Here is a 114,329-nt window from a genome sequence, read left to right on the forward strand (position 1 = left end):
GATCAGCTGAATATCCAGCCGCCAAAAGCGGTTAACGGCCTGACCAAAGATGACAGCCTGAGTCTCTACGCCATCCCGGATGGCGAGATCAAGGGCCGTCAGGTAGCGTTACTGGTCAGCGATGGCGTGAAGGCGGCAGATGTGCTGTCAATTCTGCAGGAACTGAAAGCGGTCGGTGTTCACACCAAACTGCTGGCCGCACACATGGGCCAGGTACGCGCCGATGATGGTTCGGTGCTGCCGATTGATGCCACCTTCGCCGGTCTGCCGTCACTGACCTTTGACGCCGTTATCGTGCCGGATGGCAACATCGACGCCCTGCTGCTGAGCGGTGATGCGCGTTACTTCCTGCTGGAAGCCTACAAGCATCTGAAAGTTATTGGTCTGTCAGGCGATGCACGTCGCTTCAAGGCGCAGTTCAGTCTGGGCGAAACCGAACAGGAAGAAGGCATTGTTGAGGGTGACAAAGCAGAAAACGCCCTGATGGCGGACTTCATCCAGGCGATGAAAGCACACCGCGTCTGGTCACGCAGCCAGAAAGCGCTGTCAGTACCGGCCTGACGATCGCGACGTGCTATTGCGCGTCAGATCTGCAATAAAAAACCGCCTCCCGGGGCGGTTTTTTACTGCTCGATCCGGTCGGCAAGCGGCGCTGCTGCCAGATATGCGCCGATCATTTTGTCTTTTTGACCCGGTTTTCACGGAACAGTAAGGTGACGACACCGAATATCCCGCCGGTCAGAAAACCGTATTCGAGATCGGCGGCATCCTTACGGATATCCTGCAGCCTGATCAGCGCCCTTTCCGCATCTGGCGCAATAATTTCCTCAAACTGTTTCTGATAGCCGTCAGCCTTAAGCCGTTCGACTGCCGCGCTGTCCTTCCGGTCGGCAGCCACCAGCTGACGGCCTTTCCTGAAAAAGAAAAATTCGGGCATGCTGAGTTCCTTTGCAGTCACGATTTGAAGCTTCAACATAACCGCAATCGGACGCTGCGCCCAGCGGAAACTCAGGCCAGGGCAGCCAGGCAAAGCGACATTGATCAGACGCCGGCTTATCCGCGCTGGCCGTCGCCTGCTTGTATTCTGTTATCGGTGGCAACGGGTCGTCCTGGTAAATGCACTAAAGCGCAATAGCGAGAAAAACAGGCGGTTGCGCCAGCGAGATGGATTCAGGCTCACGGACAACGAATGTGCCTCGCGGACGGCTGCCTCGCACGGGAGCCGGGTCGAATGCGGGTCGGGTTTGTGGAGTGGCTCTTTACCTCTTCCGTGTCATGAGTCAGCAACGGCAGATGAGGCTGGATGACAAACGTTAAAGGATGGACCAACCGTACCGATACTGTTTCAATAACTGATTAGAACGCGTGAAAACAGCCAGGAAGGGTCGATGGCACGAAGAAGAGAGCTCAAAGGAATTAGCCATTCTCTGAATAGTAGTTTTGTCAGTCGAAACAACGATTACAATGGTTTCTGGGCTATAGGCCGGTTAAAACGCTTTGCTATTAACCAGGGACTTAAATCCGTGACGTTTACCTTTCCCATGCCTGCAAGCGGTGCAAATTTTGATCTGATAAATGATATCGGGCAGCGTTATACGGTAATGCTGGCAGATCTTATACTGAAACAGCAACTGCCTGACTCATGGGTTAAAAATGCCGCTATTGTCATCGATTTTTATACAAATGATAACGCTGCTCAGTCAGCTGAGTGTCATACATCAGGTGATCCTTTTAAGTGCGTTTGTCAGATAACTGATGATAGGGGGGGTGATTATTCTTCCATCATTTATGGCCGGTGTCTGCCTCACTCCCCGGCGCGAGAATTACGATCAAGCCGTTATCTCGGCTGATAATTTCTAAAAAGCTTAAACTACAATCTGAGCTGGCCCCCAAAGTGAAAATCCAGCCGAAACAGGAAGCTGCGTCAGACGCTAAAGTTGAGCGAGAATGTCAGAAAAGCGGCAGCATTACTCACTGATAAATAAGGGAATATAAGTGTGAGCAACAGTACTTATTTCAAAGATAATTTCAGGAAATGGTTTACTGCCGCAGTGGTATACATTCTGTTAGGTGGTTGGTGCTGGTATATGTTGTGGGCATCAAGCATTTCCCACAATACAGTGTTAAAAAAATCGGTTCCTGAATGGAAAACCTATATTTTATCTGGCCTGTTTATGGGCGTCATTATTCTGGCGCTGGCTTGCTGCCGGGGCACTTTTAATAAAAACGTAAAATCTCTGTTTAATGCATTCAGTGGCGGTTTTATTCTGGGCTTTGTGTTGTCCTTAAATTGTTATGATGTCTATGTTTATCTCTTCCCGGACAAAGTTATTGGCTATGAATCGGAATATGAAGTTGTCTTTCCAGGCCCGTCAAGAGGCAAGCACGGGCATTGTGAAGCGGGTATCTGGCTAAAGGACCCGAACACCAGCAGATGGAAGCAGCTTTGTATCAATAAAGAGTATCTGCACAGCCACCGTAAGCAAGGAATGACAGGCGTATGGGTAACCGCTCGTGTGAATAATATTGGCTCTTACATCGTGAAATATGAATTTATCTACCGGTAAATTAAGCTGGCTGTAGTGATTCGCTGTAGTGATTCACCAATGTTATTCGCCAACGTATCGGCCGCTATCTTCTGTTCTGCCGACTGTAAAAATGAGTGATAGTCATTAACGTCCGCCCTTCACTGTTAGAAACATTCACCACCGCTGCACCGCAATCAAACACCTTCCCGGTTGAGCTCAAATGCAGCGAGCTCAACCGGGTTATCACGCGATGGCGGTCAGCTTTTGCCTGGCTGACGGCCAGCCACTCAGAAGGCCTGCCAGTTCTGGTTATCCGCCTGCGGGCTGACCGCAGCAGGACGCAGCTGACTCACGACCGGCTGGGCCGGAGCTGCGGAAAACGCCGCCTGCAGGCTGCCGGTTTTAAATACCGCCACCGTTTTACGCAGATAGCTGGCCTGCTCTTCCAGCGAAGCCGCCGCGCTGGCCGACTCTTCAACCAGGGCGGCGTTCTGCTGCGTCACGCCATCCATTTCAGAAACCGCGATGCAAACCTGCTCAATGCCACGCGTCTGCTCAACTGATGATGAGGCGATCTCTTCGATCAACTGGGTTACCCGACTGACCGACGTTACGATACTTTCCATCGCCTTACCGGCTTCAGAGGCATGGCCGGCCCCGGTTCTGATCCGTTCGGCGGAGCGATCGATCAGGCCGCGGATTTCCTGAGCGGCACTGGCGCTGCGGCCTGCCAGCGAACGTACCTCGCCCGCGACCACCGCAAATCCACGTCCCTGCTCACCGGCACGCGCGGCTTCTACCGCAGCGTTGAGCGCCAGAATATTGGTCTGGAAGGCAATGCTGTCGATAATCGCAATAATGCCGGCGATTTGCCCGGAGCTTTCACTGATCTGCTCCATGTTGGCGATGACCCGGGCCACCGTCTCGCCGCCCTGGGTGGCGGTGGTTGACGCCTGTTTCGATACGGCCGTTGCCTGCTGCGCATTGTCGGCATTGAGCTTAACGGTTGAGGTCAGCTGCTCCATGCTGGCCGCCGTTTGTTCCAGCGCCGCTGCCTGCTGTTCGGTGCGTGATGAAAGATCGGTGCTGCCGGCTGAAATTTCGGCAGCGCCGGTAAAGATAGAGCGGGTGGCGTCATCAACCGAAGTAATGGTGACCACCAGCGCATCGCGCATCTGCTGCAGTTCGGTAATCAGCAGCCCCATCTCATTACGGCCTTCATGCTGAATGTCTGAGGTCAGATCGCCGGCAGAAATCGCGCGGATATAGCCGGTCAGTCGGCTAAGCGGGCCGATAAGCCGTTTTTGTAACCCGACCCAGACTGCGAAAATGATCACCACGGTCACCAGGCCAAGCACCAGCAAGGTCCAGAGCGCATCGGTCAGGCTGCGCTGGTTCTGCTCAGAGGTGTTTTTCATTAGCTGAATGTTGACCGCGCGCCAGGCCTCATAAGCGCTGTCGAGCCGATCCTGCGCCGCCTGCGCTTCCAGATTGCCGTAGCCCTGATAGTTGCGCTGTTTCAGGAAAGTCACCGAGGCCAGCATGGTGTCGTGCATTTGCTGATAGGCAGCCTGCACCTCACCGGCCTGAGCTTCATCCTGCCCCGCTTTACGCGGCAACGCCTGCCAGGCGCGGAATTCAACATCGGCGGCGGCGGCTGACTGCTCAGCCTTATCCAGCAGCGACGCCATCGCAGCCAGTGAGGCCGGATCCTGCTGATTTTTAAGGAAGCGGATCGCCACCCGATTGATAGTGACGCGGGTTTTAATCAGGGTTTTCACCGCATCGCTCAGGTGCTGTTGCTGCAGGGTTAACTGCTCCGCCGCAACGAAGTTCTGGTCTGCTTTGGAGACGGCGTTATACAACAGAAAGCCGGTCAGACTCAGCAGTGCGGTAAAGATAAAAAGTACGGCGAGAATACTGTGGGTTATTTTGAGGTTTTTAAGCATGTCAGCAAACTCATGTCAGAGGAGATAGTGCTGTTATCGGCCAGCCTGGACTTTATCTGAGTGCCGGCAGGCGATGGGCTCGCGATAAGATAAATAACCGGGCAAATGGGCCTGGTTTTAGTCGCCTCTGCCGTCGGTCGGGGTTGACGCAGCCGAAGCGGCGGCAAAACCGGGCCTCAGCCGCGCTAAACGCATTCGTCGCTCAACAACCCGCGCCGCAGTGTGGTTGAATTCGCCCCTTATCTAGCTCAGCACGTGGTTAACATGCATTACATTCATAGTTTAATGGATTTTATTGAGGGAAATGCGGTGCTGTCGGCCAGCTTCAGCGTGATCCTGTTGATCATGGCCGGGATGGTGGCTCACTTAATCTGTAAGTTTTTCGTGGTCAAAGTGATCAGAAAGGTCTTTTTCAGCAGCCATAAACAGGGCGTTCCGCTGGATAAAGATGTCCGCCTGTCTCAGAAGCTGTCGAATTTTGTGCCGGTGATTGTGGTCTACAATTTCCTGCAGTTTATGCCGGGCCTGCCTGATAATCTGAAAGTGGCGATTCAGACCATCTGCGGCATTCTGTTTTTTGTCTATCTATCGATCTTCTTCAATGAAGTGCTGGAGATTGTTAACAACTCCTATTCGCGCAAATCGAAGCGTAAGAATCACTCGATCAAGGGCTATATCCAGATTGGCAAAATTCTGGTGCATATTATCGCCGCGATCATGATTCTGGCGATTATGTCCAATAAGTCACCGGCGATTATTATCTCCTCGCTGGGTGCGGTTGCCGCGGTACTGATGCTGATCTTTCAGCACACGCTGCTGTCGCTGGTGGCGAATATTCAGCTCTCTTCCAACGATGTGCTGCAACTGGGCGACTGGATTGAGATGCCGGATAGAAATATCAGCGGCGAGGTGATCGATATTGCGCTGCATACCATCACCATCCGCAACTGGGATAACACCATCTCGCGCATTCCGACCAAGAATTTCCTCACCGAGACCTACACCAACTGGCAGGCGATGTTCTCTTCAGGCGCACGGCGGATCATGCGCAGCTTTTATCTTGATCAGAAGTCGATCACCTTTGTGAATCAGGAGATGCTGCAGGCGATGAGTCAGATCCGCATCGCCAGCGAATCGATTACGGAACTGCTGGATGGACGTGATATCAGCGCGGTCGGCGACCGCTGGTTTATGGAGAACGGTATCACCAACCTGATGGTGTTCCGTAAATTCCTGACCGCCTGGCTGACGCAGCGCGAGGACATTAAGAAAGAGATGTATATCGTGGTGCGTCCGCTGAAGCCGTCGCCGGATGGCTTGCCGGTGGAGATCTACTGCTTCACCTCCTCTATTTTCTGGGCCGATTATGAGAATACCCAGTCAGCCATTTTTGAATACATTTACGCGATGGCCCGCTATTTTGATCTGCAGATTTATCAGCATCCGGCGGGTTCGGATTTCGCCCGACTGGCCCAGCCACGTGCTGCGAGCGCTGATGCGCAGCAGAACGGCCCGCAGTAAGCCGATCGCCGCCGCACGCCCCCTGCTATGGCGCGGCGGCGTCAGCTTTTGCTCAGGGCAAAGTTCAGCACCCTGTCATTCTTCATCTGCACCGTCAGCGTCTGCCCTTCGGTGGTGTTAAGGGTGCGCGCCTCACTGTAGGTCCACTTCAGCAGACGCTGTCCATCCGGATACGGCGTCTCGCTGTGGGGCTGACCAAACAGCGAAATCAGCTGTGCCTGCGTAGTCTGGCCGGGATGGATATGCTGCAACCGCGCGGTATCCAGATTATGTCCAACGCGATTAGAGCAGCCGGATAACAGCATCATCAGCGCCACAAGCAGGGCTTTCTTACTCACGTAACATCCTTTTGAAAAAAATAATTTCGCGCTGCTGGATTGCCCGGCACGCCTGCGTTGGCAGGTCATCCAGCTTATACGCAATCGACCGTCGTCGGCAGGATTTTCTGCCGCCGTTCCGCCCGGACTGACCGCGGCGAGGATGCGAATCCGCGCCACTAAGTCAAATTCCCGCCTCTCTATGGTCCGCTGCCCCGCGATTGCGACATCTTAGTCTATGATTATTCTTCGTATGCCGCGTGGAAACGGTCTCATCACCGGCTTTTCGCCGCATCACACTGTTTACCAGTCCAGGATCCTGGCTGAAGAGACGCGCCAACCCATTTGGCATCCTGGTCTCGCTGACATGTTTATGTTTTTGAAGCTCGCATCATCGGCATCATTTCCGCGCGATGGCGATCATTGCGCATTTCCAGCTTAAACGAGGCAACTGAATGGAATCCAAATCATTTTTTAAAAGCTGGGGCGCCGAACGGGTGTCCAGCGATGAGGTCCGTTTCCGTCTCTGGGCAACGGGCCAGCAACGCGTCACCCTGCGGTTATCCGGCAAAGATATCGAGATGACCCGCCAGCCTGACGGCTGGTTCGAAACCCAGCTGAGCGGCGTCGCCCCCGGCGCCGAATACGATTTTGTGCTGGCGGACGGCACCGCAGTGCCCGATCCCGCCTCCCGCGGCCAGAAAGGTGAAGTCAACGGTCCATCACTGGTGATCGATCCTGAGGCTTACGTCTGGCAAAACACCGACTGGCAAGGCCGCCCGTGGCAGGAATCGGTGGTGTATGAACTGCACATCGGCACCTTTACCCCACAGGGCACCTTTCAGGCCGCGATTGAAAAGCTGCCGTGGCTGGCGGAAAACGGTATCACCATGATTGAAGTGTTACCGGTTTCGCAGTTTGGTGGCAATCGCGGCTGGGGCTACGACGGCGTACTGTTGTATGCACCGCATTCCGCCTACGGCACGCCCGATGATTTCAAAGCGTTTGTCGACGCGGCGCACGGTCATGGCCTGTCGGTAGTGCTGGATATCGTGCTGAACCACTTTGGCCCGGAAGGTAACTATTTGCCGCTGCTGTCGCCGGACTTCTTCCATAAAGAACGGCAGACGCCGTGGGGCGCGGGTATCGCTTATGACGTTGACGCGGTGCGCCGTTACATCACCGAAGCGCCGCTCTACTGGCTGCAGGAGTTTAATCTCGATGGCCTGCGCTTTGATGCCATTGATCAGATTGAAGACCCGGCCGATAAACATGTGCTGATTGAGATTGCGGAGCGCATCCGGGCTGAAATTACCGATCGACCTATTCATCTGACCACCGAAGATTGCCGTAACGTCACCTTCCTGCATCCGCGCGATGAAAAAGGTCAGGCAACGCTGTTTACCGGCGAATGGAATGATGACTTCCACAACGCGGTCCACGTGCTGGCGACCGGCGAAAACCATGCCTATTACCAGGACTTCGCCGATCGGCCGGAACAACGGGTTGCCCGGGCGCTGGCGGAAGGCTTCGTTTATCAGGGTGAGGTGTCGCAGCAGTCTGGCGAGCCGCGCGGTGTTGACAGCCGCGGTCAGCCGCCGGTGGCCTTTGTCGATTTCATCCAGAACCATGACCAGGTGGGTAACCGGGCCCAGGGCGAAAGGCTGGTGAGCCTGGCGGGCGTGGAACGTACTCAGCTGTTGCTGGCTACCTTACTGCTGTCGCCGCACATCCCGCTGCTGTTTATGGGCGAAGAGTATGGCGAAACCCAGCCGTTCCTGTTCTTCACCGATTTCCATGGCGACCTGGCCAAAGCGGTGCGTGAAGGCCGCGCCCGAGAGTTTGAAGGCCATGCCGGTCACGAAGGTGAAAGCGTGCCGGACCCGAACGATCCGCAGACCTTTGAACGTTCGAAGCTGAACTGGGATAAGCCGCAAACGCCGGAAGGCCAGCAGTGGCTGGCGCTGACGCGCAGACTGCTACAGCTGCGCCAGCAACACATTGTGCCGCTGCTGCACACCGCCGGCGGCCACTGTGGTCGGGTGGTGAATACCGCGCCCGGTTTCCTGGCAGTGCGCTGGGACTTCCCGCAGGGCACGCTGTCACTGGCGCTGAACGTCGGCGACCAGCCGCAACCGATCGCCGATCTGCCGGGCGAGACCCTGTTTGCCTGGCCGCAGCAGACCCCCGAACTGGCACCGGAGGCGATCGTGGTTCGTCTGGATAAAGGAGCCGCACAATGAACATCCCAACCGCCACCTACCGTATTCAGTTCCGCAACGGCATGACCTTTGATCGTGCTGCGGCGCTGGTGCCTTACCTGAAGCAACTCGGTATCAGCCACCTTTACGCTTCGCCGATCTTCAGTGCTACTGCGGAATCGACCCACGGTTATGACGTCACCGACGTTAACCAGATCGAACCGTCGATTGGTGGTCGTGCAGGTTTTGACCGCATGGCTGCGGCGCTGAAAGCGGCCGGACTCGGGCTGATCCTCGATATCGTCCCCAACCATATGGCGGCCTCGCTGGAGAATCCGTGGTGGCGCGACGTCATCGAGAACGGTGAGCAGAGCCGTTATGCCCACTACTTTGACATTGACTGGTCACGTCGCCTGACGCTGCCGTTCCTTGGCGACAGCTTTGAGACAGTGCTGGCCAACGGCGAGATCAGCGTGCAGCGCGATCCGCAAAGCGGCAAACCGGCGCTGGCCTACTTCGATAACTATTACCCGCTGGCGCCGCACACCTGGCAGGGCCGTGAGGAAGAGGTGCTCGGCCTGCGCGAGCCGGACCAGATTGCCGCGCTGCATGATCAGCAGCCGTGGCGCCTGATGTCGTGGCGTGATGCACCCAACGACCTCTCTTACCGCCGCTTCTTTGAAGTGACCGGGCTGGTGGGCGTGCGGGTCGAAGATAAAGCGGTGTTCGATGCTGCACACCAGCTGATCCTCGAACTGGTGCACAGCGGTGCAGTGCAGGGATTGCGCGTCGACCACGTCGATGGTCTGGCCGATCCGCGTGGCTATCTTGAGCAGTTACGCCAGGCCGCAGGCCCTGATTGCTACCTCACGGTCGAGAAGATCCTCGGTGAGAACGAGCAGTTACCGGATGCGTGGCCGGTCTCCGGCACCACCGGTTACGAATTTATGGCCGCGCTGTCGAACGTGCTGGTGGACGGTAATCACCTTGGTGCGCTGCGTAAGGCTTATCAGGCGGTGATTGGCAAAACGGTCGACATGAAGGCCGAACTGCGCGCCGCCAAACTCCTGATGGCCAATCGCAACTTCGCGGGCGAGTTTAACCGCCTGCTGCAACTGGCTCTCGGTATCGCCAGCCACGATGGCGCGCCACAGCCGGAAACCAAACTGAAAAATGCGCTGCGCGAGCTGCTGGTGGCGTTTCCGGTCTACCGCACCTACGGCACGCCGCAGGGCCTGACGCCGGCCGATACCGCCCTGCTGCAACAGGTGGTGAGCCAGGTAAAAGCCAGCACCAGTGCACCGGATGAGCAGGCACTTGACCTGCTGGTCCGGATTCTGCGCGGCGATGTCGCAGCCGCTGCCGCTGAAGATGCCAGCCAGTTCCGCACCCGCTTTCAGCAGCTGACCGGGCCACTGATGGCGAAATCCGTTGAAGACACGCTGTTTTTCCGTCAGCACATGGCGCTGGCGTTAAACGAAGTCGGTGCCGAGCCGCTGGCGCGCCACTTTTCGCCGGATCAGTTCCACGCCGAAATGCAGGCACGACGTGAGCATCAGCCAGATGCGCTGTCGGGTACCTCAACCCACGATACCAAGCGCGGCGAAGACGCCCGCGCCCGCTTGTATACCCTGACCGAAGCGCCAGACCGCTGGGCAGAATGTGTCGCCCGCTGGCGGGAGATGAACCACGGGCAGGTGATCGCGCTGAAAGATGGTCCGGCACCGGAACCGGCGGTGGAGTGGATGCTGTATGAAGCGCTGGCCGGTGTCTGGCCGCCGTCCCTGCAGCCAGAGGACGCCGACGGTCTGGCGGCACTGGAAGCGCGCTTTGTGGTTTACGTCGAGAAAGCGCTGCGCGAAGCCAAATTACGCACCGACTGGGCAGACAATAACGATGCCTACGAACAGGCGGTACTCGACTATGCCCGTCATCTGCTGGCACCGGCCAATATCACCTTCCTGCGCGATTTCTGCTCCGCCCTGCACCCGTTTGTGCGTGCCGGACTGGTTAACAGCCTGACCCAGACGGTGGTGAAACTCACCGCGCCAGGCGTGCCGGACATTTACCAGGGCAGTGAAGCGCTGGACTTCAGCCTGGTCGATCCGGATAACCGGCGCGAGCCTGACTTTGCTGTACTGGCCGCAATGCTGGACCAGCCGCAGCATGACGAGGGCGACGGCCACTGGCTGCGCGGTCAGGTGAATCAGCAGGCCATTGCCCGCCTGCTGGCGGTGCGTCAGCAACATCCGTCGCTGTTCCGCCACGGTGACTATCTGCCGCTGCCGGTGCACGGTGAGCATCAGGATCTGCTGCTGGCATTTGCCCGTTGCGAACCGGATCAGGCATTGATTGTGGTGGTTCCGCGGCTGGTGTTGAGCAACCTGCCGGCGACGCTCGATCAGCCACCGGCAGACCGCTGGGCCGCTACCGCGATCGCCCTGCCGCCTTCACTCAGCCAGCGCCGCTACCGTGATGTACTGAGCGGGAAAGAGATTGCGCCTGGCGAACAGCTGCAACTGGATAGCATCGCATCAGGCTGGTGTGCAGTGCTGCTGGCACAGTGATCGTCCGCTTTCAGGACGTTTTTTTTAACGCGTCAATCTGGTCATTGAATAACGAGGCATAAATGTCAAACAGTAAGCGTTTTGAAATCACGGCGGGCTACAGCCATCTGCTTGGGGCTAATTTTGATGGTCAGGGCGTTAACTTCGCTCTGTTCAGTGCGCATGCCGAGCGGGTGGAGCTGTGCCTTTATGATCCGAGTGGCAAGACTGAAATCGCCCGGCTGGAACTGCCGGAGTTTACCCATGAAGTGTGGCACGGCTACGTGCCAGGACTACAACCGGGCGCGCTGTATGGCTATCGCGTCTACGGTCCTTACGACCCGGAAAATGGCCATCGTTTTAACCCGAATAAATTACTGCTCGATCCCTACGCCCGTGAACTGGCTGGCGATATTGAGTGGAATGAGGCGCACTTTGCCTATGACCTTTATCACGAAGACAAAGACCTGACCTTTGACAGCCGTGACAGCGCGCCGTTTACCCCAAAATGCCGGGTCATCGATCCGGATGAGTTCGACTGGCAGGACAAGAACCGTCCCAACGTGCCGTGGCCGAAGACGGTGATTTATGAAACCCACGTTAAGGGTTTCACCCAGCTCAATACGGCGCTGCCACCAGAACTGCGCGGCACCTTTGACGGCATGAGCCACAAATCTACCGTCGACTACATCAAAAGTCTGGGGATTACCTCGGTTGAGCTGTTGCCGGTGCACTGGTTCCCGGATGACCAGCATCTGCTGGACAAAGGGTTGAAAAACTTCTGGGGTTACAACACGCTGGGCTTCTTTGCGCCCGCCACGCGCTACTTTGGTCCGCGCGGTATTCAGGGCTTCCGTGACATGGTGCGGGCGTTTCACGATGCTGGTATCGAGGTGATCCTTGACGTGGTGTATAACCACACCGCCGAGGGCAACGAGCTGGGCCCAACGCTGTCGTTTAAAGGCATCGATAACTTCTCTTATTACCGTACCCTGCCCGATCAGCATCGTTACTACATCAACGATACCGGTACCGGCAACACGGTTAATACCTCGCATCCGCGGGTGCTGCAGATGGTAATGGATTCGCTGCGTTACTGGTCTGAATCGATGCATATCGACGGTTTCCGCTTCGATCTCGGCACCATTCTCGGCCGTGAGCCTGAAGGGTTCGATCCGCGCGGCGGCTTCTTTGACGCAGTGATGCAGGACCCGGTCCTGTCGCAGAAAAAACTGATTGGTGAGCCGTGGGACATCGGTCCGGGCGGCTATCAGGTTGGCGGCTTCCCGCCGGGCTGGGCGGAGTGGAACGACCAGTACCGCGACACGGTGCGCGATTACTGGAAAGGCAACAACGTCTCAACCGACTTTGCGGCTCGCCTGCTGGGTTCGGGCGATCTTTACGATCAGCGCGGCCGTCGTCCGTGGGCCAGCGTCAACTTCATCACTGCCCACGATGGCTTCACCCTCAACGATCTGGTGTCGTATAACGACAAGCACAACGATGACAATGGCGAGGATAACAACGACGGGCACAACGATAACCGTTCTTACAACTACGGAGCAGAAGGCCCGACCGATGATGAGAACATTAACGCGGTGCGCGAGCGTCAGAAACGCAACTTCCTCGCGACGATGATCTTCTCACATGGCACCCCGATGCTGCTGGCGGGTGACGAGTTTGGCCGGAGCCAGTTGGGCAACAACAACGGCTACTGTCAGGACAGTGAGATCTCCTGGGTGCACTGGGATAACCTGCCGGAATCCGCCGAGGCGCTGCGCGAATTTACCCGTCAGATCCTCAAGCTGCGTGCTGACCAGCCGCTGCTGCGGCGCGAAAACTGGCGCGACGGCATGGATATCAAATGGTTCAACGCCGGTGGCGGTTTCCAGCAGGCGGAACAGTGGGATGAAGGTTCGACGCTGGGCGTCTATATCGGGCGACCGGATCTGCAGACTGAGGAAGGCATCTGGCACGACGTGCTGATGCTGTTCAATCCATTTGAAGGCAACGTGCCGTTCCGTATTCCGCAGTTTGGTGAAGGTGGCTGGGTGCTGGAGCTGACCACCAGCGACACGGCGAAGCGCGGTCTGGTGATCACCAAAGAGAAAGATTTCGAGCTGGAGGGACGCAGCTTCGCCCTGTTCAGACGTCCCTAGCCGTTAAGCAAGGCAGCCAGGCGCAGCGCATTTCGCGCTGCGCTTGAGTTTCTGACCATGGCTGCCAGGCTTGACCGGTTATTGACACGCAATATTGATGCTGACAAGGAGGCATAATGTCGAGATTTACGCAGAAGGTTGTGGTTGTGACAGGTGCCGGTTCTGGTATTGGTGAAGCGGCGGCTAAACGCTTTGCTGAAGAAGGCGCATCGGTGGTGCTGGTGGGAAGAACCCGCGAAAAACTGGAAAAAACCCTGGCCGGGCTGGCTGCGGGCGATCATCTGGTCGCCGCCTGTGACGTCTCTGACGCTGACCAGGTGAAGCAACTGTCAGAAACGGTACAGGATAAATATGGCCGGGTTGACGTGCTGGTCAACAACGCCGGGGTGATCGTGCAGGGCCGGATCCATGAGGTCGAGCTTGATGACTGGAAAACGCTGATGAAAACCGACCTGGATGGGGTTTTCCACGGCGTACACTACTTCATGCCCGCCCTGCTGCGCAGCAAAGGCAACGTGGTGAACATCTCTTCCGTTTCCGGCTTAGGCGGCGACTGGGGCATGAGCATCTATAACGCCGCCAAAGGCGCCATCACTAACTTCACCCGCGCGCTGGCGATGGATTACGGTGCTGACGGCGTGCGGGTGAACGCCATCTGTCCGGGCTTCACCTTTACCGATTTGACTGAAGATATGAAAGATAACCCCGAACTGCTGGAGCGCTTTTACGACCGTATTCCGTTACGGCGCGCCGGGGAAGCGGACGATATTGCCCGCGCGATTGTCTTTATTGCCAGCGAGGATGCGGCTTATATTACCGGGGTCAACCTGCCGGTAGATGGCGGTATTACCGCGTCAAACGGTCAGCCAAAACAGGCTTAATGAGCTGACAGATATCCTGACGGTGATAATCAAAAGGGCAGCGTAAATACGCTGCCCTTTTTCTTTTATCACTGCCGCGCTTCACCGCGCTTTTTATTATCTGCAGGGTCCAGGCCGTCAATAATCAGCGACAGCGGGATTAATGTCTGGGTGTATGACGGGTTGGCGTAGCGGCACGCGCCGGCTTAATTGCCGTACTGCTGGTGGTCGGGCAGATAAAATTATTCAGGCAAACACTACACATGGTGGCATTAGCGTGATGTATTTTCGCAACGGTTAATGCCTGCTGACGGGTATAAAGCGAGCCTATAAACACGCGCTTATCGCTTTTTAACAGATTAACGCAACCTTCTTTGTGTAAAATCCATCCACCCATGGGACGTGGGCACAGATAATAATAACTGGCTTTGAGCATGGTATTCATCCTAATAGTTGCTGTATGTATCTTAAAAAAACCGACAAAATTCGTAAGGGCTTATGTTTTTATCTGAAGCTTTATTAAACTAACTGAGAGTTATGCTTAAAACCACTTTATTGTACCGGTTAAACTGACTTTGGGATTTAGCCGTTTTCAGACGCCTGAGTCGCTTTAGTCCTCCAGTAAGAGTTAATTCCCTCTATGCCCCACCGTCGCCAGTTTCATTCAGCATGCTAATGATTCTAATCGATAGCCACTGATAAAATAATCTTTTAAAATCAAAATACTAAAAACAACGACTTGTTCAGCAATGCAGTGAAAGAGATCAATTTGATTAAATCAGCTGTGGTAAAAAGCGTGCCTCTGGCTGGTAATTATGAGCATTGATGAACTGAAGCAAAATCATCCAGTCATTCAACTGCTGGCCTTAATCAGACTCAGCGGCAGTGCCGTCTGGCTTAGCGGTTAATCAGTTAAGGCGGACGCGATAAATCCGTTCTCGCCTTGAAAAAGTAAAACGATCGGTTTACTTTTAAACTATGAAAAAAAGAAACGATATTATTCAGGCGGCCGAGCGCTTGTTCTATGCCAGCGGCTTTCACGCCACCAGTACCGACCAGATATGCCGCGCGGCAGGTGTCTCGACGCGCACGCTTTATCATCACTTTAGTTCGCGGGAAGCGCTGACCGCTGCGGTGATGGATGCCCGTGAGCAGCGTTTTATGGCGGACCTGTGGATGCCACAACAGCCTGAAGCGATTGCCCGTCTGTTTCAGGTTCTGGGCGAGTGGACACAGGCGAACGGGGCAAAAGGCTGCTTCTTTCTTAAAGCCTGGGGCGAGTATGCCGAGCGGGATGCGGCGCTGGCTGCCCAGGCGCTGGCCTTTCGCGCCACGCTGCGTCGTTACATTAGCGACTGCGTCACCGCCGCGCGGGGAGAAGAACAGCCGCTGTTGAGCGACGCCATCTGGATGCTGTTTGAAGGTGCAATTACCTCGGCGCTGGTGATCGGTCCCGCCGCGGCTCAGCAGGCCGGTACGGTCGCCAGTCAGCTGCTGCAACAGCACGGTGCAGCGCAATGAGATCGCCGGGTGCGCTGGCGCTGACCGGATTTAGCCTGATTGCGGTGACCTATGGCATGGCGAGATTTTCATGGGGGCTGATGCTGCCGGCTATTTCGGCTGATATTCCGTTCAGCCCGCAGCTGGCGGGCCTGCTCTCCGCCTGCAGCTTTGTCGCTTACTGCCTGACTATTCTGGCCGCCGCCTCGCTGGCGCAGCGGTTTGGCGCGCGTCGCGTCGCGCTGCTGGCGTCACTCTGCGCGGCGAGCGGTCTGGTACTGCTCGCCTGTGCCACTTCGCCGCTGTGGCTGGCGGCGGGCCTGTTTATCGCCGGCCTGAGTTCCGGCCTGGCGTCTCCGGCGCTGGCCGCCGCCGTCAGTCAGCGGCTGAGCGCCGCCCGGCAGTCGCCGGTTAATACCCTGATTAATGCGGGCACCAGCGCCGGAATTATCCTGACGGTGCCCATACTGAACCTTTTACCGGGTGGCTGGCGGGCCGCCTGTCTGCTGTTCGCACTGCTGGCGCTGAGCTGTATCGTGCCGGTGATGCGGGTTTTACCCGGTGACACTGAAGTCGATCACCGTTGCCGCCAGCCGTGGCATCAGCAACTGTTTCGCCGTTCAATGGCGCGCCTGATCGCCATCGCCTTCGTTTCAGGCCTGACGAGCGCCGCCTGGTGGAGCTTTGGCTCCGCCCTGCTGCGGCAGCATGTCGGCCTCGATCCCGCTGCCACCAGCCTGCTGTGGCTGGTGGCAGGCGGTGCGGGGATTGTCGGCGCGGCGACCGGACCGGTCGCGGCCCGCATCGGCATGAACGCCGTTTACCGGCTGTCACTGTTGGGCATGGCGCTGCCGCTGCTGGTGGTCGCCTTCAGCCACGGTTATTCAGCAGGCTTGCTGATTGCGGTGGCCTGCTGCGGTGCAGGTTATGTCACGCTGTCAGGCGTGCTGCTGGTATGGGGCGCGCAGGCGACCGAAGAAACGCCGGCTACCGGCGTCGGTATCCTGTTTTTCATGCTGGCTGTCGGTCAGGTGATTGGATCGCTGCTGTTTGGTCAGCTCTACGCCGCGGCGGGTGCCGTTATTGCCCTGCTGCTGTTTGCCGCCAGCGCGTTACTGCTGCTATTTTTTGCCCCGCAAGAAGCCGCACGAGGTGAGAGCAAAAAAAAACCCGCACGCTGCGGGTAAAAGTTCGTTACAGAGAAACTCTGTTCTGTTTCGGCAGCACGTCTGGGGCGAAGTTCATTTTTTCTCAGCCGACTGTTTTAAACCAGCCGGCTATTTATGCCGCTGGCAGTATCAGCGGCGAATAAACTCGCTCTGCGTCGGAAGGACTATTACGGCTGGGCAGGCTGACAGGTCAGATAACACGAATATTTTTAATTCTCGGATTTATCGTCTGGTTTAACAGCTCCTGTTCCGGCCCAAGATAATAAGGCACGGCGCACTGCTTGCCATCTTTGGTGAAAATAACCTGATTGTCATGCAGAAACAGCGCAGTGAAATGGCCTAATACCACACCATTTAATTCAAAGCAGTGTTTTCTTGCTTCACGAAGCCCCTGCTTACTATTAAGAAAATCAACAAATCGCATCACGCTGCGTCTCCTCTGGCGAATTTCATCCGCTCTGCTTTTTTATTAAACAGAGACCCGGCGAAGGATAATAGCCGTAAGCGCAGCGCGGATCATTAAGGTCGCGCGGTTTTCAGAATAGGCTTAATGGCGAATAATCAGCCGGACTGAACAGAGCAAATAATCTCAGTCCTGCCCGCTTAACAGTGCTGGCGGGGCCATCAGAGGAAATACTTATGCTTCGGTCTGCGCATATTGCGCCGGGAAAGCGCGCGCCTTATGGTGGTTTTCACTGAGCGCACCTGGGAAAGAATAGCGAAGAGGCAGGAGATGGAAATTTTTGAGGCGGATGAGCGTCATATTGCGGCGATTCAGCAGATTTATGCCTGGCATGTGCTTAACGGTACCGGTTCCTTTGAAACCGTGCCGCCGGATCAGGCGGAGATCGGTGAGCGTCTGAACAAGATTAAACAGGCGGGCCTGCCGTGGTTTATTGCCGTCGGCGACGGCGCAGTTCTCGGCTTTTGCTATCTGGCGCCCTATCGTCCGCGCCACGCCTACCGTTATACCCTCGAAGACTCAATTTATATCGATCCGCAGTTTCGTCAGCGCGGCGTCGGCTCGCGTTTGCTGCGCCATGCCATTAGCTGGGCAGAACAGGCGGGATACCGACAGCTGATTGCCAACGTCGGTGATAGCGAGAACCGCGCGTCGGTCGCACTGCACTGTGCGGCAGGCTTTGAAATGGTCGGCACACTCAGGTCGGTCGGCTTCAAACATGGCCGCTGGCTTGATACCGTTTTCCTGCAGCGCGCACTCGGCGTGGCTGATTCGGTGCTGCCCGCCGACGGCTAAATCACGGCGGGAATAATAAAGGCAGCCAGGCCTCGTTCACCGCTGATAAAGCTTCTGGTAATGTGTGCGGACAAAAGCAAAAAATCCGGAAGCCTTTATGTTGTCGACAATCATTTACCGCAGCCATATCGCCGGGCATGTTCCGGTTAAATCACTGTTTGATTTGGCGGTAAAAGCTAACAAGATCAATGAATCATCCAGCATTACCGGCATCCTGCTGTTTAATGGCACCCACTTTTTTCAGGTGCTGGAAGGCCCGGAACAGGCGGTAAAGGCAGTATACAGCCGGATTTGTCAGGACCCGCGTCATCATAATCTGGTGGAACTAATGCGCGATTATGCGCCATTACGCCGGTTCGGCAATGTCGGCATGGAGCTGTTCGACCTGCGACAACATGACAAAGAGACGGTGCTGGAGGCAGTGCTGGCAAAATGCACCACCAAATTCCAGCTCACCTATGCCGATCGCGGCCTGCAGTTCCTGCGGACCTTTGTCGAAGCCCGCGAAAAAGAGAACTATTTCGAGATCCCTGACGCCAGCAGCTGGACCTTTATCCACGATGAATCCGCTGGGCGCGACGGTGAAGCGGCGCTGCTGGTCTCTGATGAGGTCAGTTTTGCCTTTCAGCCGATTGTCGATCCCTTCGCCTGTGAGATTGTGTCGCTGGAAGCGTTGCTGCGCGGCCCGCAGGGTGAACTGCCGCTCGACTATTTCTCCCGACTGTCACGCGACGAGATTTATCTCACCGATATCCGATCTAAAAAGATCGCCTTTGCTCAGGCAAAGCAGCTGGGCATTGAAGGCCTGACGCTGTCGATTAATCTGTTGCCGATGTCGCTGGTCGAGGTGCCTGACGCGGTGCCGTTCCTGCTGAATGAGATTGCAGCGCAGGGGCTGGTACCTGAGCAGATCATGGTAGAATTTACGGAAAACGAAGTAATCTCACGGCTTGATGAGTTCGAAGCCGCGATCAAGCAATTAAAAGCAGCCGGTATCAGCCTGGCGCTTGATGATTTCGGTGCCGGTTTTGCCGGCCTGTCGCTACTGACCCGGATCCAGCCCGATAAGATTAAGATCGACCGCAACATCATCAGTGGCGTACATAAGAGCGGCCCGAAACAGGCGATCATTCACGCCATTCTGAAATGCTGCTCCTCACTGGAAATCTCGGTTATTGCGGAAGGCATTGAACAGCCAGAAGAGTGGATGTGGCTGGAAGCGGCGGGTGTTTCGCAGTTCCAGGGCTTTCTGTTCGCGAAACCTAAACTCAATGGCATCGCGCCGGTTGCCTGGCCCGAACTGAGCCAGAGCTGAAACCACAACCAAAGCCAGCGCTAAACAGAGTCTCGCGCCCTGCGATTTAGACGAATCTGATCTCCCCCGCCTTGCCGGATCGCCCTGGTGCTGCTAAAAAATAAGCAGCACCGGGTGATGATCTTCATCTCACTGTCATCTCACCGCTGCACAGTCAGCTATTATTATTTCGTTATTATCATCGATGTTTAGCAGTCAGATGTTCAGTGTTTAGGCCGACGCAGCGCGCCATGCTTGCGACGTGACTCCCAGGGACAGCATTTGAGGAACTGAATGAAGCAAATCATCCGCGGTGATAAAGAACCCGCCCATATCCTGGCCGCGACTCGCGCGCTTGAAGCGCACTACTCGCGCTACGGTGAAGGCAACAAATACCATCCCATCATCTATTCCATCGCCTATCGCAGCCGGTTTTACCAGGTTGAAGTCATTACCCGCCGTGAAACCATGGTCGCTACGGTGATTACCGGGGTGCGCAATCTGACCCATCTTTCTGGCGCAGCCTGATACCGACCGATCCCGTCAAAAATCACAGGGGCCCCCGGCCCCTGTTTCATTCGTTCCCGCCTCAGCGGCGGTAAAGCGCATTAGCCGGATAAATCGCACCAAGCACGCTCTTTTCGCGCGCGCCTGTCACGGCTGGCAGGTTGCCCGGCAAGCCGGAAAGCGTGCGAAAGGCCAGCCAGGCGAACGCCAGCGCTTCCATATCATCGCCACTGATGCCCGCAGCATCGGTGGTGGTCACTTCCGTGCCCGGCAGATGCGTCGCCAGACGCGCCATCAGCAACGGATTGCGGCTGCCCCCGCCACACACCAGCAGGCGATCGCAGCCATCGTTGAGCTGCACCTGCTGAGTGATGGTGATGGCGGTGAGTTCCACCAGAGTCGCCTGCACGTCCTGCGGTGCCAGTCCCGGGAAATGGCGCAGATGCTGCTCCAGCCAGCCGAGATTAAAATGTTCACGGCCGGTGCTTTTCGGCGGCGGCAGCGCAAACCATGGCTCACGCAGCAGTGCCTCCAGCAGCGCCGGGATCAGCGTGCCGCTGCGTGCCCACTGGGCATCTTTGTCGTAGGCTTTGCCCTGATTGCGCCAGATCCACGCATCCAGCAGCATGTTGCCCGGTCCGGTGTCAAAACCGCGCACCGGCTGACCCGGAAACAGCAGCGAGAGGTTGGCAATGCCGCCGATGTTCAGCACCATGCGACGCTCCGTGGCATCCATTAAGAGCGCCTGGTGGAAGGCCGGTACCAGCGGTGCACCCTGCCCGCCGAGCGCCATATCGCGGCGGCGGAAATCCCCGACCACGGTAATGCCGGTCGCCGCGACAATCTGGTTATTATCGCCAATCTGCAGGGTGTTCGGGGCGTCGCTTTGCGGCTCATGCCAGACGGTTTGCCCGTGACAGCCGATCGCTACCACGTCGCTCGCCTCCAGCGATTCGCGTTTCATGAGCGTCAGCACCGCCTCAGCAAACAGCTGGCCCAGACGGGTATCCAGCTGGCCCAGCTGTGAGAGCGTCAGGCTCTGGCCCTGGCAAACCGCCAGAATAGCCTGACGTAACTCGGGTGGCATCGGATGGCAATAGCTGGCCTGCTGCGCCACCAGATTCTCATCAATCGCCGCCAGTACCACATCCACCCCATCCAGGCTGGTACCTGACATCACACCAATATAACGTCCTGATTTCATAGCCATTGATTTTTCCCCGCTGGGTGTGCGATTCATCTGCGATTAGCCTGACAAATTACGTGGGCTAATTCTATGATTAATTTGTTTTTTTCTCAGAGATAGCGCACAGATAACGCAATGGGACACTTTTTTTTCTGCCGATTGAATTATTGTTAACCTTGCGCAGTCTATGCTTCGTCCCACCGTGTTTTATTCGGACAAGGATTAATTTGCCAGGTTTGTGTCTTATACTGTGTGCAGGATATCGCGATAAACGTGGCGCCTTCTCGACTAAAGGAGTTTCAAATGATTAAGCGTGTAGTTGTGGTCGCTTTGACCGGTATGATGCTGGCAGGTTGTAGCAACACGAGTACGCTGTCGGGTGATACCTACAGCGCCAGTGAAGCTAAACAGGTGCAGAGCGTCTCTTACGGCACACTAGTCTCGGTTCGTCCGGTGAAAATTCAGGGCGGTGATGAGAGTAATGTGATTGGCGCTATCGGCGGTGCCGTGCTCGGTGGCTTCCTGGGTAATACCATTGGCGGTGGCAGCGGCCGGAGCCTGGCAACAGCCGGCGGTGCAGTACTGGGCGGCGTTGCCGGTCAGGGCGTACAGGGCGCAGTGAACAAAACTGATGGTGTCGAGCTGGAAATCCGTAAGGATGATGGCAACACTATCATGGTAGTGCAGAAGCAAGCCGCAACGCGCTACTCTGTGGGTCAGCGTGTCGTGATGGCGTCGAATGGCAGCCAGGTGACAGTTTCACCTCGCTAATCTGCATGATGCAGAAAAAACCGACGCCTGGGCGTCGGTTTTTTTATTTCTCGCGATGCTGTAATTCGAGAATGTTTTTTTCAAGCCGGGCAATCAGCGTCACCATCTGATTGATCTCTTCACGGCTGATGCCAGATAAGATGTCATCCCGCGTAGCATCAATCACGCTCTCAACCTGTGCGATAATCGGCTCCGCCTGTTGCGTCAGCTTGATGCGCTTGGCGCGACGATCGTTGGCGCAGGTCGAACGGGTAATCAGTCCCTTCTCCTCCAGCTGGTCCAGCGTACGCACCAGTGAAGGTTGTTCGATACCGATGGCTTTGGCTAACTGAATCTGTGACTGCTCTGGCGGCAGTTGATGAATATTGTGCAGCGTTACCCAGTGAGTCTGAGTCAGCTCAAGCGGTTTTAATCGCTGATCAATCAACGCGCGCCAGATGCGCACCAGTCGAGATAAATCCGTTCCGAGGGGCGTATCCATTTCATCTCCTTATAATTAGCTTGCTAGCTATCAAGCCAGATTTTACACTATTCTGCGAGTTTACAGGACAAATTACAAATCCCGGGCCAGCGCGCCGTTGCGCGGCATCCGCTTCAGACTGCCGCTCGGGTTACTTAAGGATATTGAAACGTGCTCACCAACGTCTTCTCCAGTGCCAAACCGCTGACTGATCTGGTGGTAGGCGCCTCGCTGTTTTTCCCGCCGATCTTCAAAGCGGTGATACTCGGCTTCCTGGTCTGGCTGCTGATTCACCCGCTGGTGCGCGGCTGGATCTATTCTGGTGATATCTGGCATCCCACCTTGTTTGATCTCTCCCTGTTTGTGCTGTGCGTTACCGCTGCACTCTGGCTCATCGGTCACGGATAATCGTATGAAATTCAACGCGGTAAAATACTTTTCAACCCTGATTGTGTTTGCGCTGGCGCTGCTGGCCGCCGGCTGGATGTGGAACTACTATATGCAGTCGCCCTGGACCCGCGACGGCAAAGTGCGCGCCGAACTGGTCGATATTACGCCTCAGGTCTCCGGCCGCATTACGCAACTGCAGGTGAAAGACAATCAGTTCGTTCACCGCGGTCAGCTATTGCTGACGCTCGATCCGGTGCCGTGGCAGATTGCGCTCGACAACGCCGATGCCCAGCTCAGCAAAGCGCAGGCCGATCTGGCCCGGGCGCAACACGAATTTAACCGGCGTAGCCGCCTGCCGCGCAATGTGATCTCAGCCGAAGATCTCGATGCCGCACGGCTGGCAGCCAATGCCGCCGCGGCCAGCGCCAAAGCCGCCCAGTCAGAGCTGGATCGGGCGCGCTGGAATCTGCAACAGACCACTATCACCGCGCCGACTGACGGCTGGATCACCAATCTCACCCTGCGGCCCGGCAACTATGCCACCGCGGGCAGCCCGCTGTTTGCGCTGGTGGATAGCCACTCTTATTACGTGGTGGGCTATTTCGAAGAAACCAAACTGCGCCACATTCGTCCGGGTGCGGCGGCCCAGGTGGTGCTGTATAGCAATGGCGCACGGCTCCAGGGTCAGGTCGACAGTATCGGTCGCGCCATCTACGACCAGAGTATTGAGACGGACAGCGGCCTGGTGCCGGACGTCAAACCCAACGTGCCCTGGGTACGGCTGGCGCAACGGGTGCCGGTGCGGATTCATCTCGATCCGCTGTCAGCGGATGTGCCACTGGTGGCGGGAACCACCTGCACTATCACTATTCAGCCATGAATTTTCAGTGGCTGGCATGGGATCAGTTGCCGTGGATTAAGGCTAACGCTAATCAGTGGCGCTATGCGTTGCGCAACGCCATTGCTATGTGTCTGGCGCTCAGCATCGCCTATGGACTGGATCTGGATGAGCCTTACTGGGCGATGACCTCAGCAGCGGTGATCAGCTTTCCTACCGTCGGCGGCGCCATCAGTAAGAGTCTGGGCCGGATTGCTGGCAGCCTGCTTGGGGCCAGCGCCGCCCTGCTGATCGCCGGGCATACCCTGAATGAACCCTGGCTGTTTACCTTTGCGATTGCTGGCTGGCTGGGGTTGTGTACCGGCGTCGCCAATCATTATCAGAACAACGTCGCCTACGCCTTTTCGCTCGCCGGTTATACCGCCGCCATTATCGCCTTCAGCAGCGTTAACATTACCGATATCACCGATTTGTGGACCATTGCCCAGGCGCGGGTTTGTGAAGTGATATCCGGTATTTTATGTGCCGGCTTTATGATGATGGTGCTGCCGAGCACCTCGGATGGCGAGACCTTAATCACCTCGCTGAAGCAGATGCATGCGCGGCTGCTGGAACATGCGGTTTTGCTGCTGCAGCCGTCGGTCAGCGACAACATTCGTACCGCGCACGAGAACGTTATCAGCCAGATTCTGACCATGAACCTGCTGCGGATTCAGGCGTTCTGGAGTCACTACCGCTTTCGCCGGCAAAACAACGTGCTCAACTATGTGCTGCACCAGCAGTTGCGGCTTACCAGCGTGCTTTCCAGTCTGCGCCGCATGTTGCTGAACTGGCCCGACGCGCCCGACGCGCTGTTTGCTGCGCTGCAACAGCTGCTGGCGGAGCTGGGTAAACCGGAATGTGATAAATACCGGCTGGCACGCATCCTGCGTAGCGTCACGCCGGCTGCTGATGGCGACTACCGCCAACGCGCCTTCTGTCAGCGGCTGCGCTACTTCTGCTGGATGTATCTCAACGTGCTGCGCTGGATCAGGCTGCTGGATCGGGCCGACGCCGATACCCGCTTCCAGCCGCCACCGGTTCCCGCACTGGCGCGCGATAGCGACAGCGCCGAAGCGGGCTGGAGCGCGCTGCGCACCTTTAGCGTCATCGTGCTCGGCTGCGCGTTCTGGATCAATACCCAATGGTCCTCCGGCGCAGCGGCGCTGACCTTAACCGCCATCGCCTGCGTGCTGTATGCCTCTTCGCCTTCACCGGGCGGCAGCGTTACCCTGCTGCTGAAAACCCTGCTCTGGCTGTTTGCATTCAGCTTTGTCATGAAGTTCGGTCTGATGGTGCAGATCAGTCAGCTATGGCAGTTTTTGCTGCTGCTGTTCCCGCTGCTGGTGACGCTACAGCTGTTCAAGCTACAGCAAAAGCAGCGGGCGGGAATGTGGGGGCAATTTATCGTGTTTATGGGCTCGTTCATCGCCGTCACTAACCCGCCGACCTGGGATTATCAGGACTTCTTTAACGATAATATCGCCAAAGTATGCGGGGTGTTGCTGGCCTGGCTGGCGTTTCAGGTGCTGCGCCCCAGTTCAGATGCCCGTCGCAGCCGGCGTCATATCCGGGCGCTGCGCCTGGCGTTTCTCGACCAGCTCAGACGGCGTCCACGGCTGAGTGAAAGCCGGTTTGAATCGCAGATTTATCATCGCATCAGCCAGCTCAGTCACAGCCGGGATGAGCAGGCGCGCGTCTGGTTATTGCGCTGGGGAGTGGTGTTACTTAACTGCTCGCATATCGTCTGGCAGTTACGGCAGTGGCAGGCGGACTCCGCCACGCTGATGGAGGTGCGCGACAGCAGTCTGCAGAATTTACAGCGGATTATCAGCAGTCGCGGCGTGCAGCACAGTTCGCTGGACCAGATCCTGGCGGAGCTGGAGAGGATGATCGCCACATTGCTGGCGCTGGGCAGTAATGAGGCCAGTGAACTGGCCGGTATTATCTGGCGGCTGCGCTGTTCGCTGGCCCAGTTGCAACAGGCGGTACCCGGCTGATCACTGGCAGTATTGCTGCTGTTGCCGGTTAAAGTCATCCTGTAACTGTTGCAGCGTCTTATGGCCCTCAAAGCGGGTTTTATCCACCTCGGTCATCGGTTCGATCACCAGCGCTTTTTCATCTGGCGAGAAGATAAAACGGCGGGTCAGTTCAGTGCCGGTAAAACTTTTACCCTGAATGCTGCCACAGACCATCGTCATGGTGCGCCGGGATATGGTGGTTTCAATGAAATTGGTCTCGGTGGCGCTGCGGAACACCTGCTCACAGCCCTTCGCTTCCAGCTTCCGCACCGTATTGCGGCTCAGCCGTTCACGCCCTTTAGCGATATTTTCACAGGTGCTGCGCATCGGGCTGGTATCAATCGTGCGCTGTAGCTCACGCCCGGTTTCCGTCACCAACTGTGTATCGTTGGGTTTATCGCACCCCACCAGCAGTAAGCACAGCAGTAATGCGCCCTTGAATTTCATACTCCTGCTCCTTGACCCTTCGCGCTTTCTTACCTGAATCAATATCATAGGGGGGAAATCTGCGGGATGGTACAACAATTCATAAACAGGCGGGAAGAAAAGCGGGCGGCAGGCTTTCACCGCCCCAAAACTCAGATAACACCGCAGGCAAAGCGCGCGCCGCCGCCGCCCAGCGGTTGAGGATGATCGGCATGGTTATCGCCGCCGACATGCACCATCAGCGCTTTCCCCTTAATCTCGCTCAGTGATTTGAGACGCGGTGCCAGTACCGGGTAGCTGGCGTTGCCTTTGTCATCGATATACAGCGCCGGCAGATCGCCAGCATGTCCGTCGGCATAGGGACCGAGATGTTTGCCGCTGTTGGCCGGATCAAAATGTCCTCCTGCCGCACCGGCCGCCACCACTTTCCCCTGTGATTCACCCGGCTCACAGCTGCCCTTCGCATGCACATGGAAACCGTGAATGCCCGGCTGCAGCCCTTTCAGGTCCGGGGTAAACTGTAAGCCATACTGCGTCTCTTCAATCGTCACGCTACCGAGCGATTTGCCAATCCCCTCCGCCGTAACCTGATGGAGGGTAACCTGCTCGCTGGCCGCCGAGGCCGCACCGCAGGCAAGAAGGGCTGATAGCGCAACTGCTTTGAGTTTCATTGTGACTCCTTTGAGGTACCAGGGTAAGGCATAAGCCTGGTACCGGTTGCGCTATTCTGCCGAAGATTGACGCAGTTTTACGCTTCAGGGCACATCAAAGCCTAACGCCGCCTTGCGGATGCGGAACCATTGCTGACGCGTCAGCGATAAGTTTACCGCCGCCGCCGCTTCGCTGACGCGCGCCGTTTTACCTGAACCAATAATCGGCAGCGGTTTACTCGGCAGCATCATTATCCACGCATACACCACCTGCTCGAGGCTGCTGGCACCGGTTTCCTGACGAATGACCTCCAGCTCGTCACGCAGCGGCTGATAATGAGGATCGTTAAACAGCCGGCCACCGCCAAGACAGGACCAGGCCATCGGCCGGAAACGTAACTGCTGGCACTGATCCAGCGTGCCATCCAGCAGCAGATTTTGTTGTACCGGCGAGATCTCCAGCTGATTAGTGACCAGCGAAAACGGCAGGCGTGACTGCAGCAGCGCAAACTGTGCCGGGGTGAAATTGGATACGCCAACGTGCAGCACTTTTCCGCTCTGGTGCAGAGACATAAAGGCTTCGGCGACTTCATCGGCATCCATCAGCGGATCGGGACGGTGGATCAGCAGCAGGTCGAGGCGATCGGTACCAAAGTGGCGCAGTGAATTTTCAGCACTTTGCAGGATATGGGCTTTACCGGTGTTGTAATGACCGATCTGATGCTCAGGGCGGGCGCGGGTAGCAATGCCGCATTTGGTGACGATCTGGAGCCGCTCACGCAGGCCCGGTGCCAGCTTCAGCGCCTCGCCAAATGCGGCTTCGCACTGATAATCGCCGTAGATATCCGCGTGGTCCACGGTGGTAATGCCGAGGCTCAGATGGTGTTCAATAAACGCCACCCGCTGTTGCGGCGACATGCCCCACTCCATCAGCCGCCAGTAACCCATAATCAACGGTGAAAAATCCGGACCCTGCGACGCGATGGCTTGCGGTTGTAACATAACGATCTCCCTGTGGCACGATGGCTGCAATAAATGTGTCAGAGAGTATAACGGAAAGCGAGAGACCGTCAGAACAAGCTCGGCTGATGTGGATCAAGCGGCTCCTCTTTATTCTGTTGCCGCTGCAGGCGCAGACGACGCTGATAACAGAGACGCAACACCTCACGCTTTTGCGAATCGCTAAAGCGCATCCAGTTGAACCGCTCATCACGGCTGCGTAAACATCCCAGACAATAGCCGCGGGCATCGCTCTGGCAGATGCCACGACAGGGACTGGGAACCGGGAAAAATTCAAGCTGCTCGGCCACCACGACTCCGGATTGAGAGAGTGAAACAGTCTATTGAAAAGATCTTAGCCGGTTTGTGCAACAAATAAGCATAAACTCACCCAATTTCTCTTTAATAACCCCAATACACTGAACACTCTGTGCCAAATGGGAGCGACTGGCATTGCATTAGACCGACTGGTCTACTAACCTGATGGCCATGAACAAGACGCAACAACGCAATGAAACCCGCGAACACCTGCTCCGCATCGGTGAGCAGATCTGTCTGCAACGCGGTTTTACCGGAATGGGCCTCAGCGAACTGCTGACCCAGGCGGAAGTGCCGAAAGGCTCTTTCTACTATTACTTCCGTTCCAAAGAGACCTTTGGCGTGGCGTTGCTGGAGCGCTATTTTGCGCGATTCCTGCAGGATGTTGAGTTACAGCTGAATCAGCCCGACGGTACGCCGCGCGAGCGTCTGCTTAACCATTTCCGGGCGGCAGAACAGCTGTTCACTCAGCAGGGGCACATCGTGGGTTGTCTCGGCGTGAAGGTTTCCGCTGAGGTCTGCGATCTCTCTGAACCGATGCGCGATGCGCTGCAACAGGGTGCGGCAAAAATTACTGCCCTCTATGCGCGCACGCTGAGCGCCGCTGCGCAGCAGGAGTCGCTGTCGTTACCGCACCCTCCGGAACAGATGGCTGAGTTGCTGTCACTGCTGTGGCTGGGTGCCAGTTTACAGAGCAAGATTTCCCGCGAGCCGCAGCCGCTGCGTCTGGCATTACGTACCATCGAACAGTGGCTGAAAATCCACTGATTTTTAAAAAGAGTGTTTGTAGACGACTGGTCTACTAATCAGGAGCTAACATGGCGAGTACCCAGCTGTTTCGTCCGCTGAAAGTCGGCGCGATTACCGTGCCAAACCGCGTTTTTATGGCGCCGTTGACCCGTCTGCGCAGTATTGAGCCAGGCGATATTCCTACCCCGATGATGGGCGAATATTACCGCCAGCGCGCCAGTGCCGGTTTGATCATTACCGAAGCCACCCAGGTCTCTTTCCAGGCGAAAGGCTATGCCGGTGCACCTGGCTTGCATACTCAACCGCAGATTGCGGCGTGGAAAGCGATTAACGAAGGCGTTCATCAGGCTGGCGGACACACTGCCGTGCAGCTGTGGCACACCGGCCGCATCTCACATAACAGCGTGCAGCCAGACGGTAAAGCACCGGTTGCGCCCTCCGCTATCGCCGCTGGCACCCGCACCTCGCTGCGTGCCGCTGACGGCAGCGTTTATCGCGAAGACACCTCGTTGCCACGTGAACTGACAGTGGCCGAAATTCAGCAGATCGTGGCCGATTTCGGTCAGGCGGCAGCCAATGCCCGTGAAGCTGATTTCGACCTGCTGGAACTGCACTCGGCGCACGGTTATCTGATCCATCAGTTCCTCGCACCGGGCTCTAACCAGCGTACCGACGAATATGGCGGCAGCATTGAAAAACGTGGCCGTTTCGCGTTGGAAGTGGTTGATGCCGTAATCGCTAACTGGTCAGCCGACCGGATTGGTATCCGCGTATCGCCGATCGGCAGCTTCCAGAATCTGGATAACGGTCCGGATGAAGAAGAAGCGGCGCTGTGGTATATCGGTGAACTGGCGAAGCGCAATATCGCCTATCTGCACCTCTCCGAGCCTGACTGGGCCGGCGGTAAGCCATACAGCGACGCGTTCCGTGAGAAAGTTCGTAACCTGTTCCCTGGCGCAATCATCGGCGCGGGTGCCTACACCGTTGAGAAAGCGGACGACCTGATTGCGCGTGGTCTGATCGACGCGGTCGCGTTTGGTCGCGATTACATCGCCAACCCGGATCTGGTGGAGCGCCTGCAGCAGGATGCGCCACTCAACCCGCAGCGTCCGGAGAGCTTCTACGGCGGCGGTGCTGAAGGCTATATCGATTACCCAACGCTGTAAGAGAGCGGGCTGCCATCCGGGATGATGGCAGCCATTATTCATTGGCGATTTTGATCGCTATACTTAGCGCTTGTGTCATCCGGCGATGGCGTTTTGATTATTAAAGAGGATGTTATGCGTTTACTTCATACCATGCTGCGCGTTGGCGATCTGCAACGCTCAATCGACTTCTACACTCGCGTGCTGGGCATGCGCGTGCTGCGTCAGAGTGAAAATACCGAATATAAGTATACGCTGGCGTTTGTTGGCTATACCGAAGAGAGCGAAGGCGCAGTGATCGAACTGACCTACAACTGGGGCGTTGATAAGTATGACCTCGGTAACGCTTACGGTCACATCGCGCTGGGCGTCGACGACGTTGCTGCAGCCTGCGAACGAATCCGTAACGATGGCGGCAACGTCACACGTGAAGCGGGTCCGGTGAAAGGTGGCTCAACCATCATCGCCTTTGTTGAAGATCCCGATGGTTATAAAATCGAACTGATCGAGAACAAACACGCCGGTCACGGCCTGGGCAACTAAGCCTGCTCTTCAGCCTGCCCTGTCGGGTGGGCTGACCTCTTCTGCTCCTCTTCATCTGCTGCACCCGGGCCAGATTTTTGCCATAATGCGCGCTGCCCTTTTTCTGCAATGAGATCCTGATGTCTGAATCGAATTCCCCCAATGCACTCAATCAACGTTTCCGTGGCTTCTATCCGGTGGTCATCGACGTCGAAACCGCCGGCTTCAACGCGCAGACCGACGCGCTGCTGGAGATTGCCGCTACCACGCTGAAAATGGATGATGAGGGCTGGATCCATCTCGACCAGACGCTGCATTTTCACGTTGAACCGTTTGTTGGATCGCTACTGCATCCTGAAGCGCTGGCGTTCACCGGTATCGATCCCAGCAATCCGCTGCGCGGCGCAGTGAGTGAATATGAGGCGCTGCACGCCATCTTTAAGATGGTGCGTAAAGGCATTAAGGATACCGGCTGCAATCGCGCCATTATGGTCGCGCATAATGCGACGTTTGATCTGAACTTCATGAACGCGGCCGCCGAGCGTGCCAGTCTGAAGCGCAATCCTTTCCACCCGTTTGCCACCTTTGATACCGCGGCGCTGAGCGGACTGGTGCTCGGACAGACCGTGCTGGCGAAGGCGTGTAAAGCCGCGGGTATGGCGTTTGACAGCACCCAGGCACACTCGGCGCTGTATGATACTCAGCAGACCGCTATTTTGTTCTGTGAACTGGTGAATCGCTGGAAACGGCTGGGTGGCTGGCCCCTGCCCTTCGCCGAAGGCGAAGCAGCCGCGAGCGCTGACTGAAGAATCTGCAATGAAAAAGGCCGACGCGATGTCGGCCTTTTTGTTTTATTCCGCTTCTTTAAACTTCTCTGCGGTCTCTTTAATCAGCGACTGCAGTTCACCGCGCTGGAACATTTCGACGATGATGTCACATCCGCCGACCAGTTCGCCATCAATCCACAGCTGCGGGAAGGTTGGCCAGTTGGCATATTTCGGCAGCTCTGCACGAATGTCTGGGTTCTGCAGAATATCCACGTAAGCAAAACGCTCACCGCAGGCTGACAGCGCCTGTACCGCCTGCGCAGAGAAACCGCAGCTTGGCAGTTTCGGGGAACCTTTCATGTACAGCAGGATCGGGTTTTCTGCGATCTGGCGCTGAATTTTTTCTACAGTACTCATAATTGCCTTCCTTAATTCGTCACTTCGTGTTTGTTTATTGTAGCGACTTCGCACCAGGACTGAAAACGAGATTTTGGGGGTTACCCGATTAAATCGCCATGTTTGTTAAGTCCTCTTTTCGGCCCTGTTAACTCCCGATTATTAACTACAAGTAACATATTAATAATTTGCAATAGTTTTGTAGATATAAGACGCTGAAAATGCTCATTTTCAGCGCAAACGGGCGAGGCCGAAAGATTAATAAAAAAAGGCGTTACGGTTTTCAGGTGAACTGGACTAGAATGGCTTCGGCGCTGATCCTGGATCAGATTTTTCCCAACTTTGTCGCGGTGCGTAGTGGCCCTGACAACTTAACTAAAACCGGACTATGCGTTTAATCATTACGCTTTTCATCCTTGCCTTTGCGCAACTGTTCTTCAACATCGCTTCTGCTTCCCCGCAGGCGCCGGTGAATGTCAGTTCGCATAAAGCAGAGAAAAAGAGTGCGCGCGAAGATGAGCGCCGCAAGCGTCGCCCGTTGAAAACGTCGGCGAAGAAAACACGCGTCAGCCCGGTCCAGAAGCTCAAACTCAAAAAACAGAAAAAAAGCGAACTCACCGCCAGTCATCTTCCCGCAAAGAAAAGCAAAACCCTGCTCAAAACCGCCAGTAAGAAACGCTACGGCCATCAGCGTCTGCTTAAAACGGCTGACGCCAGCAGCAATGACAGCGGTGACACCGGCACCATTAAAATGAGCAAGTCACATCGCCAGCGCTACCAGAAGGCGCGCGAGACGGCGATGACCAAGTTGATGGGCCAGCTGGGTAAACCCTATCAGTGGGGCGGCACCTCACCGCACACCGGTTTCGACTGCAGCGGTCTGGTGTGGTACGCCTATAAAGATCTGGTTAAATTTAAGATCCCGCGTACCGCCAATGAGATGTACCACCTGCGCGACGCCGCGCCGGTAAAACGTGAGTCGCTGGAGAAAGGCGATTTAGTCTTCTTCCGGATTAATGGTCGCGGCACCGCCGATCACGTTGGGGTTTATCTCGGCAACGGCAAATTTATTCAGTCGCCACGCACCGGCAAAGATATTCAGATCAGTGCGCTGGGTGAAGATTACTGGCAGCGTCACTACATCGGCGCGCGTCGGGTGATGACGCCGAAAACCATTCGTTAAGCGGATTCGCTACGCGAATAACCAGACAGAGAAAAGCCGGGCGATGCCCGGCTTTTTCATTAGTGCAGCACAGCTGTAAAGCTAAAGGCGACAATCATCAGCAGACAGCCGACGGTGGTCATCAGGGCCAGTTTCAAATCTGTACTCATTTACCGCTCCTTAGTCACACATTTTGTAGGGATAAGCCATTTTCCCATACGGGCCGGTAAAAATCTCGTTTTATCCGTCCAGCCTTGTTAGAATCCTGCCTTTGTTGCGCAACGCGCGCAGCCCCGGTTCCGTTTGCTCTCCTTTTCAGGCGCTCATTACCCGCCAGACGCCTGTTTACCGGCCAGAAAAGCTGCATAATTGCGGAGAAAACCCTGAGCAGACGCAAACGTTTAACATTATGCTTATCATTGCGTTAGATAAGCCCTGGAGTCCGATTTTAATGGCAACAATTAAAGATGTGGCAAAACGCGCCGGCGTCTCAACGACCACCGTTTCGCACGTCATCAACAAAACGCGTTTTGTCGCTGAAGAGACGCGCAACGCCGTCTGGCAGGCGATTCAGGAACTGCACTATTCGCCGAGCGCCGTAGCGCGCAGCCTGAAAGTGAATCACACCAAAACGCTGGGCCTGCTGGCAACCTCGAGCGAAGCGCCCTACTTTGCTGAAATTATTGAGGCGGTGGAGAATCACTGCTTCGACAAAGGTTACACCCTGATTCTGGGCAATGCGCATAACGACCTGCAAAAGCAGCGAGCCTATCTCAGCATGATGGCGCAGAAGCGCGTCGATGGTTTGCTGGTAATGTGTTCTGAGTATCCGGACGATCTGCTGAAGATGCTGGAAGAAAATCGTAATATCCCGATGGTGGTGATGGACTGGGGCGAGTCACGCGCCGACTTCACCGACACGGTGCTGGATAATGCGTTTCAGGGCGGCTATCTGGCCGGACGTTATCTGATTGAGCGCGGTCACCGTGAGATTGGCGCGATTCCCGGTCAGATGGAGCGCAACACCGGCGGCGGACGTCATGCTGGTTTCCTCAAGGCGCTGGAAGAAGCCGGCATTCAGCCGCGTGCCGAATGGATCGTGCAGGGCGACTTCGAACCGGAATCAGGCTATCAGGCGATGCAGCAGATCCTGTCGCAGAAACAGCGCCCGACCGCGGTGTTCTGCGGTGGTGATATCATGGCGATGGGCGCGATTTGCGCCGCCGATGAGATGGGTTTGCGGGTGCCGCAGGACATTTCGGTGATCGGATATGACAATGTGCGCAACGCGCGCTACTTCGCGCCTGCGCTGACTACCGTGCATCAGCCAAAAGCACAACTGGGTGAGAAAGCGCTGGAGATGCTGCTTGACCGCATCACCAGTAAACGAGAGGTTTCTCAGACCATCGAAGTGCATCCGACGCTGATTGAACGTCGTTCCGTGGCTGACGGTCCGTTCCGCGACTATCGCCGTTAATCTTCGCTTAACCACTCCTGATTAAGCGTTTGCGCATCACCCAGATAGCTGAGTAACCAGCCCGTCGCCGGTGATGCGCGATCTTCCGCCCAGCTTACGCAACAGGGGCTGTCCGGAAATGCAACCGGCAACGTCAGCTCCACCAGCGCTCCGCTGTCCAGTAATGGCCGCGCCAGATGCCCCGGCACCATCGCCACACACAATCCCGCCAGCACGCAATCCAGGCCGGTCTGCCATTCCGGCACCACCAGACGACGCTGATTGTCGAGCGTCCACGTCATCCGGCGTGGCAGCGCGCGTGAGGTATCTTCCAGCACCAGCGACGGCCAGCTGCGCAGGGTGTCGTCATCAATCTGACTCACGCCAGTCAGCGGATGGTGGTTCGCCACCACGCAGCGCCAGTTGAGCGTCCCCATGTCGCGAAAGGCAAAGCGTCCGCCGACCGGTATCGCCTGAGTGGCGCCGATGGCCACTTCAACCCGATCATCCGCCAGCGCATCCCAGACGCCGTTAAACACTTCATAACTGATGTGCAACTCCATGTCGGGGAAATGGCGGTAAAAATCTTTGACTAACTGCCGGGTGCGCTGCGGCTTGACGATGCAGTCGACCGCAATACTCAGCTGTCCACGCCAGCCGTTAGCCAGCTGCTGACACTGGCGGCGGGTGGCGAGCATTTTTTTGATAACGCTGCGCCCTTCACGGACAAAATGCTCGCCAGCGGGGGTTAATACCACCTCGCGATGCTGGCGCTCAAACAGCGGTACCGCCAGCCACGTTTCCAGCTGACGCACGGTATAGCTGATAGCAGATGGCACCCGATGCAGCTCCTGCGCCGCGGCGCTGAAGCTGCCACCGCGCGCCACCGCATCCACCACCTCTAATGCATATTCTGACCACATAATCTGCCTTCAATTTTTTTAACAGCAACCGGCAAATATTAGCGTTTCACAGCGGCAAACGCACCTTTTACACTCTGCCGCGTTCAACCTGCAAAATGAGAATCAGATGTCACCGTCAAAAGGATTTATGCCTTATCTCGCTCTGCTGAGCATGCTGGGCTTTTTAGCCACCGATATGTACCTGCCCGCCTTCGGCGCGATGCAGCAAACTTTTAACACCTCACCCGGCCTGATCAGCGCCAGTATGAGCCTGTTCCTGGCGGGCTTTGCCTGCGGTCAGCTGTTCTGGGGACCGCTGTCAGATCGCATCGGCCGCAAGCCGGTATTGCTGGCCGGACTGGCGCTGTTTGCCGTCGGCTGCGCCGGTATGCTGTGGGTCAATAATATCTATCTGATGCTGGCGCTGCGCTTTATTCAGGCGATCGGCGTCTGTGCCGCAGCCGTTAGCTGGCAGGCGCTGGTTGTGGATCGTTATCCGGCGGCGCGCGCCAACAAGGTGTTCGCCACCATTATGCCACTGGTGGCACTCTCGCCAGCGCTGGCGCCGTTGCTGGGCGCCTGGCTGATCAGCCATTTTCACTGGCGGTCTATTTTTCTGGTGCTGACGCTGATTGCCGTGGCCTTGATCCTCACTACCCTGCGTCTGCCGGCCAGCCGTAAAGCCAAAGGTGAGCAAGGCGCACAGCCTGGCTTTTTCACTCTGCTGAAGTCGCGGGTCTACAGTGGCAACGTGCTGATCTACTCCGCCTGTTCCGCCAGCTTTTTTGCCTGGCTGACCGGCTCGCCGTTTATTCTGGCCGATCTGGGCCTGACGCCAGCCGACATCGGTCTGAGCTATCTGCCACAAACCTTTGCATTCCTGATTGGCGGTTTCGGCTGCCGCGCCCTGCTCAACCGTTTTGCTGGTGCACAGTTGCTGCCGTGGCTGCTGGCGATCTACAGCCTGAGCATTCTGGCGCTGTTTGCGGTTGCGCTTTCCGGCCACAGTACGCTGGTCAGCCTGCTGCTGCCGTTCTGCGGCATGGCGCTGGCCAATGGTGCCATCTACCCGATCGTGGTTTCCGCTGCGCTGATGCCTTTCCCTGACGCCACCGGTAAAGCGGCAGCATTGCAGAATACTCTGCAACTGGGATTATGCTTCGCCGCCAGCCTGGCCGTCTCGGCCGGACTGACGCAGCCGCTGCTGACCACTACCCTGATGATGGCGCTGACTATCCTGCTTGCCCTGCTCGGCTTCGTGATGCAGCGTATTGCAAACGCACAATCTGATGTTGCCACCCCCTCTACCGCCTGCCAGGATAATCACTGAAGCAATGATTTTTTAGTTAGCAAGCTAACAATAAGTCATTGAATATTGACCCGCGTGAGAATATACTCATTCGGGTCAATAATTCTGCAACAAATCAACAACATAATAACGTTACACATTGATTGGCAACCGGGTTGCCGGGATGGCGTCTGCGCGCAGGTTAGGGTTATCGCGCCGGATCGTTTTGCACCGTTTTAATCCTCTGTATCACGCCAGATATCTGGTTTACGGAGTCATCCGTGACTTTTCTCAATTCCTGAAGAAATTGACTATTCTTTTTCAGGTTAAGATTGGACAGGTGGTGGAGAAGCTATGAGTTCATCGTATGTAGAAGAAGTGAGCCTCGAAGAAAACCATTGGTATCGCATCGTTCATGAACTGCTGGATAAAGCAGATATCGAAATTAATGGCTCACGTAGCTGGGATATTCAGGTTAAAAACCCTGACTTCTTTAAACGTGTTTTGCAGGAGGGATCGCTGGGTCTGGGCGAAAGTTATATGGACGGCTGGTGGGAATGCGATCGGCTGGATATATTCTTCCACCACGTGCTCAAACATAAACTGGACCAGCAACTTCCACATCATTTTAAAGATACGCTGCGTATTGCCGCGGCGCGCTTAACCAACCTCCAGTCGAAAAAACGCGCCTGGATTGTCGGTAAAGAGCATTATGATTTAGGAAACGATTTGTTTTCTCTGATGCTCGATCCTTATATGCAGTACTCCTGTGGCTACTGGAAGGAAGCCACCACGCTCGCCGCCGCGCAGGAAGCAAAGCTGGATATGATTTGCCGCAAATTAGCGCTGGAGCCGGGCATGTCGCTGCTGGATATTGGTTGCGGCTGGGGCGGACTGGCAGAATTTGCCGCACGTCATTATGGCGTTAAAGTGCATGGTGTCACCATTTCGGCTGAACAGCAGAAACTGGCGCAGCAGCGCTGTGAAGGATTAGACGTCACCATTCTATTACAGGACTATCGCGATCTGAATGAACAGTTTGACCGTATTGTATCGGTCGGAATGTTTGAACATGTCGGTCCTAAAAATTACGCCACCTATTTTGATGTCGTCGATCGTAATTTAAAGCCAGACGGTATTTTCCTGCTGCACACAATCGGTGCGATTAAGACCGATATGAATGTGGATCCGTGGATCGATAAATATATTTTCCCGAATGGCTGTCTGCCTTCGGTACGACATATTGCTGACGCCAGTGAGCCGCATTTCATTCTGGAAGACTGGCATAACTTTGGCGCAGATTACGACACGACCCTGATGGCATGGTATGAACGCTTTATTCAGGCCTGGCCGCAGCTGGCGGATAGCTACGGTGAACGCTTTAAGCGTATGTTCTCTTACTACCTTAATGCCTGTGCTGGCGCATTCCGCGCACGTGACATTCAGTTATGGCAGGTGGTCTTCAGTCGGGGCGTGGAAGGCGGATTACGCGTGGCGCGTTGAGGCAGTCGTGGACCGGATTAACCATTAAAAAAGGCGCTGATGCGCCTTCTTTTTTTAGCTTTCTGCCGTCGGTTGCCCGGTCAGCATATTCATCGCCGCCGCCGCATCACGCTGCGCTAATACCCGCTCAACGGTGTCGACAATCGCCTGAGTATGCGGATCAATCTCGATATTAACCCGGTCGCCAAAGGTTTTGGCCCCCAGGGTAGTGCGCTCCAGCGTTTCCGGGATCAGATAGACGCAGAATTTGGTACGGGTTACATCCCCTACCGTCAGGCTTATCCCGTCGATGCCGACGAAGCCTTTGTGCAGGATATATTTCATCTGGGTCGGATCCTGGATCTTAAACCACACTTCACGGTTATGTTCCGACTGGATAATTTTGCAGATTTCAGCGGTGGTCATAATATGACCGGACATCAGGTGTCCACCTATTTCATCGCTGAATTTCGCGGCGCGTTCAATATTGACCACATCCCCCTGGCGTAAATCGCCCAGGTTGGTGACGCGCAGCGTCTCTTTTATTAAATCAAAGCTGACCCGATCACCCTCAATAGCCGTCACGGTTAAGCAGCAGCCGTTGTGTGCCACCGATGCGCCCAGTGCCAGGCCCGGCAATAATTCTTCCGGCAACCTGACGGTGTGAGTACGAAAAAGCTCTTTCTCTTCAATGGACACTATTTCTGCGGTGCCCTGCACAATACCGGTAAACATAGTCTTTGCCTCTGCGAAGTTTGCGCTAGTTTATCACAGCTCACGTCCGCTGTTAGCTTTCAGCCAGCGGCGTAGCCTTACAGCGTAGCAAAACGCATGCAGTGACAAAGATTGGCGAATCCGGTATCGCCAGTTACACTAGCTGACGCAATTCCTGGGGCTTCCCTGCCCCGCCATTATTTCATTTAACTATTCAGGTGTTAACGTGCAGAAGTATTTAACAGAAGCGCGTCAATTGCTTGCCCTTGCGATTCCGGTCATCCTTGCTCAGGTGGCTCAAACCGCAATGGGATTTGTGGATACCATTATGGCCGGCGCCGTCAGCGCCACGGATATGGCCGCCGTCGCTGTCGGCACCTCTATCTGGCTTCCGGCCATCCTGTTTGGTCATGGTCTTCTGCTTGCATTGACGCCTACGGTTGCGCAACTCAACGGCTCTGGCCGCCGCGAACGCATCGCCGAGCAAATTCGCCAGGGTTACTGGCTGGCCCTGTTCGTCTCGCTGCTGATTATGGTGCTGTTATGGCATGCCGGCTACTTAATCCGGGCGATGCATGACATCGATCCGCTGCTGGCGCTGAAAGCAGAAGGCTATCTGCATGCCCTGCTGTTTGGCGCACCGGGTTATCTGTTTTTCCAGGTACTGCGTAATCAGTGTGAAGGCCTGTCGAAAACCAAGCCGGGTATGGTGCTGGGCTTTCTCGGCCTGATGGTCAATATTCCGCTGAACTACATCTTTATTTATGGCCATTTCGGCATGCCGGCGCTGGGCGGCGTGGGTTGTGGCGTGGCAACGGCCTCGGTCTACTGGGTGATGTTCATCTGTATGCGCTTCTGGGTACGCCGGATGAGAACCATGCGCGATATCCATCTGACCAGCAGCTGGTCACCGCCTTCGCGTCCGATTCTGACCCGTCTGATGACGCTGGGCTTACCGGTAGCGCTGGCGCTGTTCTTTGAAGTCACGCTGTTTGCTGTGGTTGCACTGCTGGTGTCGCCGCTGGGTATTGTTAACGTAGCCGGCCATCAGATCGCGCTGAACTTCAGTTCACTGATGTTCGTTCTGCCGCTGTCGCTGGGCGTGGCAACCACTATCCGGGTCGGCTATCGGCTGGGTCAGGGGTCAACCGAGCAGGCCAAAGTCGCCGCCTGGACTGCCCAGGGCGTCGGCATCAGCATGGCCGCGCTGACCGCGCTGTTTACCGTGACCTTCCGGCATCAGATCGCCCTGCTGTATAACGACAACCCGGAAGTGGTGACGCTGGCGGCGCAGTTGATGTTGCTGGCGGCCATCTATCAGTTCTCTGACTCGATACAGGTGATTGGCAGCGGTATTTTGCGCGGCTATAAAGATACCCGCTCGATCTTCTTTATCACCTTTATCGCCTACTGGCTGCTGGGCCTGCCGGCCGGTTATTTACTGGCGCTGACCGACTGGCTGGTGCCGCGGATGGGGCCGGCAGGCTTCTGGTGCGGCTTCATTGTCGGCCTGACGTCTGCGGCGGTAATGATGATTTGGCGGATCAGGCGCCTGCAACAGTCACCTGCCGAGGTGATCCTGACGCGCGCTGCGCGCTAACCGGTTGAGCGGGCGGTAAAAGGCCCGCGACGCCTAAAAAAACGACGCATAGCACAGTTGCTGTTCAGTCACGGTGAAAAAACCATTTTTCCCCTTGCCAGCCTCATCGGCTGCCGTTAATATTCGTCCCCGCTGTCGCCCAGACAGCGTGTTGCGCTCTTAGCTCAGTTGGTTAGAGCACCACCTTGACATGGTGGGGGTCGATGGTTCGAGTCCATTAGAGCGCACCAAGTGCGTCCGTAGCTCAGTTGGTTAGAGCACCACCTTGACATGGTGGGGGTCGGTGGTTCGAGTCCACTCGGACGCACCATTTCCTGTAAGCGTTCTTAGCTCAGTTGGTTAGAGCACCACCTTGACATGGTGGGGGTCGATGGTTCGAGTCCATTAGAACGCACCACTTTCAGAATTTCTCCCGCTTGCGCAAATCCCCCTTTTATTGATCTACATCTTTTCCGGAACTGCTTTTCGATTGGTTTTCGCATACTTAGCGACTATACTGTGCCGCGTTGTCCACTTGAAAGGTTTCAGCGATCACGTGCCTATTGCGATAACTCAGATAATTTGCGCAACACTCAGAAGGTGGTTACCAACCGTAACCGCACAACTTCCCTGCACGCCTGGCCTTCGTCACCTATTCTTACTCTGTATAGCCCGTTTCGATTTCAAACAGAATTCTCACTTCGATGCATTGCCATCGGATTTCGCCCTTTATCATCCATCACAACTTACAGATAACCCGTCATGAAAAAGACTAAGATCGTTTGTACTATCGGCCCGAAAACCGAATCAGAAGAGATGCTGACTCAGCTGCTTGAAGCCGGCATGAATGTTATGCGTCTTAACTTCTCCCACGGCGACTACGCCGAGCACGGCCAGCGCATCACCAACATGCGTGCCGTGATGGAAAAAACCGGTCGTCAGGCGGCTATCCTGCTGGACACCAAAGGCCCTGAAATCCGCACCATGAAACTGGAAGGTGGAAATGATGCGCCGCTGAAAGCGGGTCAGACTTTTACCTTCACCACCGACCAGAGCGTGATCGGCAACAGCGAGCGCGTTGCGGTGACCTATCCTGGCTTTACTGCTGACCTGAAAATCGGTAACACCGTGCTGGTCGACGATGGCCTGATCGGTATGGAAGTGACTGAAGTCACCGAAAACACCGTGGTGTGTAAAGTGCTGAACAATGGCGACCTCGGTGAAAACAAAGGCGTTAACCTGCCAGGCGTTTCTATCCAGTTGCCAGCGCTGGCAGAAAAAGACAAGCGCGACCTGATCTTCGGTTGTGAGCAAGGCGTCGATTTCGTTGCTGCGTCGTTCATCCGTAAGCGTTCAGACGTGCTGGAAATTCGTGAGCACCTGAAGCAGCACGGCGGTGAGCACATCCAGATCATCTCTAAAATTGAGAACCAGGAAGGCCTGAATAACTTCGACGAAATTCTCGAAGCATCAGACGGCATCATGGTTGCGCGTGGCGACCTGGGCGTTGAAATCCCGGTTGAAGAAGTAATCTTCGCGCAGAAGATGATGATCAAGAAGTGTAACAAAGCGCGCAAAGTGGTGATTACCGCTACTCAGATGCTTGACTCGATGATCAAAAACCCACGCCCTACCCGTGCTGAAGCGGGCGACGTGGCAAACGCCATCCTCGACGGTACTGATGCGGTTATGCTGTCAGGTGAAAGCGCCAAAGGGAAATACCCGCTTGAGTCAGTGACCATCATGGCCACTATCTGTGAGCGTACCGACCGCGTGATGAAGTCCCGCATCGATAGCCAGAACGACACCCGCAAGCTGCGTATCACCGAAGCGGTCTGCCGTGGTGCAGTTGAAACCGCTGAGAAACTGGAAGCCCCACTGATTGTGGTCGCGACTGAAGGCGGTAAGTCAGCTAAGGCAGTACGTAAGTACTTCCCGAACGCCACTATCCTGGCGCTGACCACCAATGCCACTACCGCGCGTCAGCTGATCCTGAGTAAAGGGATTGAGACCCGTCTGGTAACCGAGATCGCTTCTACCGACGATTTCTATCGTCTGGGTAAAGAAGCGGCACTGGAAAGTGGCTATGGTCAGAAAGGTGACGTGGTGGTGCTGGTGTCAGGTGCATTAGTACCAAGCGGAACTACCAACACCGCCTCAGTACACGTCCTGTAAAACTATTTTCACCATTTATTTAGAAGCGCCTTTCACGGGCGCTTTTTTTATTTGTACTTAATACAAATGTCGGAAAATTCCAATCGAAAATAACTATTCAATTTCACTTTATATTAAGGTTAATCCGATTAAATCTCTCTGTTTTCGCTAAATTTTTTTATCATCTTCTGCGATCCGCTGCTTCTTTGAGCGAACGATCAAATTTAAGCATCTTCTCATCAAAAATTTATTCTCAACTTAAAAAGCTTTGTGTAATACTTGTAACGCTACATGGAGATTAACTCAATCTAGAGGGTATAAATAATGAATCGTACTAAACTGGTACTGGGCGCGGTAATCCTGGGTTCAACTCTGCTGGCTGGTTGCTCAAGCAACGCTAAAATCGACCAGCTGTCTTCTGACGTTCAGACTCTGAACGCTAAAGTTGACCAACTGAGCAACGACGTGAACGCAGTGCGTTCAGACGTTCAGGCTGCTAAAGATGACGCAGCTCGCGCTAACCAGCGTCTGGACAACCAGGCTCACTCTTACCGTAAGTAAGAGTTCTGGTTTAAAAATGGCGCCTTTAAGGCGCCATTTTTTTTGCTTTGCGTTTACGCGGTTTCCCGCGTAACTGGCTTTACGGCGTGGCCGTTTCGGCTTCAGCCCGATCAACCGGCGCAGCAGAGGCCGATGAAGGCGTCTCCAGCCCCGCAGGCGGCGTTGTTTCACTCTGGACCGGCTCACCGCTGCTTACCAGCACCGGCATGCCTGAGCGGCGCGTCAGGCTCGCTTTAATCAATGCGCTATCACTCTTATCGCTTTTGATAAATTGCTTCAGCCCGCCACTCAGTGCTAACGGCATGGTTTGTGGATCGTCCTTATCGTTGTGCGATAACGGCTGATGCACCTCGACGTAGCGTTTGCCATCCGGTTCCACCGCATACTTCACCGGCTGATTGATGATCTGCACCCGCGTACCTTTCGGCACCGAATTGAACAGCGCTTCGATATCCTCTGAACGCAAACGAATACAGCCTGAGCTGACGCGCATACCAATACCGAACTTCGCATTGGTGCCATGAATCAGATACTGGCCGCTACCGCGCGCCAGGCGCATTGCAAACAGCCCCATCGGGTTATCCGGCCCGGCAGGCACCACCGCGGGCAGCGTGATGCCCTCTTTGGCATAGCGCTTGCGAATATTCTGAGTTGGCGTCCAGGTCGGGTTAGGAGTTTTCTGGCTGATTTGGGTCACCATCACCGGGGTTGCCGCCCCCAGCTGACCAATACCGATCGGATAGACGATGACCTTGTCTTCGCCTTTGGGATAGTAGTAGAGCCGCAGCTCGGCCAGATTCACTACAATGCCTTCTCGCGGGGTATCAGGCAGCAGCATCTGCAGCGGGACAGTGAGTTGTGTGCCGGCTTTCGGCAGCCAGGGATCGGTGCCGGGATTAGCTTCCAGCAGGCTAAGCAGGCCAACCTGATAGCGAGCCGCAATCTCTTCCAGTGGGCGTTTGTCGTCAGGAACCTGGGTCAGGACGTTTTCGCCAATCAGGCGACTGTCAGGTGGTGGCAGCGGGTATTCCGTGGCAAATGCGGGTGCAGAGAGCCCAAAACAGGTCAGCAGCAATGCACCGGCTAAACGTAAAGCAGGTTTCATGCAATTTTCTCGTCAGATAAAAAAACAGACGCCGGATGGCGTCTGTCGAGTGTAGCTTAGCTGAGGTTCTGAGCGGTATGGCGAATAGACCGAATCATCGCTTCCAGCCCCTGCGACCGGGTCGGCGTCAGGTGCTGCATCAGTGCCAGTTCACCGAACCAGTGGCGCACATCCAGCGCCACGATTTCGGCCGGCGGCAGATTCTGATAAAGGCTAAAAACGATGGCAATCAAGCCCTTAACAATAGCAGCATCGCTGTCGCCTTCAAACGCGATGGTGCCATCTTCCTGCGGCGTCATCCTGATCCACACCTGGCTCTGACAACCTGAAATAGCATTCTCTGGCTGGTGCAAGCTTTCGGATGATTCCGGAAGTTTTGCACCCAGCTCAATGATGTAGAGATACTTCTCTTCCCAGTTGGCGCAACGGTTGAAGTTACGAACCAGTTTCTCTTTTTCTGGCAAGTTCGCCATCTGTCACTCCGTTAAAACTGTTCAGCCGCCCAGCAGACGATGAATACGTGTCAGTCCGGCCGCCAGACGATCCACTTCCTCTTCACTGTTGTAGAAGGTGAAGGAGGCGCGACACATGGCAGGCACATTGTAATGGTGCATCAGCGGCATCGCACAGTGGTGACCGGTGCGGATCGCAATGCCGTACTGATCGAGGAAACTGCCAACGTCAAATGCGTGGTGCTTGCCCAGGTTGAAGGCGATCACCCCGGCGCGTGACTGCGGGCCGTAAATCCGGATGTCCGGTACCGGGGCCAGCTTATCGAGCGCATAATTCATCAGTGCCGTTTCGCGCTGATGAATGGTATCCAGTCCCAGCGCCTCGACGTAGGCCAGCGCTGCGCCAAAGCCGATAATCCCGCCGGTGTTCGGCGTACCGGCTTCAAAACGCCAGGGTGCGCTGTTCCAGGTGGTGCCGGTTGGCAGCAGTACGCGGTCGATCATCGATCCGCCCCCTTCCCACGGCGGCATCTCATCAAGCAGCGCTTTACGCCCATAGAGAATGCCGACGCCGTTCGGGCCGTACAGCTTGTGGCTGGAGAAGACGTAGAAGTCGCAGCCGATATCCTGCACGTTCACTTTGTCGTGCATCACCGCCTGCGCGCCATCAATCAGCGTCACCACGCCCGCGGCTTTCGCCTGTGCGACGATCGCTTTCACCGGGTTGACCGTGCCGAGAACGTTAGAAACGTGCGTCACCGCCAGCAACCGGGTACGGCTGTCGATCAGTCCCGCCAGTTGCTCCAGTGCCAGCTCGCCATTATCGTTCAGCGGCAGAACCCGAATTTCAGCACCGGTACGCTGTGCCACCATCTGCCACGGCACGATGTTAGCGTGATGCTCCATCTCAGTGATGATCAGGTTATCGCCCGGCTGGAGGTTAGCACCGCCCCAGCTGTTGGCCACCAGATTGATGCCTTCAGTGGTGCCTTTGACGAACACGATCTCTTCCTGCGTGGCCGCATTCAGAAAACGGGCCGCCTGATCGCGCACGTTCTCCATGTCGCTGGTCGCCTGCTGGCTGAGCGTATGGATACCACGATGCACGGCCGCATAGCCGTGCTGGTAAAAATGGCTTTCGGCGTTGATTACCGACAGCGGACGTTGTGCGCTGGCCGCACTATCAAGATAGGCCAGCGGATGACCGTTGACCTCACGCTTCAGGATCGGAAAATCTTCCCTGATGCGTTCGAGATCGAAGTTCATCATGAGTCGCCTCCAGGAAAGCGCTCAGCGATACGCTGCAGCACTGCCTGACGCAATACCTCATTCTCCAGTGCTTCGGTCAGTTCCGCAGCAAAGGCATGAATGATCATGGTCTGGGCAGCATCCTGCTCAATACCGCGCGAGCGCAGATAGAACATCTGCTCATCATCGATGCGACCGATGGTGGCGCCGTGGCTGCACTTAACGTCATCCGCATAGATTTCCAGCTGCGGTTTGGTATCCACTTCGGCCAGACGTCCCAGCAACAGGTTGTTGTTGGTCATCTGTCCATCGGTTTTCAGCGCATGCTTCGCCACTTTGATGTGACCATTAAACACCGCACGGCCTTTATCGCGCACGATGGTTTTATGCATCTGGCGGCTCAGGCAGTAGCCTTTATTGTGCTCAAGGTAAGTACGGGTATCCGCCACTTCCTGACGCACCGGCAGCACCAGGCTGTTCACCGCCAGCTGGGTGTTTTCACCGTTCAGCTGAGTACTGGTGTTATGACGGCTCAGGCCCGCACCCAGCAGGAAGCTGGTGCTGCTGACCTGCGCATCGCTTCCGATCACCAGGTCGTTATGTGCGAAGTGATAACTTTCGCTGCTTTCAAACGCCAGTTTGGTGTGGGTCAGTTTTGCATTGTCGCCGACGGCAAAGGTAAAGCGGGCACCGGTGAAGTGCGCACTGCCATCCAGCGAAACGTAATGCTCAATCACTTCTGCTTCAGCGCTCTCATCCAGCTGCAGATGATGACGATGATGAACCGTGTTCATCCCGTTCTGCTGGCCGCTGGTGATGTGCAGCAGATAAAGCGGACGGGCCGCCGACTTGCCGCGTGCCAGACGCAGGAAGGTCACCTCTTCCGCCAGACTCTCGGTCAGGTGCAGGAAGACTTCCGGCTGCACGGCGGCCGGCAGTGGGCGACGTTCAGCCGCTACGCTGTGCTGAATCTCAAACAGATCGCTGTCGCGGCTGCAGAGTGCAGGCTGGAACTGGCCATCAACATAAACCAGACGCACCGCATCCAGTGGCAGAGCCAGCGCATCGACCTGCTCAGCGCTCAGCGTTTGCGGTGCCTGCGGCAGCACAAACTGTTGCGCCAGCAAGGTATCCAGCGAGGTGTATTTCCAGTTCTCATGCTTGCGGGTAGGCAAGCCGATCCGCATCAGTTGCTGCCAGTGCTGCTGTGCCTGCAGCGAACGCAGGTCGCCGCGCGATTCAAACAGGTGATGCCACTGTTGCAGCGCAGAATCACTCTTCGTCGGTAAGCCAGCCATAACCTTGCTCCTCCAGCTGTTTCACCAGCGAGAAGTCGCCAGATTTCACGATTTTGCCCTGATAAAGAACGTGTACGAAGTCTGGCTTGATGTAATCCAGAATACGCTGGTAGTGGGTAACGATGATGAAGGCACGCTTCTCATCGCGCAGGCTGTTAACGCCATTGGCCACAATTTTCAGCGCATCGATGTCCAGTCCGGAATCGGTTTCATCGAGGATACAGAGTTCCGGCTCCAGCGCCGCCATCTGCAGAATGTCGTTACGCTTCTTCTCACCACCGGAGAAGCCCACGTTTACTGAACGGGTCAGCAGATCTTCCGGCATCTTCAGCAGGTGAATTTTATCTTCGATAAAGTCCTGGAAATCGAAGCGGTCCAGCTCTTCCTGCTGACGATATTTACGCACCGCGTTAACGGAGGTTTGCAGGAAGAACTGGTTGCTCACGCCAGGGATCTCAACCGGATACTGGAAGGCCATAAAGATACCTTCACCGGCACGCTCTTCCGGCGCCAGCTCCAGCAGATCTTTACCTTTGAAGGTCACCGAACCGCCGGTTACTTCATAGTCTTCACGTCCGGCCAGCGTGGCAGAAAGCGTACTTTTACCTGAGCCGTTCGGGCCCATAATGGCATGGACTTCACCCGGTTTAATTTCGAGGTTCAGACCACGCAGAATGGCTTTATCTTCAACACTTACCTGTAAATCTTTAATGCTTAACATACTTATTCCTTCACATTGCTTCCGGCAACGCGTGTGACGGCATCAGCCCACACTGTGCTCAAGGCTGATGGCTAACAATTTTTGGGCTTCCACGGCAAATTCCAGCGGCAGCTCCGAAAATACGTCTTTACAGAAGCCGTTCACGATCATCGAGATGGCATCTTCTTCACTGATACCGCGTTGCAGACAGTAGAACATCTGGTCTTCGCCGATACGTGAGGTGGTGGCTTCGTGCTCAAGCTGGGCGGTGTTATTGCGGGTTTCAACATACGGGAAGGTATGTGCGCCGCAGTCCGGGCCAATCAGCATTGAGTCACACTGGGTAAAGTTACGCGCGTTGGTGGCGGTCGGCATGATCTTCACCAGGCCGCGATAGGTGTTCTCACTTTTACCGGCCGAAATCCCTTTCGAGATGATGGTCGATTTGGTGTTTTTACCAATGTGAATCATCTTGGTGCCGGTGTCCGCCTGCTGGCGGCCGCTGGTCAGCGCCACAGAATAGAATTCGCCGACCGAGTAATCACCGCGCAGAATGCAGCTCGGGTATTTCCAGGTAATGGCTGAGCCGGTCTCAGACTGCGTCCAGGACATTTTACTGTGGTCACCTTCACACAGCGCACGCTTGGTAACGAAGTTAAGGATACCGCCCTCGCCTTCACCGCCCGGGAACCAGTTCTGCACCGTCGAATATTTCACTTCGGCATTTTTATGGATGATCACTTCCACCACGGCCGCGTGCAGCTGATAGCTGTCACGCACCGGCGCTGAACAACCTTCGATGTAGCTGACGTAACTGTCTTCATCGGCAATCAGGATGGTGCGTTCGAACTGACCGGTTTTGGCTGCGTTGATGCGGAAGTAAGTCGACAGCTCCATCGGGCAACGGACGCCTTTCGGGATGTAGACAAACGTTCCGTCTGAAGCCACCGCCGAGTTCAGCGCGGCAAAGAAGTTATCGTTGGCCGGGACGACCGTGCCGAGATACTGCTTCACCAGCTCCGGGTGTTCCTGAATCGCTTCGCCGAAGGAACAGAAGATAATGCCCTGCTCCGCCAGCTTGCCGCGATAGGTCGTAGCCACCGAGACGGAGTCAAAAATAGCGTCAACGGCCACTTCACGACCTTCACGCACCGGGACACCCAGCTGGTTAAAGGCGTTTTCCACTTCCTGCGTCAGGTAATCGCTGGCCGGCGCGCTGCCTGATGCCTGGGTCGCACCCGGCTCAGAAGCGCAGCTGTCATCGCAGTTACCGCACGACGGTGCGGAATAGTAGCTGTAATCCTGGTAATCGAGTTTCTCGTAATGCGCTTTCAGCCAGTGAGGCTCTTCCATTTCAAGCCAGGCACGGAAAGCTTTAAGACGAAACTCCAGCATCCACTCTGGCTCGTTACGCTTGGCCGAGATCGCGCGCACCACATCTTCATTGATGCCGTTCGCAAATTCTTCGGTCTGCAGTTGGGTAAAGAAGCCCTCTTTATAGTTGAGCTTGCCGTCCCAGATTTGTACATCGTCAGATGTTTCGCTGTGTCGTGACATATTTCACTTACTCGACGCCAAAGCTTTCGCCACACCCGCAGGCGTGCTGAGCTTTAGGGTTATTGAATTTAAAAATCTGATTCAGGCCTTCGCGAACGTAATCCACTTCGGTGCCATCAACAAATGGCATCGCCTGAAGCGGCACAAACAGAGTTGCGCCGTGGAACGAGAACTGCAGATCGTCATCGACTGGCTCTTTCACCAGATCCATGACGTAACCAAACCCGGCACAGCCGGATTGTTTCACGCCTAACCGTAGCCCCTTGACATCAGGGTCCTGAGCAGCCAGATTGAGAATTTGTTGCGCTGCGGTTTCAGTCAGCGTCAGCCCTTTCCAGACGAAATCGTCGGGTGAGAAAGAGTCTGCATTAACGGATGCCATGTTGATACCTCTTGAGTCCGGACCTTTTCAGGCTATCCCCCTATGGTAGTGATCTGACCGATCACTTCAACCTCTTGTTTTGCAGGGATAATCATCTTGTGCTGTTTTTTTCGCCTGTTTATTAAGCATAGACCCTTCAACTCACTTTGCGGTGAGACAGACCACGCGAAGAGTCCTGTTGTAACCTGTTAATAACGCACTCTTTTTTAAATTATGACTTTTCATAAAAGTGCTTATTAATAGGTTACGCCTTTCTACGATGTAAACAGATTGTTATTTCCGATTATACCGACAGGTCAGATAAATCGTTAAATTTTTCTGCCGCAGCAATTGCATTCCTCGCCCGGATGAATATGATAATTATTATCATTCACGTTCAGGGTGGCATTATGACGCTTTCAGTCTCTGCCTGGCTGCAGCATAAGATCGATGAATACAAATTTTCGGTACGCGATATCACCGTCGACTTCTACCTGGCGCAGGCCAGACTCGACCGGGCCGACTGTACCATTCAGCAATTACGTCAGTTTAATGATACCTGTCTGGATATGGCAGAAGTCTGCCAGCTGAACGGAGATGACCAGAGCTATCTGCATGCCATGGGCAAACTGCATCATCGCCTGGTGCAGGAGATGGGAAATAGCGATCGCGATCGCCTGTTCCGCATTCAGGCCTACCAACTGGCGCGACTCTCCCTGACCCGTCTGTGCCATCAGCTGGCGATGATCGGTGAATGGGATAAAGCCACCGCGCTGCAAAGCGACTTTGTGCGTCACGCGGGCTGGATATTCTAATCCAGCCGCGTCGTGACGTCGCGCACAATTTTTTTACATTAGCGTTAAGAGCGCCTGCAGCGGATGGCGCATGCCGTTACCTTCCACCCGCTTGACCTGACTGCGGCAGGAGTAACCGGTGGCAAGACAGCGCTGACGCGGTAAGCGCTGTAGCTGCGGATGCCAGGAGAGCGCGTAGATCCCCAGCGAGTTTTCGAGGTTTTTCGTTTCGTGGCCGTAGGTGCCCGCCATGCCACAGCAGCCCACGTTGATATTCTCCAGCTTTGCGCCAAAACGGGAAAAAATCTCCTGCCACTGATTCGGCGCGGAAGGCAACGCTGTCACTTCGGTACAGTGTGCGAACAGATACCACGACTCGCCCGTGGTACTCTGCACTTCCCGTTCCGCCAGCGCACTCTGCAACCACTCATGCACCAGCAGCACGCTGAAATCACCGCGCGCCTCGCCCAGCGTCTGACGATACTCATCGCGGTAGCAGAGCACGGTCGCAGGATCGACCCCAACCATCGGCATTCCCAGCCGTGCTACCCGGTTAAGGAAATCAGCGGTGCGGCTGGCGGTCCGGGCGAAGCGCTGCAGGAAGCCTTTCACATGCTGCGCTTTGCCATTCGGTGAGAACGGCAGCAGAACCGGTCGATAGCCGAGCTTCTCAATCAGCCGGATAAAATCATTCACCAGCTGCGCCTCATAGAAGCTGGTAAACGGATCCTGCACTACCAGCACGCATTTCGCCTGTTCAGCCGCCGGTAACCGTTCCAGCTGTTCCAGCGTCATGTTCATGGCGGGATGGCCGCTCAACTGCTGTTTCAGCGTCGGTGAAGAGAGCAGTGGCAGATCGACCATGCCGATCTGGCTTTTGCTCAGCTCTTTCAGCCACGGCTGGCGCAGAAAGAAGTTAAAGGTTTTGGGGGCCTTCGCCATTAATGGCGCGTAGCTTTCAACCGCCGCCACCAGATGATCGCTGACCGGACGCAGATAACGGGTGTGATAAAGCTGTAAGAAGCGCGAGCGGAAGCTGGGCACGTCAATTTTGATCGGGCACTGCGTTGAGCAGGCTTTGCAGGCCAGACAGCCCGACATCGCCTCTTTGACCTCATGCGAGAAATCGTATTCCCCTTTACTGGCGTGCCAGCTGTTGCGGGTACGGGCGATCAGCCCACGCAGCGAAAGCCGGCTCTCTGGTAACTGCTTCTCCAGCATCAGTGGATCCACGCCCTGATTAGCCAGCAGTCGCAGCCATTCCCGCGTCAGGGTCGCCCGGCCTTTGGGAGAATGGATACGGTTACGGGTGATCTTCATCGACGGACACATCGGGCTGCGAACATCAAAGTTAAAGCACAGGCCGTTACCGTTACACTCCATCGCGCCGCGCCATTCGTCACGCACCGTGAGCGGAATCTGACGATCGAAGGTGCCACGCTTCTCCGCATCGACCTGCATCATCTCGTCATGGCTGTCAAAAGGGGTGCAGATTTTGCCGGGATTGAGGCGGTTATGCGGATCGAATGCCGATTTAATGCGGCGCAACTCATTGAACAGGGTTTCGCCAAAGAACGCCGGACTGTACTGCGCGCGGAAGCCTTTGCCGTGCTCGCCCCACAGCAATCCGCCGTAGCGCGCCGTCAGGGCCACCACTTCGTCGGAGATCTGCTTCATCATCATCTCCTGCTGCGGATCGCACATATCCAGCGCCGGACGGACATGCAGCACGCCAGCATCAACGTGACCGAACATGCCGTAACTCAGTCCGTGGCTATCGAGCAAGGCGCGGAATTCGACAATGTAATCCGCCAGGCTTTCCGGCGGGACGGCGGTATCTTCGACGAACGGGATCGGCTTGGCGCGGCCTTTGGCATTACCCAGCAGCCCCACCGCCTTTTTGCGCATGTTATAGATACGCTCAATGCCCTGCAGATCGTCGCAGAGCTGATAACCGATGACGCCGCCCTGCTGTTGCGCCATCAGCGCATCCAGCCGCGCACAGAGCTGGCTGATTTGACTGTCGATCAACGCAGCGTTATCACCGGCAAACTCGACAATGTTCAGCCCCAGCATCTCTTTATCCGGCACGTCGGTAATCAGTTCCCGCACTGAATGCCAGACGATATCTTCACGCGCCAGGTTAAGCACTTTTGAGTCGACGGTTTCGACCGACAGCGCCTGTGCTTCCACCATGAATGGCGCATTACGCAGCGCAGAATCGAACGAATCATATTTGATGTTGACCAGCCGCCGCACTTTAGGCAACGGCGTAATATCCAGCCGCGCTTCGGTGATAAAGGCCAGCGTCCCTTCGGCTCCGCACAGCAGGCGCGTCAGGTCGAAGGTTTGCATATCGTCGCTGAACACATGTCGCAGGTCGTAACCGGTCAGGAAGCGGTTGAGCCGCGGGAATTTTTCGAGGATCAGCTCACGCTGCTCACGACAGCGGCTTAGCACCTGCTGATAGATGCGCCCTTCCGGGGTTGCCGTGCGGGCAATCGTTTCAGCCAGCGCTGTCGCCATCGGCCGGGTATCGAGGATATCGCCCCCCAGCAGAACCGCTCGCAGACCAATGACGTGATCGGAAGTTTTGCCATACACCAGCGATCCCTGGCCGGAGGCGTCGGTATTGATCATCCCGCCCAGCGTCGCGCGATTACTGGTCGACAGTTCTGGCGAGAAGAAAAAGCCATACGGCTTAAGCCAGGCGTTCAACTGATCTTTGATGACGCCCGCTTCTACCCGCACCCAGCCCTCATCCGTATTGATCTCGAGGATGCGGTTCATGTAGCGCGACATATCAACAATAATGCCCTGGTTCAGCGACTGTCCGTTGGTGCCGGTGCCACCGCCGCGTGGCGTGAAGACCAGGCTTTCAAAGCGTGGCTCGCCTGCCACCCGGGCGATCAGCGCAACGTCAGCGGTTGAGCGCGGAAACAGCGCCGCGTCGGGCAGCAGCTGATAGATGCTGTTATCGGTAGAGAGTGAAAGGCGGTCAGCATAGCTGGTGGCGGTGTCGCCGGTAAAACCCTGCTCTTTCAGCGACTCAAGGAATGTCAGCACCAGTTGAACGAGGCCCGGCGCCTGCGAAATCTGTGGGATCATTATTGTCTAACCGAAGATGTTGTAAACGTTTGCGTTTGCGCGTTTGCGGTCCCTCGTTTTATCACATTTTTTGGCTGACCGCCGTTTTTTCAGGAAAGGGAAAAACCTTTCCCTGCTGCTCTGTTTAATCCGCACTAAATAGATCATGATAAAAACGGGCACCGAGAGCCCGGCAATGAAGGATTTAGACGAGGTTATGAGTCGATGATGAAAAGCCTGTATCGGGACATGGATTTACCACAGATACTTTTTACCCTGATGTTCATTTTGTTACTGATCATCGCCTGTTTGTGGGTGGTGCAGCCCTTTATTCTGGGTTTTGCCTGGGCCAGCATGGTGGTGATCGCCACCTGGCCGTTGATGCTCCGGCTGCAGCGGCTGTTATGGGGACGCCGTTCACTGGCGGTGATTGCCATGACCTTGCTGTTGCTGCTGCTGTTTATTATTCCTATCGCTCTGCTGGTCAGCAGCCTGATCGATAACAGCGCACCAGTGGTCGCCTGGGTGACGCAAGGCCATCTGATGCCACAACTGCTGTGGCTCAACGATATGCCGATGGTGGGCGAAAAGCTTTACGCCAGTTATCACACGCTGGTGGAAGGCGGTGGCTCCGGCATCATGGCCAAAGTGCAACCCTATATTGGCCGCACCACCGGCTTCTTTGTGGCGCAGGCCGGCCATTTTGGCCGCTTTATGATCCATCTGGCGGTCATGCTGTTGTTCAGCGTGCTGCTCTACTGGCGTGGTGAACAGGCGGCGCAGGGTATTCGCCATTTTGCTTTCCGTATGGCGGGTCGCCGGGGCGATGCAGCAGTGTTGCTGGCGGCGCAGTCAATCCGTGCCGTGGCGCTGGGCGTGGTCGTGACGGCGCTGGTGCAGGGCGTGCTGGGCGGGATTGGCCTTGCGGTCTCCGGCATTCCTTACGCCACGCTGCTCACGGTGCTGATGATCCTCTGCTGCCTGGTGCAGATTGGTCCGCTGCTGGTGCTGGTGCCGGCCATTATCTATCTCTACTGGAGTGGGGATACCACCTGGGGCACCGTACTGCTGGTCTGGAGTTGCGTGGTCGGTACGCTGGATAACGTGCTGCGCCCGGTGCTGATTCGGATGGGTGCTGACCTGCCGATGATATTGATCCTTTCCGGGGTGATCGGCGGCCTGTTCGCCTTCGGCATGATTGGCTTATTTATCGGTCCGGTGGTGCTGGCAGTCTCTTATCGCCTGGTGTCGGTCTGGGTGCATGAAGCGCCCGCGCCAGACGATGACCCGCTGGCCGTGGCCGAAGCCCTCACCGATCACGACGAAACCCCGCATTAAATCTGCTTCAGCAATGGTTAGGGCGGTTAATGATGATTGACCGCCCCAATTATTTTGCGTCACGTAAAGTTTATTTTTCATTAGCGGTTTTTAAGAAAAAAGCCATCTTTAGCCCTGAATCGACCATTCAGGGCTAAAAAAGATTACTTTCTGCACTGTTTCTTAAGGGAAATGCAGCATAAAAGGTGACAAAAGATTATCGGCTTTAAACTAATAAGAGGATTCTTAAAGACGTCAGCCGGTCTGGTGAATAACATGTTTCCTATGTTCGAAATCAACTCACTGATTTCTAAACAACCTTTTTCCCCTGAGTAAAGTAAAGAATTGCTGTGTGTAGTCTTTGCCCATCCCCTGTGATGGGCTTTTTTTTTGCCTGTCACTGGCCAGCCATAAATAGAAAAGGCCAGCAGAGCTGGCCTTTTCGGGTGAATCAGGGTTGCCGTCAGGCAGATTTGTTTAACTGCGCCAGGCTTACCCAGGTCTCGACGACGGTGTCCGGGTTGAGCGATAAACTGTCAATCCCCTCCTCCATCAGCCAGGCAGCAAAGTCCTGATGATCCGACGGTCCCTGACCGCAAATCCCGACATATTTGCCCTGCTTCTTCGCTGCCTTGATCGCCATTGACAGCAGGGCTTTGACGGCCTCATTGCGCTCATCAAACAGTGCTGAAACCACCCCTGAGTCGCGGTCCAGTCCCAGCGTCAGCTGAGTCATGTCATTGGACCCGATCGAGAAGCCATCGAAGTGCTGCAGGAACTGCTCCGCCAGTAAGGCATTGGACGGGATTTCGCACATCATGATCACCTTCAGCCCGTTCTCTCCGCGCTTCAGTCCCTGACGGGCTAGCTCTTCAACCACCGCCTGCGCCTGATCGACGGTGCGTACGAACGGGATCATGATCTCCACGTTAGTCAGCCCCATCTCATTGCGTACCCGCTTCACAGCTTCACACTCCAGCGCAAAGCAGTCACGGAAACTGTCGGCGACATAGCGACCGGCACCCCGGAAGCCGAGCATTGGATTTTCCTCTTCCGGCTCGTAACGCTCACCGCCGACCAGGTTGGCATACTCATTGGTTTTGAAGTCCGAAAGTCGCACAATTACCCGTTTCGGTGCAAAAGCGGCCCCAAGTGTGGCAATCCCTTCAGTCAGGCGTCCGATGTAAAACTCAACCGGATCGTCAAATCCCTTCATCATTTTACGAATCTGCTGCTGCAGTTCCGGGGTCTGCTGATCAAATTCCAGCAGCGCTTTCGGGTGGACGCCAATCATGCGATTGATGATAAATTCCAGACGCGCCAGGCCAACGCCTTCATTCGGCAAACAGGCAAAGTCAAATGCGCGGTCAGGGTTGCCAACGTTCATCATGATTTTCAGCGGCAGCGTCGGCAGTGAATCAACCTGCGAACTGGTGACGTCAAAATCGAGCAACTGATCGTAGACATAACCGGTATCGCCTTCGGCACAGGAGACCGTGACCTGGTGGCCCTCTTTCAGACGATCGGTGGCATCACCACAGCCGACTACTGCCGGGATCCCCAGCTCACGCGCAATGATCGCCGCGTGACAGGTACGGCCGCCACGGTTGGTGACAATCGCCGAGGCCTTCTTCATGATCGGCTCCCAGTCCGGGTCGGTCATGTCAGTCACCAGCACATCGCCTTTTTCGATACGGTTCATTTCGCTGATGTCGTGAATCACCTTCACTTCACCGGCGCCGATACGATGACCAATTGCGCGGCCTTCTACTACCACACTGCCCTGGCCCTGCAGGGTGTAACGCTCCATCACCTGACCGTTTGAACGGACGGTTTCAGGACGCGCCTGCACGATAAACAGCTTGCCGGTGTGACCATCTTTGGCCCATTCGATATCCATCGGACGCTTATAGTGCTGTTCAATCAGCACCGCCTGCTGCGCCAGCGCCTGCACTTCGTCATCAGAGAGACAGAAGCGATCGCGCTCCGCTTCCGGCACATCTTCAATCCGCACCTGTTCGCCATGCTCCAGTGAATCGGCATAGACCATGCGAACTTTTTTCGAGCCCATATTGCGGCGCACAATCGACGGCCGGCCAGCCGCCAGCGTCGGTTTATGCACATAGAACTCATCGGGATTAACCGCGCCCTGCACCACCATCTCACCCAGGCCCAGCGCTGCGGTGATGAATACCACCTGATCAAAGCCGGATTCAGTATCGATAGTAAACATCACGCCGGAAGCGGCAAGGTCGGAACGGACCATTCGCTGGACGCCCGCTGATAAAGCCACGCCACGGTGGTCATAGCCCTGATGCACGCGGTAAGAGATGGCACGGTCGTTAAACAGCGAAGCATAGACATGCTTCACCGCCACCATCACTGCCTCGATGCCCTGCACGTTGAGGAAGGTTTCCTGCTGACCGGCAAAAGAGGCATCGGGCATATCTTCAGCCGTCGCCGATGAGCGAACCGCAAAGGAGGCTTCGGCATCGTCGGCCGAGAGCTGCTGGTAGGCTTCAAGGATTGCCGCTTCGAGTTCCGGCAGAAACGGCGTTTCAACAATCCACTGACGAATTTGCTTACCGGCTTTCGCCAGCGCATCAACATCATCAATATCGGTGCTATCCAGTAATGCATAAATGCGCTGGTTCAGTCCGCTTTGATCGAGAAACAGGTTGAAGGCATACGAGGTGGTCGCAAAACCGTTGGGAACCGAGACCCCAAGCGACGACAAATTAGTAATCATTTCACCCAGAGAGGCATTTTTGCCCCCCACCCGATCAACATCATGCATGCCAAGCTGGTTATACCAGAGCACTAGCGGCTGTTCGCCTTTATTGGACATTGAGCTTATCCTTTATCAATGAATGGGCACATGGAATATTCTGCAATCAACCCGTTCAGCCTGGCATAAGCCCCTGGCAATGACGATCTGTTGAATCGTTAAAGCAGAATATTGGCAACAGATTCGGAATTGTGCACGCCAGAATAACCCGTTGCGCAAGCGGTTTATTTTTCGCTAACTGTCTGATGCAACAGTAAATGACAGCTTTTCAGTCACTTAATAATTGTTTTTTGTTGCGCAACAAGCAGGGTGACTATTTACGGTCCCCGAAAGAGTGACCGCCAAATTATGCGGAATGAAACACGCTTTCATTTTTACTGATGTGCTAAAACAGGGCGTTAATAATGCAACTAAAAGATTCATAACAGGGAAATATGGATTATTTATTTTATCTCGCGGCGCTTTCTGACCGCTCATTCTTTGCAGAAGCTGACCCGTCATGACGACTGACAGAAGCGTTTTCTATATTTCCGATGGTACTGCCATCACCGCCGAAGTGCTGGGCCATGCGGTGCTGTCACAGTTTCCGGTCAATATCACCAGCCTGACGCTGCCGTTTGTTGAAAATGTTCAGCGGGCGCAGGCGGTCAAAGCGCAGATCAATGCCCTTTATCAGCAGAGCGGTGTGCGGCCGCTGGTGTTCTTTTCTATTGTTACGCCGGAAGTGCGCGACATCATTGTTCAGAGCGAAGGCTTTTGTCAGGACATCGTTCAGGCGCTGGTGGCCCCGTTGCAGCAGGAGCTGGGATTATCGCCAGCACCGGTAGCTCACCGCACCCACGGGCTGGATGCCAGCAACCTCGGCAAATATGATGCGCGTATCGCCGCGATTGATTACACCCTGGCGCATGATGACGGCATTTCGCTGCGCGGTCTGGAAGACGCTCAGGTCATTCTGCTGGGCGTGTCGCGCTGTGGCAAAACCCCCACCAGCCTCTATCTGGCGATGCAGTTTGGTATCCGTGCCGCCAACTACCCTTTTATCGCGGATGATATGGATAACCTCAAACTGCCGCCGGCGCTGCGCGCGCATCAGCATAAACTGTTCGGGCTGACTATCGATCCGGAACGGCTGGCCGCCATTCGCCAGGAGCGGGCGGAAAATACCCGTTACGCCTCAATGCGCCAGTGCCGGCTGGAAGTGGGAGAAGTGGAAGCGCTGTTCCGCACCCATCAGATCCGCTATCTCAACAGCACCAACTACTCGGTGGAGGAGATCGCCACCAAAATTCTCGACATCATGGGCCTGACCCGCCGCATGTACTAAGCGTCTCCCCGCGGCCGCGATGTAAAGCGTCGCTGCCGTCGGTTTTGATTTCATTATTAATTCCCGGGTTGAATTCGCAGGCTAATGGTTTATTGTGACCACCATCACTTCCCGGTATTTCACCGTTGCGAAGAATAGTTTCCGAGAAAATCATGAACAAAACCGACGAATTGCGTACCGCGCGCATTGGCAGCCTGATTACGCCTGCCAGCCTTGCGGCCGGACATCCTGTCTCAGACGCCATTGCTGATAACGTCACGGCGGCCCGCCAGCGTATTGCCCGCATCCTGACCGGTGAAGATCCACGTCTGCTGGTGATTATCGGCCCCTGCTCACTGCACGACCCAAAAGCGGCGCTGGAGTATGCCGAACGCCTGAATGCCCTGCGCGTCCGTTATCAGGATCGACTGGAGATCGTGATGCGCGCCTACTTCGAGAAGCCGCGTACCGTTGTGGGCTGGAAAGGGCTGATCTCCGATCCCGATCTGGATGGCAGCTATGACGTGAACCGCGGGATTGGCATTGCTCGCCAGTTGCTGATTGATATCAACGCCCTTGGCTTACCGACCGCGACAGAGTTTCTTGATATGGTGATCGGACAGTTTATTGCCGATCTGATCAGCTGGGGCGCAATTGGTGCTCGTACCACCGAAAGCCAGATCCACCGTGAAATGGCTTCTGCACTCTCCTGTCCGGTCGGCTTTAAAAATGGTACCGACGGCAATGTCCGCATTGCGGTAGATGCGATTCGTGCCGCCCGCGCCAGCCATATGTTCCTGTCACCGGATAAGCTCGGTCAGATGACCATCTATCAGACCAGCGGCAACCCGCATGGCCATGTGATCCTGCGCGGTGGCAAGCAGCCTAACTATCACGCCAGCGATGTGGCAGACGCGGCGGCCAGCCTGACAGAATTTAACTTACCGCAACAGCTGGTGATCGACTTCAGTCACGGCAACTGCCTGAAGCAGCATCGCCGTCAGCTTGATGTGGCGGCCGATGTGGCGCAGCAGATCGTAGCCGGATCGCGTGCGGTCGCCGGCGTGATGATTGAGAGCTTCCTTGCAGAGGGTAATCAGAAGGTGGTCGGCGGTGAACCGCTGGTTTATGGCCAGTCGATTACCGATCCCTGCCTCGGCTGGCAGGACAGTGAAGCCGTGCTTGCCCTGCTCGCCGAGGCAGTCTCCTGCCGTTTCTGAGTTAGCTGGAACAGCTCACCTCTAAGGTTTTACCCCAGTCTGGCGGCCGTTGACGATATTCAGCGGCCGTCTGATCGCTGAAAGGTTGCTGCAGCGCCTGGTGCAATCGCGCCAGCGCGCCCTGCTCTCCCCGCTCTGCCTCATCAATCGCCTGCTGTGCCAGATAGTTACGTAACACCACTGCCGGATTCGCTGATTTCATCACTGCCTGTCGGCTGGCATCGGGCACCTCTTCCTGCAATAACCGCGCACGATAGCGCTGATACCAACCATCAAAGGCTTCACGATCGATAAACTCATCGCGCAGCGGTGAACGGGATTCAGCCTGCTGCGTCTCACTTAACAAGCGGAAGGTCAGCGTGTAGTCGCTGTGCTCTTTGGTCATCAGCGCCAGCAGTTCGGTCAGAATTTCGTTGTCGCCGCTCTCCGCCGTCAGCAAGCCGAGCTTAGCCCGCATCCGTTCGCCCCAGACCCGCATCAGTTCCGGCTCGTAAACGCTCAGCGCCTGCTTCAGCTGCTCTGTAGTCATTAGCCCGGACAGCGCATGTGCCAGCCGGTTGAGGTTCCATAAGCCGATCATCGGCTGATTTTCGAAGCTGTAGCGCCCCTGATAATCGCTGTGGTTACAGATGTAATCGGGCTGGTAGTCATCAAGGAAGCCGAACGGGCCATAATCGATGGTCAGGCCCAGAATCGACATGTTGTCGGTATTCATCACGCCATGGGCGAAACCGACGCTTTGCCACAGCGCGATCAGGCGTGCCGTGCGCAGGACCACATCGGTAAACCACAGTTGATAGCGTTCAGCATCCTCTGTCAGGTGAGGCCAGTGGTGGCGGATCGCATAATCGGCCAGTTGCTGCACCTTATCCTGCTGCTGGCTGTAGAAGAAATGTTCGAAGTGGCCAAAGCGCAGATGGCTCGGCGAGATCCGCATCAGCATGGCGCCGCGTTCCGGCGTTTCACGATAGACCGGTTCATCGCCAATCGATAACGTCAGCGCCCGGGTGGTCGGGATACCCAGATGATGCAGCGCCTCTGAGGCCAGAAATTCGCGCACGCTGGAACGGATCACTGCACGGCCGTCCCCCATCCGTGAATAGGGCGTCAGACCCGCGCCTTTCAGATGCCAGTCAAGCTTGCTGCCATCTTCCAGCCGCTGTTCGCCCAGCAGAATACCGCGCCCGTCGCCCAGTTGCCCGGCCCAGACGCCAAACTGGTGGCCGCTGTAAACCTGCGCCAGCGGCTGCATGCCGGGCAGTAAGGCCGCGCCGTGCCAGACATCATGACCGTCACCGGTAAACAGCGCCTCATCCAGCCCCATTGAGGCGGCCAGCGGTGCGTTATGATAGAGCAGGCGTCCGCCTGTCAGCGGCGTGGGGGTAAGCGCGGTGTAACACCCTGTCAGTTCGCGAAACCAGGTGTTGTCAAAGGTAAGCTTGCCAGTGGACATTGTTTCTCCCATGCGACGCTCAGCGATACGTCGTTCAGCTAAAACCTTCAGTGTAACGCTGATATCGGGGATTAAACAGGTCGCATCAGCACGGATGCAGGGAGGATGGCACGCGGTTGTCGGCACTGATTAGTGAGCATAGCGCATCTGATTTCACCACCGGGAACAGCGCGCCCTGCAAATGCGCACCGCTCAGCTGAAGGGCTTTGTCCAGCAGCGCCTCATCGTCAATGCCACAAATAATGATCTGATCGCAATGGGATCGGAAGTTATCGATAATGCTTTGTATAAACGGCACGAAAGAGGCGCGTTTGGCCAGCGAGTGAATAAATCCTTTATCGAGACTGATACAGTTAAATAAATTATCGTAGACTGCATTGGCCGGTGATTTTCCGACACCAAAATGCGAAAGCGATAAATTAAATTCAGCCCGCAGGCTCTGTAGCAACGGATTATTTCTGCCCTGCCTGAGGTGCGGAAACGTTTCAGTGATATCCAGCCGCACATAAGGAAGCTGCTTTATTTTCCGCATCAGCAATTCACTTTCCAGCAGGGTGCGCGCCATTCCCTCATCAATTCGAATTAATGCCGAAACCGTGTGGGTTTCAAACAGCGCGCGATACTGCTCCAGTAATCCAATCTGACTCTGTAACAGGCGCAGCTGCTGCGATTCGTCCAGCTGCGGCAGCAGCAGGTCCTGCGGCAGGGTGATAGGTGCACTTTCATGCACAAACTGGGTTACCAGCTCGACAGCGGTCAGCCGCCCGTCAACATCACAGGCAGGGTAGAACCAAATTTCCGACTGATAGTCGGCCGATAAGTGAATTTTCATTTCTACTGCCAGAATATGCGGCGATGGTTATATCCTATATGAATGGATACAGGCAGGCAATAGGACCAAATCATTGAAGAGATGGACTTAATTAGCCTTCCATCGCCGTTTGCCGTCTGACAATCTCGCTTAAGCCAAATAGGACTAATAAAACCCCGGTTATTAGTGGAATTAAACCGGCAGACATTGTGATTAATAAAATCCCGCCGGGATAAATGTCATTTAAAATAAAACTTTCACTGGCGGGTTAAGGTCTGATTTAAATTGGACTTAAGTCGGCGGGATGGGCGCACGGTTAAATGCGCCGCGCCTGCCAGAACACTTTACGCCAGTAGACATTATCCAGCGATGACCGGATCACGCCCTGGCTGGTCGAGGCATGGATAAAGGCGTTATCGGTGTCATAAATCCCGACGTGTAAGCCATTTTCTCCGCGGCCGGTTTTAAAAAATACCAAATCACCCGGCAGCAGATCGTCCTTACTGATCCGCGTTCCGATATCGCTCTGCGCCGCAGTGGTGCGCGGTAATTGCAGGGCGAATTTGTCGCGGAAGGTGAGATAAACAAAGCCGGAGCAATCGACGCCGTTGCGGCTCATGCCACCATAGCGATAAGGCGTACCACGCCAGTTGCCAAGCTGATCGTTCAACTGGGCAATCACGGTGATCGAATCGGAAAGACGGCCGTTAATGGGCGGCGCGTGATGACTGCAGCCCGTCAGTAGCAGAACCCAAAGCAGCAAAGCCAGGCGCATCGCCAAATGTCCTTATCAGAAGTTACGACCGGCTTAATGTAGCGGGAAAGCGCGCCGGGTGGCAAGTGTCAGGGCAGCACTGTCAGCAGCGTGCGCCCTTCTATTTCCAGCTGGCGAAACGCAATCTGATACAGCGGCGTCAGTTGCGACGGCGTCAGTACTATCGCAGGCGTTCCCTGCGCCACAACCTGGCCCTGATGCATCAGCCAGACGCAATCAGCCTGTTGCAGGCTGTGATTGAGGTCATGGCTGCTGGCGATGACGCTGATACCCGCCGCGCACAGCTCAGCAATTAAATCATCCACCGCTTTCTGCTGGGCCAGATCCAGCGCGGTTAGCGGCTCGTCGAGGATCAGTAACCGGCCACGCGGATTAATCTGCGGATCGATCTGGGCACAGACCGCAGCCAGCCGGACGCGTTGCCACTCACCGCCAGAGAGCTGGGTCAACAAACGGGTTAACTTGTCATCCAGCTGCAGCCGTTGCAGCAGCGTAGTCAGGCGCCGATCCGCGCCGGTATCAGCCGGTTGCAGATGCAGGCGCAAATAGTGCCAGACCGGCATCTGGCTCAGTGGTAACTGCTGCTGAGGCAACCAGCTCCGCACCTGCGCCAGCGCGCTGCCGTGCCAGTTACCCAGCGGACGCTGATCCAGCTCGACGCTGCCGTCAGCGGATTGCAGACCGGCGATGACGCTCAGTAAGGTGCTTTTGCCGGCACCGTTCGGCCCGACCAGATGCAGCAGCTGACCGGCATCCAGCGCACTGCTAAACGGCAGCAGCCGTCCGGAGACGGCTACCTGTTTCAACCGCAACAGCATTTATTTTGCCAGCGCCTGCTTGATGGTCTCCAGAATGATCGGATCTTCCGGCGTCATATCAGGTGCAAAACGCTGAATAACCGTGCCGTCACGGCCAATCAGGAATTTTTCGAAGTTCCACAGGATATCTCCTGGCGCTTTCGGGCCCCGGCCTTTGCTCACCTGGCGCTCATAAAAACCACTGCCTTCCGGACGCACGGCGTCAGGTCGTGCCGCCACCAGCTGGGCATAGAGCGGATGGCGTTGTTCGCCATTAACCTCGGTTTTTTCAAACATCGGAAACGTCACGCCATAAGTGGTGCTGCAGAAGGTTTTGATCTCCTCACTGCTGCCCGGCTCTTGCTCAAGAAACTGGTTGCAGGGAAAGCCCAGCACGCTGAAACCCTGATCCTGCCAGGCTTTTTGCAGATTCTCCAGCTCTTCATATTGCGGCGTCAGACCGCATTTAGAGGCGACGTTGACCACCAGCAGTACCTTGCCCTGCCACTGTGACAGCGTGGTTTTTTCCCCATCAAGCGTAACCAGTTCAGTTTGATAAATGCTCATTCTGGATTCCTATCGTGGATGTTAAATAACCAGCCGAGGCTAGCGTGAAGATTTCACCAGTAATGCAATAAACAACGGTGCACCGAGCGTTGCGGTCACCACGCCAATCGGTAATTCAGCTGCGGTCAGTGCCAGACGAGCGACGATGTCGGCGCCCAGCAGCACACTGGCTCCGGCCAGCGCGGACGCCGGCAGCAGATAACGGTGATCGCTGATGCCGCTCAGGCGCAGCAGATGTGGGATCACCAGCCCGACAAAGCCGATGGCCCCGGCCATGGCGACGCTAACGCCCACCAGCCAGCCCATCGCCAGCACCAGCAGATTGCGCCAGCAGAACAGCGACAGGCCAAGCTGGCGTGCCGAAGTCTCGCCCAGTGCCAGTAAATTCAGTATCCGGCCGCTGCCGTTCAGCGCCAGCATCACCGGCAATAAGGCCAGCATCATCCAGCCGTAGCGCCAGTCAATACCGCTGAAGCCGCCCATCATCCAGTACATCAGCTGACGTAAATCAAGACTGGTGCTGAAGTAAACCGCCCAGGTCATGATAGCGCTGCAGATGATGCCCAACGCAACGCCGGTCAGCAGCAGCCGGGTCACGGAGAGCTGGCGATGGGCGAAATGCAACAGTATTAAGGTGATGATCAGCGCACCGGCCATCGCCGCCAGGCTCAGGCTCCACAGTGAGCCGCTGCCGAGCAGTACCCCGAGCACCAGCCCTATCCCGGCACCATTCGAGACGCCAAGCAGTCCCGGCTCGGCCAGCGGATTGGTAAACAGTGCCTGCATCACCACGCCGCATAGCGCCAGTGAGGCGCCCACCAGCATCACAGCCACGCTGCGCGGCAGACGCAGCTGCCAGACAAACAGCCTGCTGCTGTCATTGAGCCAGTGTGACGGCGCAATCCAGCTGTCGCCAGCGCACAGGCTGACAATAAGTAGCGCAAGCAGCGCAATAGCCAGCCCCGCCAGCCATTTCTGACTACGGCGATCGGCCTGGTGAGCAAGCTGGTCTAGCAGAGACATAAGCAGGATTAGCTGAGAAAACAGAGATTTGATTGTAGAGGGATTGCAGAAAAAAGAAAGGCTGCTGGTGATGCGCACCGGCGCGGTTGCCGGGAAGCGTGAGGCCGGGAATGCCTGAAATGAAAAAAGGCCGCTTGCGCGGCCTTTTTGAAACGCTGAAATCAGTCAGTCTCTTTGGGTGTAGCGTTCTCTACGCGGCTTTTCAGCTTCTGCCCTGGGCGGAAGGTCACTACGCGACGCGCAGTAATCGGAATATCTTCCCCCGTTTTCGGGTTTCTGCCAGGACGCTGGTTTTTGTCGCGCAGGTCGAAATTGCCAAACCCAGACAGTTTTACCTGTTCTCCATTTTCCAAAGCGCGGCGTACCTCTTCGAAAAACAGCTCCACTAACTCTTTTGCATCGCGTTTGCTCAGCCCGAGTTTCTCAAACAGGTACTCTGACATTTCAGCTTTTGTAAGCGCCATAGGTTCAATCCCTCAAGGTTGCCTGGAATCGCTCTTTTAATGCCGCAACGCATTTGCCAACGGTCGCGGCAATCTCCTCTTCTTCGAGTGTCCGGCTGGTATCCTGCAAAATCAGGCTGATTGCGAGGCTCTTGTAACCCTCAGAAACGCCCTTACCGCGGTACACGTCAAACAAGTTTACGCCAACTACCTGATTTACGCCAACTTTCTTACACTCCGCGATGATATCTGCTGCAGGGACGTTTTCAGCCACCACAACGGCAATATCACGACGGTTCGCCGGGAAGCGTGAAATCTCGCGCGCGTCAGGCAGGACGCGGTCTGCGACCTTATTCCAAAGCAGTTCAAAGACTAAGGTGCGACCATTGAGATCAAGCTTACGTTCCAGCTCAGGATGAACCACTCCGATAAATCCGATTCGTTCATCATGCAAATAAATCGCAGCGCTCTGTCCTGGATGCAACGCCGGATTCGCTTCAGCCCGGAAGCTGATGTCGTCCAGTTTGCCAGTTAAATCGAGCAGCGATTCTAAATCGCCTTTTAAATCATAGAAGTCAACCGTCTGGCGCGCCAGATCCCAGTGCTCTTCAGCGCGGTTGCCGCTCAGTACGCCAGCCAGCATAAGATCCTGACGGATGCCAAGATCGGCCTGACTATCCGGCACAAAGCGCAGGCCGCTCTCAAACAGGCGCACCCGGCTCTGCTGACGGTTCTGGTTGTAGACCACCGCACTCAGTAAGCCGGTCCACAGAGAGAGACGCATGGTCGACATATCGCTGGAGATCGGGCTGGGCAGCAACAGTGCCTCTTCACCCGGATGCAGCAGCTGCTGAATTTTCGGGTCCACAAAGCTGTAGGTAATCGCTTCCTGATAGCCTTTATCGACCAACAGAGTTTTGGCACGCTTCAGCGACAGATTTGCTTCGCGGTGGCGGGTCATCACCAGGCCGGCCTGTACCGGCACGTCCGGAATGTTGTTGTAGCCATAGATACGGGCGACTTCTTCAACCAGATCTTCTTCAATCGCCATATCAAAACGCCAGCTCGGCGCAACCGCCTGCCACTGGCCCTCAGCGGCGCTCACCTGGCAACCGAGGCGGGTCAGAATATCCGTCACCTGCTGATCCGGGATAACGTGACCAATCAGACGGTCCAGCTTCTCACGACGCAGGGTAATGGTGGCCTGCGGCGGTAACGCGGCCTGATGGGTCTGATCGATGATCGGACCCGCTTCACCACCACAGATGTCTAACAGCAGCGCGGTCGCACGCTCCAGCGCCATCTGCTGCAGAGCCGGATCGACGCCACGCTCATAACGATGTGACGCATCAGTGTGTAAACCGTGACGACGTGCGCGGCCGGTAATCGAGAGCGGGTCGAAATAGGCGCACTCAAACAGGATATTCTGCGTTTCGCTGTTCACACCGGAATGCTCGCCGCCAAAAATACCGGCCATCGCCAGCGCTTTCTGGTGATCGGCGATCACCAGGGTGTCGCTCTGTAAAGTGGCTTCGGTGCCGTCCAGCAGCGTCAGGGTTTCCCCCTCTTTCGCCATCCGCACCACAATCCCGCCATCAATACGGTCGAGGTCAAAGGCGTGCATCGGCTGACCCAGCTCCAGCAGCACATAGTTGGTGATATCAACGATAGGGTCGATAGAACGAATGCCACAGCGACGCAGCTTCTCTTTCATCCACAGCGGAGTCGCCGCCGTGACGTTCACGCCTTTCACGACGCGGCCCAGATAGCGCGGACAGGCTTCGGTTGCATCCACCCGAATCGGGAAGGTCTCGTTCAGCGTCGCCGCTACCGGCTGGATCTCCGGCATGTTGAGCGGCAGGCCATTCAGGACGGCCACATCACGCGCAATACCGATAATGCCCAGACAGTCGGCGCGGTTCGGCGTGACGCTGATTTCGATGGTGTTGTCATCCAGCTGCAGATAGTCGCGGATGTCAGTCCCAATCGGCGCATCCGCAGGCAGTTCGATAATGCCGTTGTGATCGTCGGAAATACCCAGTTCGGAGAACGAGCAGAGCATGCCCTCGGACGGTTCGCCACGCAGTTTTGCGGCTTTGATTTTGAAATCACCCGGCAGTACGGCACCCACGGTCGCCACGGCGACTTTCAGGCCCTGACGGCAGTTTGGCGCGCCACAGACGATATCCAGCAGGCGATCGCCGCCGGTGTTGATTTTGGTGACGCGCAGTTTGTCGGCGTTCGGGTGCTGACCGCACTCCACAACTTCACCGACTACCACGCCGTGGAACGCGCCCGCGACCGGGTCCACGCCATCCACTTCCAGGCCGGCCATGGTAATTTGCTCAGACAGCGCCGCGCTGTCCAGGGCTGGATTTACCCATTCGCGTAACCAGAGTTCACTGAATTTCATTGGATAACCTGCCCTTACTTAAATTGTTTGAGGAAACGTAAATCGTTTTCGAAGAATGCACGCAGATCGGTCACGCCATAGCGCAGCATGGTCAGACGCTCCATTCCCATACCAAAGGCGAAGCCGGAGTAAACTTCCGGATCGATGCCGACATTACGCAGCACGTTTGGATGCACCATGCCGCAGCCCAGCACTTCCAGCCATTTACCGTTTTTGCCCATCACATCCACTTCCGCCGAAGGCTCAGTGAACGGGAAATAGGAGGGACGGAAACGAATCTGCAAATCTTCTTCAAAGAAGTTGTTCAGGAAATCGTGCAGCGTGCCTTTGAGATTGGTAAAGCTGATGTTTTTATCGACAATCAGCCCTTCCATCTGATGGAACATCGGCGTGTGAGTCTGATCGTAATCGTTACGGTAGACGCGGCCTGGAGCGATGATGCGAATCGGCGGCTGCTGGTTTTTCATGGTACGAATCTGCACGCCAGACGTCTGGGTACGCAGCAGACGCGTCGCGTCGAACCAGAAGGTGTCATGATCGGCGCGTGCCGGGTGATGGCCAGGAATATTCAGCGCATCAAAGTTATGGTAATCGTCTTCGATCTCCGGGCCCGTCACCACCGCGAAACCCAATTCGCCGAAAAAGGTTTCGATACGGTCGATGGTGCGGGTTACCGGATGCAGACCGCCATTCTCAATGCGGCGGCCAGGCAGTGAAACGTCAATCGTTTCGGCGGCCAGACGCGCATTCAGTACCGCCGACTCCAGCGCGTCTTTGCGTGCGTTCAGACGCTCGGTGACCTGCTGTTTAGCTTCGTTGATCACCGCGCCCGCTGCCGGACGCTCTTCGGCTGGCAGCTCGCGTAAGGTGGTCATCTGCAGGGTCAGATGGCCTTTCTTACCCAGATATTCGACGCGCACCGCGTCAAGGGCGGCGATATCTGTCGCCCCGTCGATGGCCGCCGTGGCGTTGGCCACCAGTTCTGCGAGTTGGGACATAGTTTCCTCTTTTTCCAGTCAGGCTGGTCAGTTCTCGTTGGGACCTGCCGGTCCAATATGCTAGCGCCAGAAACAAAAAAGCCTCCACGAGGGAGGCTTTCAGCGCGATTTTTCGTTTCTCTTCTTATGCGCAAAAGCCCCCGAATGTCAGGCGCTAAAGTAAAAAAAGAAACGGAAAATAGCAGCAGTCATGCTTGCGGTTACCTTGTCATGAATCATGAGGGTACTATTGAAATGCGTGGCGAAGAAAATGTCAATCTTTTGCGCGAGTTACAGGCAATAAAAAAGGGAGCAAGCTCCCTTTTTCATCCGGCTTACGCCAGTGCTGATTTCGCTTTTTCGACCAGTGCAGAGAATGCCACTTTATCGAATACTGCGATGTCAGCCAGGATCTTACGGTCAATCTCAATGGCTGCTTTTTTCAGACCATTGATGAAACGGCTGTAAGACATGCCGTTCTGACGTGCCGCTGCGTTGATACGCGCGATCCACAGCTGACGGAACTGACGCTTACGTTGACGACGGTCACGGTAAGCATACTGACCAGCTTTGATAACAGCCTGGAAGGCAACGCGGTAAACACGTGAACGTGCACCGTAATAGCCTTTAGCTTGTTTTAAGATTTTTTTGTGACGTGCGCGAGCAACTACACCACGTTTAACGCGAGCCATGTGAGCTCTCCTGTTCTATATTCTGTTTAAAAAAATGGACTTATGCGTACGGCAGGCAGGCAATAACCAGACCCAGATCGCCTTTGGACACCATGCCTTTAGGGCGCAGGTGACGTTTACGCTTAGTAGATTTTTTGGTCAGAATATGACGCAGGTTTGCGTGTTTACGCTTGAAGCCGCCAGAAGCGGTCTTCTTGAAGCGCTTAGCCGCGCCACGTACAGTTTTAATCTTTGGCATTTTAAAAAATATCCACTTCGCATTGTTGATAACATGACCCAGACAGGCGAACAGTTAACCGCACAGCGCGAACGCTGCGCGGCCAATGTTACTTGAAAGCCTACTGTTTCTTCTTAGGAGCGAGCACCATGATCATCTGGCGGCCTTCGATCTTCGAAGGGAAGGATTCGACAATGGCCAAATCCAGATCTTCACACAGGTCTTTACGGACGCGGTTAAGCACTTCCATACCGATCTGCTGGTGCGCCATCTCACGACCGCGAAAACGCAGCGTGATTTTGGCTTTATCGCCTTCTTCCAGAAAGCGAATCAGGTTGCGTAGTTTGACCTGATAGTCGCCATCATCGGTTCCAGGACGGAATTTGATTTCCTTAACCTGAATAACTTTTTGCTTCTTCTTCTGTTCCTTAGAAGATTTGCTTTTTTCATAGAGGAACTTGCCGTAATCCATGATGCGGCAGACCGGCGGTTCGGCGTTCGGGCTGATTTCTACTAAATCAACACCCGCTTCCTCGGCTTTTTCCAAAGCTTCGCGTAATGTGACAATGCCAATCGGCTCGCCATCCATGCCTGTTAAGCGCACTTCAGTTGCACGGATTTCACTGTTGATTTTGTTCGGACGCGTCGGTAGTACTCGTTTTCCGCCTTTAATACTTTATTCCTCCAATTGGTGAAGATTTCGGCTGCGAATCTCTTGTTGAAGTTTCTCAACAAACACATCGACATCCATCGACCCAAGGTCTTTACCACGGCGGGTGCGAACGGCCACTTTGCCAGCTTCCACCTCTTTATCACCGCAGACCAACATATAAGGGACGCGACGTAATGTATGCTCGCGGATTTTAAAGCCTATCTTCTCATTTCTCAAGTCTGCCTTCACACGAATGCCAGCATTCTGCAGCTTACGCGTCAAAGACTCAACATATTCTGCTTGTCCATCGGTAATATTCATTACCACGACTTGCAGCGGTGCCAGCCAGCTTGGGAAGAAACCAGCGAATTCTTCGGTCAGTATACCGATGAAACGCTCCATCGACCCCAGAATCGCACGGTGAATCATCACTGGCGTCTGACGATCGTTGTTTTCGCCCACGTAGGTTGCTTCAAGGCGTTTTGGCAGGGAAAAGTCTAGCTGAACTGTTCCGCACTGCCAGGCGCGATCAAGACAATCGTACAAAGTAAACTCAATTTTAGGACCGTAGAACGCACCTTCGCCTGGCTGGAACTCAAACTCAATGTTGTTCTCGTTCAGCGCGGCGGCCAGATCTTCCTCAGCACGGTCCCACATTTCATCAGTGCCGATACGCTTTTCAGGACGGGTGGACAATTTCACCACAATCTTTTCAAAGCCGAAGGTGCTGTACATGTCATAAACCATGCGGATACAGCTATTCACTTCGTCACGCACCTGCTCTTCAGTACAGAAGACGTGTGCATCGTCCTGGGTAAAGCCACGAACGCGCATCAGACCGTGCAGGGCTCCTGATGGCTCATTACGGTGACAGCTACCAAACTCCGCCATGCGCAGCGGCAGGTCACGGTAGGATTTCAGACCCTGATTAAAGATCTGAACATGCCCAGGACAGTTCATCGGCTTGATGCAATATTCACGGTTCTCAGACGAGGTGGTGAACATCGCTTCTTTGTAGTTTTCCCAGTGCCCGGTTTTTTCCCACAACACGCGATCCATCATGAATGGACCTTTGACTTCCTGGTACTGGTACTCTTTTAGCTTGCTGCGGACAAACACTTCCAGCTCGCGGAAGATAGTCCAGCCGTCATTATGCCAGAATACCATGCCCGGCGCTTCTTCCTGCATGTGGTAGAGGTCAAGCTGCTTACCAATCTTACGATGGTCACGCTTCGCCGCCTCTTCCAGACGCTGCAGATAGGCGGCCAGTTGCTTCTTGTCTGCCCACGCGGTGCCATAAATACGCTGCAGCATTTTGTTGTTGCTGTCGCCGCGCCAGTAGGCACCGGAGATTTTCTGCAGCTTGAAATGATGACAGAAACGCATGTTCGGCACGTGCGGACCGCGGCACATGTCGACATATTCTTCGTGATGATAAAGGCCAGGATGGTCATCGTGGCTGATGTTTTCATCAAGAATGGTGGTCTTGTAGACTTCACCCCGCGCCGCGAACACGTCGCGCGCTTCCTGCCAGCTGACTTTTTTCTTCACCACGTCATAGTTGGTTTCAGCCAACTGATGCATGCGTTTTTCCAGCAGGTCGATATCTTCCTGGGTCAGAGTACGATCAATATCGACATCATAATAGAAGCCGTTATCAATCACCGGACCGATAGCCATTTTGGTATCCGGCCACAGCTGCTTAATCGCATGCCCTAACAGGTGCGCGCAGGAGTGACGGATGATTTCCAGACCCGCTTCGTCTTTTGCGGTAATGATCGCAACGGAAGCATCTTCAGTGATGGGATCGACAGCATCAACCAGTTCACCATTAACGCGACCCGCGATGCAGGCTTTTGCTAATCCCGGGCCGATGTCCAGCGCGATATCCATCACGCTGACAGGGCGATCAAATACACGCTGGCTGCCATCAGGAAGCGTAATTACAGGCATTTCATATCCTTAATTGCAGTGGTAAGCCACACGAAAGCTTACATGCAACATCATGTAAATTTAATGACCTGGCGTTATGTCAGACCCACAGTGTCGGAATGTCGCCAGGATTTCAGTGCGAAAGCGATGATAGCAGTTTTCCTGGGCGAGAAAAACCCATGCCGTTTTCGCTAAGCCTCGGAGAGATCAAAAAAAAGCGGCCTGACTCATCGTCAGACCGCCTGGCATGCTGCTGCGGGAAACCGCCTTACATGGCGTAAGAGAGCATGATAGAGGTTTTGGTATCAGTGCGATCCGGCGCAGACTCTGGTGGATTGTTGTTCCAGGTCACGTTGTAAGCCAGCTTCAGCGCGAAGTGGCTATTGATGGCAACCTGCAGGCCGGTTTCAGAGTTGAGGGTGGTGTCTTCACCGAAGCTGCTCAGCACGGAGACACCCTGCACGAATTTGGTGGTATCAGTCAGCTGCCACTGGTAGCTGATGGCGCCGTAGCCCAGCGCTTTAGTTTCATGACCGCCATCGTGGAAGTCATCATAACGTACACCCGGACCAAATTCCGCACGCAGCGAATGCACCGGGCCGTTCAGAATCTGGCGACCGTAACCGGCAGTCAGCACATCACGTGAATCGTAGCCGTTGAAGCGATCGCTTAACCAGCTTGCCTGACCAAACAGGTAGTCATAGGAGTTGAGGTTATAACGTGAACGGCCACCGATGTTATAGGTCTCAGACGAGCGCTCATCATTTGATGAAGTATTCGCTGCGTTGCCCCATAAGCTGTATGCCATCGATGACTGATACCAGGTCATGTTGGTCTGAGCGGTCATGGATGAACTGGTGGTGTTACCGGTTTGCGCCAGGTAACCTGCAGATGCAGAACCTTCGAACGGTTTTTTCGCCGTGGAAGGGTCATCCATTGAAGTAAATACGGCATTATCGGCCAGTGCCTGGTGGCAAAACGCTCCGGCGGAGAGCAAAAGAACAGCAGACAGCTTATTAAAGGCTTTCATTAAATGTGATCCGTGCGACAGTTTAAAAAACGGAGAGTCTGAAGCGTTTTGCCGGGCAATCAATGCAATTTACGGTAAGTTTTGTAAAAAAATATTAACTCGCTCGAAATGCGTGGTATTGCTCTGAAACCGCATGTTAATTGGGACTCTTCTGATTAACGCGGCGCATTATAGTGGTCCCCACAGCAAAATACAGCCGCTGCGCAACAAGATTTTTCAGAACGTTAACCGTTGCCGTTGACAGGTTTTTACGTTCCGTCGTCAGCGTATGCTTTCACCATCCCCTTAATAACTCGCTCATTTTTTCACCATGGTCTACGCTCAGTTCAGTTTCTCTACCCAGAGGTGCATGATGAGCAGCAATTCCTTAACCCGTTATATCGTCACGTTGCAGTATCAGGAATCTGGCTTAAGTGACATTCTTGAGCTAACCGGCGCAATGACTGCTGCCGGGTTTACCACCACCCTGACGGATGATGAGGGGCACCCGCATGAGCTGGGGACCAATAGCTTTGGTATTGTTACCACGCTGGAGGAAGACGATCTGCGACAGCAGGTCGCTGCCGCTGGCGAAAGCGCACTGGGACAAAAGCCAGAAGTGACCGTCACCACCTTTGAGCAGTTCCTGCGCGACGCCGCCGATCATCGCCCTGCCGCCTCTCCGGCTGAGTAAAGGGTGCTTCCGCGCTGGTTTTGGTGAATATTTACGCGCTACAATCGAACTTACGCAGCGAATAACGAGGATAGCCCGATGTGGTCAGCCATTAGTCGTCTGTTAAGCGAGCAGTTAGGCAACGCCGAAATTACCCAACGTCACGCCCTGCCCGGTGGCGAAGTCCATCCCACCTGGCGTATCCGCTACGGTGACCACGACGTGTTCGTAAAATGCAACAGCCGCGAGATGCTGTCGCTATTTACCTGGGAAGCCGATCAGCTGGCACTGCTGGCCCGCACCCAGACCGTCAGGGTGCCGAAGGTCTATGGTGTCGGTCATCATCGCGAAGAGAGCTTTCTGCTGCTGGAATATATTCAGCCGCAGCCGCTCGATCCCCAGAGCGCCTTTCAGCTGGGCCAGCAGCTGGCGCATCTGCATCAGTGGAGCGAGCAGACTCAGTTCGGACTCGACTTTGATAACAACATCACCACCACTCCCCAACCCAACAGCTGGCTGCGACGCTGGTCGGTTTTCTTTGCTGAGCAGCGCATCGGCTGGCAGCTACAGCTGGCAGCGGAAAAAGGCATTCAGTATGGCGATACTGAACTGATTATTGCCTGCGTGCAGCGGGTGCTGGCATCGCATCATCCTCAGCCCTCTTTACTGCATGGCGATCTTTGGCCCGCTAACTGCGCCGGCAGCGCAACCGGGCCGTGGATCTTCGATCCCGCCTGTTACTGGGGCGATCGTGAATGTGATTTAGCGATGCTGAGCTGGTTTCCTGACCTGCCGCGGCAAATCTTCGAGGGCTACCACGCTGTCTGGCCGCTGCCGGATGGCTTTTCGCAGCGTCAGCCGGTTTATCAGCTTTATTATCTGTTAAACCGGGCGAACGTGTTCGGCGGTCACTGGCTCGGCGACGCACAGTTCGCCATTGGTCAGTTGCTGGATGAGGATGCACTGTCAGCCAGTCAGGCCAAACCGGCCTGACTGCATCAGATAAAGCCCAGCAGCGACAGCGCGAAATAGCCAGCGATGGCAATCACGATCGGCAGGACGTAAAGCGGAAAAATCTGCAGAAAGATGGTGTGGCGCGGGACGCGCACCTTCTCTTCCAGCTGCTGGCGGGTGCGCCCTTCACTGCCCTTCACCTGCTCCAGAATTAACTGATCCTCAATGCCTTCTTTGACATGACGCACCTGACGTCCCATCCGCGCGCCTGATGATTCCAGCGCCAGCCCGACAAAGATCAGAATATAGATCAGCCAGAACCCGAGGTTCATCTGACCGTTAAATTCCGGTACCGGCGAGTTATGCCAGAACACGTTAAGGAACGGGGTATTAAAGCGGATCATGTCGACGATCACATGGACAAAATCGAGCATAACTGCGTCAATGCCTAGCTGCTTTTCGCTGTGCTTAAACATAAAGCTCAGCACAGAAATAATCGTCGAGAGTAGCGCCAGTAAAAAAATCACCCAGCCAGCCACACGCTTAAGGATGGCGATGCGGCCAGCCTGTTGATAGGTCATGATATCTCCTGAACCCAAAATCCAATTTGCTGTAAGTCTACCTGCCAATGACGAAATTTCCCAAATAAAGCGTGGCTGGCTGCTCTGCGACCCGCAGCCGGCCGATCAATGCTAAGGTAAGTCAGACTTTATAAGGAGACCTCAGATGCCCTATCACCGCCCCGTTCTCGCCGCATTGTTTGACATGGATGGCTTATTAATCGATTCCGAGCCGCTGTGGGATCAGGCTGAACTGGATATTTTTTCGACGCTGGATGTCGACCTGTCGCGCCGCAACGAGTTGCCTGACACGCTCGGCTTACGCATCGATCAGACAGTACGTATGTGGTACGAAACGCTGCCGTGGAACGGTCCCAGTCAGCAGGAGGTCACGCAGCGCATCATTGCCCGGGCGATGACGCTGATTGAAGAGACCCGTCCGCTGTTGCCAGGGGTTGAGGCCGCACTGCAGCTGTGCCGGCAGCACAACCTGAAAATTGGCCTCGCCTCCGCCTCACCGCTGGCGATGCTGGAACGAGTACTGGAGATCTTCAACCTGCGGCACTATTTCGACGTGCTCGCCTCGGCGGAAGCGCTGCCTTACAGCAAACCCCATCCGCAGGTCTATCTCAACGCGGCCGCCAGCCTGGCGATCGACCCGCTTAACTGCGTCACGCTGGAAGATTCCTTCAACGGTATGATCGCCACCAAAGCGGCGCGGATGCGTTCGATTGTGGTTCCGGCGGCGGTGCACCGGGACGATCCGCGCTGGGCGCTGGCAGATGTCCGGCTGGATGACCTGACCCAACTGACGCTGGCCGATTTACACGGTTAAGTGCAAGCCCGCCAGCAGGCGGGCTGTTTAACCCGCTTCGGCGTACTGTTGATCTACTCCGCAAATAATTAAAACAACGTTTCATTTTTATTGAATTCATATCCCGCTCTGCCTAAGATGCCCAGACAGTCCCTGTTCCGGGGCATGCTTAACCTGATCTGCAGAGAGGCCTGAGATGGACGTTCGTCAAAGCATTCACAGTGATCACGCCAGACAGCTGGACACTAACGCGCTGCGCCGCGAGTTTCTGATTGAAACGATTTTTACTGCCGATAACTACACCCTGACCTACAGCCATATCGATCGCATTATCATCGGCGGCGTAATGCCGGTGAATAACCCGGTAACGATTGGCGACGAAATGGGTAAGCAGTTAGGCGTCAGCTACTTTCTTGAACGCCGCGAACTGGGCATGATCAATATCGGTGGCCCCGGACTGGTGGAAGTGGATGGCAAAAGCTGGGAAATCGGCCATGAAGAGGCACTCTATATCGGTAAGGGTGCGCGAAATCTGCTGTTCCGCAGTCTGAATCCGGCCCAGCCGGCGAAGTTCTACTACAACAGCGCCCCTGCGCATGCGACCTTCCCGGATAAAAAAATCACCTTACAGGAGGCCGCCACCGCCACACTCGGCGATCCTGCCACCTCCAATCGCCGCACCATCAATAAGTTCATCGTGCCGGACGTGCTACCGACCTGTCAGCTCACCATGGGCTTAACCAAACTGGAGGAAGGCAGCCTGTGGAACACCATGCCGTGCCACACCCATGAACGCCGCATGGAGGTCTATTTCTATTTCGACATGAGCGAGGAGAGTGCGGTTTTCCACATGATGGGCGAGCCGCAGCAAACCCGTCACCTGCTGGTGCATAACGAGCAGGCGGTGATTTCACCTAGCTGGTCGATTCACGCCGGCGTCGGCACGCAGCGCTACACCTTCATCTGGGGCATGGTGGGCGAAAATCAGGTCTTTGATGACATGGACCACGTCAAAATCAGCGAACTACGCTGAGCAGAGGAGAAATATCATGGTACTGAATGCGTTTAGCCTGGAAGGGAAAGTGGCGCTGGTGACCGGCTGTAATACCGGTTTAGGACAGGGTATGGCGCTGGGTCTGGCGCAGGCGGGATGCGACATCGTCGGCGTCAACCGCGAAGGACCGGACGAGACCCAAAGCAAAGTGGAAGCGCTGGGCCGCCGTTTCTGGTCGATAAAGGCTGACCTGATGAAAACGGAGGTGGTCGGCTCGGTGGTTGAGCAGGCGCTGGCCGCTGCGGGTAAAATCGACATTCTGGTGAATAATGCCGGGATTATCCGCCGCGAAGATGCGCTGAACTTCAGCGAGCAGGACTGGGATGATGTAATGAATCTCAACAGCAAGAGTCTGTTTTTTCTGTCACAGCAGGTAGCCCGGCAGTTTATCGCCCAGGGTAACGGCGGCAAAATTATCAATATTGCTTCGATGCTTTCGTTCCAGGGTGGGATTCGCGTGCCCTCTTATACTGCGTCAAAAAGTGCGGTAATGGGGCTGACCCGCCTGATGGCGAACGAATGGGCGAAGCACAATATTAATGTCAATGCGATTGCCCCCGGTTACATGGCCACCAATAACACCCAACAGTTACGCAGTGATGAAGCGCGCAGTGAAGAGATCCTCGGGCGTATTCCGGCCGGACGCTGGGGCGTACCCGACGATATGATGGGGCCGGTGGTGTTCCTGGCCTCAGCCGCCTCTGACTACGTTAACGGCTTTACGCTGGCGGTGGATGGCGGCTGGCTGGCGCGCTGATTTATCGGGCGGACACGCCACCGGGATTGTCCGCTTTTTTTAGTTAAATTCACGCTTCGTTACAGCGTCACATGTTCTCATTCACTGGATAAATCCCTATACTGGATGCATCGACAGTTTTCTTTGCAGCCAGGTTCCATCATGACGGCCGAGGGCCATATCATTTTTGCCATTGCGAGTGCCATTTTCGCTAAACGTGCTGAACTTACACCGGTGCTGGCGCAGGCAGACTGGTGGCATCTTGTTCCGTCGGCACTGCTGACCTGCCTGTTGCCCGACATCGATCACCCCAAATCGCTGCTCGGACAACGACTACGCTGGCTCTCTCATCCGATTGCACGGGCATTTGGCCATCGCGGTTTTACCCACAGTTTACTGGCGGTGGCTGCCGGGCTGTGGCTGTTTCAGCTTAACCTGCCAGCTGAGTCGCCGATTCCGCCTGATGTATTGCAGGGACTGACGCTGGGTTATCTCAGCCATATTGTTGCTGACATGCTGACACCGGCGGGCGTACCTCTGTTATGGCCCTGCCGCTGGCGCTTTCGTCTACCTATTCTGAAAAGTCAGAAAGGTAACCAACTTGAGCGGGCTTTGTGCCTTGGACTGGTTGGCTATGCGCTGTGGTTCCCGGTGGGTATGCCTTCGTTTGGTGCAAACGGCTGGCCCGCTCAGCTATTTGATACGCTACAAAATGGTGTCGGTCGGTTGATTTCCAGTCAGACTGCGCATTAAATCAACAAATTAAGCGATTAAGTTATAAAGCATGCCATTTGGATATAAGGCCTGCACCCTCTCCTGCTGATACCATTCCTGCAGTCTTAATTCGTGATTAACATTATGCGGTTTTCCCGACGCGGAAAACCGCATTACTCTGGAGTTTCAGTATGGACCTTCCTCTTACGCTTAACCTCGTCGCCTTTGTGGTGCTGCTGGTGTTGCTCTCCCGTTTCAGCCGCAACAACTGGAGCCTGTCGAAGAAAGTGCTGACCGGTCTGGTGATCGGCGTACTGTTCGGCCTGGTGCTGCAGCTGATTTACGGTGAAAACAGCGCGGTGGTTAAAACCTCTATCAGCTGGTTTAACATCGTTGGCAATGGCTACGTGCAGCTGCTGCAGATGGTGGTAATGCCGCTGGTGTTTGTTTCGATTCTGAGTGCGGTTGCCCGCCTGCATAACGCCTCTTCACTGGGTAAAATCAGCGTACTGACCATCGGCGTGCTGCTGTTTACCACCGCTATCTCGGCGCTGGTTGGGGTGTTCGTCACCGGCCTGTTTGGTCTGAGCGCTGAAGGTCTGGTGCAGGGTGTGCAGGAAACCGCGCGTCTGAGTGCCATTCAGGGCAACTACGTCGGCAAAGTCTCTGACCTGAGTGTGCCGCAGCTGGTGTTGTCCTTTATTCCGAAAAACCCGTTTGCCGATCTGACCGGTGCGAATCCGACCTCGATCATCAGCGTGGTCATCTTTGCTGCCTTCCTTGGTGTGGCCGCGCTGCAGCTGCTGAAAGATGATGAAGTAAAAGGTCAGCGCGTGCTGGTGGCGATCGACACGCTGCAGTCGTGGGTGATGAAGCTGGTTCGTTTAGTGATGAAGCTGACGCCGTACGGTGTGCTGGCCCTGATGACCAAAGTGGTAGCCGGTTCGAATCTGCAGGACATCATCAAACTGGGAAGCTTCGTGGTTGCCTCTTACCTCGGTCTGGCAATTATGTTTGGCGTCCATGCGCTGCTGCTGTCGGTCAACGGGATTAACCCGATGCGTTTCTTCCGCAAAGTGTGGCCGGTGATTACCTTTGCCTTTACCAGCCGCTCCAGCGCCGCCAGTATTCCGCTGAGCGTTGAGACGCAAACCCGTCGCCTCGGCGTGCCAGAGTCGATTGCCAGCTTCTCAGCCTCGTTCGGTGCCACAATCGGCCAGAACGGCTGTGCCGGTCTCTATCCGACCATGCTGGCAGTGATGGTTGCGCCAACCGTTGGCATCAATCCGTTTGACCCACTGTGGATCGCCACGCTGGTCGGAATTGTCACGCTGAGCTCGGCTGGCGTAGCCGGTGTTGGTGGCGGTGCGACTTTCGCCGCGCTGATTGTGCTGCCCGCCATGGGCCTGCCGGTCACTCTGGTGGCGCTGCTGATCTCCATCGAACCGCTGATCGACATGGGCCGTACCGCACTGAACGTCAATGGCTCCATGACGGCTGGTTCCCTCACCAGCCGCTGGTTAGGTCTGACCGATAAGCGCGTGCTGGACAGCGACGAACACGCCGAACTGGCACACCGTTAATCCGGTATCAAACCTGGCGCGCCCGCGCCAGGTTTTCTGCTCTTCTCCCGCTTTCTCTCCATAATTTCCCCGCTTGATGGCGACGCCGTTAAGAAAACGTTAAGCATGGTAAACAGGCGAAAATTCGCCGCTTTAGCGCTTGTCTTTAGTCGCTAAAAGGCCAATTCTGCAGGCAGTCTTATAAGGAGAATGCCCGATGAAAAAAGTTATCGCCTCCCTGCTGGCGTTAACCCTGTTAACCCCGGCTATCGCTTTCGCTCATCCTGGCGGATGGGGTCCACATGGTGGTCCTGGCCCACACTGGGGCGGGCCCGGTCCGGTGCGTTTTTTACCTGAAGCCGCAACAGCGGTGTTGATCGGCGGACTGACCTATTACCTGCTTAACGGCAACTATTATCAGCGCCATGGCGAAGAGTATGTGGTGGTCGAACCGCCTGAAGAGCGCCGGGTCAGCGATGACATGCGGGTGCTGGACTTCAACGGTAAACGCTTTTATGTGCAGCAGGGGCATTACTACCAGCGGCAGATAGATGGCGATTACGTCGAGGTTCCGCGTCCGGCAGGCTTATAACGGCCGAAACGAAAAACGGCCCGTCAGATGACGGGCCGTTTATTATTCAATCGGGGCTTTGCAGCGAATGACTTACTGCTGAACCTGCGGATCGGTATCGTATTCCGCACAGCTCTGGAAGCCGTAGTTCATTACGCGACCGGTATCGTTATAGCTCACGAAATAGGTCTGCGCTTTGCCGTCACGCTGGCCCAGTACATACGTCTGGCAGGTGCCACGCGCGTGAACCATGGTGATTTCAGTAGACGGTGTGCCAGCGATCTGACGAACCTGGTCACGGGTCATGCCTTTTTTAACATCCTTTACCACCGGCTTAGTCACATAGCTTTCAGCGCGATCGTAAGTCGTACAACCAGACAGGGCAGCCAGCGTCAGCGCCGCAGCGATACATCCCATCACTTTATTCATCTTGTTGTTCCTCATTTATTGTCCATGTGCAGACAAGCCTGGAACATAAATTCAGGTTTATCAAGTTTATGGCGAACTTTTAATGCGCTGACAACCGTCAGGATTTCGTAAAGAAGGCTGTTTTGCTGTCAACGGGCACGTATAATCTGCGGCAAAAAACAGGTCCCCTTAGCCAGCATAAAAGCGTCGCCGGGGCGCGGGTTGCCCTCACCGGCGGCTCACGGGATGACGCCGGCATCAGTAACCGCCCGCTAATGCGTTGTCCGCCTTTCATTCACCCATCGCTTCAGATACTGAGGATAAATGACACCTGCACACTCCAACCGGCTGGTTTATGCCATCACGCTGGGCCTGCTGGCCGCACTCGGCCCGCTCTGTATCGACCTTTACCTGCCCGCGCTGCCTCAGCTGGCCCGGGACCTGCACACCGAAACCGCCACGGCGCAGCTTAGCCTGACCGCCGGACTACTCGGCCTGGGTGCCGGCCAGTTAGTCTTCGGTCCGATGAGCGACAAATTTGGTCGTCTGCGACCGCTGGCTTTGTCACTGGTACTGCTGTTTATCGCTTCGATCGGCTGTGCGCTGGCGCAGGATATTCATCAGCTGCTGCTGGCTCGCCTGTTTGAAGGTTTGGCCGGCGCGGGCGGCGCGGTGTTATCACGCGCCATCGCTCGTGACATGTATAGCGGTCACGAGCTGACCCGCTTCTTCGCCCTGCTGATGCTGGTAAACGGTCTGGCACCGATTGCCGCTCCGGTACTCGGCGGCGTGCTGATGACGGTGCTTAACTGGCGTGGCATTTTTGTGGTGCTCGCCTGCATTGCGGTACTGCTGATTTTACTGGCGCGCTGGAAGCTGCATGAAACCCTGCCCGATGCGCGCCGCAGTAAAGGCTCGATTTTCTCCGCCTACGCCGCGCTGGGCCAGGTAATTACCCATCGTCCTTTTATGGGCTTCTGCCTGACCCAGGGCTTTATGATGTCCGGCATGTTCGCCTATATCGGCGCATCGCCGTTCGTGTTGCAACAGCTGTACGGTCTGTCACCGCAGGCATTTAGCTTCTGCTTTGCGGCTAACGGTGTCGGACTGGTGATCGCGTCCCAGACCAGCGCCCGTCTCTGCCCGCTGTGGGGAGAATATCGGGTACTGAAAGGCGGGCTGACGCTGGCCTTTGTTGCCTCCAGCCTGCTGCTACTGGCCGCACTGACGCAGGCACCTTTACCACTGCTGCTGGTGGCGCTGTTCTTTACCATTGCCAGTAACGGGGTCATTGCGACCACCGCTTCATCACTGGCGATGCAGAGCCAGGGCCATCGCGCCGGCAGCGCCTCAGCAGTGATTGGCGTCACCATGTTCACCCTGGGCGCCCTCACCGTGCCGATTACCGGTATTGGCGGCACCTCAGTGCTGAGCATGACCGCCACCATTTTTGGCTGCTTTATGCTGGCGATCCTGATGTTCCTGCTGCTGGCAAAAAAACCGCTGCCGCAGGTGAAAACTGTCTGATTTCGCAACGGTTAACTGCAATCGGCTGCCGCTTTGGCTTGTTGTTTTCGCTGAGGCACGTTAGCTTTAATAAAACGTTCGCATCGAGCCGACGGGCCACTGACCTGAGGAGAAGTTCATGTCACTGCAGCAGGAAATCATTGAAGCACTGGGCGTTAAGCCCACTATCGACGCCGATCACGAAGTGCGCGTTAGCGTCGATTTTCTTAAGTCCTACCTGAAGCGGCACAGCGGTCTTAAGACGCTGGTGCTGGGGATCAGCGGCGGCCAGGACTCTACCCTGGCGGGTAAACTGGCGCAGCTGGCAATCAGCGAACTGCGCCAGGAGAGCGGCGATAACGACTACACCTTTATCGCGGTGCGCCTGCCTTATGGCGTGCAAGCCGATGAGCAGGATTGTCAGGACGCGCTGGCGTTCATTCAGCCCGATCGGTCGCTGGTGGTGAACATCAAAGAGTCGGTGCTCGCCAGTGAGCGGGCGCTGCAGGCGGCCGGCATTACGCTGTCTGACTTCGTGCGCGGCAATGAAAAAGCGCGTGAGCGAATGAAAGCGCAGTACAGTATCGCAGGCATGACCAAAGGCGTGGTGGTCGGTACCGACCATGCGGCTGAAGCGGTCACCGGCTTCTTCACCAAGTATGGCGATGGCGGCACCGACATTAATCCGCTGTTCCGCCTCAACAAACGCCAGGGCAAACAGCTGCTGAAACAGCTTGGCTGTCCGGAACATCTCTACCTGAAGAAACCGACGGCCGACCTCGAAGACGATCGTCCCGGCCTGCAGGATGAAGTGGCGCTGGGCGTGACCTACGAGATGATTGATGACTATCTGGAAGGCAAAACCATCGATCCTGATAACGCAAAAATCATTGAAGGCTGGTATCTGAAAACCGAGCACAAACGTCGCCCACCGATTACCGTTTTCGACGATTTCTGGAAGTAATCCCGCTCCTCCCTTGCTGCGGCAAGGGAGGCTTTAGCGCCTTACCCGGTTGAGAGTGACATGCCTGCTCCTGTCCCACGCGCCACCCTGATCGGTCTGACTGCCATTCTGCTCTGGAGTACCACCGTTGGCCTGCTGCGCAGCGTCAGCGAAGCCTTTGGCCCCACCGGCGGCGCTGCACTGATCTATACCACCACCGCCCTGCTGCTGTGTGTTACCCGCGGTCTGCCAAAACCGGGTGCGATCCCTGCCGCCTATTTAGCTATCGGGGGCACGCTGTTTGTCGGCTATGAAATCTGTCTGGCGCTGGCAATTGGGCTGGCCAGCGATCGCAGCCAGTCGCTGGAGCTGGGGATGATTAACTATCTCTGGCCCTGTCTCACCGTGGTGCTGGCGATCCCATTTAACCAGCAGCGTTTTCGCCTGTGGCTGTGGCCGGGACTGGCGCTCTCTCTGCTGGGCATTTTCTGGGTGATGAAAGCCAACGGCGGCGGTTCACCCGGCCTGATGTGGCAGAACCTGTTGCGTAACCCCACCGCCTATTCGCTGGCTTTTATCGCCGCCGTCACCTGGGCACTCTACAATAATGTCACCCGTCGCTACGCCAGAGGGGCGAATGGGGTCACGCTGTTTTTTATCCTGACCGCGATGGCACTGTGGCTTAAATACTTACTGAGCGCGCCAGCGGCACCGATGACGTTTAGCCTGGCGCCGCTGCTGCAAGTGTTATTTATCGGGGCGTCGACCGCCATTGCCTATTCAGCGTGGAACCACGGCATTCAGCACGGCAATCTGACGCTGCTGGCGACCGCCTCCTACTTCACGCCGGTTTTGTCCGCACTGCTGGCTTCGTTATGGCTGGGCCTGACGCCGCCGCTGGCATTCTGGCAAGGAGTCGCGATGATCACCCTCGGTTCCCTTATCTGCTGGCTGGCGACGCGGCGTCTCTGAGCAGACGGCTGGCGATCATTTCACCTGCCTGTTATGCTGTATGGACAACCAGTAAATGGAGTCCATCTTGGTCAGACGTGCTGCAACGCACCGCCTCGAGTTCGACGCGGCTGCAATTTATCAATATCCCGAACACCTGCGTGAGTGGCTGGAAGGCCTGCCCAATCAGCCCGGCGTTTACACCTTCCACGGCGAAAGTGATTCGCTGCCGCTCTACATTGGCAAAAGCGTCAATCTGCGCTCGCGAGTGATGTCCCATTTCCGCACGGCGGATGAGGCAAAAATGCTGCGCCAGTCGCGGCGCGTCAGCTGGATCCCGACCGCAGGCGATCTCGGCGCGCTGCTGCTGGAAGCGCAGATGATCAAAACGCAACAGCCGCTGTTTAACAAGCGCCTGCGTAAGAATCGTCAGCTCTGCTCGTTGCAGATCACCGACGGTAAACCGCAGGTGGTTTACGCCAAAGATCTTGACTTCAGCCAGTCACCCAACCTGTTTGGCCTCTATCGCAGCCGCTTTGCCGCGCTGGAACGGCTGAAACAGCTGGCCGATGAGTATCAGCTCTGCCACGGCCTGCTGGGGCTGGAAGCGCTTAGCGCTCAGCGCGGCTGCTTCCGTTCCGCGCTGCGCCGCTGTGCCGGTGCCTGCTGCGGCAAGGAGCCGGTCAGCGATCATCAGGATCGGTTACTGGAAGCGCTGGAAAATGTGCGGGTGTTTTGCTGGCCGTGGCAGGGTGCGGTCGGGCTGGTTGAAGAAGGTAAACATATGACCCAAATCCACGTCATCGATCACTGGTTTTATCTGGGATCGGTCAGCAGTATGGAGGAGGCGAAGAAGTTGCAGCGTACTAAAGGCGGCTTCGATCATGATGGCTACAAGATCCTCTGCCGCCCTATTCTGTCGGGCGATTACCCTATTCAGCCGCTCTGATCAAAAAAAACCGCCGACGCTGTCCACTCACTGTCAGTGGACAAGGCCGGCGGTCTCAGACCGTTCGCTTAACGAAAATTATTCAGCGGGTGCGGCTGGTGGTGCCATTTTGTCATCGTGCGGACGTTTCTCCGTCAGACGCTTTTCGAAGTTGGCGTTATATTGCTTCTTCTGCTCTGGCGTCAGCACGTTGTACAGTTTGTTCTGGGTTTCCAGCATCTTCAGCGCATGCTCTTTCGCATTGGCGGTCATTTTTTCCGCCTGAGCCTCGGCTTTGCTCTGGTCGAAGCTGTCAGCGGCAACGATGCTGTGCATCGCACGGCGCTCTTCCAGCGACGGACGCTTCATATCTTTGTGGCTCTCTTTCATGATGTCGCGCATCTGGGTTTTTTGCGCGTCGGTCAGGTTCAGCCCTTTAAACATCATCTCCATGCCGTGACGCATTGGCGGCTTATGCATTGCTTTTTCACTGCCGGCTGGCGGTGGAGTCAGGTTATCAGCGGCGGCGTGAACAGCGCTGGCCGCGCCAAATGCCAGTGAAGAAGCCAGTAACAGGGAAGTCAGTTTGCGCATAATAGTGTCCTTATTGATTCGGGATTATGACGACAGCACTCTGTCGCGTCTTCGGAAACAAGCATACGACGCTGAACGTCAACTACTCAGAGGCTGAGTAAAGCCGTGAAAGCATAAAAAACAAAAATTCGGCAATCATGAAGAGAATGCGAAGAAAGGCGTGAGGAATTGCAAAAGTTTATGAATTTAAAGCGAATCTGGCAGAAATCATGGAGAGGTGTGCGGAGAGTGTAAGGGTTAAGTCAAAAAAGCGGAAGCAAAACTCCCGCTTATTGCTGGATGGTGAGGAACCACGTCAGATCGGCAGCGCCTGGGTCTGTTCGCCCTCTTCAATCAGCATCAATCCGGCACGCAGCCCGGCAGCCACATTGGGGTTAGGGAACAGCACATACTCACGCGCCTGCTGGACGTAATAACGGGTCTCGCCGTCCTCCGCCAGCAGCGTGCCCTGTGGAAACGCGGTGAAGTTCAGCGTTTCCGGTGACATGTGTAGCTGAAAGTTTTCACTCAGCCGGGTAATCTGCTGCGCCACCCGATAGTGACGCGGGGGTGCCAGCGGCTGCGGCAGCGTATCGCCGTACAGCAGCGCCGCCAGCGCCTGTTGCGTAGCGCTAAACTGGCTGAGATCGTTAGCGCCGAACGGCAACGCTTTCCCTAACTCCAGCGTGCAACTGGCCGCGCCAAAATGTTCACAGCTGAAATGGGTAAAGGTGCCGCCGGGCGAACGGTGGAACACCAGTGCCTCCAGTCCGGCCGCCGCCAGCCAGTGAAGAAACTCTGGCGGCCACGGACGTTCATTGTGCGGCATCACGCCGAATCGAGGGTGATAAGAGCCGCGAATCGCGGTGTGCATATCGAGGTGCCAGCGCGTCTCATCACACTCACCGACCTGCCAGAAGGTTTCCAGCGTCTGTTCGAGCCGCAGCACGCGACGGGCTTCATCGCCGTCATCAATCTGCTGCCAGCGTCCGCCAAACAGCCGGTTAATGTCATAGTGGATGTAACGCTTGCCGCTACGCAGCGCAGAGGGATTCCCGAGGATCACCAGCATCCGCTGCTGTAGCGGCTTCTCACCGCGTAACAGCGGCGTGATCACCTGATTGAGTATTTCGACCGGCGCGGTTTCATTGCCATGAACGCCCGCGGACAGCACCAGCGCCTGTTTGACCGGCACTGTCGGTTCCATTAACAGAATGCCGTGATATAACCATTGCCAGCGAAGATGCGCCGTTTCACCACTACGCTTACGCGGCGCCTCGCCGGACAGCGTTTGCTGTAAAAAGTCCTGCATCGTTCCTCCTTTTGGCCTGAAGCGAGCGGCAGCCTCTGCTGCCGCGCCCTTCACTGCTGAAATGCGTACACATTTCCTAAGTCTAGCAGCTTCGTCAATTCATCCAGCGCGTCACGTCCTTCGCGCAGCAGCTGAGGATCGACCAGATCGGCCTGAGTCAGGCGATCGCGATAGTGACGATCAACCCACTGGTTAAGGGTGGCGAACAGCCGATCGTTCATCATCACCGCCGGATTGACCGCCTGCTGCTCCTGTGGCGTCAGCACCACCCGCAAGCGCAGGCAGGCCGGACCGCCTCCGTTATACATGCTTTCACGCAGATCAAACACCTTCAATGCCTTCAGCGGACCGCCGCTTTCCACCTGTTCGCACAGATAATCCCAGACGCCCGCGTGCTGACGTGACTCTTCTGGCAGCACCAGCAGCATGCTACCGTCGGGCTGGCTCAGCAGCTGGCTGTTGAACAGATAGGTGTTAACCGCATCCTTCACTGATACCCGATTTTCCGGTACTTCCAGCGCCACAAATCCCGCTACCCGCGCCTGTAGCTCGGCCAGTAACGCAGGCTGATCGACAAAGGCGTGCTGATGACAGAACAGCATCTGCTGATTGCTGACGGCAATCACATCATTATGAAACACGCCCTGATCGATAACCGCCGGGTTTTGCTGGGCAAACAGCAGATGATCGGGTGAGAGCTGATGCAATCGCGCCACCGCTTCACTGGCTTCGCGTGTCTGACGGGCCGGATAACGCTGCGGCGCCATCCCTTCGTGGCTGCTGTCGCGACCATAAACAAAAAGCTGCACGCCGCGCTCACCATAATCTCCGCCAAACCGGTTATGGTTGGCCGCGCCTTCATCGCCAAACATCGCGACCTGCGGCAAAGCATCATGCACCGTAAAATGGTGGCTATCGCGGAAAATGGCGCGCAGCAGTAACGCGGTCTCCGGCGCTTCCATCGCCCGATGAAACTTGTTGTTGAGGTTAGCGACGGTCAGATGGACCCGGCCATCACCACTGTCAGCCGACGGCGAAACCGTGGCAGCATTTGCTACCCACATCGCCGAAGCGGAACTGGCGGCCGAGAGTAAACCCGGTGCGGTTTTCCCGGCGCGGGCCAGCACCTGTTCATCGCTGCCGCTGAAGCCTAACTGACGCAGTGCCGCAATATTTGGCCGCTCATGGGGAGGAATGACACCCTGCAGATAGCCCATATCCGCCAGCGCCTTCATCTTCAGCAGGCCCTGCTTCGCCGCCAGACGGGGATTCGACGGCTGCAGCTGATTACGCGTCGAGGCCTCATTACCAAACGACAGACCGGCATAATGGTGAGTTAAACCCACCAGCCCATCAAAGTTCGCTTCTGTTGCCTTCATTTGGCCGTCTCCCCGCAGGCGAAATCAAGCCCCGGCGATAGCGTGGCAGGCAGCGTCAGATCCGGCGTCTCCAGCGAGGCCATCGGCCAGGCACAGTAGTCGGCGGCGTACCAGGCGCTGGCCCGGTGGTTGCCCGATGCTCCAATACCGCCAAACGGCGCGGTACTGGCCGCCCCGGTCAACGGTTTATTCCAGTTTACGATGCCGGCGCGTGCCTCAAGCAACAGCTGATCAAACTGCTGACGCGACGGTGAAATCAAGCCGCACGACAGGCCGTAGCGCGTCTGGTTGGCCAGCGCAATCGCATCATCGTAATGGTCATAGCGAATCACCCCGAGCAATGGGCCAAACACCTCTTCATCCGCTACGCCTTCGACGCCGGTCAGTTCAATAATGCCCGGCGTCAGCAGTGCGCTGTGGCGATCCGGCCAGCGCATCGCCAGCAGCACTTTGCCGCCCGCCGCGATCCGCTGCTGCCATTCGCCATAAATTTTTTCTGCCGCTGCGGTCGAAATCACGCTGCCCATAAACGGCTGCGGCTCTGCGTTCCAGCGGCCCGGCTGCAAACGGCCGGCCACTTCCACCAGCCGCTGTAAAAAAGCATCGCCTGCCGCGCCGCGTTTCACCAGCAGCCGACGCGCACAGGTGCAGCGCTGACCGGCAGTGATAAACGCCGACTGCAGCGCAATGTGAACCGCGGCGTCAATATCAGCCGGATCTTCAACTATCAGCGCATTGTTACCGCCCATCTCCAGCGCCAGCATTTTCTCTGGCTGGCCGGCAAACTGACGGTGCAGCTGATAACCGGTATGCGCGCTGCCGGTAAACAGCAGGCCATCGATCTGGCTATCCGCAGCCAGCGCCTGACCGGTTTCCCGACCGCCTTGCAGCAGCGCCAGCACACCGGTGGGCAGGCCAGCCGCCAGCCAGAGCTGCACGGTTTTCTCAGCCGTCAGCGGCGTCAGCTCGCTGGGTTTGAACACCACGCAGTTACCGGCCAGCAGCGCCGGAACGATATGACCGTTCGGCAGATGTCCGGGGAAATTGTAGGGACCAAACACCGCCAGCACGCCGTGAGGACGGTGACGCAGGCTGCTCTCACCTTCCGACTGTTCACCCGTCCGGCTGTGATAGGCCTTAATCGAGATAGCGATTTTATTAATCATCGCGCCGACTTCAGTCAGCGCTTCCCAGCGCGGTTTTCCGGTTTCACGGGCAATGGTTTCCGCCAGCTCAGCTTTGTGGGCCTCCAGCTGCGCGGCAAATTTTTCTACCGTCGCCTGACGCTCGGCAAACGGCCGCTTTGCCCAGCAGGGAAACGCGGCGCGCGCCGCTTCACCGGCGGCACTGACCTGTGCCGGCGAGGCGGCTTGGCCCTGCCACAGGGTTTCACCGCTTACCGGGTCAGATTTGACCAGAGATTCAGCCTCGCCGCTCAGCCAGTTTCCATTAATCAGGTGGGTCATGCTTTTTTCTCCTCGCTGCAGAGCGGCACCACGCGCAGGCTATCGCCCGGCTGGCAATGTAACGCCCGCATCTGTTCATCTGTCAGGTGCACACAGTCGCTGTCAGCCTCGGCCGGGATCAGCGCCACGCGGAACTGGCGATAATTGTTGTTGGCAACCAGGCACAGCGGCGCATCGTGGCGGTTTTCGCCCGATTCAGCGCAGCGCAGCCGGCTTTTGCGTACCGCACGGATCCGATCAATGTCGCACTCCAGCGTCGGACCGCCATCAAAGATGTCGACATAGTTGAGGTAGCGAAAACCTTCCGCCTCCAGCACGGCACGGGCCGGCGCGGTTTTAGGATGCACCTGGCCAATGACTGCCTGCGCTTCTGGCGACAGATAGTGGATATAGAGCGGGTGTTTTGGCATCAACTCGGCGATAAACGATTTCTGACCGGTACCGCTCAGGAAGTCCGCTTTGCTGAATTCCATCGAGAAAAAACGGCTGCCAACGCTGTCCCAGAACGGCGAATGGCCATGCTCATCGCTGACGCCGCGCATCTCTGCCACCACGCGATCCATAAAGCGCTCGCGGAAGTTAGCCATAAACAGAAAGCGCGACTTAGACAGCAGATAGCCGTTTTTACCGTCGCGGTAGTCCGGATCAAGGAACAGCGTACACAGCTCACTGCTGCCGGTATGGTCATTACTCAACGACAGCGTGGGCAGCGCGGCATAAACATTCAGCTCTTTTGACGCGTGCACCTGAGTACCGACCCGGAAGTTATACCAGGGGTCCTGCAGGCCCACCGCCACTTCAATAGCGCAAATCCCGACTGCGCGGTTGTCTTCACTGTCGGCCAGCACAAACACATAGCCCTGCTCGGCGCGCGGCAGCGTATCCTGCCAGGTTTGCAGCGATCGATCGATACGCGCCTGCAACGTGGCGCTATCAACCGGCAGCGAGGTCAGCCCGCCGCCGGTTTTGCCTGCCAGCGCCAGCAGCTGGCTCAGATCATCGCGTTCAACCGGACGGATTACCATCATGATGCGGACCCTCGTACCAGACGCTCACATACCTCAGCGAAGCGTGCCATGCCCAGCTTCACTTCCTGCTCACTGATATTGAGCGCCGGGGCGAAACGCACCACGTTGGCACCGGCGATCAGCACCATCACTCCCATTTCTGCCGCGGCGAGATTGATCTGCTTCGCTTTGCCGGCAAAATCGTCGTTCAGCACGGCACCAATCAGCAGGCCCAGACCGCGAACCTGTTTAAACAGGTGCAGCCGCTGGTTAATCTCGTCTAGCGCGGCGACGATCCACTGGTGGCGCTCGGTCACGCCAGCCATCAGGGCCGGTTGATTGATCAGCTCCATCACTTTACCGGCGACGGCTCCGGCCAGCGGGTTACCGCCGTAGGTGGTGCCGTGTGTCCCGACACCCATCACTAAGGCCAGATCTTCACGCGTCAGCATTGCCCCGATCGGGAAGCCGCCGCCGAGCGCTTTGGCGCTGGTCAGCACGTCAGGCGTCACGCCATAGTGCATATAGGCATAAAGCGAACCGGTGCGGCCGACCCCGCTTTGTACTTCGTCAAAAATCAGTACCGCATGATGCTTATCGCACAGCTCACGCAGTCCGCGCAGGAACGCCGGTTCAGCAGGCACCACGCCCCCTTCACCCTGAATCGGTTCAACGATCACTGCACAGGTATTGTCGTTAATCAGCGCTGCTGCTGCGGCCAGATCGTTGAAAGGCGCATGCTGAATGTCAGGCGGCAAAGGGGCAAAATCTTTGGAATAGGCCGGTTGTCCTCCGGCGGAAACGGTAAACAGGGTGCGGCCGTGGAAGGCGTTATTAAAGGCGACAATGCCGCTTTTGGCCGGACCAAAGCGATCGTGCGCGACTTTACGCGCCAGTTTCAGTGCGGCTTCATTCGCCTCGGCACCGGAGTTACAGAAGAACACCCGGTCAGCGAAGGTGGCATCGATCAGCTGCTTAGCCAGACGCAGAATAGGCTCGTTGGTATAACCGTTGCCGGTATGCCATAAACGCGCAGCCTGATCCTGTAACGCCTGCTGTAAGGCCGGATGAGCATGCCCTAATGCATTGACGGCAATGCCACCGGCGAAATCAATGTAATCCTTGCCGTTTTGATCCCAGACGGTTGATCCTTCAGCGCGAACCGGCATAAATGCGGCGGGCGCATAAACCGGCATCATCCATTGATCAAAATCGTGACGCGAAACCTGCAGTGACATAACCCGCTCTCCTGCTTCCCCGACTGGGTAAAGCTTTTGTTTTAAAATTGTTAAAGGATGTTGTGAAGCAGCCCTACTGTAGAGTGCAGATAGCGTGCCAGCCAAGGAGATTAATGCATAAAATCGGCCATCAAACGGATTATCAATAACTTAGGTAGAGAGGATATTCACTTATTTTGCATATATAGTGAATAATTGTCTGATCGAAGCGCCAGCGCCGGGTTTTAATCAGCAGAATTATGCATTTATGGCAGGAAATATCGCTTTTGTGATCGCTGATAAATTATCTGTCCAAAAAAGTTCAGACGTTGCCCTGTTTTAGCGCATTACGCCTTTTCACGGTGCACAAAAAGCGGCTGCTGCACACCGGGTGGATTGCCGCCAGCGGTGTCTGTTTTAACAATTAATCTTCATTTATCACCACTAAGCTGACCGTAACGGCGATAGTTAAGGATTATTTTTTAAGCACCATGTACATTATTTAATCAGATTGACATCTTTATTAATTACGATATTAACCAGACAATAATATAACTCCGCAGCATGTAAGCAACTATTACTAAGCAGGCTAATGGTCAGACAAAAACCTTTATCAGCTTATTCCTTTTATAAGACTCCTTATTTTAATAATGGAAAACGCCCACTGATAAGCCGTATAAAAAACAGCCTGCAGAAAACAATAAAAAACATTCAATCTATTGTTTTCAATGAAATTAATGTTGAAAATACATTTTAATCCGTCAGAAGAAAAAAGTATTAGCGCTGCTGAAATTATTCTATCGCCATCATTTTTTCGAATACCAATGTAGTCATTAATATTTTGTTACTTTTATTACACTTTGTGATTTTATCGTTTTATGTCATTTTCATTTCACCCCAAAAAGGGGAATAATAATGAATGAATACAGGGTAATAATTAAATGATAAAGCGCACGCTTCTGGCGGCTACTGTGCCGTTACTGATCGGCTTGTCTTCTGCTCAGGCCGCAGAGATTTATAACAAGGACGGAAATAAGCTCGACCTGGTCGGCAAAATTAACGTGTCTCACCTGTTTTCGGACGACAACAACAACAATGGCGACACCTCGTCCTATGCCCGTTTCGGCTTTAAAGGCGAGACCAAAATTACTGACCAACTGACCGGCTACGGTTTCTGGCAGTATCAGTACAGCCTGCGCAACTCTGAAGGCAGCGATGCTCAGACCGGCAACCGTACCCGTCTGGGCTATGCTGGGCTGAAATTTGGCAAGGCAGGTTCTCTGGATTATGGCCGTAACTATGGCCTGGTGTATGACGTACTCGGTTACACCGATATGCTGCCGTTCTTCGGCGGCGATTCCGGTTACACCGATGCTTTTCTTTCCGGTCGCTCGACGGGCGTGCTGACCTGGCGCAACAGTGATTTCTTTGGTCTGGTGGAGGGATTAAACCTTGCCGCGCAGTATCAGGGTAAGAATGAGCGCAGCAGCGACATCGATGGCGTACGGCGCTCTAACGGCGACGGCTTTGCCCTCTCCGCCTCCTATGATTTCGATTTTGGTCTGAGCTTCGCCGCTGCCTTCGCCAGCCTCGATCGCACCAACAGACAGAATGCCGCCGCACGCGGTGAAGGCGAGAAAGCTCAGCACTGGGCGACCTCGGTCAAATATGACGCCAGTCAGGTCTATCTGGCAGCGATGTACGGTGAGACCCTGAATGCCACCCCGATCAGCGGTGGTTTTGCCAACAAAGCGCAAAACTTCGAAGCCGTGGCACAGTATCAGTTCCTGAATGGGTTCCGTCCGTCGCTGGGCTATGTTTCATCGAAAGGCAAAGAGATTGAGAACATCGGTGACGCCGACATCATTAAGTACACCGCGGTAGGCGCGACCTGGTACTTCAACAAGAACATGTCGGTTTACGGTGAGTACCGTATTAACCTGCTGAAAGATAACAATCCACTCGGCCTGGCCACCGACGACATTACCGCGCTGGGCCTGATCTACCAGTTCTGATTATCCCGCTGTGTTACGCAACGGCCCGACAGTGATTGTCGGGCCGTTTTTATTGGGCTGCGCGCTACAGCGTGACGCCGGAAGCGCCGATCGGTGCCATAAGATCGTAGCGATTATCCGCGGAAGGATCGTCCATCGCCATCGGCGGCTGAATTTTCAGGGTGATCCAGTTTGATGTTACCCGTTGTTGCTTGTTGTCTTCCAGCGTGACCGACAGCCGGTATTCATTGCTGGCACCCGGTGAGTCATCCCACTGCGGTAAAATCACGCTCCAGCCCTGCGGATCGGCGTTATTAGCCGGCGGCGTCAGGCTCAGCGCCTGGGTATCGCCCTGCCAGCTCACCGCTTTGATCGGATTGCTGGCGCGGACCTGAAGCTTCAGCGGCAGACTCTCACCGGCATTTAATTGCCACGGCGGCGTCGCCAGGAAGACTGACAGGGTTTTGCGCTGGCGGAACGACAGCACCGGCGTATCGCTGCGGGTGACAATATCGTAACGGCTGCCGCGTAGCGAGCGCGCTTCATCGACATTACTGGCATCCAACTGGCGACGCAGGGCAACGCCGAAGCGATAATTGAGCTTCAGCCCGAGCTGATCCTGCGTCTCTCCGGCGCTGCTGGTTTTATGGGTCGCCGACAGCGTCACCAGCGGCACCGGGGTATACGACAGGCCAAACGACATCGCCGAAGGATTATGGTAGCGGTTGCCGCTGTTAAACAGATCGACGTTTTCGCCCAGATATTGCTGGTAGCTCACCGAGACGCCGAGCTGACGATAGAAAGGCAGGTAGGTTTGACTGGTGATGTCATAGCCGCGCGCCATGCGCTGTTGCTGGGAATCACCAAGATTTTTCCAGCCTGACAGCGGCATGTAGTAGTTGGCTGAGAGCCGCAGATTATCACTCCAGGCTTCGGTACCGAGCGAAGCGCGCTGCAGGCCGCTGCTGAATACCCGATCGACAAAACCGTTGTAGCCGAGCAGCCAGTTACCGGCATCCCAGCGCTGGCCCAGGCCGGCATTGCCGACCACGCCGTCACCGGTATCGTGCAACCCGAGCTGGCTGAAGGTGAGCATACTGTTCTCATCAGCCAGCGCACTGAACAGATCGCCGCCGGTGCCGGTAAAGTTACCGTTCATGTCCACCATCAGATCGAGCTGTGCCGTACCGTAAGGCGAAAGCAGCGACTGCCCTTCGCTCTCAACCCGATTGGCGACCTCGTCACGCAGATGATTAAAGGCCCAGACCCCGGCCTGCTGACCAAAGGAAGCGTTGCTGTCATTGTTGCTGGCTTCACCGATGCTTTTGGCAACCGATGCCAGCTTCCGGCTCCACTCTTCATCCTGTTCCGCGCTGCTGCCCAGCGTCGGAAGCGCCTCCAGCGACTGACGGTAGCGCGCCGGGTCGTCGAATGGCGTCTCTGACACCCGTGTTTCGGTCTGTAACGCGCGGACGGGCTGCGTAACCAGCAGTACGGGCGCGATCAAAGAGAGAATCACTGTTTTTCGTATCATGTCACCAGGCATTCGGATTAAGGTTAAGCGTGAGCGAATGAAAAATATCTCGCCTTTACCTTAACATATTGTGACAGCGATTCAGGACAGACGTGACAAATTGTGCATATGCCAGAAAATTCTGACACAAAAAGGCCTGCCGCAGCAGGCCCGGGAATCACACCCCTGTATCAGGAGAAAATTAAGCCGCCATCGACATTGATAGTCTGGCCGGTGATGTAGCGCGCATCCTCAGATGCCAGAAAGGCCACCAGCCCGGCGACGTCTTCAGGCTGGCCGGCACGTTTCAACGGAATGTTATTCACCCACTCCGCCATCAACTCCCCTTTGCCGTAGGTTTTCTGATCGTTACTGAGGATTTCGCCCCAGACTCGGTCGTTGTAATCCCACATTTCGCTCTCAATGATGCCGGGACAAAAAGCGTTGACCGTGATGTGCCACGGCGCCAGCTCCAGCGCCAGACTCTGGGTAATCCCAATCACGCCCATTTTGCTGGCGGCGTAGTGCGGTGTATAGATGAAACCCTGCCGTCCCTGACCCGATGAGGTGTTAATCAGACTGCCGCTGCGCTGCTTTACCATATACTTCGCCGCTTCGCGGCAGCAGAGCCAGACGCCGGTGGTATTCACCGCCAGCACCTTGTCGAAATCGCTTTTTGGCATGCTGTCGAAGCGATCGATGGTGATCACCCCGGCATTCTGGATCGACACATCGATCTGACCAAAGCGATCGGCGGCCTGCTGGTAGAGCTGCTGCACTGCGGCCTCATCGGTGACGTCCACCTGCAGCGCCAGAATTTCACTGCCGAACTGCTGCTGGAGCTGTTCGGCGGTGGCAAAGACGCGATCGGCATTCGACACCATCACCAGCCTCGCCCCGTCGCGGGCAAAGCGGGCCGCAATACCGGCACCAATGCCTCGGCAGGCTCCGGTGATCACCACTGTTTTTCCACTAAAATCGCGGGTCATAAACACTCCTGTTAACTGTGACGGATGTCAGAGAGCGGTGCCGCCTGCAGCTTCTTTTCATGACGACGTAACAGCACCACTTTGCTTTGCAGACGTTGCTGGAACTGGTCAATCACCACTGCGGTGACAATTACCAACCCTTTAATCACCATCTGCCAGAAATCGCTGACGCCCATCATCACCATGCCGTCCGCCAGGAAGACAATCACGAAGGCGCCAATAATCGAACCGGAAACCCGTCCGCGCCCGCCTGCCAGCGCCGTACCACCCAGCACCGTGGCACCAATCGCGTCCATCTCAAACATATTGCCGGTCATCGGGTGCGCCGTTTGCAGCTGAGAAGCGACCACCAGCCCGACCAGGCCAGCACACAGGCCGGAGAAGGCGTAGACAAACACTTTCACTTTGATGATCGGCACGCCCGCCAGCCGTGCGGCTGACTCATTACCGCCAATCGCGTAGATGTAACGACCGAGCGGGGTTTTACGCGTCAGATAGAGCCCGAGCAGCAGAAAGCCGACCATCAGCCAGATCGGAATATAGACGCCCAGCACCGAGCCGGAACCGAGCAGCGCAAAGCCGGTGTTACCGAGTGCCGGCAGGCCGACCAGGTTGGCGTAGGTGCTGCCATCGTTGAACAGCAACGCCGCACCGCGCGCCACATACATCATGCCGAGGGTACAGATAAACGGTGCCACGCCCAGCCGGGTAATTACCGTGCCGTTAATTAATCCCACCAGCACGCCAAAGATGGCCACCACCAGAATCACTTCGGGCACGTTGAGGAACAGGGTATTGCCACCCCACAGCGGCACGCCATTAGTCAGCAGCGCGCCCGCCACCATGCCGCAGATGCCGGCGACCGCACCCACCGACAGATCAATGCCGCCGGTGAGGATCACCAGCGTCATGCCGATCGCCAGCAGTCCGGTAATCGCCACGTGCTGGGTCATGATCAGCAGATTGGATGGGGTCAGGAAGTTGGGAACCATCACGCTGAAAAAACTGACCACGATCAGCAGCGCAATAAAGGTGCGCGCCTTCAGCAGGTACATATAAAGCAGATATTTTTGGTTCATGGAGTTCTCCGGCCAGCTTAATCTTGCGGGGTGGATGCCGCGATCAGTTGCTCTCGCGTTGCCACAGCACGCGGTAAATCGGCGGTAATCCGGCCATCGGCCATCACTAAAATACGGTCCGCCAGTGCCATCACCTCATCCAGTTCCGATGAGGAGAACATCACCGCCAGCCCCTGTTGCGCCAGATTACCAATCAGGTGGTAAACGTCAGTTTTGGCGCCGACGTCGATACCGCGCGTCGGTTCATCCAGTAACACCACCTGCGGACCGGTCATCAGCGCTTTACCCAGCACCACTTTTTGCTGATTGCCACCGCTCAACGAGGTGATAGGCAGTTCGGCGTCGCTGACCTTGATCGACAGATGCCCAATCATCTCATTGACCCGCTGATTCTCCTGGGCCGGACGGAGCAACCGCAGCGCGCGGCGAAAACCGCGCAGGCTGAGATCGGAGAGGGTCATGTTGGCGGTAATCGACATCAGCTCTACCACGCCTTCCCCCTTGCGGTCTTCGGGCACCAGCGCAATGCCGCTTTTTAACCGCTGCTGGAAACTGCGTTTCGCCAGATCTTTCCCGGCCAGTTGTACCCGGCCCGACTGGCACGGCATCAGGCCAATCAACCCCTTAAACAGCTCGGTGCGCCCGGCGCCCAGCAGGCCATAAATGCCGATGACTTCCCCTTTACGCAGCGTAAAGCTGACGTCGTTCAGGGTGTAACCGCCGTTCTGGTGCAGGGCGGTGAGTCCCTCAACCTGTAATACCGTTTCGCCCTGCGGGGCGGCCTGATAATCAAACTGCTTCTTCTTATCTCCCACCATCTGAGCGATGATCCACGGCACGCTCGCCTCACGCACTTCGCGTTCGCTGATGAGCCGTCCATCGCGGAAAATGGTGATGTGATCGCCAATCTCCATCAGCTCTTCCAGCCGGTGCGAGATATAGATGATGGTGACGCCCCGCCGCTTAAGCTGAGCGATAACGTTAAACAGCACTTTCACTTCAGACTGACTCAGCGCGCTGGTCGGCTCATCCATGATCAATACCCGGGTATCTTTAGAAAGCGCGCGGGCAATCTCCACCAGTTGCTGATGGCCGATACCCAGCTCGCCGAGCGGAGCATAGGGATCAACATCCAGCTCCAGCCGCTCAAGCAGCGTCTTCGCCAGCGCATACTGATATTTCTCGTTGATCACTCCGCGCTGGAAAAACTCGTTGGCGATAAAGATGTTGTCCATCACGTTCATGTTGGGAAACAGGTTCAGCTCCTGAAAGATAATGCTGATGCCCTGCTTTTCTGCCTGATGCGTGGAACTCAGTGACACCACTTTTCCATCCAGCAGAATCTCGCCCGACTAAGGGGTTTCCACCCCCGCCAGCATCTTCATCATGGTCGATTTACCGGCACCGTTTTCGCCAATCAGCACGTTGACCTTATTGCGATAGACCCGGTAATTAACCTGATCGAGCGCCGTTACGCCGGGATAGAGACGCGACACATTGCGGGTTTCGATGATCACATCGTTACTCTGCTGCGGTTGAAGATCTTGCATCTGCCGCTCCTTATTGCCGGCTTATCGCCGCCGGGGTGATATCCGGCAGCGACTGCGGGATATCCCAACTGCTGAACACGCCGATGACCGTCACCTTATCGCCCACGGCAGGCTTGAATTTCTGCATCAGGCTGGACGCCTGCTGATTAATCGCCTTGCCGTAATCGCCAAACAGCACCTGATCGTTAAAGTCCTGATAGCTTGCGCCCTTGTAAGCATCGCGCAGTGCGGTACCGCGAATGATCGGCCCGGTCTGAATAGTGACAGTGTCACCTGACTCATCGCGGATTTTCATCTTACCGCTGCGTGAGGTGCTATTCAGCGCAGTGATTTCGCCGCGCACCGCCACGCTAAACACACACGGATTCTCCGCCTGGCTGCGATAGCCGTAAGATTGACAGGCGCTGTCAAAGTCCTTAGCCGACTGCAGCGACTTAATTAAGGTCGCCAGTGGTTTCGCCTCCGCCGTCAGCTGCGGCACCAGTTTCTGCTGCCAGACCTGATCGACGTTTGCCATCTGCGGATTGGGGGGATTTTTCAGCTCGGCCAGCTGTTGCTGTGACACTATTCGGCAGCCGCTTAGCAGCAGGACCACCAGCGTCAGCCAGACTCTTCCGGACATCTCATTCTCCCTGGCGCCCGCTCTGGCAGGCGCGGCGGCGGTTAATTACGACTTAAAGTTGAAATCCTGCACGCCTTTGGCATTGTCCGGCGTAATCAGGATGCCGCGGAACATCACGCGCTGTTTCTCTGGCTTCGCGCCTTTCTGAATGTAATTGTCGAGATCGGTCACGCCCTGCGCCGCAATCGCCTGCGCCTGCAGCATCACCGTGGCTTTCAGGGTGCCGGCCTTCACCGCATCCCGCTCGTCATTGCTGCCATCAATACCCACCACAATCACATCGTTGCGTCCGGCCGCTTTCAGCGCCGCAATCGCTCCCAGCGCGACCGGGCCATTACCGCAAATCACCCCTTTCACATCCGGGTGCGCCTGCAGAATACTGTCCATGATCCGCTTGCCGTCGATCAGCGTCCCTTTAGCATCCTGACGTGCGACGCTCTGCATATCGCTGTACTGATCCAGCACCTGATGGAATGATTTGGACCGCGTAACACAGTTATTGTCGGCCAGGTTACAGGTCAGCTCGGCATACTTGCCCTTCTCGCCCATCTTCTCGACAAACACGTTGGCCACGTCAGACCCCGCCTGGAAGTTGTTGTGGGTAATCTGCGCCAGCGCCACATCGTCTACCGGAATTTCGCGGTTAATCAGCACCACCGGAATGCCAGCATCTTTGGCCTTTTTGATCGCCGCCACGCTGGCCGTTGAGTCAGCGTTATCCAGCACGATACCCTGCACTTTTTTGCCGATAGCTGCGTCGATCAGTTCGCTTTGCTTCTTCACATCTTCGCCGTGCGACAGCACCGAGGTTTTGTAGCCCAGCGCCTGCGCTTTGAGGTTGGCGCCTTTGGCTTCAGAGGCGTAATAAGGATTATCAAGTGAGTTAACCAGAATCATAATGGTGCCTTTCTCGACGGCGAATGCCGCCTGCGAAACCAGACAGGCAGCCACAGCAGTGCACAGCAGGGTACGGTTTTTCATGATGTTCTCTCTTATCGTTATCACTGGTTGGTGATTTCCCGGGTGTCAGAGCAGCCTTACCAGATGGTAAATCCGCCATCGATCATTAAATCCGCGCCGGTAATCATGTCGCTGCCGTTGCTGGCAAAAAACAGCACCGCCGCGGCAATCTCATCGGTATAAGCAAAGCGGCCTAACGGAATCAGTTTTTTCATCTGCTCACCCTTCTCACCGCGCCAGGCTTTTTCGCCCATCGGCGTCAGCACCACGGTGGGCGAAAGGGTATTTACGTTGATGCGGTGTGGTGCAAACTCTTTGGCCATCACTTTGGTCATGCCGAGCAGTCCGGCTTTGGCCGAGGTGTAAGCGACGTGGTTATCGATCGCAATCGAGGCTGCCTGCGAAGCGATATTGATAATTTTTCCGCCGTTACCGGCAGCGATCATCAGGCGTGCTGCCGCCTGCGAGCAGAGGAAAGGACCGGTAAGATTGACGGCAATTTGCTTCTGCCACTCGGCAAAATCGGTATCAATCACCGGCTGTAACATCACATATCCGGCGCAGTTCACCAGAATATCGATGTGGCCGTAGTGGGAAATTACCTGATCAAACGCCTGGGTAACGGCGGCGGGATCGGTGACATCACAACAGACAAACTGCACCCGATCGGCGGCAAACTCTGCCTGCAGGCTGGCAACCCTGTCCGCTTCGAACGGCGGATAAAGCAGCGCCAGACGCGCACCCTTTTCCAGCAACATGCTATTCGTCGCCATCGCAATGCCGCCCAGGCCGCCGGTCACCACCGCGACTTTGTCAGCCAGATTCAGCGCGGTATCCACGCCGTATCGCAGGTTCACGTCATATTCACCACTCATCCCACTTATCCCCTCAGTTTTTTGCTGTCGCCGTTGACTCAATCATTTTCGAACAAAAATATAAGCTATCGAAAAGAAATGATATGTGGGGCAGATCAAATTTCGACCATCTGCTGCTCTTCGGGGATTATCTTATTGAAAAGACGTGATCTGGCTTGCAATGCGCAAATAAAAGTGAAACCAGCAAATCGTGAAAGCGGGTGTGATTCAATAACCTGCAACTCTTTAACTTTCGTTCGAAAATGAACATCCCTTGCGGCCATCTCGCATTCATAAAAATGGCGCGTTAAACTCTGCGACAGATCCTTCTTCGCCTGAAAACCCTGCGATTGGAAAAGGGAGCATTTCGATTGAAAAGCAAAAGTGAGCAGTTAGCTGATATGCAGCAACGCCGCGAAAAGATTCTGGAGATGATCCGCGAGGATGGCACGGTCACGGTCAAAGCGCTGACGGAGACCTTTGGCCTGACTGAAGCAACGTTGCGCAGCGATCTGCGAATGCTGCAAAAACAGGGTTTTGTCCAGCGCTACCACGGGGGCGCGACCCTGATGACCGGCAAACAGAATACCGGCGCGATGCTGCTTGAGCGGCAAACCCATCTGGAAGAGAAAGAGGCCATTGGCCGACTGGCGGCACAGCACATCGAAAATGGTGACACGGTGATTTTCGATTCCGGCACCACCACCACCGCCATCACTGATGCCATTACCCATATTCGCCGCTTATCGGTGGTCACCACGGCGGTGAATATCGCACTGAAACTGGGTGGCGAACCCGGCATCAATATTCTGCTGACCGGCGGCACCTTCAAATTCCCGACGCTATCGACCTCCGGTGAAAAGGCAGCCAGCTTTTTCGAAAACGTACTCGCCGAGAAACTGTTTCTGGCGACCGCCTGCATCTCACCTCGCCTCGGCCTGAGCTTCCCGAGCGAAACCGACATCAAGGTCAAGCTGGCAATGATTCGCTCAGCCAACACGGTGTACGTGGTGGCCGACTCCAGCAAGATTGATAAGGTGTCGATGTTTGCGCTGCCGTGCGACTGGAGCAATATCCACTATCTGATTACCGACAGCGGCATCACCCCAGCACAGGTTAAGGCGTTCGAGGCGCTCGGCGTTAAAGTGCTGGTCGCCCCGCTGCCGCTGAAGCGGGCAATGTAATCGGCATTACCGGCGCGGTTCTGCCCGGCGGCAGGGATCATCAGAAAGAGATCTGGTGGGGTTATGCTGTGCTAACCATGCTGAAACGGGCAGCAAGTGCCTGCCTGAACGCCTTTCACCCAAAACACGCACACCAGCCGGACAGCAAGCGCCTGCCCGAAGAGCAAGGTGTGCGAGCCAGGGATGGCGAGCTCGGGATGGCGAGCCCGGTCCGCAGGGAAGCGGGTCCCCCTTGCGGTCGGGCAGGCCCTTGCTGAACGACGCACCTGACCATCCGCCACACCACTAACTCCTCTCCGCCTTTCACCCAAAAAGCACACCCCAGCCAGCCGGGCAGTAAGTGCCTGCCCGAAGAGCAAGGTGTGCGAGCCACGGATGGCGAGCCCAGTCCGCAGGGAAGCGGGTTTCCCTTGCGGTCGGGCAGGCCCTTGCTGAACGACGCACCTGACCATCCGCCGCACCACTAACTCCTCTCCGCCTTTCCCCAAAACACGCACCCCAGCCAGCCGGGCAGCAAGCGCCTGCCCGAAGAGCAAGGTGTGCGAGCCAGGGATGGCGAGCCCGGTCCGCAGGGACGCGGGGCCCCCTTGCGGTCGCGCAGGTCCTTGCTAACCGCCTCACCCGCGCCCCCCAATCAACCCGGCAGGCCCTTGCTGACCTTCGCACCGGGCGCACCACCGCACTCGCCATCTCAACACACCGCAACGCGCGCCCTCGCACCGGCCTGTAAATCCGCCCGGTAATAACGCACCACCTCACCGACCAGCAACAACGACGGCGAAACCGGCTTCTCCTGATCCACCGTCTGCGCCAGTCCGCCCAGCGAGGTAATCAACACCCGCTGATCCGACCGGGTACCGTTCTCAATGATCGCTACCGGCGTCGACGCATCACGCCCGTGATCCTGCAACTGCCTGCTGATCGAGGCACTCCAGCTCAACCCCATATAAAACACCAGCGTCTGATTGTCCGCCGCCAGCGCAGCCGCATCCAGCTGCGGCTCCCCGCTGCGCCCGTGCCCGGTGATCAGCCGTAACGACTGCGCGCAATCACGGTGGGTCAACGGAATGCCACTGGCCGCCGCGCAGCCCACCGCGGCGGTAATCCCCGGCACCACCTCACATCGAATCCCGGCCAGCTGCAGACTCACCATCTCCTCGCCGCCGCGACCAAAAATAAACGGGTCGCCGCCTTTCAAACGGATCACCTGGCGGCCACTGCGCGCCAGATCCACCAGCAACTGATTGATCTGCGCCTGCTTAAGACCGTGCTGCCCAGGTCGCTTACCCACATCAATGCACAACGCGCTCTCCGGCACTTCCGCCATCACCGCTTCACTCACCAGCCGGTCATACACCACTACCTCGGCACGCTGCAGTAACCGCAACGCTTTCACCGTCAGCAGATCAACGTCGCCCGGCCCGGCACCCACTAACCACACCGCGCCCTGCTGCGGAACACTGCCCTGCGGCGACAGCAATTTATCCAGCGATTCAATTAACAGCGTCATGACGCCTCCGTAATCGATTGGGAACGCAACAGCTGCTTCAGTTCCGGAATACAGGAACCACACTGCGTGCCGCATTTAAGCTTCTCGCCCAGCGCCTGAGTCGTATCACACCCCTGCGCCACCGCCTGCAAAATGGCCGACTCACCGACCGCCATGCAACTGCAGATAATCCGCCCCGCCGCCTGACCCTGGGCGGCCTGGCCCGCCAGCAGCCGATGCCGCCGAAACGCATCCGACGGCGCAGCCTGAAACGCGGCAGCGACGAAATCGTGGTCGACTGCTGGCAAGCCAGCCCCGGCATACAATGCCAGCTGCAGCACGCCGTCTCGCCATGCCAGCACCCGGTAATCACTGCCGCTGCCGTCAGCGACCTGCAACTGGCACCCGCTAAGATCGTAATGCGCCGCCAGCCACGCTTGTGGCGCACCCTCGCCAGCAACCACATAACGCTGCACCCCGGCATACGGTGACCGCGCCCAGTAACGCAACCCCACAGGTGATGCCAGCGTCGGCTGCCATAACCAGCCCTGCCAGCTCACCGGCAACGGCATAATCCGCACCGGCGTCTGCTTCAGCGCCGGCTGGCGCGAAAACGGACAGCCTCGCGCGGCGATCAACATATCGACATGGCTCTGCTGACTGAACTGCCGGTTCCAGTGCATCGGCACAAACAGCTCTCCGCGTCGCAGCCCGCTATCCAGCGTCACCCGCGCGCTGATCCAGCCAGACAGCGACTGCACACGGGCCAGCGCCCCCGCCGTCAGCCCATAGTGGGCCGCATCGGCCGGATGAAGCGCCACAAACGGCTCGTCACAGTGCTGCATCAGCCGTGGCACCAGCCCGGTGCGGGTCATGGTATGCCACTGATCGCGCACCCGACCGGTATTCATCAGCAACGGATAAGCCACCTCGCGTGGCGTCACCACGGGCGTCGCCGGTACCCATAGCCGGGCTTTGCCATCTGGATGATAAAACCGGCGATCGCTAAACAATCGGGCACAGCCAGCAGGATGTTCAGCGTTGACCGGCCACTGAACCGGACGCAGCGCATCCCAGTCGGCATCACTTAACTGCGCCAGCGCGCTGATATCAAACGCCCGCTGACCGCCGTTCTCAAAGCCCGATAGCGCCGCATGTTCACGGAAAATCGCTGCCGGATGCTGCCAGTTAAATCCTTCAAAGCCTAAACGTCGGGCCACCTGGGCCAGCAGCCACCAGTCGGGACGGGCATCGCCGGGCGCGGCGGCAAAGGCGCGCTGACGCGAAATCCGCCGCTCTGAATTGGTCACCGTGCCATTTTTCTCGCCCCAGCCCTGGGCCGGCAGCAGAATGTCAGCAAACGCGCTGGTATCGGTTTGCGCCATCACGTCCGACACAATCACCAGCGGACAGGCCGCCAGCGCCTGCGCCACCCGATTGCCCTCCGGCATAGAGACAGCCGGATTAGTGCCCATAATCCAGACCGCTTTAACTTCGCCGGTGGCGATAGCCTGAAACAGATCCACCGCCGTCAGGCCGGGCTGACGGGCGATAGTCGGGCTGCGCCAGAAACGCTGCACCCGATCGCAGTCAGCCGGATCAAACCCCATATGCGCCGCCAGCTGATTAGCCAGCCCGCCCACTTCACGTCCTCCCATCGCATTTGGCTGTCCGGTCAGCGAAAACGGACCGCAGCCCGGCCGCCCGATCCTGCCGCTTAACAGATGCACATTGAGGATCGCCTGATTGTTATCACTGCCGGTGAGCGACTGATTAATCCCCATGCACCACAGCGTCACTACCCGCCCGGTCTGGCTGAACAACCGGTAAAAGTCGGTCACCTGCTGCGGCGTCAGATCGCACTGTGCGGCGACGTGCGCAACCTGCCACGGCTCTGCCGCCGCCAGCGTTTCCGCCACGCCGCTCAGGTGCGGCAGCATCGTCTGATCGATGCCGCCCTGCTTTGCCAGCCAGCGCAGCAGGCCGGAAAACAGCAGCGTATCGCTGCCAGGACGCAGCGGCAGATGCAGATCGGCCAGGTCGCAACTGGCGGTACGCCGCGGATCGATGACCACCATCCGCATTTCAGGACGCTGCTGCTTCGCCTGCGCCAGCCGCTGCCAGATCACCGGATGTGCCCAGGCCGCGTTGGAACCGACCAGCACCACCAGATCGGTCTGATCCAGATCCTCATAACAACAGGGCACCGCATCCGCACCGAACGCACGCTTATAGCCGATCACCGCTGAGGCCATACAGAGCCGCGAGTTGGTATCGATATTGGCGGTGCCGATATAACCCTTCATCAGCTTATTGGCGACGTAGTAATCCTCGGTCAGTAACTGGCCGGAACCGTAAAACGCCACTGCCTGCGGGCCGTCACGCTCAATCACCGCGCGTAATCCTGCCGCCGCCGCATCCAGCGCCGCGTCAAGCGTCACCGGCTGGCCATTAACCTGCGCCTTCAGCAACCGTCCCTCTGGCGTCAGCGTCTCGCCTAACGCCGTTCCCTTAACGCACAACCGCCCGGCGTTGGCCGGATGCAGCGGATCGCCTGCCACCTGCGCCCGATGATTGTCCTGTGGCGTCACGCAGACGCCACAGCCGACGCCGCAATAGGGACAGGTGGTATTCATGATGCCTGCGCCAGTTGATTCGCCGGACGGTTCGCCAGCCAGATCTGCCCCGCTTCCAGCTTCACCGGCCAGCAGCGTAACTGGTGCTGCGGGTTATCCAGACTCTGACCGTCCCGCAGCCGCACCCGCTGCTTGTAAAGCGGCGAAATCACCACCGGCTCGCCGCCGACATCACCGAGAATACCGCGCGACAACACGCTGGCTTCGCTGCCTGGCTCGCGATCCTCCAGCGCATAAAGCGTCTCACCAAAGCGGAACAGCGCGATACGCTCACTGCCGAGCCGCGCCCCGATGCCGGCCTGCTGTGGCACCGCGTCGAGTGCGCAGACTGCGCTCCATCGCTCGGCCGGCAGGTGCAGCAACGGGCGGGACGTGGCCGTGTCCGGCTGGCGCTGGCCGCGCACCCGGCTGTAGTGCAGGCTCTCATCCGGCTGATCGCTGTTGACCGTCGGAGTGAACAGCGCCAGGCGTGACGCATCCGCCAGCGTGGTCTGCCATTCGCACTGGTACGCCTCGACCACCTGCTGCATCTCCTGCTCCAGCGTTGCCGCCAGCCCGAGGCTATCGTCAATCACCACCTGACGCAGATAGTCGAGGCCGCCCTCCAGGTTATCCAGCCAGACGCTGGTGCGCTGCAGCCGGTCGGCGGTACGGATATAAAACATCAACAGACGATCGACATACCGCAGCAGCGTAGCGTCGTCGAGGTCGCTGGCGAACAGATCGGCGTGACGCGGCTTCATACCGCCATTGCCGCAGACATAGAGATTCCAGCCCTTGTCAGTGGCGATCACCCCGATATCTTTGCTCTGCGCTTCAGCACATTCACGGGTACAGCCGGAAACCGCCATCTTGATCTTGTGCGGGGCGCGCAGGCCCTTGTAGCGATGCTCCAGCGCGATAGCGAACGCGGTAGAGTCCTGCACGCCATAGCGGCACCAGGTTGATCCGACACAGGACTTCACGGTGCGCAGCGATTTGCCGTAGGCGTGGCCGGTTTCGAAGCCAGCGTCCAGTAATGTCTGCCAGATAGCTGGCAGTTGATCGAGCCGCGCACCGAACAGATCGATGCGCTGTCCGCCGGTAATTTTGGTATAGAGATCGTAGCGCGCCGCCACTTCGCCAATGGCAATCAGACCTTGCGGAGTGATCTCACCCGCCGGAACGCGCGGCACCACTGAATAGGTGCCATCTTTCTGGATATTGGCAAAGTAGCGATCGTTGGTGTCCTGCAACGGCAGATGTGCCGGTTGCAGCAGATAGTCGTTCCAGCAGGAAGCCAGCAGCGAGGCCACCAGCGGTTTACACACTTCACAGCCGTGGCCTTTGCCGTGCGCCGCCAGCAGATCGTCAAAGGTTTTGATCGCCTCCACCCGGATCAGGTGATAAAGCTCCTGCCGCGACCAGGCGAAGTGCTCGCAGATATCCTTCTTCACCACCACGCCGAGGTTCGACAACTGGTATTCCATCACCTGTTTCACCAGTGCCGCACATCCGCCGCAGCCGGTGGCCGCTTTGGTACAGCTTTTAATGCTGCTCATCTCACTGCAACCGCTTTTCACCGCTGCACAGAGTTCGCCTTTGCTGACGTTATGACAGGAGCAGAGCTGGGCACTGTCAGGTAGCGCGGCCACGCCCGCTGCCCTGGCCGGTGCGCCCGCCAGCAGCGGCAGAATCAGACTCTCGGGCGCGGCCGGCAGCGGCAGCGCATTCAGCATCATCTGCAGCAGTGTGGCGTAATCGCTGCTGTCCCCCACCAGCACGCCGCCCAGCAATCGGCTGCCGTCGCCGGAGACCACGATTTTCTTGTAAATGCCTTTTGGACCGTCCGTCCAGTGATAACTCTGGCTGCCGATGGTGCGACCCTGCGCATCACCAAACGACGCGACCTCGACCCCCAGCAGTTTGAGCTTTGTGCTCATATCCGCACCGCTGAACGCAGTGGGTTCCGCCGCCAGATGGCCCGCCAGTACCCGCGCCATCTGATAGCCGGGCGCCACCAGCCCAAAAATCTGACCGTTCCACAGCGCGCATTCGCCGACGGCGTAGATCGCTTCATCGCTGGTCTGACAGCGATCGTTAATCTCGATACCGCCGCGCGGACCGAGCGTCAGCCCGGCCTCACGCGCCAGCTCATCACGTGGCCGGATGCCGGCGGAGAACAGCACCAGATCGCTGTGCAGGCTGCTGCCATCGGCAAAGTGCAGCAGCACGCTGCCGTCGGCCTGAGTCTCAATCTGCTGAGTCTGTTTTGAGGTGTGTACCGTCACACCAAGCGACTCGATCTTCTGACGCAGCATTGACGCGCCGCCCTCATCGAGCTGCACCGCCATCAGGCGCGGCGCAAACTCCACCACATGGGTTTCCAGCCCGAGTTGCCGCAGCGCATTGGCCGCCTCCAGACCCAGCAACCCACCGCCAATCACCACGCCGCGCTGACTGTGACGGGCGCAGGCGGCAATCGCATCGAGATCGTCGAGCGTGCGGTAGACGAAACAGCGTGCCGCATCGTGGCCGGGAATCGGCGGCACAAAGGCGCGTGATCCGGTCGCCAGCACCAGCCGATCCCACGCCAGCTGGTTACCCGCACTGTCAGTCAGGCTACGCTGCGCCCGATCAATCGACACCACCTGGCAGCCCGTGCGCAGCTCAATGCCGTGCTGCGCAAAGAAATCCGCGCCCACCAGCGAGAGATCGGCCGCCTGTTTGCCGTTGAAATAGTCCGACAGATGCACCCGGTCATAGGCTGGCTGAGACTCTTCGCCATACACCACAATGTGATAGTGCTGATGCAGTTCACGGGCGACCAGTTGCTCAAGAAAATAGTGGCTGACCATGCCGTGACCGATCACGGCTAATAGCGGTTTGCTCATCAGAAGACTCTCTGCAGCCTGCGGCTGCGTTTCAGGTTGATCGGGATCGAACAGGGTGGCGAGCGTGACGGGTTCAGCACGCTGCAGGCGGCCGAGCAGTGCGGCCCCCTGCTGGCTGTCACCAAACAGCAGCACGCCGTTGAGGCGTCCCTGTCGCAGAAAGAGACGACGATAGTCGCCGGAGAGCGGATCAAAACTGCTGACCGATGGCGATTCACTGATATCCCCGGCGCTGAACAGTGAAATGCCGCTGACTTTCAGCCGCGTGCCGCCAGGCTGGGTACGGTAATCGGCCTGTGGCGAACCGGCCAGCTGCGCTGCCAGCACCTGCGCCTGCGCCAGACAGGGCGCCACCAGGCCAAAGGTCTCCCCCTCGATTTCACAGCACTCGCCGACGGCATAGACATCGGGCACCGCGCTGCGTAGCTGGCGATCGACCAGAATACCGCGCTGACACGGCAGCCCCGCCGCCCGCGCCACGGCCACGGCTGGCTCCACGCCGATGGCGATCACCACCTGCGCGGCGGCGTAATCAGCGCCATCCGCCAGTGTGACGCCGGTTGCGGTGATCGCCTGCAGGCCACTGTTCAGCAAACAGTGGATGCCACGCCCGCGCAGCGCCGTCAGCAGCAGTTCACCCGCTCTGGCATCCAGCTGGCGATCGAGTAACCAGCCTTTGTGGTGAATCAGCGTCACCTCACGGCCCTGCGCCCGCAGTGCCGCCGCCGCCTCAATGCCGAGGAAACCGCCCCCCAGCACCGCCACCGGGCCGTGGCCCGCCAGCAGCCGTTCAACATCATTGATGCTGCGAAAACCGCTGACGTGCGGCCGATCGATGCCCGCAATGGCCGGCAGACGCGGCTGCGATCCGGTGGCGAAAACCAGCCGGTCCCAGCCCAGCTGACGCTGGTCGGTCAGCACCGTGCGGGCCGCCAGATCGACCTGCTGCACCGTTTCACCGGCCAGCAGCGTCACGCCGTGCTGCTGATACCATGAGGTGGCATGAAGCAGGGTCTCGCTGAAGCGCATCTCGCCAGCCAGCACCGGTGATAACAGCACGCGGTTATAGTTGCCGTACGGTTCGCGACCGATCACCGTGATGGCGTAGCGCTGCGGCGCGCGTTGCAGCAGGCTTTCGACCAGCTGCATCGCCGCCATTCCATTCCCTATCACCAGCAGCCGTTGCGTCATGATGTGATCCTCACGCCGCCGTAGTCTGTTTTTCATACAGAAAGTGCAGCACCTGCTGACGTAGCTGGTGATAGCGTGGATCGTCGGCCAGCGCGACGCGTGAGCGCGGACGCGGCAGATCGACCGGCAGAATCTCACCGACCCGCGCCGCCGGGCCGTTGGTCATCATCAGTACCCGATCTGACAACAACACCGCCTCATCGACGTCATGGGTGATCAGCACGATGGTGGTGTTCAGCTCCTGCTGAATGCGCATCACACTGTCCTGCAGTTGCGCGCGGGTCAGAGCGTCCAGCGCGCCAAACGGCTCATCCAGCAGCAGCACCCGCGGCTTCATCGCCAGCGCCCGTGCGATGCCGACGCGCTGCTTCATGCCGCCGGAAATCTCACCCGGCCGCTTGTGCATCGCATGGCTCATCTGCACGCGATTCAGGTTGTGCTCAATCCAGTCACGCATTTCCGCTTTACTGAGCCGGCCTTTAAACACCTGCTGCACCGCCAGTTCAACGTTCTGAAACGCCGTCAGCCAGGGCAGCAGCGAATGGTTCTGGAACACCACTGCCCGCTCTGGCCCCGGCCCGGCGATCTCGCGGTTATCGCACAACAATACGCCGCTGCTGGGCCGGCTTAATCCGGCAATCAGGTTAAGCAGGGTTGATTTGCCGCAGCCGGAATGGCCGATCAGACTCAGGGTTTCGCCCTGGTGAATATCAAAGCTGACGTTATCCAGCGCCAGAAATTCACCGCTGGCGGTATTGAAGCGCTGGCTGACCTGCTGAACGCGAATAATGTGTGACATGGTGAACTCCTTATTTATCCCAGCTAAAACGACGGACCAGCAGCATCAAGCCCTGCTCCAGCAACAGGCCGACAACGCCGATAATCAGGATGGCGATCAGAATGTTTTCCACATTGAGGTTGTTCCACTCGTTCCAGATCCAGAAGCCGATACCCAGTCCGCCGGTCAGCATTTCGGCAGCGACAATCACCAGCCACGCAATGCCAATCGACAGGCGAACCCCGGTCAGCACGGCGGGCAGCACTGCCGGCAGCAGGATGCGGCGCATTACCGTCCACTCGGAGAGCTGCAGCACCCGCGCCACATTGAGGTAATCCTGTGGAATGCGTTGTACCCCTTCAGCGGTGTTGATGATCATTGGCCAGATTGAGCAGATGAAAATGGTCCAGCTGGCAGCAGGCTCGGCACGCTGAAACAGCAGCAGACCAATCGGCAGCCAGGCCAGCGGACTAACCGGGCGCAGCAAGGCGATAATTGGATTGAACATCCGTGCCATAAACAGAAAGCGGCCGAGCAGAAAACCGGCCGGAATGCCGACCAGGGCCGCCAGGCCGAAGCCGACAGCGACCCGTTGCAGCGACGCCAGCACGTTCCAGCCGATGCCCTGATCGTTGGGACCGTTGCTATAGAACGGATCGGCAAACAGCACCTGCGCCGCCTGCCAGGTGGCGTACGGCGTCGGGAAAGACGGCTCCGACAGCGCGGCAATTTGCCACACCAGCAACAGCAACAGCATCCCGCCGGCTGCCGGGATAGCCCGCTGGATCAGCGGACGCAGGCGAGCCGGTCTGGCGGCGGCTTTCGGGGTAATCTGCAACGGGATAACGGTAGCACTGCTGTCGGTCTGTACCGGCTGCGCCAGGGCGCGCGCGTCAGTTTTCATGGCATCCTCTCTTAATGTTTGATGGCGAAACTGGCGGCATAGGCGGCAGGATCGCTGCCGTCCCAGACTTTGCCGTCGATGAGGGTACTGCTGCGCATCTCCGTGGCGGGCAGCGCGATCTGGCCGACCGCACTGGCGGCCTGTTTATAGATGTCGATGCGGTTAATCTGGCGTGCTACCGCCAGATAATCAGGATCGTCGGTCAGCAGACCCCAGCGTTTCATCTGGGTCAGGAACCACATGCCGTCAGAGAGCCACGGGAAACTGACCTTGCCGTCACCGAAGAAGCGCATCGGATGCGCGTCCTGCCACGACTGACCCAGCCCGTTCTGGTACTGACCCAGCATCCGCCCTTGCAGCGTCTCAACTTTGGTATTGATCCAGGCGCGCCCGGCTAACACCTGGGCCGTTTCTCGACGGTTATCGTCAGAGGCATCAATCCAGCGGGCGGCTTCCAGTACCGCAGCCGTGAGTGCGCGTGCGGTATTAGGATTCTCGTTGACCCACTGCGCGCGGGTGCCGAGGATTTTTTCCGGATGCTCAGGCCAGATCTGCTGGCTGGTGGCGGCGGTAAAGCCGATGTTGTCGCTGATGGCGCGCTGGTTC

At 56.4% G+C, this 114,329-nt stretch carries 105 protein-coding genes, 3 tRNA genes, 1 other RNA gene, 1 pseudogene and 1 other annotated feature (2 of these 111 only partly in view); of the genes and pseudogenes, 50 read left to right on the top strand and 60 right to left on the bottom strand.

Features of this window, described 5'->3' with window-relative positions:
- Positions 1-561, top strand: partial view of a catalase HPII gene (gene katE / locus ACLIBF_RS11930; RefSeq protein ID WP_031377381.1) — the 3' end only. The gene continues 1,704 nt to the left of window position 1, outside the view; only the last 561 of its 2,265 coding nucleotides appear in the window; its start codon lies off the left edge, out of view; it ends in the stop codon at positions 559-561.
- 112 nt (positions 562-673) lie between these two features.
- On the opposite strand, the gene ACLIBF_RS11935 is transcribed toward katE, so the two are convergent.
- Entirely contained in the window at positions 674-937 is a 264-nt protein-coding gene (locus ACLIBF_RS11935) for a hypothetical protein (RefSeq protein ID WP_069728242.1), read from the bottom strand.
- 451 nt (positions 938-1,388) lie between these two features.
- On the opposite strand from ACLIBF_RS11935, the gene ACLIBF_RS11940 reads away from it, so the two are divergent.
- Together ACLIBF_RS11940 and ACLIBF_RS11945 are read left to right on the top strand one after the other, a co-directional pair.
- Positions 1,389-1,850 carry a hypothetical protein gene (locus ACLIBF_RS11940; protein WP_448309865.1) on the top strand — a complete coding sequence of 154 codons (462 nt, stop codon included), beginning with the start codon at positions 1,389-1,391 and terminating at the stop codon, positions 1,848-1,850.
- 147 nt (positions 1,851-1,997) lie between these two features.
- Entirely contained in the window at positions 1,998-2,567 is a 570-nt protein-coding gene (locus ACLIBF_RS11945; RefSeq protein WP_279810266.1) for a hypothetical protein, read from the top strand.
- Between the two features lie 248 nt (positions 2,568-2,815).
- On the opposite strand, the gene ACLIBF_RS11950 is transcribed toward ACLIBF_RS11945, so the two are convergent.
- Complete coding sequence (locus tag ACLIBF_RS11950) at positions 2,816-4,477, bottom strand: methyl-accepting chemotaxis protein (RefSeq protein ID WP_031377385.1); 1,662 nt, start codon at positions 4,475-4,477, stop codon at positions 2,816-2,818.
- A gap of 264 nt (positions 4,478-4,741) precedes the next feature.
- Between ACLIBF_RS11950 and ACLIBF_RS11955 the strand changes: the two genes are divergently transcribed.
- Complete coding sequence (locus ACLIBF_RS11955) at positions 4,742-5,998, top strand: mechanosensitive ion channel family protein (RefSeq protein ID WP_031377386.1); 1,257 nt, start codon at positions 4,742-4,744, stop codon at positions 5,996-5,998.
- A gap of 41 nt (positions 5,999-6,039) precedes the next feature.
- Here the strand turns inward: ACLIBF_RS11955 and ACLIBF_RS11960 are convergent, their stop codons facing one another.
- On the bottom strand, positions 6,040-6,336 hold the full coding sequence (locus tag ACLIBF_RS11960; RefSeq protein WP_279809994.1) for a hypothetical protein: 297 nt from the start codon (positions 6,334-6,336) through the stop codon (positions 6,040-6,042).
- A 434-nt stretch (positions 6,337-6,770) separates the two neighbouring features.
- Here ACLIBF_RS11960 and treZ point away from each other — a divergent pair, with 434 nt between their 5' ends.
- The 4 genes from treZ (at position 6,771) to ACLIBF_RS11980 (ending at position 14,102) form a co-directional block, all read left to right on the top strand.
- Positions 6,771-8,558, top strand: a complete 1,788-nt coding sequence (gene treZ, locus ACLIBF_RS11965) for a malto-oligosyltrehalose trehalohydrolase (RefSeq protein ID WP_089561258.1) — start codon at positions 6,771-6,773, stop codon at positions 8,556-8,558.
- Entirely contained in the window at positions 8,555-11,083 is a 2,529-nt protein-coding gene (gene treY, locus ACLIBF_RS11970) for a malto-oligosyltrehalose synthase (protein ID WP_448309868.1), read from the top strand. The genes treZ and treY overlap by 4 nt, the downstream gene beginning before the upstream one ends.
- Before the next feature lie 62 nt (positions 11,084-11,145).
- Entirely contained in the window at positions 11,146-13,221 is a 2,076-nt protein-coding gene (gene glgX, locus ACLIBF_RS11975; protein WP_046288352.1) for a glycogen debranching protein GlgX, read from the top strand.
- A 116-nt stretch (positions 13,222-13,337) separates the two neighbouring features.
- Complete coding sequence (locus ACLIBF_RS11980) at positions 13,338-14,102, top strand: SDR family NAD(P)-dependent oxidoreductase (RefSeq protein WP_031377849.1); 765 nt, start codon at positions 13,338-13,340, stop codon at positions 14,100-14,102.
- A 139-nt stretch (positions 14,103-14,241) separates the two neighbouring features.
- Here ACLIBF_RS11980 and ACLIBF_RS11985 read toward each other — a convergent pair whose 3' ends face one another.
- Positions 14,242-14,517 carry a hypothetical protein gene (locus tag ACLIBF_RS11985; RefSeq protein ID WP_031377850.1) on the bottom strand — a complete coding sequence of 92 codons (276 nt, stop codon included), beginning with the start codon at positions 14,515-14,517 and terminating at the stop codon, positions 14,242-14,244.
- Between the two features lie 542 nt (positions 14,518-15,059).
- Between ACLIBF_RS11985 and ACLIBF_RS11990 the strand changes: the two genes are divergently transcribed.
- Both ACLIBF_RS11990 and ACLIBF_RS11995 read left to right on the top strand, forming a co-directional pair.
- On the top strand, positions 15,060-15,602 hold the full coding sequence (locus tag ACLIBF_RS11990; protein ID WP_279809992.1) for a TetR/AcrR family transcriptional regulator: 543 nt from the start codon (positions 15,060-15,062) through the stop codon (positions 15,600-15,602).
- Positions 15,599-16,768 carry an MFS transporter gene (locus ACLIBF_RS11995; RefSeq protein WP_279809991.1) on the top strand — a complete coding sequence of 390 codons (1,170 nt, stop codon included), beginning with the start codon at positions 15,599-15,601 and terminating at the stop codon, positions 16,766-16,768. Before ACLIBF_RS11990 ends, ACLIBF_RS11995 begins: the two co-directional genes overlap by 4 nt.
- Before the next feature lie 172 nt (positions 16,769-16,940).
- Here the strand turns inward: ACLIBF_RS11995 and ACLIBF_RS12000 are convergent, their stop codons facing one another.
- On the bottom strand, positions 16,941-17,174 hold the full coding sequence (locus tag ACLIBF_RS12000; protein ID WP_069728235.1) for a hypothetical protein: 234 nt from the start codon (positions 17,172-17,174) through the stop codon (positions 16,941-16,943).
- 309 nt (positions 17,175-17,483) lie between these two features.
- Between ACLIBF_RS12000 and ACLIBF_RS12005 the strand changes: the two genes are divergently transcribed.
- The 3 genes from ACLIBF_RS12005 (at position 17,484) to ACLIBF_RS12015 (ending at position 19,830) form a co-directional block, all read left to right on the top strand.
- Positions 17,484-18,008: a GNAT family N-acetyltransferase gene (locus ACLIBF_RS12005; protein ID WP_279809990.1), complete on the top strand. Its 525-nt coding sequence runs from the start codon at positions 17,484-17,486 to the stop codon at positions 18,006-18,008.
- A 97-nt stretch (positions 18,009-18,105) separates the two neighbouring features.
- Positions 18,106-19,323 carry a diguanylate phosphodiesterase gene (locus ACLIBF_RS12010; protein WP_159223591.1) on the top strand — a complete coding sequence of 406 codons (1,218 nt, stop codon included), beginning with the start codon at positions 18,106-18,108 and terminating at the stop codon, positions 19,321-19,323.
- Between the two features lie 273 nt (positions 19,324-19,596).
- Positions 19,597-19,830, top strand: a complete 234-nt coding sequence (locus tag ACLIBF_RS12015; protein ID WP_046288354.1) for a DUF4060 family protein — start codon at positions 19,597-19,599, stop codon at positions 19,828-19,830.
- Positions 19,831-19,891: 61 nt separating this feature from the next.
- Here ACLIBF_RS12015 and anmK read toward each other — a convergent pair whose 3' ends face one another.
- On the bottom strand, positions 19,892-21,013 hold the full coding sequence (gene anmK, locus ACLIBF_RS12020) for an anhydro-N-acetylmuramic acid kinase (RefSeq protein ID WP_089561264.1): 1,122 nt from the start codon (positions 21,011-21,013) through the stop codon (positions 19,892-19,894).
- A 285-nt stretch (positions 21,014-21,298) separates the two neighbouring features.
- On the opposite strand from anmK, the gene slyB reads away from it, so the two are divergent.
- A complete protein-coding gene (slyB, locus tag ACLIBF_RS12025; RefSeq protein ID WP_031375726.1) occupies positions 21,299-21,766 on the top strand; it encodes an outer membrane lipoprotein SlyB in 468 nt (155 codons plus the stop codon).
- 43 nt (positions 21,767-21,809) lie between these two features.
- On the opposite strand, the gene slyA is transcribed toward slyB, so the two are convergent.
- The gene (gene slyA, locus ACLIBF_RS12030) at positions 21,810-22,247 is read right to left on the bottom strand and encodes a transcriptional regulator SlyA (RefSeq protein ID WP_031375725.1); all 438 of its coding nucleotides are present in this window, start codon (positions 22,245-22,247) and stop codon (positions 21,810-21,812) included.
- Positions 22,248-22,397: 150 nt separating this feature from the next.
- On the opposite strand from slyA, the gene ACLIBF_RS12035 reads away from it, so the two are divergent.
- From ACLIBF_RS12035 to ACLIBF_RS12045, 3 genes are read left to right on the top strand one after another with little or no spacing between them, the layout of a single operon-like run.
- Positions 22,398-22,634 carry a DUF1656 domain-containing protein gene (locus ACLIBF_RS12035; protein ID WP_031375724.1) on the top strand — a complete coding sequence of 79 codons (237 nt, stop codon included), beginning with the start codon at positions 22,398-22,400 and terminating at the stop codon, positions 22,632-22,634.
- Between the two features lie 4 nt (positions 22,635-22,638).
- Positions 22,639-23,496: an HlyD family secretion protein gene (locus ACLIBF_RS12040; protein ID WP_279809989.1), complete on the top strand. Its 858-nt coding sequence runs from the start codon at positions 22,639-22,641 to the stop codon at positions 23,494-23,496.
- A complete protein-coding gene (locus ACLIBF_RS12045; protein ID WP_069728232.1) occupies positions 23,493-25,493 on the top strand; it encodes an FUSC family protein in 2,001 nt (666 codons plus the stop codon). The genes ACLIBF_RS12040 and ACLIBF_RS12045 overlap by 4 nt, the downstream gene beginning before the upstream one ends.
- Here ACLIBF_RS12045 and ACLIBF_RS12050 read toward each other — a convergent pair whose 3' ends face one another.
- The 4 genes from ACLIBF_RS12050 to ACLIBF_RS12065 all read right to left on the bottom strand — a co-directional run bounded on the left by ACLIBF_RS12050 (position 25,494) and on the right by ACLIBF_RS12065 (position 27,900).
- Positions 25,494-25,961, bottom strand: coding sequence for a hypothetical protein (locus tag ACLIBF_RS12050; RefSeq protein WP_279809988.1), 468 nt, complete (start codon positions 25,959-25,961; stop codon positions 25,494-25,496). It abuts the gene before it with no gap.
- A gap of 131 nt (positions 25,962-26,092) precedes the next feature.
- The gene (sodC, locus tag ACLIBF_RS12055) at positions 26,093-26,611 is read right to left on the bottom strand and encodes a superoxide dismutase family protein (protein WP_069728230.1); all 519 of its coding nucleotides are present in this window, start codon (positions 26,609-26,611) and stop codon (positions 26,093-26,095) included.
- A gap of 84 nt (positions 26,612-26,695) precedes the next feature.
- Entirely contained in the window at positions 26,696-27,592 is an 897-nt protein-coding gene (locus tag ACLIBF_RS12060; protein WP_031375721.1) for an aldo/keto reductase, read from the bottom strand.
- Between the two features lie 68 nt (positions 27,593-27,660).
- Complete coding sequence (locus ACLIBF_RS12065) at positions 27,661-27,900, bottom strand: DUF1289 domain-containing protein (protein ID WP_031375720.1); 240 nt, start codon at positions 27,898-27,900, stop codon at positions 27,661-27,663.
- Positions 27,901-28,078: 178 nt separating this feature from the next.
- Here ACLIBF_RS12065 and ACLIBF_RS12070 point away from each other — a divergent pair, with 178 nt between their 5' ends.
- The 4 genes from ACLIBF_RS12070 (at position 28,079) to rnt (ending at position 31,130) form a co-directional block, all read left to right on the top strand.
- Positions 28,079-28,675, top strand: coding sequence for a TetR/AcrR family transcriptional regulator (locus ACLIBF_RS12070; RefSeq protein ID WP_031375719.1), 597 nt, complete (start codon positions 28,079-28,081; stop codon positions 28,673-28,675).
- A gap of 50 nt (positions 28,676-28,725) precedes the next feature.
- Positions 28,726-29,823, top strand: coding sequence for an alkene reductase (gene nemA, locus ACLIBF_RS12075; protein ID WP_046288357.1), 1,098 nt, complete (start codon positions 28,726-28,728; stop codon positions 29,821-29,823).
- A gap of 114 nt (positions 29,824-29,937) precedes the next feature.
- Positions 29,938-30,345: a lactoylglutathione lyase gene (gene gloA / locus ACLIBF_RS12080; protein ID WP_031375718.1), complete on the top strand. Its 408-nt coding sequence runs from the start codon at positions 29,938-29,940 to the stop codon at positions 30,343-30,345.
- A gap of 119 nt (positions 30,346-30,464) precedes the next feature.
- Positions 30,465-31,130, top strand: coding sequence for a ribonuclease T (rnt, locus tag ACLIBF_RS12085; protein WP_031375717.1), 666 nt, complete (start codon positions 30,465-30,467; stop codon positions 31,128-31,130).
- 45 nt (positions 31,131-31,175) lie between these two features.
- Here rnt and ACLIBF_RS12090 read toward each other — a convergent pair whose 3' ends face one another.
- Positions 31,176-31,511 carry a Grx4 family monothiol glutaredoxin gene (locus ACLIBF_RS12090; RefSeq protein WP_176035873.1) on the bottom strand — a complete coding sequence of 112 codons (336 nt, stop codon included), beginning with the start codon at positions 31,509-31,511 and terminating at the stop codon, positions 31,176-31,178.
- Positions 31,512-31,875: 364 nt separating this feature from the next.
- Between ACLIBF_RS12090 and ACLIBF_RS12095 the strand changes: the two genes are divergently transcribed.
- Positions 31,876-32,670, top strand: coding sequence for a C40 family peptidase (locus tag ACLIBF_RS12095; protein WP_031375715.1), 795 nt, complete (start codon positions 31,876-31,878; stop codon positions 32,668-32,670).
- A 59-nt stretch (positions 32,671-32,729) separates the two neighbouring features.
- Here the strand turns inward: ACLIBF_RS12095 and cydH are convergent, their stop codons facing one another.
- Positions 32,730-32,819 (bottom strand): cytochrome bd-I oxidase subunit CydH, encoded by a 90-nt coding sequence (cydH, locus tag ACLIBF_RS12100; RefSeq protein ID WP_122983609.1) that lies wholly within the window; start codon positions 32,817-32,819, stop codon positions 32,730-32,732.
- A 281-nt stretch (positions 32,820-33,100) separates the two neighbouring features.
- Here cydH and purR point away from each other — a divergent pair, with 281 nt between their 5' ends.
- On the top strand, positions 33,101-34,126 hold the full coding sequence (gene purR, locus ACLIBF_RS12105; protein WP_031375714.1) for an HTH-type transcriptional repressor PurR: 1,026 nt from the start codon (positions 33,101-33,103) through the stop codon (positions 34,124-34,126).
- Here purR and punR read toward each other — a convergent pair.
- Positions 34,123-35,028, bottom strand: coding sequence for a DNA-binding transcriptional activator PunR (punR, locus tag ACLIBF_RS12110; RefSeq protein ID WP_031375713.1), 906 nt, complete (start codon positions 35,026-35,028; stop codon positions 34,123-34,125). The two genes, purR and punR, sit on opposite strands and share 4 nt — an antisense overlap.
- A gap of 106 nt (positions 35,029-35,134) precedes the next feature.
- On the opposite strand from punR, the gene punC reads away from it, so the two are divergent.
- Together punC and cfa are read left to right on the top strand one after the other, a co-directional pair.
- Entirely contained in the window at positions 35,135-36,337 is a 1,203-nt protein-coding gene (gene punC, locus ACLIBF_RS12115) for a purine nucleoside transporter PunC (RefSeq protein WP_046288358.1), read from the top strand.
- Positions 36,338-36,649: 312 nt separating this feature from the next.
- Positions 36,650-37,798 (top strand): cyclopropane fatty acyl phospholipid synthase, encoded by a 1,149-nt coding sequence (gene cfa / locus ACLIBF_RS12120; RefSeq protein ID WP_031375712.1) that lies wholly within the window; start codon positions 36,650-36,652, stop codon positions 37,796-37,798.
- Positions 37,799-37,852: 54 nt separating this feature from the next.
- Here cfa and ACLIBF_RS12125 read toward each other — a convergent pair whose 3' ends face one another.
- The gene (locus ACLIBF_RS12125) at positions 37,853-38,512 is read right to left on the bottom strand and encodes a riboflavin synthase subunit alpha (RefSeq protein ID WP_279809986.1); all 660 of its coding nucleotides are present in this window, start codon (positions 38,510-38,512) and stop codon (positions 37,853-37,855) included.
- 205 nt (positions 38,513-38,717) lie between these two features.
- Here ACLIBF_RS12125 and ACLIBF_RS12130 point away from each other — a divergent pair, with 205 nt between their 5' ends.
- The 6 genes from ACLIBF_RS12130 (at position 38,718) to ACLIBF_RS12155 (ending at position 42,785) form a co-directional block, all read left to right on the top strand.
- A complete protein-coding gene (locus ACLIBF_RS12130; RefSeq protein ID WP_031375711.1) occupies positions 38,718-40,091 on the top strand; it encodes an MATE family efflux transporter in 1,374 nt (457 codons plus the stop codon).
- 153 nt (positions 40,092-40,244) lie between these two features.
- A tRNA-Val gene (locus tag ACLIBF_RS12135) sits at positions 40,245-40,321 on the top strand.
- 3 nt (positions 40,322-40,324) lie between these two features.
- Positions 40,325-40,401, top strand: a tRNA-Val gene (locus ACLIBF_RS12140).
- 10 nt (positions 40,402-40,411) lie between these two features.
- Positions 40,412-40,488, top strand: a tRNA-Val gene (locus ACLIBF_RS12145).
- Positions 40,489-40,832: 344 nt separating this feature from the next.
- Positions 40,833-42,245 (top strand): pyruvate kinase PykF, encoded by a 1,413-nt coding sequence (pykF, locus tag ACLIBF_RS12150; protein ID WP_031375710.1) that lies wholly within the window; start codon positions 40,833-40,835, stop codon positions 42,243-42,245.
- A gap of 303 nt (positions 42,246-42,548) precedes the next feature.
- Positions 42,549-42,785 (top strand): major outer membrane lipoprotein, encoded by a 237-nt coding sequence (locus ACLIBF_RS12155; protein WP_006118977.1) that lies wholly within the window; start codon positions 42,549-42,551, stop codon positions 42,783-42,785.
- 79 nt (positions 42,786-42,864) lie between these two features.
- Here the strand turns inward: ACLIBF_RS12155 and ACLIBF_RS12160 are convergent, their stop codons facing one another.
- The 7 genes from ACLIBF_RS12160 to sufA are packed head-to-tail and all read right to left on the bottom strand — an operon-like array spanning position 42,865 to position 49,527.
- Positions 42,865-43,890: a L,D-transpeptidase family protein gene (locus ACLIBF_RS12160; RefSeq protein ID WP_448309874.1), complete on the bottom strand. Its 1,026-nt coding sequence runs from the start codon at positions 43,888-43,890 to the stop codon at positions 42,865-42,867.
- Positions 43,891-43,946: 56 nt separating this feature from the next.
- The gene (gene sufE, locus ACLIBF_RS12165; RefSeq protein WP_031375709.1) at positions 43,947-44,363 is read right to left on the bottom strand and encodes a cysteine desulfuration protein SufE; all 417 of its coding nucleotides are present in this window, start codon (positions 44,361-44,363) and stop codon (positions 43,947-43,949) included.
- Between the two features lie 21 nt (positions 44,364-44,384).
- Complete coding sequence (sufS, locus tag ACLIBF_RS12170; protein WP_279809997.1) at positions 44,385-45,608, bottom strand: cysteine desulfurase SufS; 1,224 nt, start codon at positions 45,606-45,608, stop codon at positions 44,385-44,387.
- Positions 45,608-46,888 carry a Fe-S cluster assembly protein SufD gene (sufD, locus tag ACLIBF_RS12175; RefSeq protein ID WP_279809985.1) on the bottom strand — a complete coding sequence of 427 codons (1,281 nt, stop codon included), beginning with the start codon at positions 46,886-46,888 and terminating at the stop codon, positions 45,608-45,610. The genes sufS and sufD overlap by 1 nt, the downstream gene beginning before the upstream one ends.
- Positions 46,863-47,609 (bottom strand): Fe-S cluster assembly ATPase SufC, encoded by a 747-nt coding sequence (gene sufC, locus ACLIBF_RS12180; RefSeq protein ID WP_031375706.1) that lies wholly within the window; start codon positions 47,607-47,609, stop codon positions 46,863-46,865. The genes sufD and sufC overlap by 26 nt, the downstream gene beginning before the upstream one ends.
- Positions 47,610-47,651: 42 nt before the next feature.
- Positions 47,652-49,145: a Fe-S cluster assembly protein SufB gene (gene sufB, locus ACLIBF_RS12185; RefSeq protein ID WP_031375705.1), complete on the bottom strand. Its 1,494-nt coding sequence runs from the start codon at positions 49,143-49,145 to the stop codon at positions 47,652-47,654.
- A gap of 7 nt (positions 49,146-49,152) precedes the next feature.
- Positions 49,153-49,527, bottom strand: coding sequence for a Fe-S cluster assembly scaffold SufA (gene sufA, locus ACLIBF_RS12190; protein ID WP_031375704.1), 375 nt, complete (start codon positions 49,525-49,527; stop codon positions 49,153-49,155).
- 389 nt (positions 49,528-49,916) lie between these two features.
- Between sufA and ACLIBF_RS12195 the strand changes: the two genes are divergently transcribed.
- A complete protein-coding gene (locus ACLIBF_RS12195; protein ID WP_031375703.1) occupies positions 49,917-50,321 on the top strand; it encodes a hypothetical protein in 405 nt (134 codons plus the stop codon).
- 33 nt (positions 50,322-50,354) lie between these two features.
- Here ACLIBF_RS12195 and ydiJ read toward each other — a convergent pair whose 3' ends face one another.
- The gene (gene ydiJ, locus ACLIBF_RS12200; RefSeq protein WP_069728227.1) at positions 50,355-53,408 is read right to left on the bottom strand and encodes a D-2-hydroxyglutarate dehydrogenase YdiJ; all 3,054 of its coding nucleotides are present in this window, start codon (positions 53,406-53,408) and stop codon (positions 50,355-50,357) included.
- 207 nt (positions 53,409-53,615) lie between these two features.
- On the opposite strand from ydiJ, the gene ydiK reads away from it, so the two are divergent.
- Together ydiK and rprA are read left to right on the top strand one after the other, a co-directional pair.
- Entirely contained in the window at positions 53,616-54,725 is a 1,110-nt protein-coding gene (gene ydiK, locus ACLIBF_RS12205; RefSeq protein WP_031375702.1) for an AI-2E family transporter YdiK, read from the top strand.
- 264 nt (positions 54,726-54,989) lie between these two features.
- Positions 54,990-55,097: antisense sRNA RprA (gene rprA / locus ACLIBF_RS12210), an RNA gene on the top strand.
- A 70-nt stretch (positions 55,098-55,167) separates the two neighbouring features.
- Here the strand turns inward: rprA and ppsA are convergent.
- On the bottom strand, positions 55,168-57,552 hold the full coding sequence (gene ppsA, locus ACLIBF_RS12215) for a phosphoenolpyruvate synthase (protein WP_069728226.1): 2,385 nt from the start codon (positions 57,550-57,552) through the stop codon (positions 55,168-55,170).
- Between the two features lie 439 nt (positions 57,553-57,991).
- Here ppsA and ppsR point away from each other — a divergent pair, with 439 nt between their 5' ends.
- Together ppsR and ACLIBF_RS12225 are read left to right on the top strand one after the other, a co-directional pair.
- Positions 57,992-58,819 carry a posphoenolpyruvate synthetase regulatory kinase/phosphorylase PpsR gene (gene ppsR, locus ACLIBF_RS12220; protein WP_031375700.1) on the top strand — a complete coding sequence of 276 codons (828 nt, stop codon included), beginning with the start codon at positions 57,992-57,994 and terminating at the stop codon, positions 58,817-58,819.
- A gap of 152 nt (positions 58,820-58,971) precedes the next feature.
- Positions 58,972-60,018 (top strand): 3-deoxy-7-phosphoheptulonate synthase, encoded by a 1,047-nt coding sequence (locus tag ACLIBF_RS12225; RefSeq protein WP_031375699.1) that lies wholly within the window; start codon positions 58,972-58,974, stop codon positions 60,016-60,018.
- Between the two features lies 1 nt (position 60,019).
- Here ACLIBF_RS12225 and ACLIBF_RS12230 read toward each other — a convergent pair whose 3' ends face one another.
- The 15 genes from ACLIBF_RS12230 to ACLIBF_RS12300 all read right to left on the bottom strand — a co-directional run bounded on the left by ACLIBF_RS12230 (position 60,020) and on the right by ACLIBF_RS12300 (position 73,800).
- Positions 60,020-61,471 (bottom strand): protein adenylyltransferase SelO, encoded by a 1,452-nt coding sequence (locus ACLIBF_RS12230; RefSeq protein ID WP_089561245.1) that lies wholly within the window; start codon positions 61,469-61,471, stop codon positions 60,020-60,022.
- Positions 61,472-61,556: 85 nt separating this feature from the next.
- On the bottom strand, positions 61,557-62,303 hold the full coding sequence (locus ACLIBF_RS12235; RefSeq protein ID WP_279809984.1) for an EAL domain-containing protein: 747 nt from the start codon (positions 62,301-62,303) through the stop codon (positions 61,557-61,559).
- 295 nt (positions 62,304-62,598) lie between these two features.
- Positions 62,599-63,057 (bottom strand): C40 family peptidase, encoded by a 459-nt coding sequence (locus tag ACLIBF_RS12240; protein WP_031375696.1) that lies wholly within the window; start codon positions 63,055-63,057, stop codon positions 62,599-62,601.
- A 68-nt stretch (positions 63,058-63,125) separates the two neighbouring features.
- Positions 63,126-63,875, bottom strand: a complete 750-nt coding sequence (btuD, locus tag ACLIBF_RS12245; RefSeq protein ID WP_031375695.1) for a vitamin B12 ABC transporter ATP-binding protein BtuD — start codon at positions 63,873-63,875, stop codon at positions 63,126-63,128.
- The gene (locus tag ACLIBF_RS12250) at positions 63,876-64,421 is read right to left on the bottom strand and encodes a glutathione peroxidase (protein WP_031375694.1); all 546 of its coding nucleotides are present in this window, start codon (positions 64,419-64,421) and stop codon (positions 63,876-63,878) included.
- A 39-nt stretch (positions 64,422-64,460) separates the two neighbouring features.
- Positions 64,461-65,444: a vitamin B12 ABC transporter permease BtuC gene (gene btuC, locus ACLIBF_RS12255; protein WP_089561242.1), complete on the bottom strand. Its 984-nt coding sequence runs from the start codon at positions 65,442-65,444 to the stop codon at positions 64,461-64,463.
- A 161-nt stretch (positions 65,445-65,605) separates the two neighbouring features.
- Positions 65,606-65,908 (bottom strand): integration host factor subunit alpha, encoded by a 303-nt coding sequence (ihfA, locus tag ACLIBF_RS12260; protein WP_003853259.1) that lies wholly within the window; start codon positions 65,906-65,908, stop codon positions 65,606-65,608.
- Between the two features lie 4 nt (positions 65,909-65,912).
- A complete protein-coding gene (gene pheT, locus ACLIBF_RS12265; RefSeq protein ID WP_179420087.1) occupies positions 65,913-68,300 on the bottom strand; it encodes a phenylalanine--tRNA ligase subunit beta in 2,388 nt (795 codons plus the stop codon).
- Between the two features lie 14 nt (positions 68,301-68,314).
- Positions 68,315-69,298, bottom strand: a complete 984-nt coding sequence (gene pheS, locus ACLIBF_RS12270) for a phenylalanine--tRNA ligase subunit alpha (RefSeq protein WP_031375692.1) — start codon at positions 69,296-69,298, stop codon at positions 68,315-68,317.
- A gap of 71 nt (positions 69,299-69,369) precedes the next feature.
- Positions 69,370-69,495 (bottom strand) — a sequence feature (Phe leader region).
- Entirely contained in the window at positions 69,446-69,490 is a 45-nt protein-coding gene (gene pheM / locus ACLIBF_RS12275; RefSeq protein WP_159859786.1) for a pheST operon leader peptide PheM, read from the bottom strand. (Overlaps the previous feature by 45 nt.)
- 117 nt (positions 69,496-69,612) lie before the next feature.
- Complete coding sequence (gene rplT, locus ACLIBF_RS12280) at positions 69,613-69,969, bottom strand: 50S ribosomal protein L20 (protein WP_003853267.1); 357 nt, start codon at positions 69,967-69,969, stop codon at positions 69,613-69,615.
- A gap of 40 nt (positions 69,970-70,009) precedes the next feature.
- Positions 70,010-70,207: a 50S ribosomal protein L35 gene (rpmI, locus tag ACLIBF_RS12285; RefSeq protein WP_004157374.1), complete on the bottom strand. Its 198-nt coding sequence runs from the start codon at positions 70,205-70,207 to the stop codon at positions 70,010-70,012.
- 100 nt (positions 70,208-70,307) lie between these two features.
- The gene (gene infC, locus ACLIBF_RS12290) at positions 70,308-70,859 is read right to left on the bottom strand and encodes a translation initiation factor IF-3 (RefSeq protein WP_031375691.1); all 552 of its coding nucleotides are present in this window, start codon (positions 70,857-70,859) and stop codon (positions 70,308-70,310) included.
- Positions 70,860-70,862: 3 nt separating this feature from the next.
- Positions 70,863-72,791 carry a threonine--tRNA ligase gene (gene thrS / locus ACLIBF_RS12295; RefSeq protein ID WP_031375690.1) on the bottom strand — a complete coding sequence of 643 codons (1,929 nt, stop codon included), beginning with the start codon at positions 72,789-72,791 and terminating at the stop codon, positions 70,863-70,865.
- Between the two features lie 247 nt (positions 72,792-73,038).
- Complete coding sequence (locus ACLIBF_RS12300) at positions 73,039-73,800, bottom strand: DUF481 domain-containing protein (RefSeq protein ID WP_069728221.1); 762 nt, start codon at positions 73,798-73,800, stop codon at positions 73,039-73,041.
- A 352-nt stretch (positions 73,801-74,152) separates the two neighbouring features.
- On the opposite strand from ACLIBF_RS12300, the gene ghoS reads away from it, so the two are divergent.
- Both ghoS and ACLIBF_RS12310 read left to right on the top strand, forming a co-directional pair.
- Positions 74,153-74,473, top strand: coding sequence for a type V toxin-antitoxin system endoribonuclease antitoxin GhoS (ghoS, locus tag ACLIBF_RS12305; RefSeq protein WP_031375688.1), 321 nt, complete (start codon positions 74,153-74,155; stop codon positions 74,471-74,473).
- Between the two features lie 78 nt (positions 74,474-74,551).
- Positions 74,552-75,445 carry a fructosamine kinase family protein gene (locus ACLIBF_RS12310; protein WP_046288364.1) on the top strand — a complete coding sequence of 298 codons (894 nt, stop codon included), beginning with the start codon at positions 74,552-74,554 and terminating at the stop codon, positions 75,443-75,445.
- Positions 75,446-75,450: 5 nt separating this feature from the next.
- On the opposite strand, the gene ACLIBF_RS12315 is transcribed toward ACLIBF_RS12310, so the two are convergent.
- Positions 75,451-75,987, bottom strand: coding sequence for a YniB family protein (locus tag ACLIBF_RS12315; RefSeq protein WP_448309881.1), 537 nt, complete (start codon positions 75,985-75,987; stop codon positions 75,451-75,453).
- Between the two features lie 145 nt (positions 75,988-76,132).
- Here ACLIBF_RS12315 and hxpB point away from each other — a divergent pair, with 145 nt between their 5' ends.
- The 6 genes from hxpB to ACLIBF_RS12345 all read left to right on the top strand — a co-directional run bounded on the left by hxpB (position 76,133) and on the right by ACLIBF_RS12345 (position 81,438).
- Positions 76,133-76,801 (top strand): hexitol phosphatase HxpB, encoded by a 669-nt coding sequence (hxpB, locus tag ACLIBF_RS12320; protein ID WP_069728220.1) that lies wholly within the window; start codon positions 76,133-76,135, stop codon positions 76,799-76,801.
- Positions 76,802-76,976: 175 nt separating this feature from the next.
- Positions 76,977-77,813: a 5-dehydro-4-deoxy-D-glucuronate isomerase gene (gene kduI / locus ACLIBF_RS12325; protein ID WP_279809982.1), complete on the top strand. Its 837-nt coding sequence runs from the start codon at positions 76,977-76,979 to the stop codon at positions 77,811-77,813.
- A 16-nt stretch (positions 77,814-77,829) separates the two neighbouring features.
- On the top strand, positions 77,830-78,591 hold the full coding sequence (gene kduD / locus ACLIBF_RS12330) for a 2-dehydro-3-deoxy-D-gluconate 5-dehydrogenase KduD (RefSeq protein WP_031375685.1): 762 nt from the start codon (positions 77,830-77,832) through the stop codon (positions 78,589-78,591).
- Positions 78,592-78,732: 141 nt separating this feature from the next.
- A complete protein-coding gene (locus ACLIBF_RS12335) occupies positions 78,733-79,323 on the top strand; it encodes a metal-dependent hydrolase (protein WP_046288366.1) in 591 nt (196 codons plus the stop codon).
- Positions 79,324-79,475: 152 nt separating this feature from the next.
- Positions 79,476-80,867 (top strand): L-cystine transporter, encoded by a 1,392-nt coding sequence (locus ACLIBF_RS12340; RefSeq protein ID WP_448309883.1) that lies wholly within the window; start codon positions 79,476-79,478, stop codon positions 80,865-80,867.
- 196 nt (positions 80,868-81,063) lie between these two features.
- On the top strand, positions 81,064-81,438 hold the full coding sequence (locus ACLIBF_RS12345; RefSeq protein ID WP_031375683.1) for a DUF6515 family protein: 375 nt from the start codon (positions 81,064-81,066) through the stop codon (positions 81,436-81,438).
- Positions 81,439-81,510: 72 nt separating this feature from the next.
- On the opposite strand, the gene osmE is transcribed toward ACLIBF_RS12345, so the two are convergent.
- Positions 81,511-81,846: an osmotically-inducible lipoprotein OsmE gene (gene osmE, locus ACLIBF_RS12350; protein WP_010245718.1), complete on the bottom strand. Its 336-nt coding sequence runs from the start codon at positions 81,844-81,846 to the stop codon at positions 81,511-81,513.
- Between the two features lie 303 nt (positions 81,847-82,149).
- Between osmE and ACLIBF_RS12355 the strand changes: the two genes are divergently transcribed.
- The 4 genes from ACLIBF_RS12355 (at position 82,150) to cho (ending at position 86,174) form a co-directional block, all read left to right on the top strand.
- Positions 82,150-83,352: a multidrug effflux MFS transporter gene (locus ACLIBF_RS12355; RefSeq protein ID WP_031375682.1), complete on the top strand. Its 1,203-nt coding sequence runs from the start codon at positions 82,150-82,152 to the stop codon at positions 83,350-83,352.
- 118 nt (positions 83,353-83,470) lie between these two features.
- A complete protein-coding gene (gene nadE / locus ACLIBF_RS12360; RefSeq protein WP_031375681.1) occupies positions 83,471-84,295 on the top strand; it encodes an ammonia-dependent NAD(+) synthetase in 825 nt (274 codons plus the stop codon).
- Between the two features lie 60 nt (positions 84,296-84,355).
- Positions 84,356-85,246 (top strand): aromatic amino acid DMT transporter YddG, encoded by an 891-nt coding sequence (yddG, locus tag ACLIBF_RS12365; protein WP_279809981.1) that lies wholly within the window; start codon positions 84,356-84,358, stop codon positions 85,244-85,246.
- A gap of 67 nt (positions 85,247-85,313) precedes the next feature.
- Entirely contained in the window at positions 85,314-86,174 is an 861-nt protein-coding gene (gene cho, locus ACLIBF_RS12370) for an excinuclease Cho (RefSeq protein ID WP_031375680.1), read from the top strand.
- Positions 86,175-86,252: 78 nt separating this feature from the next.
- Here the strand turns inward: cho and spy are convergent, their stop codons facing one another.
- The 6 genes from spy to ACLIBF_RS12400 all read right to left on the bottom strand — a co-directional run bounded on the left by spy (position 86,253) and on the right by ACLIBF_RS12400 (position 93,128).
- Positions 86,253-86,747 carry an ATP-independent periplasmic protein-refolding chaperone Spy gene (gene spy / locus ACLIBF_RS12375; protein WP_069728216.1) on the bottom strand — a complete coding sequence of 165 codons (495 nt, stop codon included), beginning with the start codon at positions 86,745-86,747 and terminating at the stop codon, positions 86,253-86,255.
- Between the two features lie 295 nt (positions 86,748-87,042).
- Positions 87,043-88,038 (bottom strand): succinylglutamate desuccinylase, encoded by a 996-nt coding sequence (gene astE, locus ACLIBF_RS12380; RefSeq protein WP_069728215.1) that lies wholly within the window; start codon positions 88,036-88,038, stop codon positions 87,043-87,045.
- 50 nt (positions 88,039-88,088) lie between these two features.
- Positions 88,089-89,417 (bottom strand): N-succinylarginine dihydrolase, encoded by a 1,329-nt coding sequence (astB, locus tag ACLIBF_RS12385; protein ID WP_069728214.1) that lies wholly within the window; start codon positions 89,415-89,417, stop codon positions 88,089-88,091.
- On the bottom strand, positions 89,414-90,883 hold the full coding sequence (gene astD / locus ACLIBF_RS12390) for a succinylglutamate-semialdehyde dehydrogenase (RefSeq protein WP_448309887.1): 1,470 nt from the start codon (positions 90,881-90,883) through the stop codon (positions 89,414-89,416). Before astD ends, astB begins: the two co-directional genes overlap by 4 nt.
- A complete protein-coding gene (astA, locus tag ACLIBF_RS12395; RefSeq protein WP_069728212.1) occupies positions 90,880-91,911 on the bottom strand; it encodes an arginine N-succinyltransferase in 1,032 nt (343 codons plus the stop codon). Before astA ends, astD begins: the two co-directional genes overlap by 4 nt.
- Positions 91,908-93,128: a bifunctional succinylornithine transaminase/acetylornithine transaminase gene (locus ACLIBF_RS12400; protein WP_448309889.1), complete on the bottom strand. Its 1,221-nt coding sequence runs from the start codon at positions 93,126-93,128 to the stop codon at positions 91,908-91,910. Before ACLIBF_RS12400 ends, astA begins: the two co-directional genes overlap by 4 nt.
- 920 nt (positions 93,129-94,048) lie before the next feature.
- Between ACLIBF_RS12400 and ACLIBF_RS12405 the strand changes: the two genes are divergently transcribed.
- Positions 94,049-95,122: a porin gene (locus ACLIBF_RS12405; protein WP_031375675.1), complete on the top strand. Its 1,074-nt coding sequence runs from the start codon at positions 94,049-94,051 to the stop codon at positions 95,120-95,122.
- Positions 95,123-95,186: 64 nt separating this feature from the next.
- Here the strand turns inward: ACLIBF_RS12405 and ACLIBF_RS12410 are convergent, their stop codons facing one another.
- The 7 genes and pseudogenes from ACLIBF_RS12410 to ACLIBF_RS12440 all read right to left on the bottom strand — a co-directional run bounded on the left by ACLIBF_RS12410 (position 95,187) and on the right by ACLIBF_RS12440 (position 102,689).
- Complete coding sequence (locus ACLIBF_RS12410) at positions 95,187-96,635, bottom strand: YchO/YchP family invasin (protein ID WP_069728209.1); 1,449 nt, start codon at positions 96,633-96,635, stop codon at positions 95,187-95,189.
- A gap of 170 nt (positions 96,636-96,805) precedes the next feature.
- Complete coding sequence (locus tag ACLIBF_RS12415; protein ID WP_031375673.1) at positions 96,806-97,603, bottom strand: glucose 1-dehydrogenase; 798 nt, start codon at positions 97,601-97,603, stop codon at positions 96,806-96,808.
- Positions 97,604-97,614: 11 nt separating this feature from the next.
- Entirely contained in the window at positions 97,615-98,682 is a 1,068-nt protein-coding gene (locus tag ACLIBF_RS12420; RefSeq protein WP_069728208.1) for an ABC transporter permease, read from the bottom strand.
- Between the two features lie 17 nt (positions 98,683-98,699).
- Positions 98,700-100,232: pseudogene (locus ACLIBF_RS12425) on the bottom strand (sugar ABC transporter ATP-binding protein).
- A 10-nt stretch (positions 100,233-100,242) separates the two neighbouring features.
- Entirely contained in the window at positions 100,243-100,854 is a 612-nt protein-coding gene (locus ACLIBF_RS12430) for a DUF2291 family protein (protein WP_046288370.1), read from the bottom strand.
- A gap of 45 nt (positions 100,855-100,899) precedes the next feature.
- On the bottom strand, positions 100,900-101,835 hold the full coding sequence (locus tag ACLIBF_RS12435) for a D-ribose ABC transporter substrate-binding protein (RefSeq protein WP_069728206.1): 936 nt from the start codon (positions 101,833-101,835) through the stop codon (positions 100,900-100,902).
- A gap of 56 nt (positions 101,836-101,891) precedes the next feature.
- Positions 101,892-102,689 (bottom strand): GolD/DthD family dehydrogenase, encoded by a 798-nt coding sequence (locus ACLIBF_RS12440; RefSeq protein ID WP_089561233.1) that lies wholly within the window; start codon positions 102,687-102,689, stop codon positions 101,892-101,894.
- Positions 102,690-103,039: 350 nt separating this feature from the next.
- Between ACLIBF_RS12440 and ACLIBF_RS12445 the strand changes: the two genes are divergently transcribed.
- Positions 103,040-103,852 carry a DeoR/GlpR family DNA-binding transcription regulator gene (locus ACLIBF_RS12445; protein WP_031375669.1) on the top strand — a complete coding sequence of 271 codons (813 nt, stop codon included), beginning with the start codon at positions 103,040-103,042 and terminating at the stop codon, positions 103,850-103,852.
- A gap of 691 nt (positions 103,853-104,543) precedes the next feature.
- Here ACLIBF_RS12445 and cobA read toward each other — a convergent pair.
- The 6 genes in view from cobA to ACLIBF_RS12475 are tightly spaced (at most 11 nt apart) and all read right to left on the bottom strand, a layout consistent with a single transcriptional unit that may run on beyond the window.
- Positions 104,544-105,362: a uroporphyrinogen-III C-methyltransferase gene (gene cobA, locus ACLIBF_RS12450; protein ID WP_069728204.1), complete on the bottom strand. Its 819-nt coding sequence runs from the start codon at positions 105,360-105,362 to the stop codon at positions 104,544-104,546.
- A complete protein-coding gene (locus tag ACLIBF_RS12455; protein ID WP_448309893.1) occupies positions 105,359-107,977 on the bottom strand; it encodes a nitrate reductase in 2,619 nt (872 codons plus the stop codon). The genes cobA and ACLIBF_RS12455 overlap by 4 nt, the downstream gene beginning before the upstream one ends.
- A complete protein-coding gene (gene nirB, locus ACLIBF_RS12460; protein WP_448309895.1) occupies positions 107,974-112,041 on the bottom strand; it encodes a nitrite reductase large subunit NirB in 4,068 nt (1,355 codons plus the stop codon). Before nirB ends, ACLIBF_RS12455 begins: the two co-directional genes overlap by 4 nt.
- Before the next feature lie 10 nt (positions 112,042-112,051).
- A complete protein-coding gene (locus ACLIBF_RS12465; protein ID WP_279809974.1) occupies positions 112,052-112,840 on the bottom strand; it encodes an ABC transporter ATP-binding protein in 789 nt (262 codons plus the stop codon).
- Positions 112,841-112,850: 10 nt separating this feature from the next.
- On the bottom strand, positions 112,851-113,723 hold the full coding sequence (gene ntrB / locus ACLIBF_RS12470; protein ID WP_069728202.1) for a nitrate ABC transporter permease: 873 nt from the start codon (positions 113,721-113,723) through the stop codon (positions 112,851-112,853).
- A gap of 11 nt (positions 113,724-113,734) precedes the next feature.
- Positions 113,735-114,329, bottom strand: the end of a protein-coding gene (locus ACLIBF_RS12475; protein WP_279809995.1) for a CmpA/NrtA family ABC transporter substrate-binding protein. Its footprint extends 656 nt past the window's final position; only the last 595 of its 1,251 coding nucleotides appear in the window; its start codon lies beyond the right edge, outside the window — the gene reads right to left on this strand; it ends in the stop codon at positions 113,735-113,737.

Source organism: Pantoea sp. PGP6, assembly GCF_053474785.1.

What these genes read in the sequence shown, in the direction of transcription:
- ACLIBF_RS11935 (WP_069728242.1), bottom strand. Translation starts at nt 937, where the DNA reads ATGCCCGAATTTTTCTTTTTCAGGAAAGGCCGTCAGCTGGTGGCTGCC.
- ACLIBF_RS11940 (WP_448309865.1), top strand. Translation starts at nt 1,389, where the DNA reads ATGGCACGAAGAAGAGAGCTCAAAGGAATTAGCCATTCTCTGAATAGT.
- ACLIBF_RS11950 (WP_031377385.1), bottom strand. Translation starts at nt 4,477, where the DNA reads ATGCTTAAAAACCTCAAAATAACCCACAGTATTCTCGCCGTACTTTTT.
- ACLIBF_RS11955 (WP_031377386.1), top strand. Translation starts at nt 4,742, where the DNA reads ATGCATTACATTCATAGTTTAATGGATTTTATTGAGGGAAATGCGGTG.
- treZ (WP_089561258.1), top strand. Translation starts at nt 6,771, where the DNA reads ATGGAATCCAAATCATTTTTTAAAAGCTGGGGCGCCGAACGGGTGTCC.
- treY (WP_448309868.1), top strand. Translation starts at nt 8,555, where the DNA reads ATGAACATCCCAACCGCCACCTACCGTATTCAGTTCCGCAACGGCATG.
- glgX (WP_046288352.1), top strand. Translation starts at nt 11,146, where the DNA reads ATGTCAAACAGTAAGCGTTTTGAAATCACGGCGGGCTACAGCCATCTG.
- ACLIBF_RS11980 (WP_031377849.1), top strand. Translation starts at nt 13,338, where the DNA reads ATGTCGAGATTTACGCAGAAGGTTGTGGTTGTGACAGGTGCCGGTTCT.
- ACLIBF_RS11985 (WP_031377850.1), bottom strand. Translation starts at nt 14,517, where the DNA reads ATGCTCAAAGCCAGTTATTATTATCTGTGCCCACGTCCCATGGGTGGA.
- ACLIBF_RS11990 (WP_279809992.1), top strand. Translation starts at nt 15,060, where the DNA reads ATGAAAAAAAGAAACGATATTATTCAGGCGGCCGAGCGCTTGTTCTAT.
- ACLIBF_RS11995 (WP_279809991.1), top strand. Translation starts at nt 15,599, where the DNA reads ATGAGATCGCCGGGTGCGCTGGCGCTGACCGGATTTAGCCTGATTGCG.
- ACLIBF_RS12000 (WP_069728235.1), bottom strand. Translation starts at nt 17,174, where the DNA reads ATGCGATTTGTTGATTTTCTTAATAGTAAGCAGGGGCTTCGTGAAGCA.
- ACLIBF_RS12005 (WP_279809990.1), top strand. Translation starts at nt 17,484, where the DNA reads ATGGAAATTTTTGAGGCGGATGAGCGTCATATTGCGGCGATTCAGCAG.
- ACLIBF_RS12010 (WP_159223591.1), top strand. Translation starts at nt 18,106, where the DNA reads ATGTTGTCGACAATCATTTACCGCAGCCATATCGCCGGGCATGTTCCG.
- ACLIBF_RS12015 (WP_046288354.1), top strand. Translation starts at nt 19,597, where the DNA reads ATGAAGCAAATCATCCGCGGTGATAAAGAACCCGCCCATATCCTGGCC.
- anmK (WP_089561264.1), bottom strand. Translation starts at nt 21,013, where the DNA reads ATGAAATCAGGACGTTATATTGGTGTGATGTCAGGTACCAGCCTGGAT.
- slyB (WP_031375726.1), top strand. Translation starts at nt 21,299, where the DNA reads ATGATTAAGCGTGTAGTTGTGGTCGCTTTGACCGGTATGATGCTGGCA.
- slyA (WP_031375725.1), bottom strand. Translation starts at nt 22,247, where the DNA reads ATGGATACGCCCCTCGGAACGGATTTATCTCGACTGGTGCGCATCTGG.
- ACLIBF_RS12040 (WP_279809989.1), top strand. Translation starts at nt 22,639, where the DNA reads ATGAAATTCAACGCGGTAAAATACTTTTCAACCCTGATTGTGTTTGCG.
- ACLIBF_RS12045 (WP_069728232.1), top strand. Translation starts at nt 23,493, where the DNA reads ATGAATTTTCAGTGGCTGGCATGGGATCAGTTGCCGTGGATTAAGGCT.
- ACLIBF_RS12050 (WP_279809988.1), bottom strand. Translation starts at nt 25,961, where the DNA reads ATGAAATTCAAGGGCGCATTACTGCTGTGCTTACTGCTGGTGGGGTGC.
- sodC (WP_069728230.1), bottom strand. Translation starts at nt 26,611, where the DNA reads ATGAAACTCAAAGCAGTTGCGCTATCAGCCCTTCTTGCCTGCGGTGCG.
- ACLIBF_RS12060 (WP_031375721.1), bottom strand. Translation starts at nt 27,592, where the DNA reads ATGTTACAACCGCAAGCCATCGCGTCGCAGGGTCCGGATTTTTCACCG.
- ACLIBF_RS12070 (WP_031375719.1), top strand. Translation starts at nt 28,079, where the DNA reads ATGAACAAGACGCAACAACGCAATGAAACCCGCGAACACCTGCTCCGC.
- nemA (WP_046288357.1), top strand. Translation starts at nt 28,726, where the DNA reads ATGGCGAGTACCCAGCTGTTTCGTCCGCTGAAAGTCGGCGCGATTACC.
- gloA (WP_031375718.1), top strand. Translation starts at nt 29,938, where the DNA reads ATGCGTTTACTTCATACCATGCTGCGCGTTGGCGATCTGCAACGCTCA.
- rnt (WP_031375717.1), top strand. Translation starts at nt 30,465, where the DNA reads ATGTCTGAATCGAATTCCCCCAATGCACTCAATCAACGTTTCCGTGGC.
- ACLIBF_RS12095 (WP_031375715.1), top strand. Translation starts at nt 31,876, where the DNA reads ATGCGTTTAATCATTACGCTTTTCATCCTTGCCTTTGCGCAACTGTTC.
- cydH (WP_122983609.1), bottom strand. Translation starts at nt 32,819, where the DNA reads ATGAGTACAGATTTGAAACTGGCCCTGATGACCACCGTCGGCTGTCTG.
- purR (WP_031375714.1), top strand. Translation starts at nt 33,101, where the DNA reads ATGGCAACAATTAAAGATGTGGCAAAACGCGCCGGCGTCTCAACGACC.
- punR (WP_031375713.1), bottom strand. Translation starts at nt 35,028, where the DNA reads ATGTGGTCAGAATATGCATTAGAGGTGGTGGATGCGGTGGCGCGCGGT.
- punC (WP_046288358.1), top strand. Translation starts at nt 35,135, where the DNA reads ATGTCACCGTCAAAAGGATTTATGCCTTATCTCGCTCTGCTGAGCATG.
- cfa (WP_031375712.1), top strand. Translation starts at nt 36,650, where the DNA reads ATGAGTTCATCGTATGTAGAAGAAGTGAGCCTCGAAGAAAACCATTGG.
- ACLIBF_RS12125 (WP_279809986.1), bottom strand. Translation starts at nt 38,512, where the DNA reads ATGTTTACCGGTATTGTGCAGGGCACCGCAGAAATAGTGTCCATTGAA.
- pykF (WP_031375710.1), top strand. Translation starts at nt 40,833, where the DNA reads ATGAAAAAGACTAAGATCGTTTGTACTATCGGCCCGAAAACCGAATCA.
- ACLIBF_RS12155 (WP_006118977.1), top strand. Translation starts at nt 42,549, where the DNA reads ATGAATCGTACTAAACTGGTACTGGGCGCGGTAATCCTGGGTTCAACT.
- ACLIBF_RS12160 (WP_448309874.1), bottom strand. Translation starts at nt 43,890, where the DNA reads ATGAAACCTGCTTTACGTTTAGCCGGTGCATTGCTGCTGACCTGTTTT.
- sufE (WP_031375709.1), bottom strand. Translation starts at nt 44,363, where the DNA reads ATGGCGAACTTGCCAGAAAAAGAGAAACTGGTTCGTAACTTCAACCGT.
- sufS (WP_279809997.1), bottom strand. Translation starts at nt 45,608, where the DNA reads ATGAACTTCGATCTCGAACGCATCAGGGAAGATTTTCCGATCCTGAAG.
- sufD (WP_279809985.1), bottom strand. Translation starts at nt 46,888, where the DNA reads ATGGCTGGCTTACCGACGAAGAGTGATTCTGCGCTGCAACAGTGGCAT.
- sufC (WP_031375706.1), bottom strand. Translation starts at nt 47,609, where the DNA reads ATGTTAAGCATTAAAGATTTACAGGTAAGTGTTGAAGATAAAGCCATT.
- sufB (WP_031375705.1), bottom strand. Translation starts at nt 49,145, where the DNA reads ATGTCACGACACAGCGAAACATCTGACGATGTACAAATCTGGGACGGC.
- sufA (WP_031375704.1), bottom strand. Translation starts at nt 49,527, where the DNA reads ATGGCATCCGTTAATGCAGACTCTTTCTCACCCGACGATTTCGTCTGG.
- ACLIBF_RS12195 (WP_031375703.1), top strand. Translation starts at nt 49,917, where the DNA reads ATGACGCTTTCAGTCTCTGCCTGGCTGCAGCATAAGATCGATGAATAC.
- ydiJ (WP_069728227.1), bottom strand. Translation starts at nt 53,408, where the DNA reads ATGATCCCACAGATTTCGCAGGCGCCGGGCCTCGTTCAACTGGTGCTG.
- ydiK (WP_031375702.1), top strand. Translation starts at nt 53,616, where the DNA reads ATGAAAAGCCTGTATCGGGACATGGATTTACCACAGATACTTTTTACC.
- ppsA (WP_069728226.1), bottom strand. Translation starts at nt 57,552, where the DNA reads ATGTCCAATAAAGGCGAACAGCCGCTAGTGCTCTGGTATAACCAGCTT.
- ppsR (WP_031375700.1), top strand. Translation starts at nt 57,992, where the DNA reads ATGACGACTGACAGAAGCGTTTTCTATATTTCCGATGGTACTGCCATC.
- ACLIBF_RS12225 (WP_031375699.1), top strand. Translation starts at nt 58,972, where the DNA reads ATGAACAAAACCGACGAATTGCGTACCGCGCGCATTGGCAGCCTGATT.
- ACLIBF_RS12230 (WP_089561245.1), bottom strand. Translation starts at nt 61,471, where the DNA reads ATGTCCACTGGCAAGCTTACCTTTGACAACACCTGGTTTCGCGAACTG.
- ACLIBF_RS12235 (WP_279809984.1), bottom strand. Translation starts at nt 62,303, where the DNA reads ATGAAAATTCACTTATCGGCCGACTATCAGTCGGAAATTTGGTTCTAC.
- ACLIBF_RS12240 (WP_031375696.1), bottom strand. Translation starts at nt 63,057, where the DNA reads ATGCGCCTGGCTTTGCTGCTTTGGGTTCTGCTACTGACGGGCTGCAGT.
- btuD (WP_031375695.1), bottom strand. Translation starts at nt 63,875, where the DNA reads ATGCTGTTGCGGTTGAAACAGGTAGCCGTCTCCGGACGGCTGCTGCCG.
- ACLIBF_RS12250 (WP_031375694.1), bottom strand. Translation starts at nt 64,421, where the DNA reads ATGAGCATTTATCAAACTGAACTGGTTACGCTTGATGGGGAAAAAACC.
- btuC (WP_089561242.1), bottom strand. Translation starts at nt 65,444, where the DNA reads ATGTCTCTGCTAGACCAGCTTGCTCACCAGGCCGATCGCCGTAGTCAG.
- ihfA (WP_003853259.1), bottom strand. Translation starts at nt 65,908, where the DNA reads ATGGCGCTTACAAAAGCTGAAATGTCAGAGTACCTGTTTGAGAAACTC.
- pheT (WP_179420087.1), bottom strand. Translation starts at nt 68,300, where the DNA reads ATGAAATTCAGTGAACTCTGGTTACGCGAATGGGTAAATCCAGCCCTG.
- pheS (WP_031375692.1), bottom strand. Translation starts at nt 69,298, where the DNA reads ATGTCCCAACTCGCAGAACTGGTGGCCAACGCCACGGCGGCCATCGAC.
- rplT (WP_003853267.1), bottom strand. Translation starts at nt 69,969, where the DNA reads ATGGCTCGCGTTAAACGTGGTGTAGTTGCTCGCGCACGTCACAAAAAA.
- rpmI (WP_004157374.1), bottom strand. Translation starts at nt 70,207, where the DNA reads ATGCCAAAGATTAAAACTGTACGTGGCGCGGCTAAGCGCTTCAAGAAG.
- thrS (WP_031375690.1), bottom strand. Translation starts at nt 72,791, where the DNA reads ATGCCTGTAATTACGCTTCCTGATGGCAGCCAGCGTGTATTTGATCGC.
- ACLIBF_RS12300 (WP_069728221.1), bottom strand. Translation starts at nt 73,800, where the DNA reads ATGAAAGCCTTTAATAAGCTGTCTGCTGTTCTTTTGCTCTCCGCCGGA.
- ghoS (WP_031375688.1), top strand. Translation starts at nt 74,153, where the DNA reads ATGAGCAGCAATTCCTTAACCCGTTATATCGTCACGTTGCAGTATCAG.
- ACLIBF_RS12310 (WP_046288364.1), top strand. Translation starts at nt 74,552, where the DNA reads ATGTGGTCAGCCATTAGTCGTCTGTTAAGCGAGCAGTTAGGCAACGCC.
- ACLIBF_RS12315 (WP_448309881.1), bottom strand. Translation starts at nt 75,987, where the DNA reads ATGACCTATCAACAGGCTGGCCGCATCGCCATCCTTAAGCGTGTGGCT.
- hxpB (WP_069728220.1), top strand. Translation starts at nt 76,133, where the DNA reads ATGCCCTATCACCGCCCCGTTCTCGCCGCATTGTTTGACATGGATGGC.
- kduI (WP_279809982.1), top strand. Translation starts at nt 76,977, where the DNA reads ATGGACGTTCGTCAAAGCATTCACAGTGATCACGCCAGACAGCTGGAC.
- kduD (WP_031375685.1), top strand. Translation starts at nt 77,830, where the DNA reads ATGGTACTGAATGCGTTTAGCCTGGAAGGGAAAGTGGCGCTGGTGACC.
- ACLIBF_RS12335 (WP_046288366.1), top strand. Translation starts at nt 78,733, where the DNA reads ATGACGGCCGAGGGCCATATCATTTTTGCCATTGCGAGTGCCATTTTC.
- ACLIBF_RS12340 (WP_448309883.1), top strand. Translation starts at nt 79,476, where the DNA reads ATGGACCTTCCTCTTACGCTTAACCTCGTCGCCTTTGTGGTGCTGCTG.
- ACLIBF_RS12345 (WP_031375683.1), top strand. Translation starts at nt 81,064, where the DNA reads ATGAAAAAAGTTATCGCCTCCCTGCTGGCGTTAACCCTGTTAACCCCG.
- osmE (WP_010245718.1), bottom strand. Translation starts at nt 81,846, where the DNA reads ATGAATAAAGTGATGGGATGTATCGCTGCGGCGCTGACGCTGGCTGCC.
- ACLIBF_RS12355 (WP_031375682.1), top strand. Translation starts at nt 82,150, where the DNA reads ATGACACCTGCACACTCCAACCGGCTGGTTTATGCCATCACGCTGGGC.
- nadE (WP_031375681.1), top strand. Translation starts at nt 83,471, where the DNA reads ATGTCACTGCAGCAGGAAATCATTGAAGCACTGGGCGTTAAGCCCACT.
- yddG (WP_279809981.1), top strand. Translation starts at nt 84,356, where the DNA reads ATGCCTGCTCCTGTCCCACGCGCCACCCTGATCGGTCTGACTGCCATT.
- spy (WP_069728216.1), bottom strand. Translation starts at nt 86,747, where the DNA reads ATGCGCAAACTGACTTCCCTGTTACTGGCTTCTTCACTGGCATTTGGC.
- astE (WP_069728215.1), bottom strand. Translation starts at nt 88,038, where the DNA reads ATGCAGGACTTTTTACAGCAAACGCTGTCCGGCGAGGCGCCGCGTAAG.
- astB (WP_069728214.1), bottom strand. Translation starts at nt 89,417, where the DNA reads ATGAAGGCAACAGAAGCGAACTTTGATGGGCTGGTGGGTTTAACTCAC.
- astD (WP_448309887.1), bottom strand. Translation starts at nt 90,883, where the DNA reads ATGACCCACCTGATTAATGGAAACTGGCTGAGCGGCGAGGCTGAATCT.
- astA (WP_069728212.1), bottom strand. Translation starts at nt 91,911, where the DNA reads ATGATGGTAATCCGTCCGGTTGAACGCGATGATCTGAGCCAGCTGCTG.
- ACLIBF_RS12400 (WP_448309889.1), bottom strand. Translation starts at nt 93,128, where the DNA reads ATGTCACTGCAGGTTTCGCGTCACGATTTTGATCAATGGATGATGCCG.
- ACLIBF_RS12405 (WP_031375675.1), top strand. Translation starts at nt 94,049, where the DNA reads ATGATAAAGCGCACGCTTCTGGCGGCTACTGTGCCGTTACTGATCGGC.
- ACLIBF_RS12410 (WP_069728209.1), bottom strand. Translation starts at nt 96,635, where the DNA reads ATGATACGAAAAACAGTGATTCTCTCTTTGATCGCGCCCGTACTGCTG.
- ACLIBF_RS12415 (WP_031375673.1), bottom strand. Translation starts at nt 97,603, where the DNA reads ATGACCCGCGATTTTAGTGGAAAAACAGTGGTGATCACCGGAGCCTGC.
- ACLIBF_RS12420 (WP_069728208.1), bottom strand. Translation starts at nt 98,682, where the DNA reads ATGAACCAAAAATATCTGCTTTATATGTACCTGCTGAAGGCGCGCACC.
- ACLIBF_RS12430 (WP_046288370.1), bottom strand. Translation starts at nt 100,854, where the DNA reads ATGTCCGGAAGAGTCTGGCTGACGCTGGTGGTCCTGCTGCTAAGCGGC.
- ACLIBF_RS12435 (WP_069728206.1), bottom strand. Translation starts at nt 101,835, where the DNA reads ATGAAAAACCGTACCCTGCTGTGCACTGCTGTGGCTGCCTGTCTGGTT.
- ACLIBF_RS12440 (WP_089561233.1), bottom strand. Translation starts at nt 102,689, where the DNA reads ATGAGTGGTGAATATGACGTGAACCTGCGATACGGCGTGGATACCGCG.
- cobA (WP_069728204.1), bottom strand. Translation starts at nt 105,362, where the DNA reads ATGACGCTGTTAATTGAATCGCTGGATAAATTGCTGTCGCCGCAGGGC.
- ACLIBF_RS12455 (WP_448309893.1), bottom strand. Translation starts at nt 107,977, where the DNA reads ATGAATACCACCTGTCCCTATTGCGGCGTCGGCTGTGGCGTCTGCGTG.
- nirB (WP_448309895.1), bottom strand. Translation starts at nt 112,041, where the DNA reads ATGACGCAACGGCTGCTGGTGATAGGGAATGGAATGGCGGCGATGCAG.
- ACLIBF_RS12465 (WP_279809974.1), bottom strand. Translation starts at nt 112,840, where the DNA reads ATGTCACACATTATTCGCGTTCAGCAGGTCAGCCAGCGCTTCAATACC.
- ntrB (WP_069728202.1), bottom strand. Translation starts at nt 113,723, where the DNA reads ATGAAAACTGACGCGCGCGCCCTGGCGCAGCCGGTACAGACCGACAGC.